This window comes from Pseudomonas sp. NPDC089422 (assembly GCF_044749405.1).
Lineage (GTDB): Bacteria > Pseudomonadota > Gammaproteobacteria > Pseudomonadales > Pseudomonadaceae > Aquipseudomonas.
Genome location: NZ_JBIVHW010000016.1, coordinates 55,985 through 144,984, shown reverse-complemented (window position 1 = coordinate 144,984; position 89,000 = coordinate 55,985). Strand labels below are relative to the sequence as shown.

The window sequence follows — 89,000 nt, the reverse complement described above, 5'->3', positions numbered from 1 at the left end:
ACTATTCCGAGCAAGGCCATCGACTGGGGCAGCGCATCGATACCGCCAAGTACCTTAAGTTTCTGGAAGAACGCGACGAACTGGAGTACCGCATCGCCCAGCTGCGTGAATTAGCCTTGCAAGCCAGCAACGATCACGACGCCTGGCTGGCCACCGCCGAAGCCGATCATATCGATGACCCATACAGCCTGGCGGCCGCGCTGGCCTGCTATGACCGGGACGAACTGAGTTCTGCCCGCGGCCTGGAAATGTCCCTGGCCCTGCTGATTCACCCCATGGGCCAGCCCGTGCCCGGCACCGAAGACCAGGATCTGCGTTTCAAACGCCTGGAACGTTGGCTGGACCAGCACGACAGCCCGCTGTACGAAGCGTTGGCACCCTTTAACCCATTCCGCGACAAGGCCGATGCGGTCGGCACCTTGCTCGGTGCCAGCGACAACGTCATCCAGGGTTTGGTTGGTCGCTTCCCTGCCATGGCGAATATCACCGACCTAACGGCTCAATCGGTCAGTACCGTGGTGCTCAAACGCATGCGCGGACACACGCGTTGGGATGCCAGCAACAGCTTGCGGCAGCAGGTGCAGGCCGCGGCGCGCGAGGCCAATGCCGAGAAGGCACTGGGGCTGCTGGCGGCGCGATACAACATTACCGACAAGCTGATCCTCGAGAATCCCTTTAGCCAGGAAGTAGATAAATATCTGAAAAGCGGGATGGCGCAAGTAGAGGAAATGAAGCAGTTGCGCATCACGGGCAGCAGGACGGTAACAGTGGAGATGACCAAGACATCAACGGTAAAGCCAACGCTACTCGGGTTACTCACTTCTGCCGGGGGAGCTGGTTTAAATTCGGTGATGCTGTGGTTCAATGTATTCGCATTGAAAGCGGCATGGAACAACTTACAGATTAACGATGAGCGAGAATATGTGACAGGATTTGCAGCGTCAATTTTCGGAGTGATCGGCGCTGCGTCTGCGACACTAGTGGGTACACGCGCAACACAAAAAGCACTGATATTAAAACTGATGCCTGCCGCTCCTGGAATGGCATTCGGCAACGGCTTTATGAAGTTCCTGAGCAGCAATGCATTTGCTCGTTTATCTGGATACCCGGCCATTTTTCTGGGTTTCGCCTCAGACGTACAAAAATACAGAAGACAGAAAATAAATGGGAGCGAGGATGCAGGAGCATATACTTTAAAGGGAGGCACCTCTGTTGCACTGGGCTCAATACTGGCATTAGAGGGCGCACTTGCTATTGCCGGCCCAACAATGTTTATTCCCTTTGCTGGCTGGGGAGCAGCCGCCGTTGTGCTACTTGGCACAGCCTTGATTGCAGGCGGAATGTACTTCCACCATAAAGCTCATGAAAAACTACACAGCCCGATAGAGCTTTGGGCAGCCAGAAGTGCTTTTGGAACGCGCCAAAATGATGGAGAGTCGAGGTTGGAGGCACCTTTAGATCATGAGAAAAAACTACCAAACTTCCTGAACGCAAACAAAGAAATCAATGCATGGTACGCGGCCTTCTACCTACCACGCCTGCTCTCAAAGAAAGACTCAATAAAGTTGAACTTAAATGGAATGGATAGCGGCACTTTAAAATCATGGTCCCCGCCCGATTGGAGAGCAACATATCACGGCGACATGCCCGGCCAAGTGACCCACTTTGAATTCACTGTGCTCCTACCCGGATTCGCTCTTGGTCATAGTAGCTGGCAATCAACTGCAAGCCTGATCAGCAATGACAATACTAGAACGCCTGACACCATATCACCCACTTGCCATCTCACGACAGCGGGGCTTGTCCTGAATTACACGAAAACATGCAGTGCGCACATCGAAGCAATGCTAGAAATATGCTATCTCCCCGGTATCGGCATAGACGAAAAAGCCACGTCTACAACAAAATTTCTACTGAGAGACTAGTAAGATGGCGACATTATGGCTATTCACCCCTACTGGCGACTCGAAACACCCACCTCGAACTGGAGGCCAGGTCACACAAATCGACCAGCAGGTACTAACATTAAAAAACCCCTGGGTGACTGACTCCGTATTTATGGGCAAGCTCTATTTGGCCATGACGCTAGCCCTCGGCGCCCTGCTATATCCAGACATCTTGGACGATGAATTCCGAAAAGACATGTTCACCGATGCACACTCAATCATAATTTTTTGGCTATGCCCTTTCATCTTTTCGCCTTTTTTGATCTACCGTATTTTCTATATCAAGAAGCTGTCCGCAATCTACTTCAATCGATCAACCAAGAAAATCTACTATAAACGGATAGGAAGATTATTTGTTTTCGATTGGCACAATGTCTGCGGAGGTACTTTCCAACGAACCGAATTTGGCGGTTCATCCTTCAGCACCAGCTACGCCTTGGCATTCGCTCCCCGTCGAGAAGATGGTACTCTCCACCAGCAAGACTGCCTCTGGATCGACAGCAACGAACCCACCGAGTCAGACATAAAATATGTCGCGGAAGTCTGGGAGTATCTCCGCCATTTCATGGATCACGGCCCCGACAAACTCCCTCCTCCAGGCGAACCCAACTGGTGGCACAGGCCGTTGCACGCCATATGCCTCACACCAGCAGAAGCCTGGACCCACTACGCCCCCTGGCGCACTGGCGAGCCCGGAGAGATGCAAGGCAAAAAGAACTGGCAACTACCGTTCTGGGCAGTGCTGTTTCCCTACAACCTGTCAGTGGCCATCTGCTGGTACGTCATCTGCAGCGTATTCAACGTTCGCGCAGCACCGCCACCGCCAGAGGCGTTCGAGGAAGCCCCCAGTCAATCCGGCAAGCGAAAGCGCAAATGAGCACCGGTTGCAAAACCTTGGGCTGCCTGCAGCAGCCCAATCAACCAAAGTCTTGACCCAGATCGCTAGACTTCGCCTTTATCCCCTGACAAAGTAGGGAAAATCTCACGGACGAGAGCCCACAATCATGCAAGGCGATTCCATGGCAATCGATTCCGTTCTGATCCGCATCCTCCGCGCTTTCACCTCATTCAACCAACGCCTGTTCCTGCGTCGCCTGAACAAGGAAGAGGTCAACCTCATCGACCACTATCGCACCCTGCCTGAGCGCGATCGAATCGCCGTGCGGTACATGTGCACGGCAATTCACAAAACCTCAATGAAACAGCCCGACTGAAGCCAATCGGCACTCAGTCAACGCCATCCAGCCCCATCTGCCAGAAATCAGCCTCCAGCCGCGAAGCCTGGCCAAAGATCTGTGCCAGCTCCACAAACCGCTGCTCGGTCATGCTCCGCGCCGCCAGTTCATCCAGGTGCCTGCGAGCCGCCGCTGCTACGCCCTGGTAACCCTCGCCGGCATATTCGCCAATCCACTCCCGGTACGGGTGGTCGCTCAGGTCACCAATGCGCTCCGCCAATGTGCGGCCAATCTCGGCGTAGCCAATCACGCACGGCGCCAACGCCACATGCAGTTCGAGCAGGTCACCGGCCGCGCCGCAGTCGAGCACGTAACGGGTGTACGCCACAGTCGCCTGGTGTTCGGGTGCCGCCTGGATATCGGCCTGCGACAACCCCCAACGTGCGCACAGGCGCAAGTGCAGTTCGGTCTCGTCGAGAATCGCCGCCAAGCCGGCCTGGGCGGCGCGGATATCCGCTGGCAGGCGGCTCTTGTAGGCGGCCAGGGCCCAGGCGCGGGCGAACTGGATGAGGAACAGGTAATCCTGGATCAGGTACGTGCGGAAGGCTTCTTCCGACAACGTGCCCTCGCCCATCTGCCGCACGAAGTCGTGGTCGACATAGCTGTGCCACTGCCCGGCGGTGGCGGCCTTCAGACGCGCGAAAATATCCATGCTCACGCCTCCTCGGTGTAGATGGCGTTGAAGAAGGCAAGCTCCAGTTCAACGGTACGTGCGTAGAAATCACTGGCCAATGCAGCCTCCTGGGGGCCGACACGGTCCAGTTCGGACTTCAGGAAAGCAACGAAATCGCAAAATGCCGGGTTGTCGTGCAGGGTGATCCATTCGGCATGGACGAAGTTGGCCGGCAACGGCTTGGGTGCCTTGAGGGCCCAATCCAGGTACAGGCCTTCGGCAACGTTCAGCACTGCCAGCGCGGCGGCATAGGAACGGGTGGCCGCAGCCTCGCGCATGATGGCCTTGAAACCGGCGGTAGGTGCAGTGTCTGCCGGCTCGGTGCGCTGCGCCGGGCTGACGTCCAGCGCTTCGAACGCACGCAGGAAATAGGTGTTCTCGTCGCTGGAGATCATCCCCGCGAAGCGGCCGAAGCGCAGGCGGGCCTCATAGGTGTCGGCGGTGGCAATGGCGGCACCGAGCAAGGTCAGAAAGCTGTCGAGAAAGCGGTGGTCCTGGACCAGGTAGCGGACCATGATCGGGTCGGCCACGCTGCCTGCGCACAACTCGGTGACGAAACGGTGGCCGACGGCGGCCGACCAGGTCGGTTGGTTCTGGCGTTGCAGGGTTTCATGGAAGCGTTCGGTCATGGTGCTGTCCCCCTTGGGCATGACAGCGAGACCGTTGCGGCTGGGCATGGTGTGGCCTCGCAGTGAGGCCGGCAAAAAGGCAGGTCGGCAGTCCCATCCCTTCGCCGGCATGATCCGGATCAGGTTCGAAGGGTCACCGCGCTGCAGCTGCCAGCGGTTTCTCAGCCCGTTGCCGGGCTCCCCTTGGTGGGCAACAGGTATACAGCGCCAAGCGCCGGTTGTCACCCACTCCATCACCGGAGTTGGGCCCCCACCATGCCCAGTTTCGGGGGCCTACACCCGGTCTTTGACACCCTGTTATTTAGCGCGCCTCAGGTGCCACAAGGAGTTGTTTAACAAAGTATTACCGAAACATCTGTTGGCACAGCCGTTGCTCAGGCCATTAAAACCCGGCAATACGCCATTGATGGCCCATAGCCATTTAGCCGCGAGCGAGGCACCAGGCAATGAAAACACCTGCCGTGATCCACCCCAACAGCCACGCCTTCAAACTGTCTGCCGTGACCGTGCTGATGCTCAGCCTTGGGCTGATCTCAGCCATGGCCTCCTCGCTGGATGATGTCAGCCAGCCGCCGCCGACGGACCCGTCGCATTACGATGACCAGCCGGCTGACCCCGCCCCGGCGCTGCTCAACCTGTTCAACCTGCCCGAAGCGAACGAGGGCTCCCTGGAACTCAAAGATGGGGTGTATGGCGATCGCTCGACCAACCGTGTCGACAACGTGCTGCCGCCCGCGCTGCAGACTTCTCGCAATTACCCTACCAACGGCAAGCCGAGCCCGTTGTTCGGCGCGCAGCCGTTCACCCAGCAATTGCTGCTGTTCGAGGAATTCGGCCCGGAAAAACTCGACCCCAACCTGCCGCCGCCTGCCCTGACCTTCCCGGTCCCGACACTGGGTGCAGCCCCTGCGCAAGACCCAGACGTGGTCGCCCGCAGCAGCCCCAACGGCAATGCCCTGGAGGCTTTCCTCAAGCAGCCGGGCCTGTACCCGTTCCCGACCCAGTACGCCAACACCCTTGACCGCAACCCGTGGAAGGCGCAGATCGAACTGTTCCTCAACCGCAACTCGGTCGGCTCGCCGGCGGAAGGCCGGCCGCCAGGAAAAGGCTGGTCGCACCAGCGCTGGAACGAGTTCTATCCCCAGGCGGCGTTCAAGACTGCACAGGCAGGCGCACGCATCAACCAGGGGCTGCGTGACCGCAAGCAGCTGCACAACTATGCCGTCGGCGAGTTCGCACCGGGCGGGCTGTATTACCAGACCTCGGACATCCCGACCACCCTCGGCACCACCAAGGGCATCGACCCCCGCTTCCACCCGAACTTCCCGCTGCAGAACCACAAATCGCTGTGGACCTTCGACGGTACCTTCCCGCCGAAGCTGCTGATGGTTCGCTATGGCCAGCCGGTGCTGATGCGCCACTACAACGCGCTGCCGATCGACCCGGCAGCCAACGCCGGTTTCGGCCTGCACACCATTTCCACCCACGAGCACAACGGTCACTCGCCGGCCGAGAGCGATGGCTTCGCCAACGCCTACTTCTTCCCTGGCCAGTACTATGACTACCGCTGGCCGATCCAGCTGGCTGGCTACGACACCATCAACACCCGTGCCGAGGACCCGCGCGCCGCCTTCCCTTGCTCGCCGGGGGAAACCCTGTTCGTCAACGACGCCAATCCAGGGCTGAAGACCTGCGAGAACGGCAGCATCAAGATTCGTGGCGACTGGCACGAAACCATGAGTACCCACTGGTTCCACGACCACATGATGGATTTCACGGCGCAGAACGTCTACAAGGGCAACGCCGTGATGATGAACTACTACAGCGCCATCGACCGCGGCAACGAAGCGCTGCAGGACGGCGTCAACCTGCGCTTCCCCAGCGGCTCGGCCATGCCGTGGGGCAACCGCGACTACGACGTCAACCTGGTGATCGCCGACAAGGCCTGGGATCAGAACGGCCAGCTGTGGTTCAACCCGTTCAACACCGACGGCTTCCTCGGCGACCAGGTGCTGGTCAACTGGCAGTACCAGCCCAAGCTCAAGGTCCGCGCCCGCAGCTACCGCTTCCGTATCCTCAACGGCTCAGTATCGCGCTACTTCAAGTTTGCCGTGGTACGTGAAATCGCCGGCAACAGTGGCGAATTCAAGGGCCCTTCCGGCTCCAACGTGTCGTACGCCCGGGTGCCGTTCCACATGATCGCCAACGACGGCAACATCATGGAACACGCCGTGCCGTTCGACGGCACCATGGACCTCAACGGCGACGGCAAGACCGATGACAACAACGCGATCATGCCGCTGCAAGGCATCGCCGAGCGTTACGACATCATCATCAACTTCGCCAAGAACGGGATCAAGGTCGGCGACAAGCTGTACATCGTCAACATCATGGAGCACGAAACCGGCAAGGGCCCGAAACAGCCCATCTCGCTGGCCGACGTGCTGTCCGAGAAGTACAAGGCGGTGATCAAGCAGACCAGCAACGGGCCTGAGTGGGACAAGGGCGACCCGGTGGTCGGCAAGGTCATGCAACTGGTCGTGCAACCCTACAGCGGCCAGGACGTCAGCATGGACCCGAGCGCCTATGAACCGGCCAAGCCGGGCAAGGCCGAAGGCCTGAAGATGATCCCGCTGGTGATCGATCGCAATGCCGTGGCCGACCAGGCCAAGATCAAGGCCGCTCGCCACCGCGAGTTCACCTTTGGTCGCTCCGACGGCACCGACACCACCCCGTGGACCATCAAGACCGACGGTGGCTTCGGCTACAGCATGGACCCGCGGCGCATCTCCGCCGCACCGCAACTGGCCAGCGAAGCGACCCAGGCCGGCTTCAGCGGCGACGGTACCCTGGAGGTGTGGAAGATCAAGAATGGCGGCAGCGGCTGGAGCCACCCGGTGCATGTGCACTTCGAGGAAGGCGTGATCCTCAGCCGCGACGGCAAGGCGCCACCGGAATGGGAAAAATGGGCACGCAAGGACGTCTACCGCATCGGCCCGGACTCCGACTCCTCGAGCGAAGTGGAAATGGCCATTCACTTCCGTGAGTTCGCCGGGACCTACATGGAGCACTGCCACAACACCCAGCACGAAGACAACTCGATGCTGCTGCGTTGGGACATCGAGCACCCGGGGCAATTCCAGGTGATGCCGACCCCGCTGCCGGGTTGGGATGGTGTGCAATACATGGCTTCGGTGGGCCTGCCAACCTTCCGTACCGCCAGCAACAACAACACCGACACTGCCAACAAGCCACCGGTGGCCGTGAACGACAGCGCCGCGACCACGGCCGGCAAGCCGATCGTGATCAACGTGCTGGCCAACGACACCGACCCCGAAGGCAATCTGCCGCTGACCGTCAAGGATCTCAACCAGCCTGATTCCGGCAAGGGTACGGTCAGCACCGATGGCACCACCGTTACCTACACCCCACCGGCCACGGTCGACACCCCGTTCACCGCCAGCTTTGCCTACACCGCGCGTGACGCCAAGGGTGCCGATTCGCTGACCCCGGCCACGGTCAGTGTCGCAGTGAGCCCGGCCGTGGTAGCGGACCAGGTCCAGGTCAGCAGCGCCGTGGTGCAGGTGCGCAGCAACAATCGTTACACCTGGGACATCTCCGGCACCACCTCGGTGGCCAGCGGCAACAGCATCAGCGTGACCGCAGCCACCACCAGTGGCCCGTTGAACCTGGGCACGGCGACGCTGACGGCGGCAGGTACCGGGGCGCGCTGGCGGTTGTCGGTGACCACCACCGGTAGCGGCCCGGCCACACCGGCGACGATCACCGTGAAGTCGGCACTGGGTCAGAGCGTGACGGCGCCAATCAGCATCAAGTGACACGCGTTGAAGGGGGGGGCCGCTTTGCGGCCCTTTCCGACCGATCCGGCGCTCCGGCAAGGCCGCTCTTACAGGCGGCCCTCACCGCAATTCAGAGGACGTAAATCATGGCCCTGTCATGGCGTGTTCTGCTCGCACTCACCCTGTTCGCTGCCGGTACTCACTACTGGCCGATCAAGCCCGCTGAATCGGCGCAGTCGGCACCCTCGGCCGAGGCTGCCACGCCGTGGGGCGCCAGCTACTTCCCCAACACCCCGCTGGTCACCCAGGACGGCAAGAAAGTGCGGTTCTTCGACGACCTGATCAAGGACAAGGTGGTGGCGATCAACTTCATCTTCACCGGCTGCTCCGACTCCTGCCCGGTGGAAACCGCTCGCCTGCGCCAGGTGCAGAAGATCCTCGGAGACCGGGTGGGCAAGGACATCTTCCTCTACTCCATCAGCATCGACCCGTACAACGACACCCCCGCCACGCTCAAGCGCTATGGCGAAAAGTTCGGCATCGGCCCCGGCTGGACCCTGCTCACTGGCGAACCTGAAGATATCGAACAGCTGCGCCGGCGCCTGGGCCTGTACATCGAAGGCCTGGAGAATGGCCGCTCCAAGGACCACAACCTGAGCCTGATCATCGGCAACCAGGCCACTGGCCGCTGGATGAAAGCCTCGCCCTTCGAAAGCCCCTACATCCTCGCCGATCGCCTGGGCAACAGCCTGCACAACTGGAAGCAGGCCAGCGACATGGCCAACGACTACGCCAGCGCACCGCAAATCCGTCCGCCCAGCAGCGGCGAACAGATCTTCCGCACCCGCTGCTCCTCCTGCCACACCGTGGGCAACACCGAACCCGGCCAACCCGGCATCGGCCCCGACCTGCTCGGTGTGACCCAGCAACGCGACCCCAGCTGGCTGATACGCTGGCTGAAGGAACCGGACCAGATGCTAGCCGAGAAGGAACCGCTGGCCACCCTGCTCTATGAACAGTACAACCGCCTGGCCATGCCCAACATGCGCCTGGGCGAGACCGAGATCACCGCGTTGATCACCTACCTGCAGGAAGAGACCTCGCGCATACAGGCGCCCCTGGCGGATCGGGGGAAACCTTAAAGGCAATTAGCCATTAGTCATGAGGCTGTCATCTGCCTGTCGTATTTTTCGACCATCACCCAGGGTCGGGAACAACAGCAGTGATCGGTCGCTCTCTCTCCTCCACAGGCCTCCTGCGCTTGCTGATCCTGATGCTCTGTGCAGCCACCCTGACCTTCCTCTGGGGGCTGCACGTCACCCAGAAGGCCGCCTCGCGCCAGGCTGCACTGGCGGCCAAGGCGGCCGAGCATTTGAACCTGGCCAGTATCGTTGCCGAAAACCTGCGCCAGCTGGTCGACCGCGCCCAGGCCGTGGGCCGGGTGACCCAGGACGACATCAAGCACCTGCGCCAGGGCAGCCTGAGCCTGGCCCGGCTGCTGGCCGAGGACCCGGTGTTCAAGCGCATGAGCCTGTACGACCGCCAGGGTCGGCTGCTTTCTGCCAGCCACAGCGACGAAGCCGCGCAGCTGCCGACGGACTGGCTGCAGCAATTGAAGGTGCATGTCGCCCACTACGGTTTCAAACCTTTCCTGCCACGGATCGCCCACGATACTTCGCCACCGACCCTGCCCGACTGGCGCCTGCCCTTCCTGTTGCCCTTGACCGACCTGCCGGGCCGGGAGATAGACAACATACTCGTGGTGCAGCTCGACATTGGCTACCTGGCGGTCCTGTTCCAGCACATCGACCTTGGCGACAGCGGCTTGGTGCGCCTGATCCAGGAAGATGGGCAGGAGCGTCTGCGCATCGATACCCACGGCGTGGTGGTGGCAGGCGACAGCTTCGAACCGGACATGGCAGATGCCGACGATGCATCCGGGCAGTTGAGCCAATACGCGTCCGGGGTCCCTTACCAGAGCCTGTACCGGCGAGTGCCCGAGCGTGGCTTCAGCGTGGTGGTCAGCCAGCGTTACGACGAGATTCTCGCCCCGTCCACCCTGGCCTATTCGCGGCAGTTCTGGCTGAACCTGAGCATGACCCTGATGATCCTTGTCAGCCTGGCCTGGACCTTGCGCCTGCTGCGCAAGCGCCAGGAGGCGTTCAGCGCCCTGGAGCACGCGCAGCAGGTCAACCAGCAATTGATCGGCCGCCTGGAAGACGAACACCGGCGCAGCAGCCACGCCGCTGCCACCGACCACCTCAGCGGCCTGCATAACCGCCGCCAGTTCGTCGAAGTTGCCGGACAGGCGCTGACCCGGCAACGCGGCAAGCGCCGCTTGATGGCCATCCTGTTCATCGACATGGACCGTTTCAAATCGATCAACGACTCGCTCGGGCACAAGATCGGCGACCTGTTGCTGCAGGCGGTGGCCGGGCGCATCCAGCGCCTGCTCGAACCGGGCGACGAGGCTTCGCGCTTTGGCGGTGACGAGTTCGTCGTGCTGCTGGCAGGCGAGCGCAGTGAGGCGCAGATCAACAGCTGGGTGCGCACGCTGGTACAGAAGCTCTCGGCCACCTATGCCCTCGACGGCCAGGAGGTCAACACCAGCCCCAGTGTCGGGGTCAGCATCTGCCCGCGTGATGGCCAGGACATCGACAGCCTGATCCGCTGCGCCGATGCCGCCATGTACTCGGCGAAGCAGGCCGGGCGCGCCCAGTACCGCTTCTTCGACCCCTCGCTCAACCTTACCGACATCCACGCCTTCACCCTCGAACAAGCCTTCGGCACGGCCCTGAGCGAGCGCCAGTTCGTGCTGCACTACCAGCCGCAGATCCGCCTGGATAGCCACCGTGTGCTGGGTTATGAAGCCTTGGTGCGGTGGGATCACCCTGAATTCGGGCTGCTTTACCCAGACCGTTTCATCAGCCTGGCCGAACGCAGCGGCTTTATCATCGAGCTGGGTTGGGAGGTATTGCGCCTGGCCTGCGAAGAACTGGCCCGTTGGGATGCCCAGGGCCGTGAGGCGCGCCTGGCCGTGAATGTCTCGGCCATGCAGTTGCGCCAGGCCGACTTCAGCACCCGCCTGCTGGCCAAGCTGCAGCTGTATGGCATCAACCCGCAGCGCCTGGAGCTGGAGATCACCGAGACCACCATCCTCGACCCGGAAGGCACCGCCGTCGACCACCTGCATCGCCTGCGTGCAGCCGGCCTGGGCATCAGCCTGGACGACTTCGGCCGCGGCTACGCCGGCTTCGCGCACCTGCAGTCGCTGCCGCTGAGCAAGCTGAAGATCGACCGCTCGCTGATCGCACCGCTGTCCAACAGCTACGACGACAGCCCGATCGTGTCTTCGACCATCATCCTCGCCAAGCGCCTGGGCCTGGAAGTGGTGGCCGAAGGCGTCGAGACTCGCGAGCAGGTGGTGTGCCTGAAGCTCGCCGGCTGCGATATCGCCCAGGGCTATCACTTCAGCCGGCCATTATCGCCGGTACAGTTGCATGAGTACCCGCCCTTCAACGGTATCGAGGACAAACCATGCGTGGTGTGAAGACCCTGGCCGCGCTGTTGCTGGCCTACCGGTTGAGCTGGTGATTGCCGACTCCTACGAAAGCGTGGTGGAGGCCATCTTCTCCGGCGGCGCGGATATCGCCCGGGACAGGCGGAGCAATAAGCTTTATCGTGTCACGGTCTCACATCAACCTGCCAATCATGACCGACATCGAGCGCTACGTCCGCGCCGCCACCCGCGACAATACCCGGCGCAGCTACCAGGCCGCGATCGAACACTTCGAGGCCCATTGGGGTGGGTTCCTGCCGGCCACCGCCGACAGCATCGCCCGTTACCTGGCCGACCACGCCGAACAGCACGCGGTCAGCACCCTGCGCCAGCGCCTTGCAGCACTCAGCCAGTGGCACATCAGCCAGGGCTTCCCCGACCCGACCAAGGCGCCGTTGGTCCGCCAGGTGCTGCGCGGCATTCGCACCTTGCACCCGACGCCACCCAGGCAAGCCGCCCCGCTGTTGCTGCAACACCTGCAGGCAGCCGTGGAGCGCTTCGAAGCTGAAGCCACCCAGGCCCGCGAGTGCCACGACCTGCCAGCCCTGCGCCGCGCCCGGCGTGACACCGCCTTGCTGTTGCTGGGCTTCTGGCGCGGCTTTCGCGGCGACGAACTGGCGCGCCTGCGCGTGGAGCACATCCAGGCCGAAGCCGGCGTTGGCATCACCCTGTTCCTGCCGCGCAGCAAGGGCGACCGCGAAGCACTGGGCGTGCAGCACCGCACCCCGGCACTGAAGACGCTGTGCCCGGTCAATGCCTATCTGCAATGGATCGAGGTGGCGGGCATCGCCCACGGCCCGGTATTCCGCAAGCTCGACCGCTGGGGCAACCTCAGCGACACGCCGCTCAACAGCAACAGCCTGGTCGGCCTGCTGCGGCGCATGCTGGCACGTGCCGGCGTACCCGCCGCCCTGTACACCGGCCATTCCCTACGGCGCGGCTTTGCCACCTGGGCAACGGCCAATGGCTGGGAACTGAAGGCCCTGATGAGCTACGTGGGCTGGAAGGATGCGAAGTCGGCATTGCGCTATATCGATGCCGCACAACGCTTTGGCGAGCTGGCCGTGCTACCGGCCAGTCAGGTGCAGGCGCTCATTCCTTGAAGGGATAGCGTGCGATGCCACCCACCTCCGGGCGGATCGCATAAAGGTCGCCGGCATCCGGGTAATGCCGCAGTTGCGCCGGCGCCATGCCGACCCGTGCAGTGGTGATGTACAGGACATCCAGGTTCTCACCGCCGAAGCAGCAACTGGTCGGGCGCGGTACCGGCATCACCACTTGATCGGTCAAGTGGCCATGACGGTCATAATGCAGCAGGCAGCTGCCATTGAACTGACAGACCCACAGCCCGCCTTCCCGGTCCAGCGCAATGCCGTCCGGCCGGCCCAGTTCCGCAGGCGTCTCGGCGAACAGGCTGACCTGCTCCAGGCGCCCTTGAGCAAGGTACTCGGCGCGGTAGATCTTGCGCTCGGCGGAGTCGACGATGAACAACGTCTGGCCATCGGTCGACCAGGCCAGGCCATTGGGCAATGTCAGGCCGCAGTGGATCACCTCGTCATGGAGTTCGCCATCGAAGCGGAACAGTGCCCCGGTCTGGCCGCTCGGGGCCTCGTCCATCAGACCGGTGACGAAGCGCCCCTGCGGGTCGCAGGCGCCATCGTTGAAGCGATAGGTCGAGCGCGGATGCACGGGGACCGAGTACTGACGTATACGGCCGGAGGCCAGGTCGAGCAGCGCGGCGCTGGCGTCTTCGGTGAAGATCAGGTTGCCGCGGTCGGTCAGCGCCAGTGCGCCAATGCGTGCGGCCGACTCATACAGCCGCTCCACCTCGCCATCGGGCAGCAGCCGGTTGATGCGCCCGCCGGTGATATCGACGAAGTACAACGCCCCCGTCTGCGCATCCCAGACCGGGCTCTCACCCAGGTCGGCACGGGTATTGGCGACCTTCACCGGCAGGTAGTGGCATTCCTTGATGCGGCTCCAGCGCGCGGCGACTTCGGCCAGGCTGGCAGCCTCCACCCGCGCCAGGTCCTGCGGGTAGCTGACCCCGCTGTTCTCGCACAGCCGCGTGGCGGTGAACTGACCGTTGCTGGCCCGCAGGATATAGCCGGTGTCGTGGCACAGCGCACTGGCAAGGTACAGCACACCCGGGGTCACCCACTCGGGCTTGAGCTCTTGAGGTGCCTGGCTGATGCCCCACATGCGGGTCTTGGCCACCGGCGAGATCGCATTGACCAGGATGCCGTGCTCCAGCCCTTCCATGCTCAGGGCGTTCATGATGCCGACCTGGGCCATCTTGCCCGCCGCATAGGCGACCAGCCCCGGCTGGGCGTAACGCTGATACATCGCGCGGTCAGACGTAGTCAGCACGATGCGTGGTGCCGTTGAGCGCTTCAGGTGCTTCCAGGCATGCTTGGCCAGCCACACCGGCGCGTGCACGCTGATGCCCAGGGCGCGGTCGAGAAATGCCTGCTCCTGGGTCTCGATGCCCTGGTAGTCCACCCAGCCCGCGTTGTGGATGAGGATGTCCAGTGCGCCGAAGTGTTCGATGGCCAGCTCGACCAGTTGCCGGCAGGCGTCTTCATGTTCCAGCTGGCCGATGTGCGCGACCACGTCGAAGCCTCGGGCGCGCAGGGTTTCGAACGCAGCGCTGACGGCCGTGGGGTCCTGCCCCTCACCTGACCGATCGGTACCCAGGTCACTGATGACCACCCGGGCACCACGGGCTGCTAGCGCCATGGCGTAGTCCAGACCAAGGCCCTGGGCAGCACCGGTGACGATGGCGACTTTGCCCATGAATGGGTCTGTAATTGGCATTGTAGAGCCCTTCCGATTCTCCTTTTTACGATAACAACAAAAAAATCAATGACTTAATATTAAAAGCATGCAACTTTGATATCTCTGGGATATCACCGTCTTCCCGCCACCGCCCCGACTCGTCGAAGGAACAGGCAATGATCGAAACACGCTTGCTCAGGCAGTTCATTGCCGTCGCCGAGGAGCTGCACTTTCACAAGGCCGCCCTGCGCCTGCACATGGCGCAGCCGCCCCTGAGCCAGGCGATCAGCCGCCTCGAAGAAAAGCTGGGCTTCAGCCTGTTCCTGCGCAACAAGCGGGCGGTCAGGCTCACCGCCGCCGGCGTGGCCTTCCTGGAAACCGCCTACCGCACGCTCAAGGAACTGGAGCAAGGCATCGAGTACGCGCGCAACGTTTCCCAAGGCATCAGCGGCAAACTGACCATCACCGCCATCTCCATCGCCTACTACGCGTCGCTGCTCACCACCCTGAAGCAATTTCGCGAAACCTACCCGAACGTGCGGTTGACCATCCGCGAAATGCCCTCGGCCTCCCAGGCCAAGGCACTGCTGGCCGGGGAAGCGGACGTCGGCTTCATGCGCAAGCTGCCGCTGCCGGCAGACACCCTCGAATCACGCTTGATGCTCAGCGAGCAGATCGTCATGGCCTTGCCAGCCCACCATCCCGAAGCACGGCAGCCCGTGGTCGACTTGCGCAAGTTTGCCGAAGAGGATTTCGTCTTCACCCCGCAGGCGCTGGGCAGCGGCTATCACGGCCAGCTGATCGCCTTGTGCGAGTCGGCCGGCTTCTACCCCAGGATCGTCCAGGAGGCCGCGCAGATCCACACCCAGGTCGGGCTGGTGGCCTGCGGCTTCGGTGTCGCCCTGGTACCGGAATCGATCGCATACTCGAGCCTGCGCGACCGCGTGCAGTTTCGCCCGATCCGGCCGATCAAGGGCCAGCCCACGCCGAGCATGGGTTTGTACATGAACTGGAATACCGAGAACGCCTCGCCGGCGCTGGGCAGTTTCATTGCCATGCTCGAGCAGGGCGCGCCGCGGCGCTTTGCCGATACCCTGCAGTACCCGCTGATGCAGGAGGATTGCGACGTATCAGCGCTGCTGCCTGGCGCATTGCCAGACACGGGCGATATCACCGGCACGGTCCTGCAATAGCTGCGCAGCATTCGCGCACGCCTGCTCCAGGGTCATCGGCCCGTTGGCCAAGGCAAAGGCTGCGTCGATACCGTGGGCATACAGCTGTTGGTAGCCTTCGCCCAGCGTGCCCGCCAGCACCACTACGGGCACCCCGTGACGCTTGGCCACCCGGGCGACACCCATGGGTGTCTTGCCGCGCAGGGTCTGCGCGTCGAAGCGCCCTTCACCGGTAATCACCAGGTCAGCGCCTTGCACCAGGGCGTCCAGGCCAGCCAGCTCCGCGACCACTTCCACGCCCGGGCGGAAGCAAGCGCCCATGAAGGCCTTGGCGGCAAAGCCCATGCCCCCTGCCGCACCGCACCCCGGGAAGTCGCGCACGTCCTCACCCAGCAACTGCGCACAGTGGTCGGCAAAATGGCTAAGGGCCTGGTCCAGCGCCTGCACCTGCTCAGGGTTGGCGCCCTTCTGTGGGCCGAAGATCGCCGAAGCGCCATTGGCGCCACACAGCGGGTTGTCGACATCGGCAGCCACGTCGACCTGCACCTCGGCCAGCCGTGGGTCCAGGTCGCTGGCGTCGATACGGGCCAGCCGGGCCAGGGCCAGGCCACCCTCCTCCAGTGCTTTTCCATCGGCATCCAGCAGGCGCAGGCCCAGGGCGCGCAGCATGCCGCTGCCGCCATCGTTGGTGGCACTGCCGCCAATGGCCAGAACGATACGTTGCGCCCCCGCCGCCAGGGCGGCGGCGATCAGCTCGCCGGTGCCCCAGGTACTGCTGCGGCAGGCATCGCGCTGGCCGCTGGGGACCAGCTGGATACCGCTGGCCTGGGCCATCTCGATCACCGCAGTGCGGCTGTCTGCCAGCCAGCCCCAACCGGCTTCCACGCGCTGCCCCAGCGGCCCGCGCACGGTCAGCCGGCGCAGTTCGCCATGGCTGGCAGCAACGATCGCCTGCATGGTGCCTTCGCCACCATCGGCCATCGGGCATTCGACCAGTTCGGCAGCCGGCAGCGCCTCGCCCAGGCCGCGGGCGATGGCACGGGCGACACCGGCAGCGTCGAGGCTGTCCTTGAACGAGTCGGGGGCGATGACGATCTTCATGGGGATTCTCCTGTCCTGATGACGGGCATGCTGACAGCTGTCTGGCGCGGTGGCCTCGGTCGGATGCACAAAAGGCCGGCGGCGTTGTTTGGGCAAATGCCTTTGGCAGCGCTCAATCGGCCGGCAGTAGCTGCAGCCCCAGGTACAGGCTGAGCATGCCCTCCAGCCGCAACGGGTCTACTTCGCCCAGTTCGGCGATACGCTCCAGGCGGTAGCGCAGGCTGTTGCGGTGGATCCCCAGGGCATCGGCACAGGCCTGGCTCTGGCCATCGTGCGCGCACCAGGCGCGCAGTGTGGTCAGTAACTGGCCGCTGGCATCCCGGGCGCGAATGCGTTGCAGCGGCTCGAGCAGTTCATCCAGCGCGTCTTCATTGCGATGGCGCCAGAGCAAGGCGGGCAAGCGGTAGCGGCTTAGGCTCAGCAGCTGTTCCTTCGGCAGCACCTCGCGGCCGTAGGCCAACAAGTCACGCACCCGCCGGTAACCCCGGCGCAATTGCTCCAGGCTTTGCGCCGCGCTGCCCAGTGCCAGGCGTTCGACCTCCCAGCCGTGGCGCTGCAGGCGTTCGATCAGGCGTGTTTCATCCAGCACCAGCCCCGCCGGCCGGCACCACAGCAGCGACTCACGCGCCGGGCTGACGCACCAGCTTTCCGGATAGCGGCTCATCAACCAGGTCGACAGGGTTTCGGCAGGTGGCCCAGCGCGCAACTCGAACAGGCATGGGATACGTGGCAACTGCGGCTTCAGGCCCAACTGTTGCGCCTCATCCAGCAGCCGCGGTGAATCACCACTGCCGCCGAGCAGCAACGCCAGCAGGTCATCGCAACGCTGGCGCCGCCACTGCTGCTCGACCTGCAGATGGCGTTGCGCCAGGAGCATTTCGGCAGTCATGCGCACCAGCTCGCCGTAGGTGCGCAGTTGCTGCGGTTCGCCAGTCAGGCCGAGCACGCCGATCAGGCGCCCGTCGAGCATCAACGGCAGGTTCACCCCAGGCTGCACGCCCTTGAGGCATTTGGCCGCGTCGACGTCCAGCTCGACCACCCGGCCATTGGCCAATACCAGCTGCGCACCCTCGTGGCGGGTGTTGATGCGCTCCGGCTCGCCGCTGCCGAGGATCAGCCCCTGGCTGTCCATGACATTGACGTTGCAGGGCAGAATGGCCATCGCACGATCGACGATATCCTGCGCCAGGTCATGGTCCAGTTCGAACATTCAGCGATCCTTAATCGTGTCAGCTTTTGTACAGCGGCACAGTGCCATGCACGATAGCCTGTGCAAAAGCACAAAGACAGGCGCGCCGCTGTCCCCGAGACTCGTCAGGGCGAGCGCCGGCACAGGCGACGCGGCGACAACCATAACAACAGAGACCACGATCATGGCACACAGCCCTGCCCCTGACCAAGGCACCGATATCACCCGCAACGCGCTGTACCGGCGCATCACCCTGCGGCTGATCCCGTTCATTTTCATCTGCTACCTCTTCAACTACCTGGACCGCGTCAATGTCGGCTTCGCCAAGCTGCAGATGCTTGATGCACTGAAGTTCAGCGAAACCGTGTACGGCCTCGGCGCCGGCATCTTCTTCATCGGCTACGTGCTCTGCGGCCTGCCGAGCAACCTGGCGCTCAACCGCTTCGGCCCGCGGCGCTGGATTGCGGCAATGATGATCGCCTGGGGCAGCCTTTCGACCTGCCTGCTGTTTGTCACCACCCCTAGCGAGTTCTATACCCTGCGCCTGCTGACCGGCGCGGCCGAGGCGGGTTTCTTCCCCGGCGTGGTGCTGTACCTCTCGCGCTGGTTCCCGGCTGACCGCCGTGGCCGCATCATGGCCTTGTTCATGTCGGCGATCCCGGTGTCGGGCCTGCTCGGCGGACCGTTCTCCGGCTGGATCCTCGAACACTTCGCCGCTGGCCAGCATGGCCTGGCCGGCTGGCAGTGGATGTTCCTGATCCAGGGCCTGCCGACCGTCGCCCTCGGTGTGCTGGCCATCAAGCTGCTCAGCGATGGTTACCAGAAAGCCGCCTGGCTGAGCCCGGCCGAACGCCAACTGATCGCCACCGACCTCGAGGCAGACGCCGCCAGCAAGCCGAATACCGCCGGTGACAGCGTGATGGCCGTGTTGACCAACCCGCTGATCTGGACCTTCGGCTTCGTCTACTTCTGCATCCAGAGCGGGGTGTACGCGATCAACTTCTGGCTGCCGTCGATCATCAAGAACATGGGCTTCGACAACCCGCTGCTGATCGGCTGGCTCAGCGCCATTCCGTACCTGCTGGCCGGTGTGTTCATGATCCTCTGCGGCCGCTCGGCAGACCTGCGCAACGAACGGCGCTGGCACCTTGTAGTACCGATGCTGATGGGTGCCGTGGGCCTGCTGATCGCGGTCAACTTCGCCGGCAACCCGACCATCGCCATCCTCGGCCTGTCGATCGCCACCATGGGCGCCCTCACCGGCCTGCCGATGTTCTGGCCGATGCCGACCGCGCTGCTCAGCGCCAGTGCCGCGGTGGCGGGCCTGGCGATCATCAACTCGGTGGGCCAGATGGCTGGCTTCCTCAGCCCGTACCTGGTCGGCTTCATCAAGGACCAGACCGGTTCGACCGATGCCGCGCTGTACTCGCTGGCCGCGCTGATCGTATTGGGTAGCCTGGTGGCCCTGCGGGTTACCCGGGCGGGTGCGCTGAATACTGCACGGGCCAATTAAGGCAATCGCGGCGGCTCGGGGTACCGAGCCGCCGCGATAGAGGCAGATACAGGCAAAACCCCATACCCCACCGATCGTCAGATCAACGCATCCCCTTCCCGCCCCAGGCGTCAAATGGTTCCAAAGGCCCCCTTTGGAGAAGCCCCATGACCCAGCACGCCGTGGCCCGCCTCGAACAGCTCGAGCCCAGGCGCCCCTTGCGCGTCCAGGCCGGCAACGAAGACATGATCCTCGTCCGCCAGGGCGATCAGGTCCATGCCTACCAGGGCAACTGCCCGCACGAAGGTGCGCCGCTGGAAGAAGGCGTGATCTGCGGCGGCCTGCTGGTCTGCCCCTGGCACAAGGCTGCGTTTGCCGTCGATGAAGGTGCGGTATGCGAACCCCCGGCACTGACTGGCCTGCGCAGGTACCGGGCATGGGTCAAGGATGGCGAGGTATGGGTCGATGACCAACCCTTGCCACAGAGCGAGCCACCGCGACACAGCGATGCCCGCACCTTCGTGGTGATCGGTGCCGGTGCCGCCGGCTCGGCGGCGGTGGCCACGCTGCTCGACCACGGCTTCGGCGGGCACCTGATCTGGCTCGACCAGGAACGGCAGCCCGCTTACGATCGCACCGCCTTGAGCAAGTTCGTCATCGCCGGAGAGATGGCGCCCGACGAGGTGTCCGCCTTGCTGGAGCCCGATCAGCTGCGCAAGGGCAACCTTGACCGGCGCTTCGGCAAAGTACGGGCACTGGACGTGAAAAAGCGCCAGATCACCCTTGCCGACGGCCAGCACATCGACTACGACGCCGCCCTGCTGGCCACAGGCGGCAAACCGCTGCGCCCGGCACTGCCAGGTGTCGACCTGCCCGGCATCATGACCTTGCGCTCGCGCGAGGATGCCGCACGCCTGCTCGATGCCGCCGAACCTGGGCAGCCGGTGGTGATCGTCGGTGACGGGTTCATAGGCCTGGAAGCCGCCTCGGCACTGCGAAAGTATGGCGCGCAGGTGCATGTGGTCACGCGTCACGAAGTCCCGTTGGCCAAACAGCTCGGTGAGCGCATCGGTCGCTGTATTCGCCAACTGCATGAGCGCAAGGGCGTGATCTTCCATGGCCCGACCGAAGTCGAGCGCTTCCTGGGCGAAGACAAGGTCGAAGCTGTGCAATTGGCCAATGGCGAAAAGCTGATTACAGCCCTGGTGCTGCTTGGCACTGGCGTCAAGCCCGCTACTGCCTTCGTGCAGGGCGTGCCGTTGGCAAATGATCAGTCGCTGCCGGTCGATGCCCAACTGCATGCCGCCGCTGGTCTGTGGGCTGCAGGCGACATCGCCACCTTCCCTCATGCCGGCCGGCCGGTGCGCATCGAGCACTGGCGACTGGCCCAGCAGCATGGGGTGATTGCAGCGGCCAACATGCTGGGAGAACAGCGCCGCTACAGCGATGTGCCGTTCTTCTGGACCTACCAGCACGGGCGCACCTACGAGGTGCTGGGACACGCCCGGGACTGGGACCGCATCGAGTTCGTCGGGGAACCGGAAAAAGGTGATTTCATTGCCTTGCAGTGTGTCGGGGAGCAGGTCGAAGCGGTGGTGGCCAAGGGCTATTCGGACGCCATGGCGACGCTGTCACAACGGATGAAGCGGCCCTTGAGCCTGGACGAAGCCCTCGAACTGATTGGCTGATTCCATCGCCCCTGCGGCCTTTCAAACCCCGTCGGTTCTGTGTAAAACAACCGGATCATTCCCCGCAAAGGATACTCGGCATGATCTACCGTCCCCTGGGCCAATCCGGCCTGCAAGTCTCCGCCCTTACCCTGGGCAGCATGATGTTCGGCGAGCAGACCGGCACCGAGGATGCACTGCGGATCATCGACAAGGCCTGGGACCAGGGCATCAACTTCATCGACACCGCTGACGTGTACAACGCCGGCCGCTCCGAAGAGATCGTCGGCGAAGCGGTGGCGCGCCACCGCCAGGACTGGATCGTCGCCTCCAAGGTCGGCATGGGGCCCACCGATGGCCTGCCCAACCGCAGCGGGTTGTCGCGCAAGCACATCTTCAATGGCATCGATGCCACGCTGACTCGCATGCACCTGGACTACCTGGACATCTACTACCTGCACCGCGAAGACCACAAAGTGCCGCTGGAAGAAACCGTGCGAGCCATCGGCGACCTGCTGCAGCAGGGCAAGATCCGTTATTGGGGAGTGTCCAACTACCGCGGCTGGCGCATCGCCGAGATCTGCAACCTCGCCGAGCGCCTGGGGGTGGCCAAGCCGGTGGTGAGCCAGCCGCTGTACAACATCGTCAACCGCCAGGCCGAGCCCGAGCAGATGACCGCCGCCGCGTATCACGGCCTGGGCGTGGTGCCTTTCAGCCCGCTGGCCCGTGGCGTGCTCAGCGGCAAGTATGCGCCAGGAGCCGAGCCCGAGGCCGGCAGCCGTGCTGCGCGTCAGGACAAGCGCATCATGGAGGTGGAATGGCGCCAGGAATCACTGGCCATTGCCCGGCAGCTGCAGGATTACGCGCGGGCCAGGGGCGTTGGCCTGGTCGAGTTCGCGATTGCCTGGGTGCTCAACAGCCAGCTGGTCAGCTCGGCCATCGTCGGGCCGCGCACCGAAGCGCAATGGGATACCTATGGTGGGGCGCTGGAGGTGAAAATCACGGCAGAAGACGAGGCATTCATTGATTCGCTGGTGACGCCGGGGCATGCGTCGACGCCGGGGTTCAATGATGTGGCGCATTTTGTCAGCGGGCGGTTGGCTCGGCGCTGAGTGCTTTCCTGCACTGGCCTCTTCGCGAGCAAGCCCGCGAAGAGGCCGGTACAGGCTACATCCATTGGGGAGCTCTACGCCGGGGTCCCGGTCCCCCCTTTCCCCAATCATCCCGGTATCGTGCGCGCCATTGGTTTCCCTACCTCTGGAGCAACAATGAAACTCTTGCAACCCTTGCAGATCGGCCCCCTGACCTTGCCCAACCGCGTGTTCATGGCCCCGCTCACCCGCCTGCGCAGCCTGGAACCTGGCGACGTACCGACGCCAATGATGGCCGAGTATTATCGCCAGCGCGCCAGCGCCGGGCTTATCATCACCGAAGCCACGCAGATTTCCTTCCAGGCCAAGGGTTACTCCGGTTCGCCAGGCATCCACAGCGCCGAGCAAATCGCCGCCTGGAAGGTCGTGAACGAAGGCATCCACGCCGACGGCGGTCACAGTGCCGTGCAGGTCTGGCACACCGGCCGCGTTTCGCATACCTCGCTGCAACCCGACGGCGAAGCACCGGTCGCACCATCGGCCCTGCCGGCCAACGCCCGCACCACTCTGCGTGACGAACAGGGCAACCTGATGCGGGTGGAAACCTCCACCCCTCGGGCTCTGAGCGAAGACGAGATTGCCGCCATTGTTGCCGACTTCGGCCAGGCCGCCGTCAACGCCCGTGACGCCGGTTTCGATTTCATCGAGCTGCACGCCGCCCACGGCTACCTGCTGCACCAGTTCCTCACGCCCACTGCCAACCAACGCGAAGACCGTTACGGCGGTAGCGTGGAAAACCGTGCGCGTATCGTTCTGGAAGCCGTGGACGCGGCGATCGCCAACTGGAGCGCCGAGCGCATTGGCATCCGCGTGTTCCCGCTGGGCGGCTTCAATGGCGTGGACAACGGCGAGGACCAGGAAGCCGCCGGCCTGTACCTGATCAAGGAACTGGCCAAGCGCAACCTCGCCTACCTGCACCTCTCCGAGCCAGACTGGGCCGGCGGCAAACCGCTGCGTGACGAGTTCCGCGAGCAGATCCGTGCCGCGTACCCAGGTGTGATCATCGCTGCGGGGGCCTATACCGCCGAGAAAGGCGAAGACTTGATCGGCCGTGGCCTGATCGATGCCGTGGCCTTCGGCCGCAGCTACATTGCCAACCCGGACCTGGTGGAGCGGCTGCGCCTGCAGGCGCCGTTGAACGAACACCGGGCGCAGTTCGACTATGCCAATGGGCCTGAGGGGTATACGGACTATCCGTTCCTCAAGCAGGCCTGATGCTGAAAAGGGAGCCCGAAAGCTCCCTTTTTATTGCCTGCGAAGAGGCCAGTGAGGTTTAACGCAATTCGGCCAACGCCCGCGCCGCATAGGCATGCGAGCGCAACCTGGCCAATGGATCATGGATCCGACAGTCGATCATCAACTCATCCGCCCCGGTCTGCTCGATCAACGAGCGCAGCCCTTCCCGCACCCGCTCCGGCCCACCCGCAATGGTGCATGCCATCACTTGCTCCAGTACCGCACGTTCGTGCCCCGGCAAACTCTGCACATAGCCTTCCTGCGGCCTGGGCAGCAACCCGAAGCGCCCGACATGCAGGTCCAGCATCCACTTGCGGTGCGAGCTGGCCTGGTAATCGGCTTCGGCATCGCTGTCGGCGGCGAACAGGTTCACGCCCACCATCACATAAGGCTTGGCCAATTGCGCGGAGGGCTGGAAGTTGGCCCGGTAATGGGCGATCGCCTGCAGCAGGTAACGCGGTGCGAAATGCGAGGCAAAGGCATACGGCAGCCCCAGCTTCGCGGCCAGGTCGGCACCGAACAGGCTGGAACCGAGGATCCACACCGGCACATCGTGTGCGCCCGGCACACCGCGGACCTGGCGCTTGCCGTTGTCGGCCAGGTAGTCGCGCAGTTCGGCGATGTCCTGGCTGAAATCGCGCTCCGGCGCAGCACCGCGCAAGGCGCGTACGGTGGGCCCCGAGGTGCCGGGCGCACGCCCAAGGCCCAGGTCGATACGGCCCGGATGCAACGTGTCGAGGGTGCCGAACTGCTCGGCGACCACCAGCGGCGCATGGTTGGGCAGCATGATGCCGCCGGCACCGACGCGGATGTGCTGCGTGGCATTGGCGATTTCGTTGATCACCAGCGAAGTGGCAGCCGAACCGATGCCTGGCATGTCGTGGTGCTCGGCGATCCAGTAGCGACGGTAGTCATGCTGCTCGACGTGGCGAGCCAGCTGGCGGGATTCTTCGATCGCGTCGGCGAAAGTCTTGCCTTCGCCGATCATGACCAGATCCAGTACGGACAGGGCAGTCATGGGGTCTCCAGAGGGATTATCAGTGACGCCAGTTTCTGCGCTGCGGCGCCAGGGATAAACCCGGCTTCAGGCCCCACATAGGGGCCTGGCAGTCCCCAATCAGTCTTCCCAGGGTACGCCCTGCTCCCAGGTCGCTACCAACAGGTCGATGAACCCGCGTACCCGTGGCGACAGGTGCCGCTTGCTCGGATAAACCACACGGATCGGATCTGCTGGCGGGCGATAGTCATGCAGCACCTCCACCAGCGTACCAGCACGCAGGTCATCGCCAGTGATGTAGGTCGGCAAGTGAATGAGGCCAAAACCGGCCCGGGCGCCATCGAGCATCGCCTCGGAACTGTCGATGTTCAACCGCCCGGGCTCCTCGCACAGGTGCAGCCCTTCGTCGGTATGAAAGCGCCACGGCATCGACTTCTCGCCACTGAGGAAGGCGATCTTGTCATGCCCGTAGAGGTCCGCCGGCACCTGCGGTACGCCGTGCTGGTGCAGGTAATCGGGCGAGGCGCAGGTAACGAACTGCTGCCAGGCGACCGTGCGGGTCAACAGCTGCGAGTCTTCCTTGGGCGCGCCGATGCGCACGGCGACGTCCACGCCCTCCTCGACCAGATCGACAAAACGGTCGGTAAAGCGAATATCGGCGCGCAGCTCCGGCCATTGCTTGAGATAGGCATCCAGGATCGGCAGCACATGGCGCTGGCCGAACGATAATGGCGCGGTCAGGCGCAGGGTGCCAGTTGGCTTGCCCCGGCGCAGGGCCATGGTGCTCTCGACCTCGTCCAGGTCATCGAGAATCTGCCGCCAGCGCTCGAAGGCCACCTGGCCCTCGTCAGTCAGGCTCAGCTTGCGCGTGGTGCGGTTGAGCAGGCGCACCGCCATGCGCGCTTCCAGCCGGGCGATGCTCTTGCCGACCGCCGAGCGGGTCAGGCCAAGGCTGGCTGCCGCTGCGGTGAAGCTGCCGGCCTTCACGGCACTGACGAAGGCGGCGATGTCGCCGAAGCGGTTGGGTTCCATGGGTAGATCCTGAATCGGGTAGACCGCTTTAAATGGGTATGGATCCGTCGAATACAAGCGCAAGGCTGTCGGGACTGTACAGCGTGTGTCAGCAGATCGCTGAAACCTGCACCGGCCTATTCGCGGGAAAACCCACGAATAGGCCGGCAAAGACTCAGAACAACTGCCAGGTGTACACCAGCGTCAGCCGGTTCTCGTCGATATCACTGCGGTAGTTGGACCGCGCCATGGCATTGCGAACCCTGATGCCCAGCCCCTTGAGCACACCGCTCTGTACGGCATATCCAATATCCAGATCACGCTCGCGGTCCTTGCCTTCATACCCCTGGCCCGTGTCGACATTGTTGCCGGTGATATAGCGCACCGTCGCCGTCAGCCCCGGAACGCCTATCGCCGCGAAGTTGTAGTCATAACGCACCTGGTACGAACGCTCGTCGGTATAGGCGAACTCATAGGTTGGCACTTCGTTGCCCAACGGCGAGATATTGGCAAACACCCGTGGGAAAGGGCTGTCGCCATAGATGCCCTGGTAGCCGGCGCCGAAGCTGTGGCCGCCATGCCGGGCAGTGAACATCGAGAAAAACGCCTGGTTGTCGATCTTGCCCAGGAGCGCATCGCCATCCTCGTGGGCGGTGAAATAGCCCAGGTTGGCACTCAGCACCCAGTCCCCCACCGGCTTGCTGTGCTTCAGGCCAAGGAAACCCTGGTGGTAGATATCTTCAAGCTGCCCGTACCAGAGGCTGACGCTGCTCTGGTTGGCGTTGAACGCATAGTCACCCCCCACATAGCTGAAGGCATCACTCTCGGCCTGGCGCTGTGGCACATGGCCGAGCATGGCGTTCATCTTGCCATCGCCGCCCTCGTTGCGCAGGTGCGTGCTGGTCAGGTGCCCGGCCTGCACGGTCAACCCGTCGATTTCCGCCGAGCTGAAGCTGGTGCCCTGGTAGGTCGGCGGCAGCAGGCGGATATCACTGAAGGTCAGCACCGGCAGGTTGGGCTGCAATTCGCCCACACGCAACTCGGTCTTCGACAGCCTGGCCTTGAAGGTAGGGCCGAGGCGGCTGTACTCGTCGGCCGCGCGGCCATCGCCGTGCACCGGCAACAGGCCGGTGTTGACCCGGTCCGGGCTGCTGTCGAGCTTGATGCCGAGCAGGCCCAGCGCATCGACACCAAAGCCGACCGGGCCCGGCGTGTAGCCGGACTTGAAATCGAGGATGAAACCCTGGGCCCACTCCTCGGCCTTGGACTGCCGGTTAGCCCCGACGATGTCGGAGAAATCGCGGCTGAAGTAGTAGTTGCGAGCGCTGAGGCTGGCTTTGGCATCCTCGAAGAAGCCGCCTTCGGCAGCGAGCAAGGAAGGGCTGAGCAAGGTCAGCCCGATGGCGACGCAAGGGGTGTGGTTCATTCCGAAGCTCTCTTGATCTTGTTGTTATGGAAAAAGCGCGGGGAACACGGGAATTCAGAGGGTGCGGCGCAGCACCTCCCGAGGTTGCGGGCGGCGCAGGCGCAGCAGCCCATGGGCCAGCAGGCCGAACAGCAGGCCCCAGAACGCGGCCGACAGGCCCAGGAAGGACACCCCCGAAGCGGTGACCAGGAAGGTGAACAACCCGGCATCACGTTCGCCGGGTTCGGCCAGGCTGCGCGCCAGGGCCTCGCTGATGGCGCCGTACAGGGCAAGCCCGGCGAGCGCGGCGATCAAGGCGGCGGGAAACGCGGCGAACAGCGACATCAACGTCGCCCCGGCAATCCCCAGCAGCAGGTACAGGGCACTGCCGGCGACCGCCGCGATGTAACGCCGGCGCGGGTTTTCATGGGCTTCATGCCCGGTACACAGGCTGGCGGTGACGGCCGCAAGGTTCAGGCCATGGCAACCGAACGGCGCAAGCAGCGCGCCGGCCAATGCGCTGGCACTGATCAGCGGGCTGGCCGGCGTGGCGTAGCCTGCGTTGCGCAACACCGCCATGCCCGGCATGAACTGTCCGGTCAGTGCGACCAGCACCAAGGGCAACGCCAGACTGAAGGTTGCCGCCAGGCTGAACTGTGGGGTAATCCAGTACGGCGAGGCCAGTTCCAGCACCAGGGCCTCGCTGCGAAAGGCACCACTGGCCACGGTCACCATGGCGCCGACACCCAGCACTGCAGCCACGGCGTAGCGCGGTTGCAGCCTGCGCATCAGTACGTAGGTCGCGAACATCGCCAGCACCAGCAGCGGTTGCACCGGCAGTGCTCGGAACACCTCGGTGCCGAAGCTGAACAGGATGCCGGCCTGCATGCCAGCAGCGATAGAGCCAGGCAGGTGCGCAATGATGCGATCGAAGGCCCCGCTGATGCCGATCAGCAACAGGACCAGGTTGGCGACCAGGTACGCACCCACCGCCTGCTCAAGGCCAAGTTGGGGCAAGGCGGTGACCAGCAGTGCCGAACCCGGGATCGACCAGGCGATCACCACCGGCACCTGGTAATGCAGGCTGAGCACCGCACCGAGCACGGCGCTGCCCATGGACACGGCCCAGACCCAGGACGACAGCATGCCGTGGGACAGGCCGGCGGCTTCGGCGGCATGGAAGATGATCACCAGTGGGCCGGCGTAGGAAATCAGGGTCGCGATGCAGCCAGCGACCAGGGCTGACAGGGAGCAGTCCTTGATCAGGGTTTTCATGAGGCGTCTCGCAAGGCTTCGGCCGGCCTTGGTGGCTGGCTCTTGTTATGTGTTGCCTTCTTCGCGGGCTTGCCCGCGAAGAAGCCAGCGCGGTCTATCAGGCCTCCTGCAACGCTCGCGGCCGCCCGCTGCGCTGTTCGTCCTCGGTCCCGTGCGCCTTCTGCAGCTGGAAGTCGAACTTCAACTCGGCATGGCGACCCTCTGCCCCTTCATGGAACACCACCTCGCCCACCAGCCCGTCACGGGTGGCGTAGGCAAAGTCATCCCACAGGTACTTGTCCCCGGCCAGGTTGATCTGGGTGGTCAGGTGGCGGTGCCCCGGTGCCGAAATGAAGAAGTGCACATGCGCCGGACGCTGGCCGTGACGGCCAAGCAGGTCCAGGCATTCCTGGGTCGGGCCCTGCGGGTCGCAGCCATAGCCCGAAGGCACGATGGAGCGTGCGCGATAACGGCCTTCGGCATCGGTGACGATGCGTCGGCGCAGGTTGTACGCCGACTGGCTCTGGTCGAAGAACGAGTAGGTGCCACGGGTATTGGCATGCCACAGGTCAACGATGGCCCCGGCCAGCGGCTGGCCTTGCGGGTCGAGCACCTGGCCCTCGAGCAGCATGACGGTCGCCACGCCCTCTTCGCTGCCATCGTCCATGCGCACTTCACCTTGGGCAAGCGGTGCGCCGGCCACGTACAGCGGGCCTTCGATGGTGCGCGGGGTGCCGCCGGTGAAACCGGCTTCGGCATCCTTGGCGTCCTGCAGCAGGTCGAGGAAATGCTCGATGCCCAGGCCGGCCACCAGCAGCCCGGCCTCACCGCGCCCACCCAGGCGGTTGAGGTAGTCGACGGCATGCCAGAACTCGTCCTCGGTGATTTCCAGGTCTTCGATCAGGCGTGCGGTGTCCTGCAGCACGCGCTGGATGATGCGCTTCAGGCGTGGGCTGCCCTCATCATTGCCAAAGCCGGCGGCTTCATCGAAGAACTTCTGGATATCGGCAGTGTGGGAAATCTTCACGGTCATGATGGTTACCTCATCTTGTTCTTGTGCAAAGGGTTGAATCAGCGGTCATCGCTGTGGATCGACGACGGGTGGCGGCACAGGCCGCCGATCTCGATGTCCATGTACGGGAACAGCGGCAGCTGCATCAGCGTGTCGTGCAACGCCTCGACGCTTTGCACGTCGAACACGCTGTAGTTGGCGTAGTGCCCGGCGATGCGCCACAGGTGGCGCCAAGTGCCCTGGCGCTGCAGGCGCTGGGCCAGTTCCTTCTCGTCGGCCTTCAGCTGCGCGGCCTTGGCCGGGTCCATGTCGACTGGCAGCCTCACGGTCATCTTCACGTGGAACAGCATGTTGTTTTCTCCTAGGTGTCAGCGGCGGGCAAAGCGCGCCAGGCGGGTTTCGTCGAGGGTCAGGCCCAGGCCCGGGCTGCGTGGCACGTGCAGCTGGAAGTCGTGGTACTGCGGCGGCTCGTTGACGATCTCTTCGGTCAGCAGCAGCGGCCCGAACAACTCGGTACCCCAGGTCAGCTGACGCAAGGTGAGGAAGGCATGGGCCGAGGCCAACGTCCCGATCGAGCCTTCGAGCATGGTCCCGCCGTACAGGGCGATGCCGGCCGCTTCGGCGATCTGTGCGGTGCGCAGCACGGCGCGCGGGCCGCCGTTCTTGGCGATCTTCAGGGCGAAGATGCTGGCCGCGCCGTCGGCGGCCAGGCTGAAGGCGTCCTCGACGCTCTCGATGGATTCGTCGGCCATGATCGGCGCCGGGCTGCGCTGGTTCAGGCGCACCTGGCCGCCACGGTTGATGCGCGCGATCGGTTGTTCGATCAGGTCGATGCCGTTGTCGCCGAGCACTTGGCAGGCGCGGATGGCTTGCGATTCGTCCCAGTACTGGTTGACGTCGACCCGCACGCTGGCGCGCTCGCCCAGCTCGCGCTTGATCGCCACCACGTGCTTCAAGTCCTGCTCCAGCGGGTTGGCGCCGATCTTCAGCTTGAACACACGGTGCCGGCGGATCTCCAGCATGTGCTCGGCCTCGGCGATGTCGCGGGCGGTGTCACCGCTGGCCAGGGTCCAGGCCACTTCCAGGCTGTCGCGCACGCGCCCGCCGAGCAGTTCGCTGACCGGCAGGCCAAGGCGCTTGCCCTGGGCGTCGAGCAAGGCGCTTTCAAGGCCGGACTTGGCGAAGGTGTTGCCCTTGGCCAGCTTGTCGAGCTTGAGCATGGCGGCGTTGATGTTGTCCGCTGGCAGCCCGACCAGCGCGGGCGCCAGGTGTGCGTCGATGTTGGCCTTGATGCCTTCGGGGCTCTCGTAGCCGTAGGCCAGGCCGCCAATGGTGGTGGCCTCGCCGATGCCTTCGACGCCGTCGCTGCAGCGCAGGCGCAGCACCACCAGGGTCTGCTGCTGCAGGGTGTGCATCGCCAGCTTGTGCGGGCGGATGGTCGGCAGGTCGACGATGATCGCGTCGATGCGCTCGATGGTCGGGCTTGTCATGCAAAAGCTCCAGTTCAGTCAGTGAATAATCAGGCCGTCGCCAAATGGGCCTGGCGCCGGCCGCTGGCCAGGTGCACGGCCATGGCCAGCGCGGCGATCGCACCAGGGATGGCGAAGGCGATGAAATTGAGTTGCAGCGGCAGGTTGATGCCCATCAACGCACCGCCCAGCAGCGGGCCGACGATGGCACCGTTGCGGCCAATGCCCGACGCCCAGCCAAGGCCCGTGGAGCGCACCGACAGACCGTAGAGCTGGGCAGCGCCGGCATACAGCAGGATCTGCGTGCCGATGGTGGTGGCGCCGGCGATGAAGATCAGCAGGTAGAGAACGGGCATCGGGCTGTTGACGCCAAGCAGGCTGATCGACAGCGCCGCCGCGATGAAGAAGGCCACCTTGACCTTGACCAGGTTGTAGCGGTCGCCCAACCAGCCGCCGAGAATCGCCCCGGCCATGCCGCCGAAGTTCAGGGCCAGCAGGAACGACAGGCTCGACCCCAGGCTGTAGCCGGCGTTGGCCATCAGTTTCGGCAGCCACGAGCTCAGCGCATAGACCATCAGCAGGCAGCAGAAGAACGCCAGCCACAGGGCCAAGGTGCGGATGGCCAGGCCGTTGCGGAACAGTTCCACCACCGAGCTGCCGCCCGCTTTTCTGTCGCTCGCCTGCAGCGCGTCATCCGCCTGCACATCGCAAGCCGGGTCCAGGCGCTTGAGCAGCTTGCGCGCTTCTTCGGTACGCCCCTGGCGCACCAGGAAGCCGATGGATTCCGGCAGGTAATAGAGAATCGCCGGCAACAACAGCAGCGGCACTGCAGCGGCAAAGAACATCGACTCCCAGCCAAAGCGCGGCAGCATGAAGATGCCGACACCTGCCGAGAGCATGCCGCCCAGCGAGTAACCGCTGAACATGATCGCCACCAGCGTGCTGCGCACGCGCTTGGGCGCGTATTCGTTCATCAGCGCCACGGCATTGGGCATCAGGCCGCCGCAGCCGAGGCCGGCGATGAAGCGGTAAATACCGAACTCGCTGGGGCTGCTGGCAAAGCCGTTGAGGATGGTCGCCCCGGAAAACAAGGCAAAACAGATGGCGATCCCTTTCTTGCGCCCGATGCGGTCGGCCAGGCTGCCGAACGCCAGGGCGCCGAACATCATGCCGAACAGCGCGTAGCTGCCCAGTGCACCGGCCTGCAACGGCGTCAGGCCCCACGCTTTCATGATCGCCGGCAGTACCACGCCGTAGATGAACAGGTCGTAGCCGTCGAAGATCAGCAGCAGGCCGCACAGGGCCATGACCCTCCAGTGGAACGGTGTGAAGCGAGCGTTATCGATGATCGGGTGTACATCCAGGGTTCGCATGGCATCTGTCTCTCTTGTTGTTGTTTTGGAGGAACGCTTTGCCTGGGGGATCAGCCGAGGTCACCGCCCCCCACCGGCAGCGTCACGCCGGTGATGTAGGAAGCCTCGTCGGAGGCCAGGAAGAGGATCGCGCCGACCTGCTCGTCGATGCTGCCGTAGCGGTGCATCAGGCTGCTGTCGAGGGTCTGGTCGACGATCTGCTGGTACCAGGCCTTGTCCTGCTCGCTCTGCTCGCTGTTGTTGCGCGGCACCCGGCGCGGGGGCGCTTCGGTACCGCCGGGCGCGGTGGCGTTGACGCGGATGCCGCGGCCGGCAGTTTCGAAGGCCAGGCACGCGGTGAGTGCGTTGACGCCGCCCTTGGCCGCGCCGTAGGGCACGCGGTTGACGCCACGGGTGGCGACCGACGAGACGTTGACGATGGCGCCGCTGGCGCGTTCGAGCATGTACGGCAGTGCCGCGTGGCAGCACCACAGGGTCGGGAACAGCGAGCGGCGTACTTCGGCCTCGATCTGGTCCACTTCATAGTGCTCGAAGGGCTTGGCCCAGATGGTGCCGCCGACATTGTTGACCAGGATGTCGAGGCGGCCGTAGGTTTCCACCGCCGTGGCCATGACCCGGGCGCAATCGGCATGCAGTTCGAGGTCGGCGGTGAGGGTCAGCATGCCCTCCCCGGCCAGCTCGTGGACCAGCTCGGAACGGTCCACCGCCACCACCTGCGCGCCTTCGGCCTTGAGCCGCCAGCACACGCCACGGCCAATGCCCTGGGCAGCGCCGGTGACCAACGCGACTTTGTTGTGGAATCGGTTATTCATGTCGATCTCCTTTCAATCCGAAATTGCCGGGAGGGCGCTGCCCCAGCAATCCGGCAGTCAAATAAAAGGAGGCCACCGTCACCCGCACGATGCCGGCGGCCCCAAAGGAAACTCAGGCCGCAGCCGCCGCAAACTTCTCGTAGTAGAAATTCGCCGGGTTGATGTCCTGATCGCGCAGATACTGGCTCACCGCCTCGACCATCGGCGGCGGCCCGCACAGGTACACATCGACGTCGCCGTCATTGAGGTGCTGCGGCGCAATGTGCTGGGTCACATAGCCCTTCTGCGGGTACTGGCTGTCGGGGTTGGCCACGCAGGCACTGAAGGTGAAGTTGGGAATGCGGGCGGCCAGCGCCTGCAGGCGGTCCAGCTCGACCAGGTCGAAATCGTTGGTCACCCCGTAGATCAGGTGCAGCGGGTGTTCGCTGCCCTGCTCGGCAATCTTCTCCAGCATTGCCGTGAACGGCGCCAGGCCCGTACCACCGGCCAGCAGCAACAGCGGGCGCTGGATCGGCCGCAGGTAGAAGCTGCCCAGGGGGCCGGCCAGGCTCATGCTGTCGCCAGCCTTGGCCAGGCTGGTGAGAAAGCTGCTCATCAGGCCGCCCGGCACGTTGCGGATCAGGAAGCTGACCTCACCGTCCTTCTGCAGCGAGCTGAAGGAATAGGCGCGGCTCTGGTCGCTGCCCGGCACCTTGAGGTTGACGTACTGCCCCGGCAGGAACGCCAGGCGGTTCAGTGCCTCGCCCTTGATCGACAAGGCGATGGTGCTGGCCGACAGCTGGCGCACATCGCTGATGGCGGCCTCGAAGCTGGCCTGCTCGGTCTTGCACAACTGCGACGAGGCCGGGATGCGCACCACGCAATCGCTTTCGGCGCGCATCTGGCAGGTCAGTACGTAACCCTCGGCGATTTCGTCCTCGCTCAAGGCGTCTTCAATGAAGTTGTCGCCCAGGTCGTAACGCCCGGACTCGGCCTTGCACTTGCAGGTACCGCAGGCGCCATCGCGGCAGTCCAGCGGGATGTTGATGCCCTGGCGGTAGGCGGCGTCGGCTACGGTTTCATGGCCGCTGGCCTCGATGAAGCGGGTCACCCCGTCTTCGAAATTAAGCGCGATCTGGAAGCTCATGTTGCACCTCGCGGGCGAGCCTGGCCGCGGCGCGCCAAATGGCACGCCGAGCGGCTCGCGTTACCTCGGATCAGATGTGGTAGATGTCGATGACCTGACGCACGTAGTCGTTCTTCAGCACCACCTTCTTGGCCTTGATCAGCGGCTGCTCGCCGCGCAGGTCGAGGGTGTAGAAACTGGTGCCGAAGTAGCTGTCGGTGGTCTTGTAGCGGAAGCTCAGGGTGTGCCAGTTGAAGCGCACCTGGCAGCTGCCTTCGCCCTGTTCGACGATCTCGATGTTGCTGATGTTGTGCGAGGTGCGGGTGTCCGGCACAGTCGCACTGGAGCGCTCGGTCTTGATGCGGAACACGCGGTCTTCGAGGCCGCCACGGTTGCCGTACCAGATCAGCGAGATCTCGCTCTGGGGGTCTTCGGTCAGGGTGTCGTCATCGTCCCAGGACGGCATCCAGAAGGTCGCGTCGCTGGCGTACAGCTCCAGCCACTGGTCCCACTGGGCATCGTCCAGGTAGCGCGCTTCGCGGTAGAGAAAGTCGCGCACGGTGTCATGCAGGCTCATTGCACGGCCTCCACGGGGATCAGCTGGGTTTCCTGTTGATGCTCCTGTTTCAGCGCTTGGATCATGGTGTCCTGCCAGTACTTGTGCTGCAGCACGAACAGGCCTTCGTCCTCGGTACGCACGCCCGACAGCAGCGGCTTGAGCTCGATTTCCTTCGCTGCGTCATCGGCACCTTCGACCCAGTGCTGCGCACCACGGGACATGTCGTTCCAGCCAGTGCCGCCGCCGTAGCCGGTCTGGCAGGAGCGGAACTCTTCCAGGTCATCCGGGGTGGCCATGCCACTGACGTTGAAGAAGTCTTCGTACTGGCGGATGCGCTTGGCCCGGGCATCGGCGCTCTCGCCCTTCGGCGCGATGCAGTAGATGGTGATTTCGGTCTTGTTCACCGAAATCGGCCGGGCGATACGGATTTGCGAACTGAACTGGTCCATCAAATAGACGTTGGGGTACAGGCACAGGTTGCGCGAGTTCTCGATCATCCAGTCGGCGCGGGCCTGGCCGAAATCGGCGGCCAGTTGGTCGCGGCGCTCGAAGGCCGGGCGGTCTTCGGGGTTGGCCCAGCGGGTCCACAGCAGCAGGTGGCCGTGGTCGAAGGAATAGAAACCACCGCCCTGCTTGGCCCAGGCGCCGGCACTCATGGTCTTGATCTCGTCACCCGCTTCGCGCTGCTTGCGCTGGTTCTGGGTAGCGGCGTAGTTCCAGTGCACGGAGCTGACGTGGTAGCCATCGGCGCCGTTCTCGGCGGTGAGCTTCCAGTTGCCTTCGTAGATGTACGAGCTGGCACCGCGCAGCACTTCCAGGCCTTCCGGGGACTGGTCGACGATCATGTCGATGATCTTGGCGGACTCGCCGAGGTGCTCGACCAGCGGCTTGACGTCGGCATTCAGGCTGCCGAACAGGAAACCACGGTACGACTCGAAGCGGGCGACCTTGGTCAGGTCATGGGAGCCGTCGCAGTTGAAGCTGTCGGGATAGCCGGCGTTGCTCGGGTCTTTGACCTTGAGCAGCTTGCCGCTGTTGTTGAAGGTCCAGCCGTGGAACGGGCAGGTGTAGCTGGAGCGATTGCCGCGCTTGTGCCGGCACAGCATGGCGCCGCGGTGGCTGCAGGCGTTGAGGAAGGCATTGAGTTCACCGTCCTTGTTGCGCGCGATAAAGATCGGCTGACGCCCCATGGTCAGGGTGAGGAAGTCGTTCTTTTCGGGGATCTGGCTTTCATGGGCCAGGTAGATCCAGTTGCCCTCGAAGATGTGCTTCATCTCCAGGTCGAACAGGCGCGGGTCGGTGAACATCTCGCGTTTGCAGCGATAGACGCCAGTTTCGCGATCGTCCTCGAGCATGGCATTGAGGTAGTCGAATCCCAGGGACATGGCCAGGGTCTCCATTGTTATTGTTCAGACCGGGTCAGGTTAGGGTTTGCCCTGGGGCGGCAATATCCATCGTGTGCAGAGTGCTATCCGTTTTGTGCAATTATCGGCGCGATAGCATTTATCCATTGAACAGTGCACAGCGCCTGAAGTAAGCTCGGGCTCATTCACTGGAGAGCAACATGCCGAAACACACCCGCAACCACGCCAACCACACCGGTCGCACCCTGCGCCCTGTGCTGGCCGTTGCCGGCTGCCAGGCTGCTGCCAGCTATTACTTTGGGTATTGGTTTAGCCACTAGGCGCCGATACCCACCCGGCGCCCACCTTCGAGGGGCCGCCGAACATGAGAATACTCAAACCCCCGGTCGGCTCCCCGACCGGGGGTTTTGCTTTTCAGGCCATTGCACTTTTACCGATTCGAACTGAGGACAGATTCATGAATTACGCCACTTATTACTACGCAAGCACCTATGCCTGGCGATTTAGCCAATCCCGTTCGGGCCAGCCTGCCGCCTCCGATCGGTCCATCACCGGTGGCAATGCTGCAGACAATCAATCAACGAATAGTCGAACACCTCGATAGGGCCGACCGCGCGGGCCAGAACCCGCCGTCCGCCCAGGGAACATACGCCATGCAAGCCTCGAACCTCGCTCTGCCCCTGACCCAACCGCACGCTGCCAACACTACCGTCAGCCAGCGCCTGCCCAGCCCGCACCTGCTCAAGCAGCAGATGCCGCTGTCTACCGAACTCGCCCAGCAAGTCCACAGCCACCGCCAGGCTATCCGCGCCATTCTCGAAGGCCGCGATGAGCGCCTGCTGGTGATCGTCGGCCCGTGCTCGATCCACGACCCCCGCTCGGCCCTGGAGTACGCCGACCGCCTGGCCGCCCTCAGCCGCGAAGTTGATGACAAGCTGCTGCTGGTGATGCGCGCCTATGTGGAAAAGCCCCGCACCACGGTGGGCTGGAAAGGCCTGGCCTACGACCCGCACCTCGATGGCAGCGACGACATGCATGCCGGTATCGCCCTGTCCCGTGGCTTGATGCTGAGCATGATCGAACGCGGCCTGCCGATCGCCACCGAGCTGCTGCAACCGATGGCGGCCGGCTACTTCGATGACCTGCTGGGCTGGGCGGCAATTGGCGCCCGCACCACCGAATCGCAGATTCACCGGGAAATGGTCAGCGGCCTGGAGCTGCCGGTCGGTTTCAAGAACGGCACCGACGGCGGCGTCGGCATCGCCTGTGACGCCATGCGCAGCGCGGCGGCCCCGCACCGCCACTTCGGCATGGATGCACAGGGCTACCCGGCGATCATCGAGACCCTGGGCAACCCGGACACCCACCTGGTCCTGCGTGGCGGCCACAAGGGCCCGAACTACGATGCCGCCAGCATCGCCCAGGCCCGCCAAGGGCTGGCCAAGGCCGGTTTGCAGGCGCGCATCGTGGTCGATTGCAGCCATGCCAACAGCGGCAAGGACCCAGCCCGCCAGCCCGCCGTGTTCGAGGACGTGCTGGCCCAGCGCCTGGCCGGTGACCGCTCGCTGGTCGGCGTGATGCTCGAAGGTCACCTGTTCGATGGCTGCCAGGCCCTGGGCAAGGGCACGCTGAAATACGGCGTGTCGATCACCGATGGCTGCCTGGGCTGGAGCGCGACCGAAACCTTGCTGCGCGAGGCCGCAGCCTGTCTGTGAAGTGCCTACAGCAAGCCTGGCGAGACATGACCCGATCAAGTGCGCTAGGCTTGCCGTTTTCACCCCCAAGGAGCAGTACCCATGGCACGCGCCACCGCACGTCACATCCTCGTCGCCACTGAAGACAAGTGCAACGAACTGAAAGCCCAGATCGAAGCCGGTGCCGACTTCGCTGAAATCGCCAAGGCCAACTCCACCTGCCCGTCCAGCCGCCAGGGCGGTGACCTGGGCTCGTTCGGCCCAGGCCAGATGGTCAAGGAATTCGACACCGTGGTGTTCAGCGCCCCGGTCAACACCGTACAGGGCCCAGTGAAGACCCAGTTCGGCTACCACCTGCTGGAAGTGACCAGCCGCCAGGACTAAGTCATCGAATCCGATGACTATCCCTGTGGGAGCGGGCGTGCCCGCGAAGAGGCCAGAACAGACAACGAAGTTGCCTGAGCGGACCTATTCGCGGGCAAGCCCGCTCCCACAAGTCATTCTTGGGGTCGTGCTTTTGTGCATGGGCTGGATGGCCCAAGCCGCGCCCACCCACGCTCTGACCGTCTACGGCGAAGCCCCCCGCTACAGCGAAACCTTCCGCCACTTCGACTACGCCAACCCCGACGCACCCAAGGGTGGCCTGATGCGCCGCTCGGCCATCGAGATTGGCCAGTTCGACCATATCCTGCCTTACATCGACAAAGGCATCGGCGTCAGCGAGGTCGATGGCTGGCTGTATGCGCCCCTGGCGCAACGCTCGTTCGACGAACCCTATACCGTTTACGGCCTGATTGCCCGGCGCATGGAACGTGGCCCGGACGACGCCTGGCTGCGCTTCGAGATCGACCCCAAGGCGACCTTCGCCGATGGCAAGCCGGTGCGTGCCGAAGATGTGCGCTTCAGCTTCAATAAACTCATGGCCGAAGGCAGCCTCAAGTACCGCACCCAGTTCGCCGAAGTCGCCGGGGTCACGGTCGAAGGCCCGCTGCAGGTGCGCTTCGACTTCAAGCAGCCCCACGGCCGCACCCTGGCCCTGGACCTGGCCAGCCTGCCGGTACTGCCCGAGCACGACTGGGCCAACCGCGACTTCGCCAACGGTGCCGGTTTCGACAAGCCGGTCGGCAGCGGCCCGTACCGTATCGGGCGCATCGACAACGGCCGCAGCATTACTTTCGAACGCGACCCGAACTGGTGGGCCAAGGACTTGCCGGTCAATCGCGGGCGCTACAATTTCGAGCACATCCGCATCGAGTACTTCGGCGATACCGAAGTGGCACGCCAGGTGCTCAAGGGCGGTGGCTACGACTACAACCGCGAGTTTTCCGCCACCGCCTATACCCTGGGCTACAATGGCGCGCAGCTGGACGATGGCCGCCTGCAACGGGCACACCTGGGCCCGGCCAAGCCGCAGGCGGCCCAGGGCTTCGTGTTCAACCTGGACAAGCCAACCTTCAAGGACCGCCGTGTACGCCAGGCACTGGCCATGCTCTGGGACTTCGAGTGGAGCAACCGGCAGATGATGCGCAATATGTACATCCGCCAGCAGAGCGTGTTCTCCAACACCCCACTGGCAGCCCGCGAACTGCCGGATGCAGGCGAGCTCAAGCTGCTCGAACCGTTGCGCGGCCGGGTGCCGGACGAAGTCTTCAACCAGATGTTCACGGCGCCGGTCACCGATGGCTCGGGGATCATTCGCCCGCAACAATTGCAAGCGCTGGCCTTGCTGCAGCAGGCCGGTTGGCACCCCGACGGCGATCGCCTGGTCAACGCCCAGGGTGAGCCGCTGGAATTCACCTTCCTCAACGGCCAGTCCGGCATGGAGCGCCTGCTGCTGCCATGGAAGCGCAACCTGGCACAGATCGGCATCACCCTGAACATCCGCAACGTCGACTCGGCGCAGTACGTGAACCGGTTGATGGCCCGCGACTACGACATGATCGTCACCGGCTATTCGGTCACCCTGTCGCCAGGCGCCGAGCTGTACAACTACTTTGGCTCGGCCGCCGCCAACGACCCGGGCTCGAACAACCTGATGGTGCTCAAGGACCCCGTGGTCGATGAGCTGATCGATGGCCTGGTGCGCGCCGATACCCAGGCCGACATGCTGCACCACGCCCATGCCCTGGACCGGGTGCTGCAATGGAACTACTACTGGATCCCCAACTATTACCCGCCCGGCAGCTCGACGGTGTGGTGGAACCGCTTCGGCCTGCCGAAAACCCAGCCCGCCTATGACGAAGGCCTGGACAGCTGGTGGGAGATCAGCCCGACCGCACTGACCAACGCGCAGATGGCCGAACGGCAGAAGGCCCAGCCATGACCAGCTACATCCTGCGGCGCCTGCTGCTGATCATCCCAACCTTGCTGGCGATCCTGCTGGTCAACTTCGCCATCGTCCAGGCCGCGCCCGGCGGCCCGGTCGAGCAGGCGGTGGCGCGCCTGCAGGGCCTGGGCGGCGGTGCGCCCGGCTCGCGGGCCGAGGTAGTACACGGCGAGTCTCGTGCCACCCGCGGCCTGGACCCGAAGCTGATCGAGGAGATCAAGCGCCAGTATGGTTTCGACAAGACCGCCCCGGAACGCCTGTGGCTGATGCTCGGCCAGTACGCCCGGCTGGACTTCGGCCAGAGCTTCTTCCGCGGCGCCAAGGTCACCGACCTGATCCTCGACAAGCTGCCGGTGACCCTGTCGCTAGGGTTCTGGGCCACGCTGATCACCTACCTGGTCTCCATCCCGCTGGGTATCCGCAAGGCGGTACGCCATGGCAGCCGCTTCGATGCCTGGAGCAGCGCGTTGATCGTAGTCGGCTATGCCCTGCCCTCGTTCCTGTTCGCACTGCTGCTGATCGTGCTGTTCGCGGGCGGCACTTCGCTGAACTGGTTCCCGGTACGCGGCCTGGTCTCGGATGACTTCGACCAGCTCAGCCTGCTGGGCAAGGTCGCCGATTATTTCTGGCACCTGGTGCTGCCGGTCGGCGCCCTGGTAATCGGTGGCTTTGCCACGCTCACCCTGCTGACCAAGAACGCTTTCCTTGATGAAATCTCCCGCCAGTACGTGGTCACTGCCCGCGCCAAAGGCCTGAGCGAACGCCGCGTGCTGTATGGGCATGTGTTGCGCAACGCCATGCTGCTGGTGCTGGCCGGCCTGCCCCAGGCGCTGATCACGGTATTCTTCGCCGGCTCGTTGTTGATCGAGGTGATCTTCTCCCTCGACGGCCTTGGCCGCATGAGCTACGAAGCGGCCGTGTCACGGGACTACCCGGTGGTGTTCGGCACGCTGTTCATCTTCACCCTCGCCGGCCTGCTGTTCCGCCTGATCGGTGACCTGGCCTTCACCGTGCTCGACCCGCGCATCGACTTCGACACGAGGGCGCACTGATGCTGTCGCCGGTTTCGCGTCGTCGCCTTGAGCGTTTTCGCCGCAACCGTCTGGGCTGGGTGTCACTGTGGCTGTTCGCCGGTCTGCTGGTATTGAGCCTGTGCGCCGAGCTGGTCGCCAACGACAAGCCGCTGCTGCTGAGTTACAAGGGCGATTTGTACATGCCGGCGCTCAAGCGCTACAGCGAGCAGCAGTTTGGCGGCCAGCTGCCGTTCCAGCCGGACTACCGCAGTGCCTATGTGCGCCAGCTGATCGAGGGCCAGGGCGGCTGGATGCTGTTCGCACCCATCCCGTTCAGCGCCGACACCCCCAACTACGACCTGCTGGTGCCCACCCCCAGCCCGCCAAGCGCGAGCAACTGGCTGGGCACCGACGACCAGGGTCGCGACGTGTTGGCGCGGGTGCTGTATGGCACCCGAACCTCACTGTTGTTCGCCTTTGCCCTGACAGTGATCAGCGTGCTCATCGGCGTCGGCGCCGGCGCGCTGCAAGGCTATTACGGCGGCTGGGTGGACCTGCTCGGGCAGCGCTTGCTGGAGGTGTGGTCGGGGCTGCCGGTGCTGTACCTGCTGATCATCCTCAGTGGCTTTGTCGAGCCGGATTTCTGGTGGTTGCTGGGGATCATGGCGCTGTTCTCGTGGCTGGCCCTGGTCGATGTGGTGCGCGCCGAATTCCTGCGTGGGCGCAACCTCGAATACGTCAAGGCGGCGCGTGCCCTTGGGCTGTCAGACACCCTGGTGATGCTGCGCCATGTGCTGCCCAATGCGATGAACGCGACGTTTACCTATGTACCGTTCATGCTCACCGGGGCAATCACCACGCTGACGGCGCTGGATTTCCTCGGTTTCGGCATGCCCGCCGGCAGTGCTTCGCTGGGTGAACTGGTAACCCAGGGCAAGCAGCATCTGGAAGCACCGTGGCTGGGCTTTACCGCGTTCTTTGCCCTGGCGGTGATCCTGTCGCTGCTGGTGTTCATCGGCGATGCCCTGCGTGAGGCGTTCGACCCCAGAGGATAGGTTTTCAGGTACAAGAAGATGCACGACAGCGACAGCCTCAAGGACTACCCCCAGGTGCGGCAACTGGCGATCCGCTCGCTGTTCGAGATCATCGAACAGTCCAGCGAAGGCACGGTGATCGTCGACCGTGATGCACGCATTGCCTGGATGAACGAACGCTATGCCCGACGCTTCGGCCTGGCCGACGCCGCCAGCGCGATTGGCCAGCCGTGCGAAGCGGTCATCCCGGGCAGCCTGATGCGCCAGGTGGTGAACGATGGCCGGCCGATTCTGCTGGACATGCTCGATACCCCGAACGAACCGCTGGTGGTGATGCGCCTGCCGATCCACGATGCCCAGGGCGCCCTGATCGGCGCCATCGGCTTTGCCCTGTTCGAGGAGCTGCGCAGCCTGTCGCCCTTGCTCAAGCGCTACTCGAGCATGCAGCAGGAACTGGCCAGCACCCGCTCGCAATTGCGCGCACGCCAGGCCAAGTACAGCTTCGCCCAGTTCGTCGGCAGCAGCCCGGCCAGCCTCGAAGCCAAGCGCCGCGCACGTCGCGGTGCGGGCAGCGATTCGCCGGTGCTGTTGCTGGGCGAGACCGGCACCGGCAAAGAGTTGCTGGCCCATGCCATCCATGCGGCTTCGGCGCGGGCGCACAAAGCCTTTGTCAGCATCAACAGCGCGGCGATTCCCGAAACCCTGCTGGAAGCCGAGTTCTTCGGCACCGCGCCCGGCGCCTTTACCGGTGCCGACCGCAAGGGCCGCAGCGGCAAGCTGCAACTGGCCGAGGGTGGCACGCTGTTCCTCGACGAAATTGGTGACATGCCGCTGGCGCTACAGAGCAAGCTGCTGCGCGTACTGCAAGAGAAAGAGTACGAACCGGTCGGCTCCAACCAGATGCTGCGCAGCGATGTGCGCATCATTGCCGCCACCTCCATCGACCTGCAGGCGGCCATGGCCCGCGGGGCGTTTCGTGCCGACCTGTACTACCGGCTGAATGTGCTGCCGATCGAAGTGCCGCCGCTGCGCGAGCGGGTCGAGGACTTGCCGGCGCTGTGCGAGGCGATCCTGGCCGAGCTGGGCAGCCAGTATGAGCTGGAGCAGGATGCCCAGGCATTGCTGGCGCGGCATGGGTGGCCGGGGAATATTCGTGAGCTGCGCAACGTGCTGGAGCGGGCGACGTTGCTGGCTGACCAACCGCGCCTTGGTGTCGCCGACCTGACGGCGGCGCTGGGGCCATTGAGCCCGATCGCGGGTCAGGAACAGCGGGTGAGCTATCGTGAGGCGTGTGAACAGTTCGAGCGCAGGCTGATTGCCGGGGCGTTGGCCGAGCATGCGGGGAATGTGCCCGAGGCTGCAAAGGCGCTGGGGTTGGGGCGATCGACCTTGTACAAGAAAATGGTTGCATTTGGTCTCTGATTGGAGACTTGTGTTTCTGTTTTGGGATTTCCGCGAGGGCTTCGCCCTCGATCGCGGATAAATACGCTCCTACAGGGGGGACGCGGTCTCCTGTAGGCGCGGATTTATCCGCGATGGGCCGCACAGCGACCCCTGCAATCTCAAAATGGAGACACAGCCATTAACCAAAAACAAAAAACTCTTTAATTTCATATAGTTACGCACTTGGCACGATTCCCGCTATCTCCCGGTCACCCATAACAACAAGACTCACCCAGGAGATCCATCCCGATGACCGTGCTCATCGCCCTCGCCGCTCTGGCCCTGCTGATGCTGGCCGCCTACCGCGGTTACAGCGTGATCCTCTTCGCCCCCATCGCTGCCCTCGGCGCGGTTCTGCTCACCGACCCGGCCGCCGTGGCCCCTGCGTTCACCGGGGTGTTCATGGAAAAGATGGTCGGCTTCATCAAGTTGTACTTCCCGGTGTTCTTGCTCGGCGCCGTGTTCGGCAAGCTCATCGAGCTGTCCGGCTTCTCGCGCTCGATCGTCGCCGCCGCCATCCGCCTGCTTGGCACCCGCCAGGCGATGCTGGTGATCGTGCTGGTCTGTGCCCTGCTCACCTACGGTGGCGTGTCGCTGTTCGTGGTGGTGTTCGCGGTGTATCCGTTCGCCGCCGAGATGTTCCGCCAGAGCGACATCCCCAAGCGCCTGATCCCGGCGACCATCGCCCTGGGCGCGTTCTCGTTCACCATGGATGCCCTGCCCGGCACCCCGCAGATCCAGAACATCATCCCCAGCACCTTCTTCAACACCACCGCCTGGGCCGCGCCGTGGCTGGGTCTGATCGGCACGCTGTTCGTGTTCTGCAGCGGCATGCTCTACCTGCAGCGCCAGCGCAACAAAGCCCAGCGTGCGGGTGAAGGCTACGGCAGCAACCTGCGCAACGAACCTGAAACCGCCGCCGACCTGGCCCTGCCCAACCCCTGGCTGGCACTGTCGCCGCTGGTGCTGGTGGGGGTGATGAATCTGCTGTTCACCCACTGGATCCCACAGTGGTATGGCCCCAGCCACACCCTGCAACTGCCGGGCATGAGCGCACCGGTCAACAGCGACGTGGCCAAGCTCACGGCGATCTGGGCAGTGCAGGCTGCCCTGCTGGTGGGGATCCTGATGGTGCTGGTGTGTGCCTTCGGGGTCATCCGCGAGCGCCTGGCCGAGGGCACCAAGAGTGCGGTCGGCGGCGCCCTGCTGGCGGCCATGAACACCGCATCCGAGTACGGCTTTGGTGCAGTCATCGCCTCACTGCCGGGCTTTCTGGTACTGGCCGATGCGCTGCGCGGGATTCCCAACCCACTGGTCAACGAAGCGATCACCGTGACCTTGCTGGCCGGCATCACCGGCTCCGCCTCGGGCGGCATGAGCATCGCCCTGGCGGCCATGAGCGACAGCTTCATCGCTGCGGCCCATGCCGCCAACATTCCCCTCGAAGTGCTGCACCGGGTGGCCGCGATGGCCAGCGGCGGCATGGACACCCTGCCGCACAATGGCGCGGTGATCACCTTGCTGGCAGTGACCGGGCTGACCCACCGCGAAGCCTACAAGGACATATTCGGTATTACCCTGATCAAGACCCTGGCGGTATTCGTGGTCATCGCCACCTTCTATGCCACCGGCATCGTCTAAGGAGTTTCTGCATGACTTTGAAAGGCAAGACGGCACTCGTCACCGGCTCCACCAGCGGCATCGGCCTGGGCATCGCCCAGGTGCTGGCCCGTGCTGGCGCGAACATCGTGCTCAACGGTTTTGGCGACCCGTCGCCGGCAGTGGCAGAGATCGCCAGCCATGGCGTCAAGGTGGTCCACCACCCGGCGGACCTGTCCGACGTAGCGCAGATCGAAGCGCTGTTCGCAATGGCCGAGCGCGAGTTCGGCGGCGTCGACATCCTGGTCAGCAATGCCGGCATCCAGCACGTGGCGCCGGTGGAGCAGTTCCCGCTGGAAAGCTGGGACAAGATCATCGCCCTCAACCTCTCGGCGGTGTTCCACGGCACCCGCCTGGCCCTGCCCGGCATGCGCGCACGCAACTGGGGGCGAATCATCAATATCGCTTCGGTGCACGGGCTGGTCGGCTCCACCGGCAAGGCGGCCTATGTGGCAGCCAAGCACGGCGTGGTCGGGTTGACCAAGGTGGTGGGGCTGGAAACCGCCACCAGCAACGTCACCTGCAACGCCATCTGCCCAGGTTGGGTGCTGACCCCGCTGGTGCAAAAGCAGATCGACGATCGTGCCGCCAATGGCGTCGACCCGCAGCAAGCGCAGCACGATCTGCTGGCAGAGAAGCAACCCTCACTGGCCTTCGTCACCCCCGAACACCTCGGTGAGCTGGTACTATTCCTCTGCAGCGAGGCCGGTAGCCAGGTTCGCGGTGCCGCCTGGAACGTCGATGGTGGCTGGTTGGCCCAGTGACGGGCGGCCAGGGCCTGGCACCGGTCTTGCAATCGTTTACCTGCAAGGAGGCCCTATGCGCCCAACCCCAATGACCGCGATCTTTGCCCTGACCCTGGCCGCCGCCGATCCGGCGATGGCGGCCAGCCTCAAGGACATCGCGCCCTATCCCGAGGCGGAAAAAGGCTTCACCCGGCAGGTCATCCACCTGCCAGCGCAACCCGATGAATCGGCGCACAAGCTGGAAATCCTGGCCGGCAAGACGCTGGAAGTGGACTGCAACCGCCAGCGCCTGGCCGGCAGCCTGGAAGAGCACACCCTTGAAGGCTGGGGTTACAGCTACTACCGCCTGGACCAGGTCGGTGGCCCAGCCAGCACCCTGATGGCCTGCCCGGATGGCAAGAAGACCCAGGCCTTCGTGCCGGTGGTCGGTGAAGGCTTCATGCTGCGCTACAACAGCAAGCTGCCTGTCGTGGTGTACGTGCCCAAGGGTGTCGAAGTGCGTTATCGCGTGTGGTCGGCATCGGCCGACGTGCAAACGGCTAAAGTGGAATAAGTCACCCCGAGGGCCCTTCACGGGCCCTCAACCCCAAGCAGTCTCTGGAGGTTCGGCATGAACGATGTGCTCTGGCGCCCCTCCACGGCGCAGATCGACGCCAGCCGGATGGATGCCTTCCGCCGCCGGGTGAACCTGCGCTACAACTTGCAGCTCAATGACTACGCGGCCCTGCACCGCTGGAGCATCGAGCACCGCCCGGCCTTCTGGCAAACCCTTTCCGACTATTTTCATGTGGCCTGGCATACCCCTGCCAATCAGGTCCTCAGCGAAGGCGCCCTGATGCCTGACGCCCGCTGGTTCAGCGGGGCCACCCTGAATTTCGCCGAACACCTGTTGCGCCGTCGTGACGACCGGCCTGCGGTGGTTTCCGTGCGCGAAGATGGCCAGCGCACGGTCTTCACCCATGCCCAACTGGCCGCCGAAGTCGCAGGCCTGCAGAAAGCGTTCAAGGCAGCCGGCATCGAGCCCGGTGACCGTATCGCGGCGGTCATGCCCAATACCTGGCAAACCCTGGTGGCCATGCTCGCCTGCACCAGCCTGGGCGGGGTCTGGTCGACGTCTTCGCCAGAGTTCGGCCTGCACGGCATCATCGACCGGTTTGGCCAGATCGAACCGAAACTGCTGCTGGTCTGTGCCGGTTATCAGTACGCCGGCAAATCGATCGATCAGGTCGAGAAGATCAACCAGGTCTGCGCCCAGTTGCCGGGGCTGCAGCAGTTGATTGTGGTGCCTTATACCCGTCCGCACACCCAGGCGTGTGAATTCACCGCCGCCAAGGTCAGCCTGTGGGATGACTTCTACCAGCCAGGCGGCGAACCCGTGTTTGCCTCACTGCCGTTCGACCACCCGCTGTACATCCTTTATTCCAGCGGCACCACGGGTGTACCCAAGTGCATCGTCCATCGCGCGGGTGGCCTGCTGCTGCAACACCTCAAGGAACACGGCCTGCACAACGACCTGAAGGCCGACGACGTGCTGTTCTACTACACCACCTGCGGCTGGATGATGTGGAACTGGCTGGCCAGCGGCCTGGCCGTCGGCGCCACCCTGGTGCTGTACGACGGCTCACCGTTCCACCCCGGCCCCGAGCGCCTGCTCGACCTGATCGATGCCGAACGCATCCAGGCCTTCGGCACCAGTGCCAAGTACCTGGCCGCGCTGGAGCAGCAAGGCCTGGAGCCTGCTCGCAGTCATCGGCTGGACAGCCTGCGGCTGATCCTGTCCACCGGTTCGCCCTTGTCGCCACACAGCTACGACTACGTGTACGGCAAGATCAAGGCCGACCTGTGCCTGGCGTCGATGTCCGGCGGCACCGATATCGTCTCGTGCTTCGTGCTCGGCAACCCGACCCTGCCAGTGCGCCGTGGCGAGATGGCCTGCAAGGGCCTGGGCATGGCCGTGGAGGTGTGGAACGAACAGGGTCAGCCGGTGGTTGATGAAAAAGGCGAGCTGGTCTGCACCCGCAACTTCCCGTCGATGCCCCTGGGATTCTGGAACGACAACGACGGCAGCCGTTACCATGATGCCTATTTCAGCCAGTTCCCCGGTGTCTGGGCGCAAGGCGACTACGCCGAGCAGCGCAGCAGCGGCGGCCTGCTGATCCATGGCCGCTCCGACGCGGTGCTCAACCCCGGCGGCGTGCGCATCGGCACGGCAGAGATCTACCGCCAGGTGGAAAAGGTCGAAGACGTGCTGGAAAGCGTCGCCATCGGCCAGGACTGGCACGGCGATGTGCGGGTGGTACTGTTCGTGCGCCTGCGCGATGGCCTGCAACTGGACGACGCCTTGCGTCAGCGCATTCGCCAGGTGATCCGCCAGTACACCACGCCGCGCCATGTGCCGGCGGTGATCGCCCAGGTCAGCGACATCCCGCGCACCATCAGCGGCAAGCTGGTGGAACTGGCCATCCGTAACGTGGTGCACGGGCTGCCGGTGAAAAATACCGATGCCCTGGCCAACCCGCAGGCGCTGGAGCAGTTTCGTGACCGCACGGAGCTGCGTGATCAGGCATAATGGCGCCCTTTTTGCCCCGAAGCACAGGTGTACCCATGAAAGCTCAAGCCCGCCACATCCTGGTCAAGACCGCTGACGAAGCCGAAAAGCTCAAGCAGCGCATCGCCAACGGCGAGGCCTTCGACGTGCTGGCGAAGAAGTTCTCCACCTGCCCGTCGGGCAAGCGCGGTGGTGACCTGGGCGAAGTGCGCCCAGGCCAGCTGGTGGGCGCAATCGACCAGGTGATCTTCAAGAAGCCCCTGCGGGTGGTTCACGGGCCGATCAAAAGCAAGTTCGGCTACCACCTGGTGCAGACCTTCTATCGCGATTGATGGCCACGGGCCACCTGGCATTTTTGCCAGTTGTCCCGTGTTCACGCATTACATACAACTCAGGCAGGGCCGAAGCGACGCTTAAGATGCCGCTTCAGGTAGTGGTCCCTCTAATGGACACGGAGACCTGCCTATGCGTTGCCCTCGCCTGCTGCTGCCTGCTGCATTCCCTCTTCTCATTCTGCCGCTGATCGTACATGCGCAAGCCTTGGTCGTTTCGCCTGGCGACAACCTGGGCGCCGTGGTGCAGACGCTGGCCATCGACGACTTCAGGATGACCGGTGGGACCGTGCAATCGCTCAATCAAGGGCAAGGCTACGACACGTTCTACATGTCGGCCGGGCGGATCGTCGGCGCCTTCGAGGATGGCGACCGGGCGATCTTCGCTGGCGGGCGTATTGGCCGGGTAGACCTCAAGCTGGCCGACAACTATTTCGAGATGTCCCAGGACCTGGGTGTCGATACCTTGATCGATGGCAACCTGGTCAGCGGCTTCGGCAACGACATCATCATCCTTCGCGGCGGTACCATTGGCGGCAACATCAGCACCAGCGGTGGCGAAGACAGCATCACCATCAGCGGCGGCACCTTGAAAGGCAACGTGCTGGCCAGCGCGGGCAATGATGTCCTGAACTGGTCGGGGGGGACCATCGGTGGACGGGTCGATATGGGCGTTGGCGACGATCAGGTCGTCATCAGCAACCTCAACCCGCAAAACCTGAGCATCACCATCGATGGCGGCGCCGGCAACGACCGCCTGCAATTTTTCAACAGCGCGATTGATGGCGGTGCCCGCTACCTGAGCTTCGAGGCTGTCGAACTGAACCAGAACAGCCGCCTGACGCTGAACGATACGCTTGCGCTTGGCGATGCAGATACCGGCAGCGGCACCCTGGCCATTGATACCAGCAGCACGCTGGCTTCTCGCCAGGGAACCATTGCGCCCTTCACCACGGGGCAACTTGCCCATGTGCGCAATGCTGGCACGATCGATCTGAGCACGGGCAATGATGCCCAGGGCCGCCTGACCATCAGCGGCAACTACCAGGGTGAAAATGGCCTGCTGCGCGTGAACAGCGTGCTCGCGGGCGACGATGCGGCATCCGACCGGCTGGTGGTCAGCCAGGGCAGCATCAGCGGCAGCACGCGCCTGGAGGTGAACAATCTGGGCGGCGCAGGAGCCGCCACGAACCAGAACGGCATCCAGGTCGTTGAAGCCCGCAATGGCGCCACCAGCACCGCCACGGCCTTTGTTCAGACTCAGACGCTGTCGGTCGGCGCTTATGACTACCGACTGTTCAAAGGCGGTGTGACCGCTGGCAGCGAAAACAGCTGGTACCTGCGCTCGACACTGGTCGCGCTGCCCACTCCGACCCCCGCAACACAACCGGAAAACCCGTCACAGCCAACTCAGCCAGGCGAGCCGCCCGTGATCGCCCCGGCCGCTACCCCGCCAGTCGCTGCGCCGGCGCCCGGCCAGCTTGACCTACCAGCGCCACTGCCAGGCGAAAGCCTGCCGCTGTATCGCCCGGAAGTACCGGTCTATGCCGCAGCACCGAGGGGCGCCGCCATTATTGCCCGCCAGGCACTGGGCACCTTCCATCAGCGTCAAGGTGACCAGCAGTTGCTGCAGGGCAAAGGCGCCTTGCCTGCCAGCTGGGGCCAAGCCTATGGCGGCGCGCTGCGCCAGCAATGGAGCGGCACCGTCAGCCCAAGCCTGGACGGCGACCTGTATGGTTTCAAGGTGGGTCAGGACCTGTACGCCAAGGTCAGCGATGACGGCTATCGCCAGCATCTGGGCCTGTACGTCAGCCACAGCCGGTTGGACGCCGACGTCAAAGGCTTCGCGTTGGCCATGGAAGACCGTAGCGTCGGTGACCTGAAGCTCGATGGCGATAGTGTCGGCGGCTACTGGACACTGGTCGGCCCGCAAGGCGGGTACCTCGACAGCGTGCTGCAATACACCTGGCTCGACGGCCGCGCCCGCTCCGACCGGGGCGACAAGCTGAACATCGACGGCCACGCCTGGACCGCATCGCTGGAGATCGGCTACCCGATCAGCCTGTCCGAACGCTGGACCCTGGAGCCGCAAGCCCAGCTGATTGCCCAGAAAGTCTCACTCGACAGTGCCAACGACAGCATCTCGCACGTCAGCCATGATGCCCAGGTCGAGCTGACCGGGCGGCTCGGGGTGCGCCTGGAAGGCGCCTATGGCGGCATCGGCGGGCGCCTGCTGCAACCCTATGCGCAGCTCAATCTGTGGCACGGCGACGGAGGTCGCGACACCTTGACATTCGATGGTGTGGACAAGATCAAGACCGACTACCGCTACACCTCGCTGCAGCTCGAGACCGGCCTGGTCGCCCAAGTCAGCGAGGCGCTGAGCCTGCACGGCGGCGTGCAGTACTCAAGCAACCTCGACAGCCGCCAGCAGGAGGCCAGCGGGGTGAACCTGGGTGTGCGCTGGCAGTTCTAGCGCCGCGCCGCCAGCAGGCCGAGGCCGGCGCAACCGAGCAGCGAGGCGCTGACCCGGTTGAACAGCCGGCGCGGCCCGGGCTGGCTGAACCAGCGCTGCAGGTAGGCACCCAGGCCCGAGTAGATGGCGATCGCCGCCCACTCCAACAGCAGGAACAGCACGCCCAGCCAGAGGAACTGCTCGCTCACCGGCGTGGCGCTGCCGACCGAGACGAACTGCGGCAGGAAGGCGGTGAAGATCAGGATGGCTTTCGGATTGCCCGCCGCCACCCAGAATTCCTGGCGCGCCAGGCGCCACGTGCCACGCGGGTGATCGCTGGCCACTACGGCCTCGCCGACCGGGGCGCGCCACAGCTGCCAGGCGATGTAGAACAGGTAAGCCGCACCCACCACCTTGATTGCCAGGAACAGGTATTCGCTGGTGTGCAACACCACCGCCAGGCCCATGGCGGCCAGGGCGATCATGCCGCTGAAGGCGAGAATCCGCCCGCCACCGGCCACGCAGGCGGTGCGCAGGCCGTAGCGGCTGGCGTTGTGCAGCGACAACAGGTTGTTCGGCCCCGGTGCCATGTTCAATGCGAAGCAGGCGGGGATGAATAGCAACAGGCTCGACAGGTCCATTTTGTTCTCCAGGCAATCAGTCGCTACTGTCGATGCCGGGCAGGGGCCGGGTCAAGGTACAGCCAACGGCAAAAACTGTACGGTCGCTCGCCCGGCGCTGCTAAGCTGCCCAGCTGATCGAGGACCCTGTCATGCCCACTGCCCGCTCCCAGCTCTGGCGCGACCCGGCCCTGCCCTGGGTGGAAAGCCGCCGCGCCTGCCATAGCCGCGCCTGCTACAAGGCGCACAGTCACCCGACCTTCTCCATCGGCGCAGTGGATGCCGGCAGCAGCTGCTTCAGCGGGGCTGGCGACGGGCAGGAGCGCCTGACGCCGGGCACCCTGGTATTGGTGCCGGCGCAGCGGGTACATGCCTGCAACCCCGAGCCAGGCCAAGCCTGGAGCTACCAGATGCTGCATGTGGATGCCAACTGGGTGGCGCAATTACGCCTGGAGTCAGGGCTTGAAGCGGCCAGGCCCGGTGCCCCTGCGCGGATCAGCCGGGACCCGGCGCTGTACCGAGAATTCTGCGCGTTGAACGAGCTGCTCTTCTCGGCAGCCCCCCTCAGTGAGAAGGAAGCGGCGCTGGTGGCATTCCTCGGCGATCACGACTTTTCGGCACAACCGGCAGCGCTGGCGGCCCCCGCACCGGTGCTGGGGATGCCGACCTTGCGTGGGCTGATCGAACACATCGAAGCACAAGACCTGGCGCAGCTGAGCCTCGAACGCCTGGCCGGGCAAGCGGGCCTGGGCCGCTATCAGCTGATCCGGGCGTTTCGCGCCGCTACCGGGCTGACTCCCCATGCCTATCTGGTCAACGCGCGGGTCAACCGTGGCCGGCTGCTGCTGCGTGACGGGCTGGCGTTGGCCGAGGTTGCCTACCAGCTGGGGTTTGCCGACCAAAGCCACTTCCAGCGGGTGTTCAAGGCCCATGTCGGGGTCACACCGGGGCAGTACCGGCACGCGCAATAATCTTCAATACCGGCGCCAGGGCAGCCTTCAGACTGCGGCTTTCCTCCCGAGACAGCCCACCATGGAGCAGTTCCTGATCGTCGCCCTCGCCCACTTCCTCGCCCTGCTGTCTCCCGGCCCGGACTTTTTCCTGGTGGCCCGCACTTCGGTAGCAGCAGGTTGGCGCGTTGCCAGTGGCGTCTGCCTGGGCATCGCCCTGGCCAATGGCCTGTTCATTGCCATGGCCTTCGCCGGCCTGGCCATCCTGCGCGAAGGCAGTGCACTGTTCATCACCCTGCAACTGGCCGGTGCCGGCTACCTGCTGTACATCGGCCTGCTGTTCCTGCGTCATGCCGGTAAGCACGAGCTGACAGCCGTTGCCGGGCAAGGCCCGATCAAGGGTTGGTGGCGCGGCCTGGGCATGGGCTTTGTGTCTGGGGCACTGAACCCGAAGAACGCGCTGTTCTACGCCAGCCTCGCCGGCATGGTGGCCAGCAGCAGCGCAGGCTGGAAGTGGCTGTACAGCGCCTGGATGTTCAGCATCGTGCTGCTGTGGGACCTGCTGGTGGCCGCAGCCATCGGCAATCAACGCCTGCTGCGGCGTTTCGCCCGTGCCCTGCCGTGGCTGGAACGGGCATCCGGGGTCATGCTGATGGTGCTGGCCGTGGCGCTGCTCATTCATCTGCTACCGGGCTGACCAGCCGCAGGCTGGCGAGGTCCATCAGGCTGAAATGGCCACTGGCCCAGCCGCCGGTATCCAGGTGCCAGACGTTGCCCAGCGGCTTGGCCCGCAACACTGGTGTATGCCCTACCAGCAAGGCGTGCAGCCCTGCTACACCCTCGGTGTTGCCGTCCTTCAGGCGTTGACGCGACCACTGGCAAACCTCGCGAACGCCCGCGTCGTCATCGAACAGCAGGCTATCGCGCAATGCATTCCAGTCGTTGAAAGGGCTGTCGGCATGCAACAGGCCGATCAGGCCGGCATCGGTCTGCACTTCCAGGGCAATCGGCAGTTGCAGGAACCGTTCGACAAAAACCGCCTGCCTGTCCCTGGGCATGTCGATGAACCAGCCACCACCCGCTGCACGGTACATCTCCAGGTCCAGGCGCCCGCCTTGCAGGCAGGTGATCGCCAGCGATTCGTGATTGCCCTGCACGGCATGGAACCAGGGCTGCTCCAGCCACCATAGGCATGCTTCACTGTGCGGCCCGCGGTCGACCAGGTCGCCGACGCTGAACAGCCGGTCCACCGCGGGGTCGAAACCTACTGCGTCCAGGCACTGCTCAAGCCGCCGAAAATGCCCGTGGATATCGCCCACGGCCAGGTCGCGTCCCTTGCTGTTGGCGGCTACCCGCCGAAACCGGCTCATTACAATGTTCCTCTGATGGCGCGCTACGGGCGGCGTAAAATGGAGCAACACGCAGCCCGCCCCGGAGGTGCATCATGCGTAACGCTCTTGTGTGTGCCGTGCTCATGGCGCTGTCATTCAACAGCATGGCACAAGGGACCCCGCCTGCGCAGGTCGAGGTGCGATTCGACCACCCGGAAAAGTTTCGCGACGCCAGCCTCGATGGCCCAGGCTATGAACGCGGCGCCGACCCCTATGTGATGAAGACCCTGACCGAGTACCTGCAGAAACTCGGCCAACGCTACCTGAAGCCCGACCAGCAGCTGGTCATCGACATTCGCGACATCGACCTGGCCGGCCGTTACGAGCCGTGGCACAGCCAGGCCTACGATGTGCGCTTCATGCGCGACATCACCTGGCCGACCATCGACTTGAGCTACACCCTGCACCAGCCCGGCAAGCCCGACCAGCTGGCCCAGGAGCGGGTCAGCGACAAAATGTACCTGAGCCGCCCGGGCCGGGCTTCCCACAGCAGTGACCGTCTGTACGCGGAAAAGGCCATGCTCGATGACTGGTTCCGCCAACGGTTCGGGCCGCATTCGACGTCCTGACGCGACCCTTGGCTGGTACAGGCAAGGGTGTCGGGGGTATGCTCGGCCTTTCGACCTGTACCAGGGAAGGGACGCACCATGAAACTCTGTGCCGTACAACTGGCCTCGCGCAAAGGCGACCTGGCGGGCAACCTCGCCCGCCACCTGCGCTGCATCGAGCAAGCCGCGGCACTGGGCGCCGAGCTGGTGGTGTTCCCGGAACTGTCGTTGACCGGTTACGAACCGACCTTGGCGCGCCAGGTGGCCCTGCCGGTGACCTCTGCCCGCCTCGTGCCCTTGCAGGCGCTTTGTGACCAGCTGGCAATCAGCGTGGCCGTGGGGCTGCCACTGCCGACCGCAGAAGGCATTCGCATCGGCATGCCGATTCTGCGCCCAGGCCTGCCGCCCCTGACGTACGCCAAGCAGCGCCTGCATGACGATGAACTGCCGTTCTTCACGCGTGGAGATCAACCACTGGTGTTCGAATCGGGGGCGCTGCAGATCGCCCCGGCCATCTGCTATGAATCGATGTTCATCGAACATGCCGCGCAGGCCCACGGGCTGGGTGCCGAGCTGTATCTGGTCAGCGTGGCCAAGACCGCCAAAGGTATACGCGAAGGCAACGAGCATTACCCGGAGGTGGCACGCACCCTGGGCATTCCGGTGTTGCTGGCCAACTGCGTGGGGCCGGCCGACAACTTCATCGGCGCCGGCGGCTCCGCCGCCTGGGACAGCCAGGGCAATCTGCTGGCAGCGCTGGATGACAAGGCTGAAGGCCTGGTGCTGCTGGATACCACCAGCAACCTCGCGCTCGGCGTACCGCTGTCTGCGTGACGGTCATCTGGCACAGATGGTTTACAGGTCCAGGGCCAGGCTCTGCCGCCCTTCCAATGCCAGCAGAAACTGTTTGGCTGGCAAGCCCCCGGCAAACCCGGTCAGGCTCCCGGAAGCGCCGATCACCCGGTGACACGGGGCAATGATCGAGATCGGGTTGCGCCCGTTGGCTGCACCCACCGCCCGCACGGCACTAGGATTGCCGATCTGCCGGGCGATGTCGCTGTAGCTGCGGGTCTCGCCAAAGGGAATGGTCAGCAAGGCCGCCCACACCTGGCGCTGGAACTCGGTACCGGCAAAGTCCAGTGCCAGTTCGAAGCGCTGCCGCGTACCGGCAAAGTACTCGCCCAGCTGTCGGGCCGTTTCGCGCAGCGTCGGATGGTGGTCATCGCGGTGCAACTCGCCAAGCCGCACACGGTTTTCGCGCTCCTCCTCCCACAGCACGGCGGCGAGTCGCTCGCCGCGTGCCACCAGGGTCAGGGTGCCGACCGGAGACGACATCAAAGTAAAGGCGCTGGACATCTGAGTTCCCTACGGCAAACCAGTTTCAGCGCACTTTAACGTCGCTCGCCCCCCGCCGCACCCGCTTTCTTGCGCGGGTTATTCCGCCAGCAGCGACAGCCGGATCAGCATGGGGATGACGGCCATCACGGCATCCTTCACAGCAGCTCGGCAGCAAGCAGGTACAGGCTTTGGCTACCCGCCTTGACGCTGGCGCTCAGCAAGTGGGTAGTGAAGGCGTTGACGAACAGCACCTGCTCGCCGGCCAGGTCGGACTTTTCCGCAGGGTCGGCAATGAAGTCGGCCAGTGCCGGACGAGTGAGCTGCAACGAACCCTTGGTTGCCAGCAACTGTGGGTCGAACGGCGGGATGGCGCCGGAAGCGGTACCGACGCAGACCATCAGGCCACGTTGCTTGAGCGAATCGAGCGAGCCCATGAAGATGTTCTTGCCAACGCTGTCGAACACCACGTTGACGCCGACGCCACCGGTGAGCTCACGCCCTCACCTACCGCCTCCACCACGCCGGAGGCTTCTACGCCAATGCCTTTGGGCAGCGTCACTCCAATCATCGATCTCGACGCAGGGCGTCAGTTCTGGGTCATTGGACTGTAAGCGCTTGGGGTGCGGGATGCTTCGCATCGGGCGACAGCGGGTGTTCATTTGATGACAGACGCCGGCCCTGCGGCTGCAATCTTTTCTTCATGAGCCGCCTTGATGGTTAACAAAGGCCCGACTAATACTTAAGTCTCTGCCTGGGGAGGCACGAAACATGCGACCTAGATTCGTTATCGTCCCGGCTGTGCCCATCGAAAAGCAGTCCTTCCGCATCGGCGCGCGTTATTACGCGGCGACCGTATGCGGCGGTTTCGACATCTATGACAATCAGGAAAAGGAGCGGCTCAAGCCCAGTTACCCGAGCAGGACGGATGCCGAGGTTCAATGTCGGCGACTGAACACAAGTGGCAATGGCGGTTGAATACCGATATCAACCGCCAAGTGCATCGTAAGGCGATTGATGCTGTTCCGTAACGGCGTTCTCTGACGGGAGCACTGCCATGAACAAATCAACTGGTGCGCTGATACTGATGTTGTCAGCGCTCGCTGGCTGTTCGAGTAACTCGTCCATCTACCATGACCAGCCGTTGGTAGCCAAGGTCAATAACGGCATGAGCAAAGAACAAGTGCTGCAGATAGGCGGCAAACCGGGTGCCCAGTCCGACCGCACGGTAGTGCCTGGAACGTGCTTCGACTACATGCTGACCAAGCCGGGGCAGAAGCAACAGCCTTACATGGTCAGCTTCGATCAGGCCGGGAAGGTCGACAAGACCAGCTTCATGACCTGCGCCGAATGGAGCAATGCCCAGCAGAAGTCCCGGCAGGCATTGCCCAGCATGGGCGGAATGGGAGGCTCAGGCTATTGACCCAACCGGCAGCCGGTCACTCGAGGCACTCTCTGGCGGCCAGGCGCAGCTTGTCGCTCGACAGGAAGCTGCCTTTATAGAAGGTTGCCCGGCTGCCATCGTGATACTCGACAACTTCGAGCACCTCATCCGAAGTCACAGCGCTCGGTGCGGTCAACCGATAACCATGGCTGATGGACTTTTGCGTGGTCTGGGGGGAGAGTGCCTGCCACTTTGGCAGTACGCAGGCGGCGTACACATCCGGGGATTTTGCAGTGAGCTTGCTGGCAGTGGGCTTGCCTGGGTTGGCGCACGCAACAAGACTCGCAGCGAGTGCGGCGCAACATAGGATACGAACGGTTGGCATTTGCGATTAACCTGACAGGAACGTGGGCCATTCTAGCCGGGATCGAGCCGCAGGAGTAATCCACCAAGGTCGTGCACAGGCTTGATTGCGACCGCGCAAGACTTCCGTCGAATGGGCAAGACGGCTCCATCCCCTAGAATGCACCAGGCTGATGGATCAGCACCCATCGCAAAAAGCCCGCTCTCATGTGCGGGCTTTTTGCACTTGCAGATCAACGGTTCAGGCTTTTTTACACATCAATGCAGCATCGAGCAGTCTGCCATGGTCGTACCAGGCGTCGCGCTGGTAGGCCGTAAACTGACGCTGGGCGCCTGTGCCATGCAGTTCTACCAGACCATCGGCCTGGGTGGGGTCGGTACTTTCGACGTACAGTTTCACCGAGTTGTCGCCATCGACTTCGTAGGTTTTCACGTTACCTTGAAGTTCGCCTTTGACACACCCCAGATAAGCAGGCGTGCTTCTATCGGTAGTACCGGACGTATAATCATGGCCATCCCGCACATCCCGATTCTGTGCGCACCCGGCCATCAACAGCGTGGCGAAAGTGGTTAACAGCATTGCGCCTGCGACCGATCTTGATCTCTTCACGCGACACGCTCCAGCTGCCCCATCGAGAACTTAGAAAAGAGTGGCCAAACTGAACGCCCTTTTTTGGTTTTCGTGAACCTATGGTACTGCGCAACGCACACAGCCCTATAGGCTTATTTGCTATATGGACAATGGCCCATCACGGGCAACTTTCCGTCTTTCGCGTTATTTCTTTAGCCGAGCGGAACGATTTCAATCAGCCATGTTTCTCATGCGTATAGACCAGGCGCAGCGTTCAGGAGAGACCCATGGTGTGGTGGCTGGAAGTACTCACCCAGTTCGTGATTTCCACCGGCCTCGCCGTGTTCAGCATCTTTTTGTTCTGGGCCTGCACGCTGGCGTTCAGGAGGACGTACAGCAAGCTGCTGTCGACTGCGTTGGCGGTGGCCTTGCTGGGCATCGCCGCCTTTCCCCACGGGGCAAGCTTCGCCATCAGCCAGCAGGCGCTGCTGGGGGTGGGCAACGAATTCCTGTTGCTGGTCGCGGACGCGTCGGGAGTGATCAGCGCCGTGATGATTGCATCGTTCTTCTTCAATCCTGGACGGATGCTCGATGAATCATGAAGGCAGCTGAGCGAACAGCCGCCTGTTTCACTGCTGTCAGCGTGGCCCGCCTCCGTGTCCACCGCCCATCATGCCCGGGCCGCCATGCCCTCCACCATGCCCACCACCGCCACCTGGCGGCATGAACATCCAGCAACCTGCCAGCGTGGATACCAGTGCAGCCACGACGGCGGCACGCAATACATGCTTCAACTTCATTACAACGCTCCAAAAGGCAAAACGGACAGCGCTGCAAGTGTAATTTCCAGACCGGCCGGCCTGGGCGAGCTTTTCCATTTCTTTACAGTTGCGTGGCACAGGCCTGGCCGCAAGCGGAAGGGATGAAGCCAATGCTGCCTTGCATCAGTAACGACGATAGTCCTGGTGACCACCACGATCTCCATCGTAGTAATGCCGGTGGTGATGATCACCGTCGTGCCAGTAAGGCCAGCAGCCACTGAGCAACAACAACCCTGACAACACGACAACCCATGCAGTCTTGCGTTTCATGTGCGTACCTCCGGCCAGGCGAAGCGAGGCCTTGCTTACGTTGGACTGTGCAAAACAGGGAGGTTCGGGCCGGGCGCCAACCACTGATCCTGTTTCATGAAGCCCCCTGCCCCTCGGCACAACGCCATAGCATTTGACGCCACCTTCGCCGCGTGCTCTCCTTACGCCTTGCGTCAGGTGCCCCCATCGGGGGTGAAACGGGAAATCGGTGCGTCGCAGGCCCTCACCAGGGCCGGGCAAATCCGGTGCTGCCCCCGCAACGGTAAGCGAGCGAAGCGTCCAGACCACTGTGCCACGCAGTCCGGCATGGGAAGGTGATGCTTTTCAAGGAGCCCTGCTCCTCCTCGCAAGCCCGGAGACCGGCCTGGCGTTCATGAACACCCCGCGGTGGGCGGGCGCTGTCGCATTCCCTCGGGCGCCCCGTGCCCGGGGCTGCCGCGCTTGTCCCATTGCCTACTAAAAAAGCAGAGGATCGCGTCATGCCCGTCACCAGCGCCAAACACAGCATCACCACCCCCGTTACCCTCAGCCAGCGCGTGGTCATCGCCGTCGGTGCCAGCCTGCTCGGCCTGTGCCTGGTCTACTTTGCCGGGTTCTCGCACATCGAAGCCGTGCACAACGCCGCGCACGACACCCGCCACAGCGCCGCCTTCCCTTGCCACTGAGGCTGCCATGATCATGCGTATCGCCCGCACTGCCGGGTTCAGCGGCCTGCTCGCCGCGCTGTTGCTGACCCTGCTGCAAAGCTTCTGGGTCGCACCGCTGATCCTCGAGGCGGAAACCTATGAATCGGCCGCTCCCGCAGCCGAGCACCACAGCCACGGCGAAGAGGCCAGCGCAGGCCACACCCACAGCGAGGAAGCCTGGTCGCCAGAAGATGGCTGGCAGCGCATCCTGTCGACCACCGGCGGCAATCTGGTGGTCGCCGTCGGCTTCGCCCTGATCCTTGCCGCCCTGTACAGCCTGCGTGAGCCGGGCCGCACCAGCACGGGCGCACTGTGGGGGCTGGCCGGTTTTGCCGTGTTCTGCCTGGCGCCGACCTTGGGCTTGCCGCCGGAACTGCCAGGCACTGCCGCCGCCGACCTCGGTCAGCGCCAGAGCTGGTGGATCGGCACCGCAGCCGCGACCGCAGTGGGCCTGGCCCTGCTGGTGTTCGCGCGCCATGGCTTGCTCAAGGCACTGGGCGCGGTCTTGCTGGTGGTGCCGCACGTGATCGGTGCTCCGCAACCGGAAGTTCACGAAAGCCTGGCCCCGCAAGCCCTGGAGGCTCAGTTCAAGATCGCCTCTTGGCTGACCAACGCGGCCTTCTGGGTGGCCCTGGGCCTGCTCAGCGCCTGGCTGTATCGCCGCTCCAGCCACGCCTGATGGCCATCGACCAGCCATTGCCGGCACTGTATGCCGGCTTCGGCTGCCGCCGGGGTTGCCCGGTGGAGGTTCTCGACGCCTTGCTGCATGAAGTGCTGCAGCAGCACGGCCTGAATGCCATCGCACTTCGCGGCTTTGCCAGCATTGCCGGCAAGGCCGACGAGCCAGGCTTGCAACAGCTCGCCGCACGTCACGCCCTGCCGTTGGTGGTTTTCGCTGCCGAGCAGTTGCAGGTGTACGAGCCACAGCTCAGCCACCACTCGGCAGTCGCCTACGCCCACAGCGGCTGCTGGGGCGTCGCCGAGAGCACGGCACTGGCCCTGGCCAGCCTCAGCCATGCCAGCGCCACACTCAGGGTGCCCCGCCAGGTGCGTGGCCCCGCTACCCTGGCACTGGCCTGCGCCGGATAATCGCTTCTTTCATCAATTCAAGGATCTGCCATGACGGTCTACTTCATCGGCGCCGGCCCCGGCGACCCGGAACTGATCACGGTCAAGGGACAACGCCTGATCCGTCAGTGCCCGGTCATCATCTATGCCGGCTCGCTGGTACCCGCGGCGGTGCTCGAAGGGCATCAGGCCGAGACGGTCATCAACAGTGCCGAACTGCACCTCGAGCAAATCATCGACGCCATCCGCGCCGCACATGCCAACGGTCAGGACGTGGCCCGGGTGCACAGTGGCGACCCCAGCCTGTATGGCGCCATCGGCGAACAGATCCGCCACCTGCGCGAACTGGGCATCGACTACCAGATCATTCCCGGCGTCACCGCCACTGCCGCCAGCGCGGCGCTGCTCGGCTGCGAACTGACCCTGCCGCAAGTGGCGCAGACGGTCATCCTCACCCGCTACGGCGACAGCTCACCCATGCCCGCAGGCGAACAGCTCGGTGAGCTGGCGCGGCATGGCAGCACCCTGGCCATTCACCTCGGGGTCAGGCACCTGCCACGCATTGTCGAAGAACTGTTGCCCCACTACGGCACTGACTGCCCGATCGCAGTGGTTCACCGTGCCACCTGGCCGGACCAGGACTGGGTGCGCGGCACCCTGGCCGATATCGTCGAACAGGTTGCCAGCAAGGGTTTCCGGCGCACCGCTCTGATCCTCGTCGGCCATGTGCTAGGCGATGCGCCGTTCACCGAGTCGGCGCTGTACCGCGCCGGCCACGCCCACCTGTACCGCCCCGGCGACTAGCATTGCCAAGCTGACGAGGGGCGGAGCAGACTGCGCATTCCACCAGACCGGAGGGATACCCATGCTGGAACTGCGCCCCAATTGTGAATGCTGCGATGCCGATCTGCCGGGCGATAGCCCTGACGCCCTGATCTGCTCGTTCGAATGCACCTTCTGCCGCAACTGCGCAGACCACCGCTTGCAGGGACGTTGCCCGAATTGCGGCGGCCAGTTGCTGGCCCGCCCGACGCGGGTTGGCCAGGCCTTGAGCAACAACCCCGCCTCGACCCAGCGGGTCCTGAAGCCTCACCCGACCTGCGCCTGACCCTCCGCTAACACAGGCACCGCCACTTCTGACGGTGTCTGTAACGGCGGCCGTGTAGGAAATTTCCACAATACCGGCTCGCTTGTTCAACACATCTATACTCGCCATTACCATGGGTCCGGAATGGTCGTATCGTGCCGCACAGCAGAAAAAGCTTGCAGACGTATACCTGATTGCTTCAGGAAACCGACCACATTCCGACAGGAGTTAGTGACATGACAACCGTGCTGATCGTTGATGATCATGCCATCGTTCGTTTTTCCTTGCGCATACTGCTCGAGCGTGAGCGCTTTCGCATCGTCGGCGAGGTCGACAATGGCAGCGAAGTGGCGCAGAAGGTGCGCGAATTGCGCCCGGATGTGGTGCTGCTGGACATAGGGCTCCCCGGCCTCGATGGCATGGAAGTCATCAAGCGCCTGCAACAACAGGAGCCGGCCCCCAAGATCATGGTGCTGACCGGGCAGGCCACCGACCTTTACGTGCGCCGCTGCCTGGATGCCGGCATCGGTGCATTCGTCACCAAAGGCGAAGACCTGGAAGCCGTGGTGTTCGCCCTCAAGGCCCTGATCAAGGGCTACTCCACCTTCCCCCAGATGTCAGTGAACAGCAATACCCTGGAGAGCGAGCCAGAGCGCCTCGGCAGCCTGTCCAACCGCGAAATGGAAGTGCTGCGGCGCCTGAGCCGGGGTGAAAACAACAAGAACATCGGCGCCTGCATGAACCTCAGTGCCAAGACCATCAGCACCTACCGTGGCCGCATCATGGAAAAGCTCAAGACCGAATCACTGGTGGAAATGGTTGATCTGGCCAAACGCAACCAAGTCAACTGAGCGTGCGGGTAGCATGAAACCTGTCCTGGCCGGCCTGACCCTGTTCATCGCCCTGCTCTGCTACCCGTTCTTGGCGCTTGCCGAGGGTGAACCAAGGCATTTGCTGGCACGCGCCACCAGCGCCGCGCAACCGCTGCAACTGGATGACGCCGACCGCCAGTGGTTGCAGCGGCGCGGCGTGTTGCTGCTGGGGAGTTCACGGCCGGATTACCCACCCTTCGAGATCAACGTCAGCCTGGCTGATTACGAAGGCCTGAGCGCCGATTATGCCGGGCTGATCGCCGAGCAGCTGGGCGTACAGATCGAAGTCAGGCGGTTCGCCAGCCGTCATGAAGCGATCGCCGCGTTGCGTGCTGGCACCATCGACCTGCTGGGCAGCTCAAATGGATTCGAAGCTGCCGATGCCCAGCTCAGCCTCAGCCTGCCCTATGCCGACGACCTGCCGGTGATCGTGACGCGCGAGGACGCCGCCCTGAAACAGGGCAAAGAACTGGCCGGCTTGCGCCTGGCGATGGTCGACCACTACTTGCCGAGCGAGACTGTCCGGGCCCTCTACCCCAAGTCACAACTGATCCTCTACCGCTCGACCCTGGAGGGCCTTGCGGCGGTCGAAATGGGCAAGGCCGACGCTTATCTGGGCGATGCCATCAGTACCGATTTCCAGATAGGCAAGAGTTACCAGGGCAGGGTGAAGATCGATCATTTCTGCCAGGTGGCGCCCGGCTACTTTGCCTTCGCTTACGCCAATGACAACCCGCGGCTGCGCCGCCTGGTCGATAGCGCCATGGCCAGGATCACCGAAAGCGAGCGCCTGAACATCCTGCGCCGCTGGAGCAGTGGCAATACCAGCCTGCTGCTGGAACGTCACTTGTCCGTGCTGACGGAGGAAGAAAAGCACTGGATAGCCCGACATCCGACGGTCAGCGTGCTGGTCGACACGGCCCTGGCCCCGCTGACGTTCAACGACGCCGAGCAGCATGTCAGTGGAATCACCGTCGACCTGCTCAAGCAGATCACCCTGCGTACCGGCTTGCAGTTCAGGTTCATCGAGCAAGGCAACGTGCAGCAGATGGTCGAAAAGGTCGCACGGGGCGAGGCACAGATGATCGGGGCACTGGGCTATGGCACGGAGCGCGCAGCACAGCTGCGCTATACCCGCCCCTACCTGGTCAGCCCCAGGGTGCTGGTGACGCGCGACCAGGCGCCCTCGCCACTGCACGCCAGAAACCTGAACGGGCAACGTATTGCCCTGCTGCAAGGCTCCCACCTTCGCGCCGAAGTGCTTCAGCGCTTCCCGCAGGCGAAACTGGTCAAGGTGAACAACCCCCTTGGCCTGATGGAAGCGGTGGCGAACGGTGACGCCGACGCCGCCTACAGCAGTTTTATCAATGCCTCGTACTACATCAACCAGGTGTTCAAGGGGCGCCTGCGTATCGCCGATGTCCTGGGGGACGAGCTGGCCGTCGCCGCCTTTGCCGTCGCCCCTGACCTGCCGCAGTTGCAGGCCATCCTCGACAAGGCGCTGATGAGCATTCCTCCCGAAGAGCTGGAACAGTTGATAAACCGCAGGCGCACCAGCACCTTGGTCAGCGACAGCCCCTGGCGCAACTACCGCACGCTGGCCCTGCAAGTGCTGGTGCTATCAGCCCTGCTGCTGGCGGGCGTGGTGTTCTGGAACAGCTACTTGCGCAAGCTGATCCACCAGCGCACCGAAGCTCAGCGCGCGCTACAGGCCCAACTGGCCTTCAGCCGCGGGCTGCTGGAGCAACTGCGCCAGGCCAAGGATGAAGCAGAACAGGCCAGCAAGACCAAGAGCGCGTTCCTGGCAACCATGAGCCACGAGATCCGCACCCCCATGAACGCTGTGATAGGCCTGCTGGAGCTGGCACTGGAAGACAACCGCTCTGGCCAGTGCGACACCCAGACCCTGCAGACCGCCCACGATTCCGCCATCGGCCTGCTCGGGCTGATCGGCGACATCCTTGATATCTCCCGCATCGAATCCGGGCACATGACCCTGCAACCGGTGGCCACCGACCTGGTCGAACTGCTGCGCAGCACCCTGCGCGTGTTCGAAGGTAACGCGCGGATAAAGGGCTTGCACCTGCAAGACGAGCTGCCAGCGGGGCCGCTCTGGGTCCTGGCTGACCCGTTACGGATCAAGCAGATCCTTTCCAACCTGTTGAGCAATGCCATCAAGTTCACCGATCGTGGCGACGTACAGGTCAGCCTTGCGCTCAAACCCTCGACAGCAGGCGGCACCGCGTTGGTCGAGCTGGGCGTGACCGACACGGGTATCGGCATTGCCGTCCAGGATCAGGCCCGGCTGTTCAACACCTTTACCCAGGCGTCAGGCCCACGGGCGAGCCAAGGCGCGGGCCTTGGCCTGGTCATCAGCCGGACCCTGACCGAACTCATGGGGGGCAGGCTGGACCTGCAAAGCGTGGAAGGCATCGGCACCCGTGTGCTCGTCCAGTTGCCGCTGCCACTGAGCGCGCCACCCGCGCCCGCAGAACACAATGCAGTCACCGACCAAGCCGAAAGCGGGCCACTGAAGGTGCTGGTGGTCGATGACTACCCTGCCAACCTGCTGCTGCTGGAAAAGCAGCTGCACAGCCTCGGTCACCAGGTGACGCTGGCCGAGAATGGTGAAGCGGCGCTGGCCTTGTGGCAAACCCAGGCCTTTGACCTGGTCATCACTGACTGCAGCATGCCGGTGATGGACGGCCACGAGTTGGCCCGCAGGATTCGGCAACGCGAGCAAGAACGCGGGCTGCCCGCCTGCAATATTCTGGGCGTGACCGCCAATGCCCAGGCCGAAGAGCGCCAACGCTGCCTGCAGAGCGGCATGGACGACTGCCTGTTCAAGCCCATCGGGCTGCAGACACTGAAGGCGCACCTGCCTCATGCGCGTGCCATCGCCGATGCAGCCGCACCAAGCGCCAGTGGTTTCTGCCTGAACGAGCTGCACCACCTGACCCAGAATGACCAGCAGCTGACCCGGCGCCTGCTCGAACAACTGACGCAAAGTGCCCGCGAAGACCTGGCCGCTCTGCAAGCCCTGGATGCCGCCAGCGATCGCGAGGCGCTGCGCGCACTCGCCCATCGGATCAAAGGGGGGGCGAAGATGCTGCGGGTACGCGGGGTGGTCAAGGATTGCGAAGCCATTGAACAGGCCCATGACCAGGGACTACCGACAGACTCGCTGCACCTGCAGCTGGAAGCGAGCCTGCAGGCCTTGCTGCGGGAACTGGGCGACACCCTCAGTGCAATTGCAGCGTCGAGTTGATCTGGCTGATGGCGTCGACCACGTGACGGGAACCCTGCTGGATTTCCATGATCACCGTTCCCGCCTCGTTGGCCAGGGCCACGCCACGCCCGGTGCGTGACAGGCTCGACTGCATGCTGGCCACGGCGGTCAGCGACAGGTCGTGGTTCTGGCGCACCACATCGACGATTTCCAGCGTCGCCTTGCTGGTGCGCGCTGCCAGGCTGCGCACTTCATCGGCCACCACGGCAAAGCCGCGGCCATGCTCGCCGGCCCGGGCCGCCTCGATGGCTGCGTTCAAGGCCAGCAGGTTGGTCTGGTCGGCAATGCCGCGGATGGTCAGCACGATCTGCCCGATGACATCCGACTGTTTGCTCACCGCATCGATACTGCGCGCGGCGTCATTGAGCTCCTGGGAAATCTGCTCGATGACCTCCACAGTCTGCTGCACCACTTCGGTACCCTTGCGCGCGCAGGCATCGGTCTGCACCGAACTGGCATGGGCCGCATCGGCGGCGCTCTGTTGGGTGCTGACCTGCGCGGTGATGTCGCTGGCGAACTTGACCACCTTGTACAAGCGCCCTTTGCTGTCGAAGATCGGGTTGTACGAGGCCTCCAGGTAAATCGTCTGGCCCTGCTTGTTGATCCGCTCGAAGCGGTGCGAGTGGTATTCGCCGCGATTGAGTGAAGCCCAGAACTCGCGGTAAGCGCCGGATTCGCGTTCATGGGGCAGGCAGAACAGCCCATGGTGACGCCCCACCACTTCTTCCAGGCGATAACCCATGGTCGCGAGGAAGTTCTGGTTGGCCTTGATCACCCGCCCCTGCGGCGTGAACTCGACCACGGCCATGGACCGACCAATGGCCTTGAGCAGGCTTTCGCTCTCGTGTTCGTCCTTCACCCGCTGGCTGATATCGGCCGCCACCTTGATCACGCTGGTGACCTGCTGTTGATCGTCGATCACCGGCATGTAGCTGGCTTCCAGCCAGACCTCGCGGCCTGCCTTGTCGACGCGCTCGAAGGTGCCGCTGATGGCCTTGCCCTGCCCCAGTTCATGCCACAGTTGCTGGTACTCTGCGCTCTTGGCGTAGCCTGGTTCGCAGAACAGGCGGTGGTGCTTGCCGCGCAGTTCGTCGACGTCGTAGCCCATGGCCTGGCAGAACTGGGCATTGGCGTCGAGAATGGTACCGTCGGGGGCGAACTCGATCATGGCCATACAGCGGCTGATCGCGGCAAGCTTGGCCTGGGTCTCGACCAGGGCCTTGCGGGTGCGCTGAATCTCTATCAAATCAGACTTGCGGTGGAAATCGAACATGGCGCCAGGATCCTTCATGCCCAGGGTTTTCTGAGCATAGATCGGCTTTGTTACCGTGCAAGCAACTTGATATCACTTTGTGATTAACCAGTTAGCGACGCTTTCTGAAAAACCTCATGAACTCTCGCGCACCATCAGTTCAAAGCCCAGGTCCTGCTGCTCGGTCGCTACCCGCTTGCCATCGAGCAGCGCCAGCAGTGCCTGGGCGGCTCCCCGACCAACGGCCGCCCGTGGGGTGCGAATGGAGGTCAGGCGCGGCACCATGTGCGCCGAAGCAGGCAAGTCGTTGAAGCCGACCATGGCCACCTGGCGCGGCACCTCGATGCCTTGACGCAACGCCTGCAACACCGCGCCCTGGGCAAGGTCGTCGTTACAGAAGAAGATGCCATCCACATCGGGAGCCTGCGCCAGCAGCTGGCTGAACAGTTCACTGCCCAGTGCGATGGACGACGGTTGCGGCGCCAGAATCTCCAGCTCGGTGGCCTGCATGCCGGCCTCGGCCAGGGCCTGGCGGAAGCCTTCGGCGCGCTGCATCACCCGGGGGTCGAGTTGCGCGGCAATGAACGCCAGGCGCCGCCGGCCACGCTCGATCAGGTGCGTTGCCGCGGCACGCCCGGCCTGCTGCTGGGAAAAGCCCACCGACAACGCGCCGGCCTCACCACCCAGCTCCATCATGTGTACGCAAGGCACGCCGCTGGCGACCAGCATCTGCCGCGCCGCGTCGCTGCGATCGAAGCCGGTGAGCAGCATGCCGCAAGGCTGGTAGGCCAGGTAATTGCGGATCAGGTTCTCTTCTTCGTCGAGGTCGTAGTGATAGTTGCCAATCAGCACTTCCAGCCCACGCGGGCGCATCACCTCGTGGATGGCCTCCAGGGTGTCGATGAACAGCTGGTTGGACAGCGACGGAATCAGCACCACCACCGACTGGCTGCGCGCCGACGCCAGCGCCCGGGCCGCAGGGTTGGCGACGTAGCCCAGGGACGCAGCAGCGGCCATGACCTTTTCCACCAGTTCCGGGGCAACCGTGCTGACCCCGCGCAATGCGCGCGAAGCGGTAATCGGGGAGACCCCGGAAAGCCTGGCAACTTCAGCCAGCGTGGGACGACCTGTGGTACGAGAGCCTGTGCGGGACATGGATGTTGTAATTTTACTACTTGCAGGAATGGGGAACGGCCACTAAGGTAGCGCTGTCTCAGGACGCAGGCAATGTAATCTTTGGTAGTGGCCACTGCAGCACGCTGCCAAGCGTCCATACTGCGTAAGGACAAGATCAATAACACCGGGGAGGTGGCGTTTCGTCCGCGACGAGACAGCGCTATCTCACCCCGCAGGAGGTACTGATGAATTCTCCCCTGTCCGCCATCGTGGTGATGGGCGTGGCCGGCTGCGGCAAAAGCTGCGTCGGTGATGCCATTGCCAAGCGAAGCGGCGGTCGCCTGATCGAAGGCGACGCATTCCACCCTGCCGAAAACATTCGCAAGATGAGTGCCGGCATCCCGCTGGACGACGATGACCGCGCCGGTTGGCTGGTGCGCCTGGGCCAGGAGCTGCAAGCGACGGTGAAGGCCGGCGAACGGCCGATCCTCACCTGCTCCGCGCTCAAGCGCCGCTACCGCGACACCCTGCGCGCAGCGATGCCAGAGCTGGTGTTCGTGTTCCTCGAACTCACCCCCGCAGAAGCGGAAAAGCGCGTGCTCGCCCGCCCCGGCCATTTCATGCCGGCCAGCCTGATCGACAGCCAGTTCGCTGCCCTCGAGTCACCCAGGGGCGAACCCCTGACCCTGCCGCTGGACGCCACCCTGCCGATTGCGGTGCTCGCCGAAACGGTCGACACCTGGCTAAAGCCCTGCGGTGAGCGGAACCTGGCGCGGACTGCCTGAACCGGCGGCTTTTCCGGCTCACCAAAGATAGCGCTGTCTCGACGCCTGATGGCGGCGAAAGTTCAATAAATGCTACGCCCAAAACAACGATAAGACCGAGGCATCAAAACCATGTTCGGACTGGCTACAGATACCTACCTGCTGCTCGACGCGCTGGTCACCATCGTCGGGCTGATCCTGCTGATCACCCATTTCAAGGTCCACCCCTTCGTCGCCCTGACCCTGGCCGCCGGTTTCCTCGGCCTGACCTCCGGCATGCCGGTGGCCAAGGTGATGAAATCGTTCCAGGACGGTTTCGGTGGCGTGCTCGGCTTCGTCGGCATCGTCCTCGCCCTGGGCACTATGCTCGGCAAGCTGATGGCCGACTCCGGCGGCGCCGACCAGATCGCGCAAACCCTGATCCGCGCCTTCGGCAAGAAGAACGTGCATTGGGCGATGATGTTCGCCGCCTTCCTGGTCGGCATTCCGCTGTTCTTCGAGATCGGCTTCGTGCTGCTGATTCCGCTGGTGTTCATCGTCGCCCGGCGCTCGGGTGTGTCGTTGGTCAAGATCGGCATCCCGCTGCTGGCCGGCCTTTCGGTGGTGCATGGCCTGGTCCCGCCCCACCCGGGCCCGCTGCTGGCGATCGGCATCTTCCACGCCGACATCGGCAAGACCATCTTCTATGGCCTGCTGGTGGCGCTGCCCACGGCGATCATCGCCGGCCCGCTGTTCGGTAACTTCATTTCCCGCTACATCCCCGGCAACCCGTCACAGGAACTGATGGACCAGATCGCCAAGGAATCGGACCAGAGCAACCTGCCAAGCTTCACCATCACCCTGGTCACCGTGCTGCTGCCCGTGGCGCTGATGCTGCTAAAGACGTTCGCCGACGTGGTACTGCCGGCCGAGCACATCATCCGCCAGTGGATGGACCTGATCGGCCACCCGATCACCGCCTTGCTCGCCGCCCTGCTGCTGGCCTTCTACACCTTCGGTTCGGCCCGCGGCTTCAGCCGCCAGCAGATCATGAAGATGCTCGACCAGAGCCTGGCGCCGACAGCGGCCATCGTGCTGATCGTCGGAGCCGGTGGCGGCTTCAAGCAGATGCTGGTGGATACCGGCGTAGGCAACGTGATCGGGCAGATGGCCGTGCAGGCGGAAATTTCACCGATCATGCTGGCCTGGCTGGTGGCGGCGGTGATCCGCATCGCCACCGGTTCGGCGACCGTGGCGACCATTACTGGCGCCGGTATCGTCGCCCCGGTGATCGACCTGGTGCCTGGGGTCAACCGCGAACTGCTGGTGCTGGCCACCGGCGCCGGCTCGCTGATCCTCTCCCACGTCAATGACGCCGGCTTCTGGCTGGTGAAGCAGTACTTCAACATGACCGTGGCTGAAACCTTCAAGACCTGGAGCATGATGGAGACGATCCTGTCGATCGTCGGCATCATCTTCATCATGGCGCTTTCGACGGTGGTATGACCGCTGATCGGGGTGATGGCACCTGAGCATCACGGGTAGGGCCCAACACAGGTAAGAGCCCTACCCCCCGCAAAGCCCACCAGCCAAGCTGAACGACAACTGAGACCTACCCGCTCCCCCAGGATGTTCGTTCAGCTGTTCAAGCGGCCTTGGGGTCTACCACTGGCGCTTGTCGGGCCGGGTCAGCCCTAGCTTCTCGATACGGTAACGCAGCATGTCCCGGGACAGGCCCAGCATCCGCGCCGACTTGGTGACATTCCAGTCGGTACGGTCCAGGGTCTTGCACACCAAGTCGCGCTCCATGTCTGGCAGGCTGGTACCCGGCTCCGGCTCATGCCGCGGCAGTTCGTACACGGTCGCCGTGGGCTGAGGCACCAGCGGTTCGTCGATCAAGGTCATGCACAGGTTCAGCTGATGTGCCTGCACCACCTCATTGGGCGCCAACAGGACGGTCTGCTCCAGCATGTTACGCAGTTCGCGAACATTGCCCGGCCAGCTGTAACTCAACATCAAGGCTTCGGCCTCGGCGCTGAAACGCAGGTTCGGCTTGCCGTAGCGGCGCCCGTGGTGCGCCAGGAAATGCCGGGCCAGCAACAGCACATCCTGGCCCCGAGCATACAGCCGCGGCACTTTCAGGGCGATGATGCGCAGGCGGAAGAACAGGTCACGGCGGAACTTGCCCTGCTGCACCATCTGCTCGAGGTTGCAGTTGGTGGCGCTGATTACCCGCAGGTCGACCTTGCGTTCCTTGACCGCACCGATGCGGCGGATGCTGCGGTCTTCCAGCAACTTGAGCAGTTTGGCCTGCAACACCAGGTCCATCTCGCCAATCTCGTCGAGGAACAGCGTGCCGCCATCGGCCGCTTCCACCAGGCCCACGCGGCGTTCCTTGGCGTCGGTGAACGCCCCCTTCTCATGACCGAACAGCTCGGCCTCCAGCAGATTGGCCGGGATCGAGGCACAGTTGAACTCGATGAACGGCCCCTTGCTGCGCGAGCCGTCGAAATGCAGTGCGCGGGCAACCAGTTCCTTGCCGGTACCGGTCTCGCCCTCGACCAATACCGGCGGCAGGTCGTCCATGGCCATGCGCCGCTCGGCGTCGAGCACCTGATGCAAGGTGTGCTTGAGGGTGAGCATCGCCGGCGATTCGCCGATCAGCGCCTGCAACCCGGACTTCTGCGCCTCGCGCTCCTGGTAGAACGACAAGGTGCGCTCCATGCGCTCGGCAGCCAGGGCCTTTTCCAGGGTCAGCTTGAGTTCGGCCAGCACCACCGGCTTGGTCAGGTAATGGAACGCACCCTCCTTCATGGCCTGCACGGCGTCTTCGACATTGCCGTAACCGGTCATCATGATCACCTTGAGGTCCGGTGCCTGCGACACCAGGGTACGCAGCAGGTCATGCCCGCTCATGCCCGGCAGCGAGTTGTCGGTCAGTACCGCATCGGGCTGGGCCCGCTTGATCTGTTCCAGCGCCAGCTCCGCACTGTGGCAGAGCGTCACCTCGAAGCCCTTGAGGCTCAGGTAGGTGCGAATGTTGTCGCCGAGGATTTCGTCATCCTCAACTACCAGGATGCTGTGCTCCATGGTCCCCTCCCGCTGCGATATTGAAAGTGAGGCTGACGCGGGTTCCTTCCTCTTCACGGCTGCTCAGGCTGACCGAGCCGCCAAACCGTTCCATGATCCGCTTGACCAGGGCCAGGCCCACGCCGAGGCCGCCCTGCTTGGTGGTGAAGAATGGCTTGAACACCATTCTTTCCTGCTGTTGGCTCATGCCCTTGCCGGTGTCGCTGAGCAGCAGCTGCGCGCGCTGGCCATCCAGCACGCTGACCTGCGCATGCAGGACGCCGCCCTTGGGCATGGCTTCCACGGCATTGGAAAACAGGCTGTTGAGAATCTGCGTCAATTGCAGGGGCTGGCTGGCCACCCACTGCACCTGCGGCCCTTCGAAGCTGAAACGCACGCCGTTGCGCTCGATCTGCTGGGCAAAGGCCTGGTGGGTATCTTCTATGGCCGCCACCAGGTCCACCGCCTCGGCGGTATCGCTGGCCGGTCGCAGCGATACCAGCAGCTCACGCACCCAGCGCGACATGCGGTCGACCTGGCTGATGATGTCATTGATGTTCTTCTGCGCCAGCGGGCTGGCGATTTCCTCGGCCAGCTCGGCGCTGGAGCGGATATTGGCCAACGGGTTGCGCAAGCTATGGGCCACGGCGGAAGACATCTCGCCCAGTGCCACATAGGTTTCGCTGGCCACCAGCCGGTCCTGTTGCTGCTGCAGCATGTACGCTGCGCGGCGCACGATCCAGAACAGGCCGAAGTAGATCAGCGCGCCGCCCACCAGGGTCGAGGCCCAGATCAGCACGTAACCACGCTGGATACGCCGCACCAGGTCCTGCGGCTCCTTGTAGATCTCGACCATGGCCATGACCTGTTCGCCCTGACTGTCGAACAGGGGGATGTAGTTTTCGATGAACAGGTATTTCGGCTCGCGTAGGAATTTCTGCTCTTCATGGCCTTTTACAACCCTGTGGTAGCTGGCCGACACCGCCTTGCGCGAGCTGAAGGCGCGGTTCAGGCCACCGTCGTTTTCAATGCGCTCGCCAGTCAGTTCAGGGTTGGTGGACCAGACGATGGTGCGGTCACGGGCATAGACAATGGCCAGCAAGGTATCAGGCAAGTGCTCGACGTGGTCGAGAAACTCGGCCCGGGTCGACTCGGCCAGGGCCGGGCTGACCTGCAGGTGCTGTTGATCCAGGCGCGGGTTGAGCAGTTCGCCCATGGTGGTGCCGGGTGGCAGCTGCGAATGACGCACTTCGGCCAGGGCCAGCGACTGGATGAACTGGGCGGTAAGCATGGCATCACGCTGGACGCTGTCACGGACCACGAAGCGGGTCGACACGTAGCCCAGGCCACCGGCCACCGCGGTGATGATCAGCAGGCTGATCACCGAGAACCAGCGCAGCAGGTTGAACTCCCGAAGCGGCACGGCCAGGCCGCTGCTGGGCAGCGCGGCGGGCTTCACGGGAACATCTTCATCCAGCATCTGCATCGCGTCGTTCCCGTACAGGGAGTCCGTTCAGAAGGTGGTCACCGCATTGCTACCGATAGTAGCAAATTGATACCACCCCACCCGGGCAGCTGCCGCCGCCTTTGTCGCGCGTTACCTGCTGCGAATACCTGCAAGAACTCCGCCATGCCTATCAACCAATCGTCATATCAATATGAATCAATCAGTTACAGGTTATTCATGGCGTCTGCCCGGGGATGATTCCCCATAGTTGGGTACTGTTTACCCAAAAAAGACCAAATCTATATAAATCATTACCTTACATCGTAATAATGATGTTTCTTATTACGAACGCACCAACCGAAAGGTGAGCGAGACCCGCGTGCCATGGCCCACGCTGCTGCTCAACCGGACTGAACCGCCAAAGCGCTCCATGATGCGCTTGACCAGCACCAGCCCCACACCCAACCCGCCTTGCTTGGTACTGAAAAATGGCCTGAAGGCCAGGCGCTGCTGCTTTTCGTTCATGCCCTTGCCGGTATCGGCAATGCGCAAGGTGAGGCTGCGCCGGTCGCGCTTGACGACCTCGATACGCAAGCGCCCGCCCTGCTCCATCGCCTCCAGGGCATTGGCGATCAGGCTGTTGAAAATCTGCCCGAGCAGCGCCGGGTGGCCGAGTACCTGCACCGGCGGTAACGGTCGCAGGTCCAGGGTTACCCCACTGCGGGCCAGCGGCACGGCGAAACTCTGCAGGCTTTCCTGCAGGGCCTGGGGCAAGTCGACCGGCACCGCTTCGTCATTCAGCGGCCTCAACGACTGCAGCAGCTGGCGAATCCACTGCGACATGCGGTCGACCTGGCTAATGATGTCATTGATGTTGCGCTGCGCCGGGCCTTCATCGAAAGCCTGGGCCAGTTCGGCGCTGGAGCGGATGCTGGCCAACGGGTTGCGCAGGCTGTGGGCCACCGCCGAGGACACCTCGCCAAGGGCCACGTAGGTCTCGCTGTTGATCAGCCGTTTCTGCTGCACCGCCATCACCCGCGCGGCGCGGCGCATGATGCCGTACAGGCCGATATAGACCAGCGCAGCACCGACGGTGATGGCCAGCCAGATCAGGATCAGCCCATGTTCGATGCGCACGATCAGGTCGTGGGGCTCCTTGTAGATTTCCACCATTGCCGTGACGCTATCGCCATCGGCATCGAACAAGGGGATGTAGTTTTCGATGAACAGCTGTTCCGGCGGGGTCACGAACTTCTGTTCAGTGCGTGCCTGCTCGAAATTGTGATAGCTGGCCGAGACGCGCATCTTGTATTCGAAGGCGCGGTCCAGGTCGTCATCGCCTTCGATCAGCTTGCCCACCAGCGCCGGGTTGCTCGACCAGATCACCGTACGGTCCGGGGCATAGATGTTGGCCAGCAGCATGTCCGGCAGGTGGGCGACATGGTCGAGGAATTCACCGCGGGCCTTGCGCCGCGCTTCCGGGTCGACATCGGGCATGGCGGTAAGATCGGTGCGTGGGTCGAGCAGTTCGCCCATGGTGCGCACATTGGGAATCGACACATGGCGCACTTCGGCGTCGGCAATCGAGGTGATGAACTGCGCGGTGAGCAAGGCGTCACGCTCGATGCTCTCATCGATGATGAAGCGGCTGGAAATCAGCCCCAGGCCCGCAGCCACCGAGAGGATGATCGCCAGGCTCACCCAGGCGTACCAGCGCAGCAGGTTGAACGGCCTGCGCGGGGCGGCGTCGGTGCCCGTAGGCGCCTCAAGTACATCGGAACGGGGGGCGACGTCCATGACGGACTCCACTGCTGGGCACCTTTTGAAAGGTTATAGCCCAGAGTTGGGTAACCATGGCATTGATTGGGGACGAGTTGCACCACTTTCGCGACGCAAGGCCCGCTCAGAGGGGTGAGTCATCGGCCAGCCCCTGCAGCTTGCGGTATTCACGCAACACGTTTGGCACATAGCGGCGGGTCTCGGCGAACGGCGGTACCGCACCGCGCCGCCGCACGGCATCGGGGCCTGCGTTGTAGGCCGCCACGGCCAGGGTGATGTCATTGTCGAACAGGGTCAGCATGCGTTTGAGGTAGCGCGCCCCGCCCTGCACGTTGTCTTCGGGGTCAAGGATGTTTTCCACACCCATCTCCTTGGCCGTGTCCGGCATCAGCTGCATCAGCCCCACTGCCCCGGCCGCCGAGCGGGCCTTCGGGTTGTAGCCTGATTCGGCCTTGATCAGCGCATGCAGCAGCGCCAGCGGCACATCGTAATCGCGGGCCGCCGCCGCCACCAGTTCGGCATAGGGCCGCCCGGTGATCAACTGGGCATCGGCCGGGCCAGCCTGGGCAAGCGGTTCGCTGATCACCCGTTCGTAATGGCGTCCTGGCCGGTGGACGTTGCTCAGTACATAGCCACCCTTGGCATCGATGGAAATGTACATGTCGGCCTGGGCGCTTGCCGCCACCAGCCAGGTCACTACCAGGATCACCACACGCATGTCGGTCGCCTCCCCGCCGTGCCCCCCCGATATGGGGGAAATGCCCCGGAAAACCCGGGTTTTTCTGCTTCGACGCAAGCACCGTGCCGCTTGCCATGGCGCATGGCGCAAGGCCCCGAGGCAGACGTGCACGTCTGTTGCATGTGGCTTGAAAACGCGTGTCCCCATGCAGCGGAGGGCTTCACCATGCAGCGCAGATCCAATCCCCAACGTGGCTTCACCCTGCTTGAACTCCTGGTGGTCCTGGTGGTGCTCGGTTTGTTGGCCGGTATCGTCGCGCCCAAGTACTTCAGCCAGCTCGGTCGCTCGGAAGCCAAGGTGGCGAAGGCGCAGATCGAAGGCCTGGGCAAGGCCCTGGACCTGTACCGCCTGGAGGTGGGCCATTACCCCACCAGCGAACAGGGCCTACAGGCGCTGGTCAGCGCCCCCAGTGGCGAGTCGCACTGGTCGGGGCCCTACCTGCAGAAGGCCGTGCCGCAAGACCCATGGGGCCGCGCTTACATCTACCGTCAGCCTGGCGAAAACGGGGGTGAGTACGATCTGCTGTCGATGGGCAAGGACGGCCAGCCCGGCGGCGATGGCGAGAACGCTGAAATCACCAGTTGGCAATGAGGAGAACGAACATGCGCTATAGCCTCAAGGCCCTCGGCAGACAGGGCATCGTGCAGTTGCAGATCGACGCCGAGGATGCCGAACACGCGCGTCGCCAGGCCGAGAACCAGGGGCTGCGAGTGGTCAGCGTGCGCGGCCAGGGCAAAGCCCTGGGCGGCCTGGCCTGGCGTCGCGCGGCGACCTTCGACCTGGTGCTGTTCAGCCAGGAACTGACCACCCTGCTGCACGCCGGCCTGCCGCTGATCGATGCGCTGGAAAGCCTGGCGGAAAAGTCCCCCGTCGGCGCCTCGCGCAAAGTCTTGACCGAACTGGTGCGCCAGCTCTATGAAGGCCACTCGCTGTCCCAGTCGTTGGCGCAGCAGCCGCGGGTATTCCCGCCGCTGTACGTGGCGCTGGTGCAGTCCAGCGAGCGCACCGGCGCGCTGGGCGATGCCCTGGCCCGCTACATCGGCTATCGCCAGCGCCTGGACCTGGTCCGGCAGAAACTGGTGGGCGCTTCGGTCTACCCGTTGCTGCTGTTGCTGGTTGGCGGCGGCGTGGTGCTGTTCCTGCTCGGCTATGTGGTGCCGCGTTTCAGCCTGGTGTTCGAGGGCATGGGCAGCGAACTGCCCTGGATGTCCCGGGTGCTGATGGACATCGGCCTGTTCCTGCATGCCCAGCAACTGCCGCTGGCACTGGCCGTTGCGGGCGGCATCGGGACGCTGGTGGTACTGCGCCGCAACCCGCTGGTCCGGCGCTGTGCATCACGGCAATTGCGACGATTGCCGGCCCTGCATCAGCGCCTGGTGATGTATGAACTGGCGCGCTTCTACCGCTCCCTGGGTATCCTGCTGCAGGGCGGCATCCCGATTCTCACCGCCATGGGCATGGCCCACGGGTTGCTCGGCAGCGCTTCGGCGCAAGGCCTTGAACAGGCCAGCCGGCGCGTCGGTGAAGGGCTGCCGTTGTCGGACGCACTGGAAGCCGGGCAGTTGGTCACGCCTGTGTCGCTGCGGCTGCTGCGGGCGGGAGAGCAATCGGGAAACCTGGGGGAAATGCTCGAGCGCTGCGCGGATTTCCATGATCAGGAAATCGGCCGCTGGGTGGAATGGTTCGTGAAACTGTTCGAGCCGCTGCTGATGACCTTCATCGGGCTGCTGATCGGGGTGATCGTGATCCTGATGTACATGCCGATCTTCGACCTGGCTTCGAGTATTCACTGACCTCAGTAGTCGAAACGATCCACCGCACGCCGCCGTTCGTTGTCATCGCGCCGGTCATAACTGGCGGTGGTCTGGATGTTGGCATGGTGTGCGAGCTTCTGCGCGATCGACAGGTCATGCTCTTCGATCACCCGGGTGATGAACGCCCGGCGAAAGTCGTGGGGCATGATCTTCACCCCCACCTGGGCACCGCGCTGGCGGGCGATGTAATAGATCGCATGCTTGGTGATGCGTGCACGGGTGATGTGGTTGCCACGGCGAATGCGGTTGAACAGGAACGGGTCGTCCGACGCCCCTTCGGGCAACGCCTCCCGGCGCAGGTCCAGCCAGGCCTGCAGCTTCTCGAACGCCCAGGCCGGGGCATACTTGATCAACTGCCGGTTGCCCTTGCCCGTGACCTGCAGGCTGCGCGCCTCGAAGTCGACCTGGCTGAGGTCGATGTCCACCGACTCCGACTTGCGCATGCCGGTGCCGTAGAGCAAGGCGATGATCGCCGCATCGCGCACGCCCTGTGGCCGCGGATCGGCCTCGCACAAGTCCATCAGTTCGCGGATCAGGCTGCGCCGCAGGTTGCGCCCGGGCGGCAGGCGGCTGCCGGACGCTGGCTTCACCTCGCGGATGCGCAACAGCTGCTCATGGTCGATCAGGCCCTGGCGCCACGCCTCGTTCATCACCCCGCGGACCGCGTTGACATACAGCGAGGAACTGTTCGGCGCATAACCATCGGCACGCAATGCTGCCACCAGCGCAATCACATGGCCAGGCTCGAGCCGGTGCCACGGCACATCGACAAGGTTGCAGTCGACGAAGCCGAGCCGGTCGGCGGCATCCTGGAGGATGTAACGCATGGTCTGCTGGCTGGAGGGTGCCAGCCGGGCGAGGTACTGCAGCAGTGGATTTTGCGAGAGGTCGGACAAAACGTGAATCCTGAAGCGAAACGAAGCGACGGCGCGCAATGGTACCGTAAACCGCGCCGATTGATCGAACGCAAGGCGGTCGGGGCGATCTGTGGTCTAGAGTTCAGACCAAGCAGACTGCAGCGAGCCCCTATGGTTTTCCATCGCCTGACCCGTACTCACCCACGCCTTAGCATCGCCGCACTGGTCGGCCTCCTTGGCGCCTGGCTGATCCCTGCCGACGATACCGTGCAGCGCATCCTCGCGGGCTGGAACCTGGGCGTCTGGCTTTATCTGCTGCTGGTTCTGTGGCTGACCTGGCGAGCCGGCCCCGACAAGGTGCGCAAGATCGCCCGGGTCGAGGACGAAAATGCCGGCCTGGTGTTGCTAACTGTGTGCATCGCCGCCATCGCCAGCCTGGCCGCCGTGACCCTGCAACTGGTTTCCAGCCGCGGCCTGCAAGGCAGCGCGCTGGCCTTGCACTACCTTTACACCGGGCTGACCGTGGCCGGATCCTGGCTGCTGATCGGCTGCATCTTCAGCCTGCACTACGCCCGCCTGTTCTACACCGGCGAGCGCAACGCACCGGCACTGCGCTTCCCCGACGGTGAGTGCAACCCGGATTACTGGGACTTCCACTACTTCTCGTTCACCATCAGCGTTGCCGTGCAGACCTCCGATATCGGCGTCGGCGGGCGCGGCATGCGCCGGGTGGTGCTGGCGCACTCATTGGTAGGCTTTGTGTTCAATACGGCGATTCTGGGTTTCACCATCAATATTGCGGCAGGCCTGCTCGGCTAGTACGCGCCCGGCGCAGGCGGCAATGCGCTGGCAGGCGTATTCCAGGCGCTTGGCATCGAGCACCAGCCCCATACGTACATGGCCCGCCGCACTGGGGCCGAACGCATCCCCTGGTAAAAGTGAAACCCCCTCCTCCAACAGCAGGCGCTGGGCGAAGGCCTGGGCGCTGAGCCCGGTGGCCCGGATATCGAGCATGACGAACATACCGCCTGCCGGTCGATGAGCGAGCACTCCTGGGCAGTCCGCCAGGGCTGCACAGACCCGGTCGCGCCGCTGGCGATAGGCCTCGCGCATCGCGTGAACGGCCGGCAGGTCCTGCTCCAGCGCCACGCAGACAGCGGCCATGACAAACTCCGGCAAGCCGAACAGCATCGCCATGGCCAGGGTGGCGAGGTGCGCAATCAACGGTTGCGGGCCCACCACCCAGCCCACCCGCCATCCGCTCATGGCGTGGGACTTGGACACGCTGTCAATCAGCACGCAGCGCTCGGCCATGCCCGGCAAGCCGAGCGGGTCTGCCGGTTCGCCATCGAACAGCAAGCCGCTGTACACCTGGTCACACACCAGCCACAGGTCATGTTCACGGCACAGCTGCGCCAGCAGCGCCATGTCCTGCGGCGAAATGGCGGCGCCGGTGGGATTGTGCGGGGTGTTCAGCAGCAGGCCACGGGTACGCGGGGTGATCGCCCGGGCCACCGCCAGCGGGTCAAGGCGAAAGCCCTGTTCCGGGCTGACCGCTACCTGCACGGGCTGTGCCCCGCAGGCAGCGAGCACGCCTTGATAGGTGACATACATGGGTTCGGCGACGATCACTTCGTCACCGTGTTCGAACAGGCATTGGCAAACCGCGTACAGCGCGCACTGGGCACCGGCGAGGACCATCACCTGGTCGGCCGAGACCTGCGCGCCCGTGCGCCGGGCAATCGCCTGGCGCAGCGCCAGGCTGCCGTGCACATCGCTGTAATGGGTTTCGCCGCGCTGCAGGCTGGCGATCGCCGCGTCGACCACCGGTGTAGGCGTATCGAAGTCCGGATCGCCCACCGATAGCAGGAAGATCTCGCGTCCCTCGCGACGCAAAGCCTGGGCCTGGTAGTGGATGTCCCATGCCGCGACGGCTTCGCCGGCGATGCGTTGGGTGAGCGTGGAATAACGCATGACTGTCTCCCTGTCTGCCCAGCTCGCACCGCTCGTCCGAAAACGCTGTGCGCCGAATGTGGATAAAAGTAGCAGAAGACATCGGCAACCATGCGGGCATCGTGCGGGGAAAACGTTTGCGTGGCCATTTGCTGCCAAACGGCTGGCATGACAGGGGTGTGAACGCTGTCATGCATTCATACATTTGTCTTGTCCTGGACCGAACATGGGCTGTGGCAGGTGCTATGGTTAGGTTCCCGACGGCCGAGCGAGCGGCGGCCGATCACCGCGTCCAGGCAAGGACAAGGAGGCTGGCTTGAACAAGATGACGTTCCCCAACGCCTGCCAGGTGATGCGCTGGCATTTCCATCCGCTGGGCTTCGAAGCCAGCATGGATGCACCGCGCAGCATGGTTGCACGGCTGTTCGACCGGGCCACGGGCGAGACCCTGCTGGCCATTGCCGGCATCCCCTGCACGGCAATCATGGCCGCAGCCGATGTCGAACGCATCATCGAGGCCGTGGAGGCCGAGATGGAAGCCTTTGCCGCACCCTTCACCCTGCTGGATGCGGGCTAGACCGCCGCTTCGCTTTCTTCGCGCAACGCCTGCAATCTGCCCATGAACTGCTCGGCCGGCACCGGCTGACCGAGCAGATAGCCTTGCAGCGAATCACAGCCCAGACGGGTCAGGAAGTCCTGCTGGCGGTTGGTTTCCACCCCTTCGGCAACGATGCGCAGGCCCAGCGCCTGGCCCAGGGCGACGATTGCCGAGACAATCGCCGCGTCGTCGCTGTCCTGCTCCAGGTCGCGCACGAAACCACGGTCGATCTTCAGCTCGTTGGCCGGCAGGCGCTTGAGGTACATCAGGCTCGAATAGCCAGTGCCGAAGTCATCGATCGACAAGTCGACACCCATGTCGGACAGCCGCTGCAGCACGGTCAGGCTGGCATCGGCGTCGTGCATGGCCGTGGTTTCGGTGATTTCCAGGGTCAGCCGGTTGGCCGGCAGGCCGTTTTCCTTCAGGGCGCGGGCGACACTGTCGACCAGGCCGACATGGCAGAACTGGATGGCCGACAGGTTGACCGCCATGCGCCAATCGCCATGCCCCTGCTCGAGCCACTGGCGCATCTGCCGGCAGGCTTCAACCAGCACCCATTCACCGATCGGGATGATCAGGCCGGTCTTCTCCGCCAGGCCAATGAAACGGTCCGGGAGCATCAGGCCGTGCTGTGGGTGTTCCCAGCGCAGCAAGGCTTCGGCACCGATCGGCGTGCAAGCCTGGGCGTCGAACTTGGGCTGGTAGTGCAGGCGGAACTGACCCTGTTCGAGGGCCGCCCGCAGGTCCTGCAGCAGCTGCAACTGTTGCCGGGCGTTGCTGTTCATCGACACGTCGAAGAAGCTGTAACCGTTCTTGCCGGCGCTCTTGGCGTGGTACATGGCAGCGTCGGCGTTGCGCAGCAGTTCGAGCTGATCCTGGCCGTTGCCGGGGTACAGCACGATGCCCAGGCTGGCTGTGAGTTGCAGGTCGTGCTCGGCGACGCGGAAGGCGCGCGACACCAGGTTGACCTGCTTGACCGCCACATCCATGGCGTCTTCCGGTTCCTGCAGCTCCACCAGCAGCACGAACTCGTCACCGCCGATCCGCGCCAAGGTGTCCTGGCTGTGCAGATGGCCACGCAGGCGGGCCGCCACGGCCTTGAGCAACAGGTCGCCGACATGGTGGCCAAAGGCGTCGTTGACTGGTTTGAAACCATCCAGGTCGATGAACATCAGCGCAAAGCAGCCACCCTGCTCCGCCACCTTGCCAATCGCCTGATCGATACGGTCAGACAGCAGTGTGCGGTTGGGCAGCCCGGTCAAGGTGTCGTGCAGCGCCAGCTGGGTCAGCTCCTGGTTGGCCAGGGTCAACGAGTGGGCCAGTGCTGCCGTGCGCGCTTCAAGGCGCGCATCCAGCACCGAAGTGAGCAACGCCACGGCCAGCACCGCCAAGGTGGTGATCAACACCAGATAGACCAGGCCATCGCCCTGCAGGCCGCTCATCAGCGCGCCGCAGTAGCTGCCCTCGGGGAAATTCGCCGCGGCCATGCCGGTGTAATGCATGCCAACGATGGCAACGCCCATCACCATGGCCGCCAGGCCGCGGACCTGGCGCACGTAGGGGGTGTGCTGGCGCAGGCGGAAGGCAATCCAAAGCGCGGCCGCCGAAGCACCTACCGCTATGGCCAGCGAGGCGCCGAACAAGGTCGGGTCATAGTCGATGCCGGGCAGCATGCGCAGCGCCGCCATGCCGGTGTAGTGCATGCAGGCGATGCCGGAACCCATGATCAGGGCGCCGAAAGCCAGCTGCGTCCGGGGCAGGCTTGGCTGGCTCACCAGCCACAGGGCGAAGCCGGAAGACAGTACGGCGATCACCAGCGACAACGCGGTCAGGCCGATGTCATAGCCCAGAGCGATGGGCAGGCTGAAGGCGAGCATGCCGATGAAGTGCATCGACCAGACGCCGATGCCCATGGCCAGCGCGCCCCCTCCCATCCACAGGTGCACGGCTCGGCCCTTGGCCGTGGCGATACGGCCAGTGAGGTCAAGGGCGGTGTAAGAAGCAAGGATGGCTACGCAGAGTGAGATCAGCACCAGCGCGGAGGAGTAACTACCGGTCAGCATTGGAAAATCCAGCTCGGGACAGGGGGCCCGAAAAAACTGACGATTGTACTCAAGCTTTGGCGAAACGCACGGGGTTTGTGCGAATGGGAATGGCTCCGACGAATGGCAAGGGATTTCGAAATACTCGAATTAGAGCGCTTTCATCACGAAATGAAGGCACATTGCCATTTGTCGGCTGGCCCGCATCTTGTAGGAGCGGCCTTGTGTCGCGAAAGGGCCGCAAGGCGGCCCCAGCAATTTGTGCACCGTTGCTGATATCCAGGGGCCGCTTTGCGGCCCTTTCGCGACACAAGGCCGCTCCTACAATGAACGTGCCTTAGTCCTGTTGGGCAAACGCCTGTTCGGCATCCCAGCCACCGCCCAGCGCGGCAATCAGCTGCACGCTGGCTACCAGCCGCCCTTCCAGCAGGGTCAGTGCACTGCGTTCGTTACTCAGCGCGGTGGTCTGCACGTTGACCACATCGAGGTAACCGATCAGGCCAGCCCGGTACTGGTTCTCGGTCAGGCGCAACGATTCGCGTGCCGCATCCAGCGCTTCCTGCCGCACCACGGCTTCGTCGGCATACACCTTCAACTGCACCAGGAAGTTCTCCACCTCCTTGAAGCCGTCGAGCACGGTCTGGCGGTACTGCGCCACAGTCTGGTCATACACCGCCCGGGTGCGGTCGACCTCGGCGCTGCGCTTGCCGGCGTCGAACAAGGTCAGCGCCAGTTGCGGCCCCACCGACCAGTAACGGTTGGGCAGCTCGATCCAGTTGCTGAAGCTGCTGCTGGAATAACCGCCGCTCATGCTCAGGCTCAAGTCCGGGAAGTAGGCGGCACGGGCCACGCCGATGTTGGCATTGGCAGCCATCACGTTGCGTTCGGCCGAGGCGATGTCGGGGCGGCGTTCGAGCAGTTGCGACGGCAGCGTCACCGGGATCTGCGGCAGCGCCGGAATGGTCTTGCTATCGGCCAGGGAGAACTCTGCCGGGGCCTTGCCGAGCAAGACGGCGATGGCGTTCTCGAACTGCGCACGTTGCCAGATCAGGTCGATCAGGTCGGCCTGGGTGGACTTCAGCTGGGTACGCGCCTGGGCCACCGCATCCGGGCCGGCGACGCCGGCGCGGTACTGGTTTTCGTTCATCTGCAGCGAACGCGCATAGGTCGCGACGGTCGCCTCCAGCAAGCGCTTCTGCTCGTCGATCACCCGTAGCTGCAGGTAGTTCTGTACCAGCTCGGACTGCTGACTGAGGCGGATCGCGGCCAGGTCGGCGAAGCTGGCTTCGGCGTTGGCCTCGTTGGCGTTCAGGGTCTCGCGCAGCTTGCCCCACAGGTCGACTTCCCAGCTGACGCCGAGTTGCGCGTTGTAGGTGTTGCGGATACCGCTGCTGTTGTTGGACAGGCTCGAACTGGAGCTGCCGGTGCCTTGCGCCGAGCGGTTCTTGCTGGCGCTCAGGTCCAGGCTGGGGAACAGCGACGCCCGGCTGCTGCGGACCAGGGCCTGGGCCTGGCGGTACTGGGCTTCCGATTGCGCGACGGTCTGGTTGCTGCGGTTGAGTTCCTCGACCAGCGCATTCAGCCCGGCGTCGCCGTAGATCTCCCACCAGGCGCCACGGGCGATGGCATCGGACGGGTTGGCCTGGGTCCAGCCTTCGGCCTGCTTGTACTGTGCCGGCGTGCTCAGTTCCGGGCGGTGGTAGTCCGGGCTCAGGGTACAGGCGCTGAGCATGGCCACGCACAACCCGGCGCCGGCCAGGCGTGAGCCCCGCCCACGGGTCAGCAGCTGCAAGGCACGGTGAAGTCGGGTCTGGGCGAAGTTCATAGCGGTGTGTCCAGGGCGGCGTCGGTGCGGATACCGCGCCAATGGTTGAATCGGTGGCGCAGGCGGTCCAGGTACAGGTACACCACCGGCGTCGTGTAAAGGGTCAGCAGTTGGCTGACGACCAGGCCGCCGATGATGGTCAGGCCCAACGGCTGACGCATCTCCGCACCTTCGGCGCGGCTGATCAGCAGCGGCAAGGCACCAAGGATGGCCGCCAGGGTGGTCATCAGGATCGGCCGCAGGCGCAGCAGGCAGGCGCGGCGGATCGACTCTTCCGGGCTCAGGCCCTGGTGGCGCTCTAGCTGCAGCGCCAGGTCGATCATCAGGATGGCGTTCTTCTTCACCACACCGATCAGCAGGAACAGGCCCAGCAACGAGATCAGGCTGAACTCGCCGCCCGTGGCGTACAGCGCGAGCAAGGCACCGACGCCGGCCGAGGGCAAGGTCGAGAGGATGGTCAGCGGGTGGATGTAGCTTTCATAGAGGATGCCCAGCACCAGGTACACCAGCACCAGGGCGCCCAGGATCATGAACGGCTGCCCTTCCTGGGTCTTGGCGAAGGCACTGGCCGTACCGCCGAGCTTGGCGATCAATTCCTCGGGCAAGCCCAGCTTGGCCACTTCCCGCTCCACCGCGGCCATGGCCTGGTCGGGGCTGTAGCCTTCGGCAACGTCGAAGGCGATGTCTTCGGAGGCGAACTGGCCTTCATGGCTGACCCGATCATTGGCCAGGCTGTTCTCGTAGTGGGCAATGGTCGACAGCGGTACCCGCGCACCGTCACTGGTGATCACCTGTACCTGCTCCAGGGTGGTCGGGTCCCACGCGTATTTCGGGTTGATTTCCAGTACCACCTGATACTGGTTGAGGCTGTCGTAGATGGTCGAGATCTGCCGCTGGCTGTAGGCGTTGTTCAGCACCGCGGTGACCATGTCCATGTCGATGCCCAGGCGCTTGGCCTGGTCACGGTCGACCACCAGGGTCACCTGCTGGGTACCGGAGCCGTCACGGGCATCGATGGCGGTCAGTTCGGGCAACGCGCGCAGGGCCGCGACCACCTTGGGGAACCACTGGCGCAGGGCTGCCAGGTCGCCGCTCTGCAAGGTATACAGGTACTGCGAGGAGGTCTGGTCGCGGCCACCGCCGCCCAGCTGCAGGTCCTGGTCGGCCATCAGGAACAGCCGCCCACCCGGTACCTTGGGCATTTCCTTGCGCAGGCGCTCGATCACCTTCTGCGCATCGAGCTTGCGCTCGTTGATCGGCTTCAGCCGCACCAGCACCATGGCGTTGTTGGTGCCGCTGTTGCCACCGATGAAGCCGGCCACGCTTTCCACCGCCGGGTCGGCGAGCAAGGCTCGGCGGTAGATCTCCATCTTCGGCTGCATCACGCTGAACGACAGGCCGTCGTCGCCGCGGATGAAGCCCATCAGCTGGCCAGTGTCCTGTTGCGGCATCAGGGTCTTGGGCACCACCACGTACAGGGCGATGTTCAGGCCGATGGTCGCCAGCAGGCTGATCAGGGTCAGGCGCTTGTGGCGCAGGGCCCAGCCAAGGCTGCGGTCGTAGACATCGACCATGCGCTGGTGAGCCGTGTCGCTCCAGCGTTGCAGGCGTGTCGGTTCGGCGCGGTGGGGCTTGAGCCAACGGGCACAGAGCATTGGCGTGAGGGTCAGCGACACCACCAGCGAGACGATGATCGCCGCCGCCAGGGTGATCGAGAACTCCTGGAACAGGTTACGCACGATGCCGCCCATGAACAGGATCGAGACGAAAACCGCCACCAGCGAGACGTTCATCGACAGCAAGGTGAAGCCGACTTCCCTGGCGCCGAGGAATGCCGCACGCATGGGCGGCTGGCCGTCCTCGATGTGCCGGGAAATGTTCTCCAGCACCACGATGGCATCGTCCACCACCAGGCCGGTAGCCAGGATCAGCGCCATCAGCGACAGGTTGTTCAGCGAAAAACCACACAGGTACATCACCGCGAAAGTGCCCACCAGCGACACTGGCACCGCCAGGCTGGGGATCAGCGACGCGCGCAGGCTGCCAAGGAACAGGTAGACCACCAGGATCACCAGCACCACGGCGATCAGCAGGGTGTGCTCGGCCTCCTTGAGGGTGGCCTTGATCACTGGCGAACGGTCCATGGCCACGTTCAGTTGCACGTTGGCCGGCAGCAACGACTGCAACGCCGGCAGCTGTGCCTTGATCTGGTCGACGGTCTCGATGATGTTGGCGCCGGTCTGGCGGTTGACCACCAGCAGCACCGCGGCCTGGTCGTTGAAGAAGCCACTGTTGTAGCGGTTCTCCACGCCATCGGTGACGGTGGCCACGTCAGACAGGCGCAGGATGGTGCCGTTCGACTGGCGGATCACGATCGGTTCGTAGTCCTTGGCCGTTTCCAGTTGGTCGTTGGCGCGCACCTGCCAGTTGCGCTCGGCATCCTCGACAAAGCCCATGGGCCGGCGCTGGTTGGCGTTGGACACGGCCGTGCGCACTTCGTCCAGCGACAGGCTGTACTGGTTGAGCAGCTGCGGTTCCACGGCAATGCGTACCGCTGGCAGCGAGCTGCCGCCGATCTGCACTTCCCCTACCCCGCTGACCTGGGCCAGGCTCTGCGACAGGATGGTGTCGGCCAGGTCGTACAACTGGCCCTTCTGCAACACGCTGGAGGTCAGCGAGAGCACCATGATCGGCGCCTGCGACGGGTTGATCTTCTTGTAGGTGGGCATGCTGCGCATGCCGCTGGGCAGCAGGTTGCGCGTGGCGTTGATCGCCGCCTGCACCTCACGGGCAGCACCGTCGATGTCACGGCCCATCTCGAAGCCGATGATCACCCGGGTCGAGCCCTGGTTGGAACTGCTGGTCAGGGTGGTGACGCCAGCAATGCTGCCGAGCTTGCGCTCCAGCGGCGTGGCCACGGTGGCGGCCATGACCTCGGGGCTGGCCCCGGACAGGTTGGCTTGCACCACGATCACCGGGAAGTCCATCTGCGGCAACGGCGACACCGGCAGCAGGCCGAAACTGACACCGCCGAGCAGCATGATCGCCAGGCTCAGCAGCATGGTCGCCACTGGCCGGCGGATGAAGGGTCCGGACAGGTTCATGCCTCGGCCTGCTGCGCGTCAGCGGCCGGGCGCCAGCGGCGGGCCAATCGGTCGAAGTACAGGTAGATGACCGGCGTGGTGAACAGCGTCAGCACCTGGCTGACCAGCAGGCCGCCGACCATCACCAGGCCCAGCGGCTGGCGCAGCTCGGCACCGGAACCGGTGGCC

General features: G+C 63.9%; 79 protein-coding genes, 4 pseudogenes and 2 riboswitches (1 of these 85 cut by a window edge). Of the genes and pseudogenes, 44 read left to right on the top strand and 39 right to left on the bottom strand.

The window, feature by feature from the left end; translation table 11 throughout:
- The 3 genes from ACIPZ8_RS25415 to ACIPZ8_RS25405 form a co-directional block, all read left to right on the top strand.
- Positions 1-1,925 (top strand): T6SS effector BTH_I2691 family protein (locus ACIPZ8_RS25415; RefSeq protein ID WP_400729185.1); only part of this gene is annotated, 1,925 nt, incomplete at its 5' end.
- Between the two features lie 4 nt (positions 1,926-1,929).
- On the top strand, positions 1,930-2,823 hold the full coding sequence (locus ACIPZ8_RS25410; RefSeq protein WP_400729183.1) for a DUF6708 domain-containing protein: 894 nt from the start codon (positions 1,930-1,932) through the stop codon (positions 2,821-2,823).
- A 142-nt stretch (positions 2,824-2,965) separates the two neighbouring features.
- Complete coding sequence (locus ACIPZ8_RS25405; protein WP_116583648.1) at positions 2,966-3,160, top strand: hypothetical protein; 195 nt, start codon at positions 2,966-2,968, stop codon at positions 3,158-3,160.
- Positions 3,161-3,173: 13 nt separating this feature from the next.
- On the opposite strand, the gene tenA is transcribed toward ACIPZ8_RS25405, so the two are convergent.
- Complete coding sequence (gene tenA, locus ACIPZ8_RS25400; RefSeq protein WP_400729179.1) at positions 3,174-3,839, bottom strand: thiaminase II; 666 nt, start codon at positions 3,837-3,839, stop codon at positions 3,174-3,176.
- Positions 3,836-4,483, bottom strand: coding sequence for a TenA family protein (locus tag ACIPZ8_RS25395; RefSeq protein WP_400729177.1), 648 nt, complete (start codon positions 4,481-4,483; stop codon positions 3,836-3,838). Before ACIPZ8_RS25395 ends, tenA begins: the two co-directional genes overlap by 4 nt.
- 79 nt (positions 4,484-4,562) lie before the next feature.
- Positions 4,563-4,677, bottom strand: a riboswitch (TPP riboswitch).
- A 252-nt stretch (positions 4,678-4,929) separates the two neighbouring features.
- Between ACIPZ8_RS25395 and ACIPZ8_RS25390 the strand changes: the two genes are divergently transcribed.
- From ACIPZ8_RS25390 to ACIPZ8_RS25375, 4 genes are all read left to right on the top strand, one after another.
- Positions 4,930-8,322 (top strand): Ig-like domain-containing protein, encoded by a 3,393-nt coding sequence (locus ACIPZ8_RS25390; RefSeq protein ID WP_400729174.1) that lies wholly within the window; start codon positions 4,930-4,932, stop codon positions 8,320-8,322.
- A 107-nt stretch (positions 8,323-8,429) separates the two neighbouring features.
- Entirely contained in the window at positions 8,430-9,425 is a 996-nt protein-coding gene (locus tag ACIPZ8_RS25385; protein ID WP_400729171.1) for an SCO family protein, read from the top strand.
- Between the two features lie 80 nt (positions 9,426-9,505).
- Positions 9,506-11,833 carry a putative bifunctional diguanylate cyclase/phosphodiesterase gene (locus ACIPZ8_RS25380; RefSeq protein WP_400729168.1) on the top strand — a complete coding sequence of 776 codons (2,328 nt, stop codon included), beginning with the start codon at positions 9,506-9,508 and terminating at the stop codon, positions 11,831-11,833.
- A gap of 131 nt (positions 11,834-11,964) precedes the next feature.
- A complete protein-coding gene (locus ACIPZ8_RS25375; RefSeq protein ID WP_400729165.1) occupies positions 11,965-12,945 on the top strand; it encodes a tyrosine-type recombinase/integrase in 981 nt (326 codons plus the stop codon).
- On the opposite strand, the gene ACIPZ8_RS25370 is transcribed toward ACIPZ8_RS25375, so the two are convergent.
- Together ACIPZ8_RS25370 and ACIPZ8_RS25365 are read right to left on the bottom strand one after the other, a co-directional pair.
- The gene (locus ACIPZ8_RS25370; RefSeq protein ID WP_400729191.1) at positions 12,935-14,044 is read right to left on the bottom strand and encodes an SMP-30/gluconolactonase/LRE family protein; all 1,110 of its coding nucleotides are present in this window, start codon (positions 14,042-14,044) and stop codon (positions 12,935-12,937) included. The two genes, ACIPZ8_RS25375 and ACIPZ8_RS25370, sit on opposite strands and share 11 nt — an antisense overlap.
- A 3-nt stretch (positions 14,045-14,047) precedes the next feature.
- Positions 14,048-14,638: pseudogene (locus tag ACIPZ8_RS25365) on the bottom strand (SDR family NAD(P)-dependent oxidoreductase); the annotation flags it as partial.
- Between the two features lie 158 nt (positions 14,639-14,796).
- Here ACIPZ8_RS25365 and ACIPZ8_RS25360 point away from each other — a divergent pair.
- The gene (locus tag ACIPZ8_RS25360) at positions 14,797-15,813 is read left to right on the top strand and encodes a LysR substrate-binding domain-containing protein (RefSeq protein ID WP_400729162.1); all 1,017 of its coding nucleotides are present in this window, start codon (positions 14,797-14,799) and stop codon (positions 15,811-15,813) included.
- Here ACIPZ8_RS25360 and ACIPZ8_RS25355 read toward each other — a convergent pair.
- The gene (locus tag ACIPZ8_RS25355) at positions 15,751-16,893 is read right to left on the bottom strand and encodes a glycerate kinase (protein WP_400729159.1); all 1,143 of its coding nucleotides are present in this window, start codon (positions 16,891-16,893) and stop codon (positions 15,751-15,753) included. The genes ACIPZ8_RS25360 and ACIPZ8_RS25355 overlap by 63 nt on opposite strands.
- Before the next feature lie 112 nt (positions 16,894-17,005).
- A complete protein-coding gene (locus ACIPZ8_RS25350; RefSeq protein WP_400729156.1) occupies positions 17,006-18,103 on the bottom strand; it encodes a sugar diacid recognition domain-containing protein in 1,098 nt (365 codons plus the stop codon).
- Between the two features lie 163 nt (positions 18,104-18,266).
- Here ACIPZ8_RS25350 and ACIPZ8_RS25345 point away from each other — a divergent pair, with 163 nt between their 5' ends.
- The 4 genes from ACIPZ8_RS25345 (at position 18,267) to ACIPZ8_RS25330 (ending at position 23,607) form a co-directional block, all read left to right on the top strand.
- Positions 18,267-19,595 (top strand): MFS transporter, encoded by a 1,329-nt coding sequence (locus ACIPZ8_RS25345; RefSeq protein WP_400729153.1) that lies wholly within the window; start codon positions 18,267-18,269, stop codon positions 19,593-19,595.
- 146 nt (positions 19,596-19,741) lie between these two features.
- Positions 19,742-21,262: an FAD-dependent oxidoreductase gene (locus ACIPZ8_RS25340; RefSeq protein ID WP_400729150.1), complete on the top strand. Its 1,521-nt coding sequence runs from the start codon at positions 19,742-19,744 to the stop codon at positions 21,260-21,262.
- Positions 21,263-21,342: 80 nt separating this feature from the next.
- Positions 21,343-22,353, top strand: coding sequence for an aldo/keto reductase (locus tag ACIPZ8_RS25335; protein ID WP_400729148.1), 1,011 nt, complete (start codon positions 21,343-21,345; stop codon positions 22,351-22,353).
- 156 nt (positions 22,354-22,509) lie between these two features.
- Complete coding sequence (locus ACIPZ8_RS25330; protein WP_400729145.1) at positions 22,510-23,607, top strand: alkene reductase; 1,098 nt, start codon at positions 22,510-22,512, stop codon at positions 23,605-23,607.
- A gap of 58 nt (positions 23,608-23,665) precedes the next feature.
- Here the strand turns inward: ACIPZ8_RS25330 and ACIPZ8_RS25325 are convergent, their stop codons facing one another.
- The 12 genes from ACIPZ8_RS25325 to benA form a co-directional block, all read right to left on the bottom strand.
- Complete coding sequence (locus tag ACIPZ8_RS25325; protein WP_400729143.1) at positions 23,666-24,646, bottom strand: LLM class flavin-dependent oxidoreductase; 981 nt, start codon at positions 24,644-24,646, stop codon at positions 23,666-23,668.
- A 99-nt stretch (positions 24,647-24,745) separates the two neighbouring features.
- Entirely contained in the window at positions 24,746-25,657 is a 912-nt protein-coding gene (locus ACIPZ8_RS25320) for a LysR substrate-binding domain-containing protein (protein WP_400729140.1), read from the bottom strand.
- 154 nt (positions 25,658-25,811) lie between these two features.
- Positions 25,812-27,062: an OprD family porin gene (locus ACIPZ8_RS25315; RefSeq protein WP_400729137.1), complete on the bottom strand. Its 1,251-nt coding sequence runs from the start codon at positions 27,060-27,062 to the stop codon at positions 25,812-25,814.
- 54 nt (positions 27,063-27,116) lie between these two features.
- The gene (locus ACIPZ8_RS25310) at positions 27,117-28,316 is read right to left on the bottom strand and encodes a benzoate/H(+) symporter BenE family transporter (RefSeq protein ID WP_400729134.1); all 1,200 of its coding nucleotides are present in this window, start codon (positions 28,314-28,316) and stop codon (positions 27,117-27,119) included.
- A 97-nt stretch (positions 28,317-28,413) separates the two neighbouring features.
- Positions 28,414-29,328: a catechol 1,2-dioxygenase gene (gene catA, locus ACIPZ8_RS25305; protein WP_400729131.1), complete on the bottom strand. Its 915-nt coding sequence runs from the start codon at positions 29,326-29,328 to the stop codon at positions 28,414-28,416.
- A 38-nt stretch (positions 29,329-29,366) separates the two neighbouring features.
- Positions 29,367-29,657 (bottom strand): muconolactone Delta-isomerase, encoded by a 291-nt coding sequence (gene catC / locus ACIPZ8_RS25300; RefSeq protein ID WP_400729128.1) that lies wholly within the window; start codon positions 29,655-29,657, stop codon positions 29,367-29,369.
- 18 nt (positions 29,658-29,675) lie between these two features.
- Positions 29,676-30,797, bottom strand: a complete 1,122-nt coding sequence (locus ACIPZ8_RS25295) for a muconate cycloisomerase family protein (RefSeq protein WP_400729125.1) — start codon at positions 30,795-30,797, stop codon at positions 29,676-29,678.
- Between the two features lie 29 nt (positions 30,798-30,826).
- Positions 30,827-32,149, bottom strand: a complete 1,323-nt coding sequence (locus tag ACIPZ8_RS25290) for an MFS transporter (protein ID WP_400729123.1) — start codon at positions 32,147-32,149, stop codon at positions 30,827-30,829.
- Positions 32,150-32,199: 50 nt separating this feature from the next.
- Positions 32,200-32,961: a 1,6-dihydroxycyclohexa-2,4-diene-1-carboxylate dehydrogenase gene (locus ACIPZ8_RS25285; RefSeq protein WP_400729121.1), complete on the bottom strand. Its 762-nt coding sequence runs from the start codon at positions 32,959-32,961 to the stop codon at positions 32,200-32,202.
- Between the two features lie 112 nt (positions 32,962-33,073).
- Positions 33,074-34,087 (bottom strand): benzoate 1,2-dioxygenase electron transfer component BenC, encoded by a 1,014-nt coding sequence (benC, locus tag ACIPZ8_RS25280; RefSeq protein WP_400729118.1) that lies wholly within the window; start codon positions 34,085-34,087, stop codon positions 33,074-33,076.
- A 70-nt stretch (positions 34,088-34,157) separates the two neighbouring features.
- Positions 34,158-34,643 carry a benzoate 1,2-dioxygenase small subunit gene (gene benB / locus ACIPZ8_RS25275; RefSeq protein WP_261940019.1) on the bottom strand — a complete coding sequence of 162 codons (486 nt, stop codon included), beginning with the start codon at positions 34,641-34,643 and terminating at the stop codon, positions 34,158-34,160.
- Positions 34,640-36,010, bottom strand: a complete 1,371-nt coding sequence (gene benA, locus ACIPZ8_RS25270; RefSeq protein WP_400729115.1) for a benzoate 1,2-dioxygenase large subunit — start codon at positions 36,008-36,010, stop codon at positions 34,640-34,642. The genes benB and benA overlap by 4 nt, the downstream gene beginning before the upstream one ends.
- A 632-nt stretch (positions 36,011-36,642) precedes the next feature.
- On the opposite strand from benA, the gene ACIPZ8_RS25265 reads away from it, so the two are divergent.
- From ACIPZ8_RS25265 to ACIPZ8_RS25210, 12 genes are all read left to right on the top strand, one after another.
- A complete protein-coding gene (locus ACIPZ8_RS25265; RefSeq protein WP_400729112.1) occupies positions 36,643-37,704 on the top strand; it encodes a 3-deoxy-7-phosphoheptulonate synthase in 1,062 nt (353 codons plus the stop codon).
- An 81-nt stretch (positions 37,705-37,785) separates the two neighbouring features.
- On the top strand, positions 37,786-38,067 hold the full coding sequence (locus tag ACIPZ8_RS25260) for a peptidylprolyl isomerase (protein WP_054884552.1): 282 nt from the start codon (positions 37,786-37,788) through the stop codon (positions 38,065-38,067).
- Positions 38,068-38,080: 13 nt separating this feature from the next.
- On the top strand, positions 38,081-40,006 hold the full coding sequence (locus ACIPZ8_RS25255; RefSeq protein ID WP_400729108.1) for an extracellular solute-binding protein: 1,926 nt from the start codon (positions 38,081-38,083) through the stop codon (positions 40,004-40,006).
- Positions 40,003-41,061 (top strand): microcin C ABC transporter permease YejB, encoded by a 1,059-nt coding sequence (locus ACIPZ8_RS25250; protein WP_400729105.1) that lies wholly within the window; start codon positions 40,003-40,005, stop codon positions 41,059-41,061. The genes ACIPZ8_RS25255 and ACIPZ8_RS25250 overlap by 4 nt, the downstream gene beginning before the upstream one ends.
- Positions 41,061-42,077 (top strand): ABC transporter permease, encoded by a 1,017-nt coding sequence (locus ACIPZ8_RS25245; protein WP_400729103.1) that lies wholly within the window; start codon positions 41,061-41,063, stop codon positions 42,075-42,077. Before ACIPZ8_RS25250 ends, ACIPZ8_RS25245 begins: the two co-directional genes overlap by 1 nt.
- Before the next feature lie 18 nt (positions 42,078-42,095).
- Entirely contained in the window at positions 42,096-43,478 is a 1,383-nt protein-coding gene (locus tag ACIPZ8_RS25240; RefSeq protein WP_400729100.1) for a sigma-54 interaction domain-containing protein, read from the top strand.
- A gap of 270 nt (positions 43,479-43,748) precedes the next feature.
- Positions 43,749-45,140 (top strand): GntP family permease, encoded by a 1,392-nt coding sequence (locus ACIPZ8_RS25235; protein ID WP_400729097.1) that lies wholly within the window; start codon positions 43,749-43,751, stop codon positions 45,138-45,140.
- 11 nt (positions 45,141-45,151) lie between these two features.
- Positions 45,152-45,922 (top strand): 3-hydroxybutyrate dehydrogenase, encoded by a 771-nt coding sequence (gene hbdH, locus ACIPZ8_RS25230; RefSeq protein ID WP_400729095.1) that lies wholly within the window; start codon positions 45,152-45,154, stop codon positions 45,920-45,922.
- 55 nt (positions 45,923-45,977) lie between these two features.
- Positions 45,978-46,457: a serine protease inhibitor ecotin gene (gene eco / locus ACIPZ8_RS25225; protein ID WP_400729093.1), complete on the top strand. Its 480-nt coding sequence runs from the start codon at positions 45,978-45,980 to the stop codon at positions 46,455-46,457.
- Positions 46,458-46,514: 57 nt separating this feature from the next.
- On the top strand, positions 46,515-48,473 hold the full coding sequence (locus ACIPZ8_RS25220) for an acetoacetate--CoA ligase (protein WP_400729090.1): 1,959 nt from the start codon (positions 46,515-46,517) through the stop codon (positions 48,471-48,473).
- A 35-nt stretch (positions 48,474-48,508) separates the two neighbouring features.
- On the top strand, positions 48,509-48,784 hold the full coding sequence (locus ACIPZ8_RS25215) for a peptidylprolyl isomerase (protein ID WP_008095636.1): 276 nt from the start codon (positions 48,509-48,511) through the stop codon (positions 48,782-48,784).
- A gap of 133 nt (positions 48,785-48,917) precedes the next feature.
- Positions 48,918-51,260, top strand: a complete 2,343-nt coding sequence (locus tag ACIPZ8_RS25210; protein WP_400729087.1) for an autotransporter outer membrane beta-barrel domain-containing protein — start codon at positions 48,918-48,920, stop codon at positions 51,258-51,260.
- On the opposite strand, the gene ACIPZ8_RS25205 is transcribed toward ACIPZ8_RS25210, so the two are convergent.
- The gene (locus ACIPZ8_RS25205) at positions 51,257-51,880 is read right to left on the bottom strand and encodes a LysE family translocator (protein ID WP_400729084.1); all 624 of its coding nucleotides are present in this window, start codon (positions 51,878-51,880) and stop codon (positions 51,257-51,259) included. The two genes, ACIPZ8_RS25210 and ACIPZ8_RS25205, sit on opposite strands and share 4 nt — an antisense overlap.
- Positions 51,881-52,011: 131 nt before the next feature.
- Between ACIPZ8_RS25205 and ACIPZ8_RS25200 the strand changes: the two genes are divergently transcribed.
- Both ACIPZ8_RS25200 and ACIPZ8_RS25195 read left to right on the top strand, forming a co-directional pair.
- A complete protein-coding gene (locus ACIPZ8_RS25200; protein WP_400729081.1) occupies positions 52,012-52,830 on the top strand; it encodes an AraC family transcriptional regulator in 819 nt (272 codons plus the stop codon).
- A 61-nt stretch (positions 52,831-52,891) separates the two neighbouring features.
- A complete protein-coding gene (locus tag ACIPZ8_RS25195) occupies positions 52,892-53,506 on the top strand; it encodes a LysE family translocator (protein WP_400729078.1) in 615 nt (204 codons plus the stop codon).
- Here ACIPZ8_RS25195 and ACIPZ8_RS25190 read toward each other — a convergent pair.
- Positions 53,484-54,179 (bottom strand): metallophosphoesterase, encoded by a 696-nt coding sequence (locus ACIPZ8_RS25190; protein WP_400729075.1) that lies wholly within the window; start codon positions 54,177-54,179, stop codon positions 53,484-53,486. The genes ACIPZ8_RS25195 and ACIPZ8_RS25190 overlap by 23 nt on opposite strands.
- Before the next feature lie 74 nt (positions 54,180-54,253).
- Here ACIPZ8_RS25190 and ACIPZ8_RS25185 point away from each other — a divergent pair, with 74 nt between their 5' ends.
- Positions 54,254-54,769 carry a DUF3016 domain-containing protein gene (locus tag ACIPZ8_RS25185; protein WP_400729073.1) on the top strand — a complete coding sequence of 172 codons (516 nt, stop codon included), beginning with the start codon at positions 54,254-54,256 and terminating at the stop codon, positions 54,767-54,769.
- Positions 54,770-54,847: 78 nt separating this feature from the next.
- Entirely contained in the window at positions 54,848-55,582 is a 735-nt protein-coding gene (locus tag ACIPZ8_RS25180; protein WP_400729070.1) for a carbon-nitrogen hydrolase family protein, read from the top strand.
- 21 nt (positions 55,583-55,603) lie between these two features.
- On the opposite strand, the gene ACIPZ8_RS25175 is transcribed toward ACIPZ8_RS25180, so the two are convergent.
- Both ACIPZ8_RS25175 and ACIPZ8_RS25170 read right to left on the bottom strand, forming a co-directional pair.
- A complete protein-coding gene (locus ACIPZ8_RS25175) occupies positions 55,604-56,104 on the bottom strand; it encodes a methylated-DNA--[protein]-cysteine S-methyltransferase (protein WP_400729067.1) in 501 nt (166 codons plus the stop codon).
- Between the two features lie 236 nt (positions 56,105-56,340).
- Positions 56,341-56,583, bottom strand: a pseudogene (locus ACIPZ8_RS25170) (zinc-binding dehydrogenase); the annotation flags it as partial.
- Between the two features lie 271 nt (positions 56,584-56,854).
- Between ACIPZ8_RS25170 and ACIPZ8_RS25165 the strand changes: the two are divergent.
- Together ACIPZ8_RS25165 and osmE are read left to right on the top strand one after the other, a co-directional pair.
- Positions 56,855-57,061 carry a hypothetical protein gene (locus tag ACIPZ8_RS25165; protein WP_400729064.1) on the top strand — a complete coding sequence of 69 codons (207 nt, stop codon included), beginning with the start codon at positions 56,855-56,857 and terminating at the stop codon, positions 57,059-57,061.
- 79 nt (positions 57,062-57,140) lie between these two features.
- Positions 57,141-57,506 carry an osmotically-inducible lipoprotein OsmE gene (osmE, locus tag ACIPZ8_RS25160; protein WP_400729061.1) on the top strand — a complete coding sequence of 122 codons (366 nt, stop codon included), beginning with the start codon at positions 57,141-57,143 and terminating at the stop codon, positions 57,504-57,506.
- 16 nt (positions 57,507-57,522) lie between these two features.
- On the opposite strand, the gene ACIPZ8_RS25155 is transcribed toward osmE, so the two are convergent.
- Together ACIPZ8_RS25155 and ACIPZ8_RS25150 are read right to left on the bottom strand one after the other, a co-directional pair.
- Complete coding sequence (locus ACIPZ8_RS25155; RefSeq protein ID WP_400729058.1) at positions 57,523-57,852, bottom strand: hypothetical protein; 330 nt, start codon at positions 57,850-57,852, stop codon at positions 57,523-57,525.
- A 219-nt stretch (positions 57,853-58,071) separates the two neighbouring features.
- Complete coding sequence (locus ACIPZ8_RS25150; RefSeq protein WP_400729055.1) at positions 58,072-58,440, bottom strand: hypothetical protein; 369 nt, start codon at positions 58,438-58,440, stop codon at positions 58,072-58,074.
- A 248-nt stretch (positions 58,441-58,688) separates the two neighbouring features.
- Between ACIPZ8_RS25150 and ACIPZ8_RS25145 the strand changes: the two genes are divergently transcribed.
- Positions 58,689-59,003 (top strand): hypothetical protein, encoded by a 315-nt coding sequence (locus tag ACIPZ8_RS25145; RefSeq protein ID WP_400729052.1) that lies wholly within the window; start codon positions 58,689-58,691, stop codon positions 59,001-59,003.
- A 36-nt stretch (positions 59,004-59,039) separates the two neighbouring features.
- On the opposite strand, the gene ACIPZ8_RS25140 is transcribed toward ACIPZ8_RS25145, so the two are convergent.
- Positions 59,040-59,201, bottom strand: a complete 162-nt coding sequence (locus tag ACIPZ8_RS25140) for a hypothetical protein (RefSeq protein WP_178120111.1) — start codon at positions 59,199-59,201, stop codon at positions 59,040-59,042.
- A gap of 144 nt (positions 59,202-59,345) precedes the next feature.
- Positions 59,346-59,492, bottom strand: a complete 147-nt coding sequence (locus ACIPZ8_RS25135) for a hypothetical protein (protein WP_400729049.1) — start codon at positions 59,490-59,492, stop codon at positions 59,346-59,348.
- Positions 59,493-59,650: 158 nt separating this feature from the next.
- Positions 59,651-59,875, top strand: a riboswitch (cobalamin riboswitch).
- Between the two features lie 96 nt (positions 59,876-59,971).
- On the opposite strand from ACIPZ8_RS25135, the gene ACIPZ8_RS25130 reads away from it, so the two are divergent.
- The 7 genes from ACIPZ8_RS25130 to ACIPZ8_RS25100 all read left to right on the top strand — a co-directional run bounded on the left by ACIPZ8_RS25130 (position 59,972) and on the right by ACIPZ8_RS25100 (position 66,473).
- The gene (locus tag ACIPZ8_RS25130) at positions 59,972-60,157 is read left to right on the top strand and encodes a CbtB domain-containing protein (protein ID WP_400729046.1); all 186 of its coding nucleotides are present in this window, start codon (positions 59,972-59,974) and stop codon (positions 60,155-60,157) included.
- A gap of 7 nt (positions 60,158-60,164) precedes the next feature.
- On the top strand, positions 60,165-60,857 hold the full coding sequence (locus ACIPZ8_RS25125) for a CbtA family protein (protein WP_400729043.1): 693 nt from the start codon (positions 60,165-60,167) through the stop codon (positions 60,855-60,857).
- 17 nt (positions 60,858-60,874) lie between these two features.
- On the top strand, positions 60,875-61,267 hold the full coding sequence (locus ACIPZ8_RS25120) for a cobalamin biosynthesis protein (RefSeq protein WP_400729188.1): 393 nt from the start codon (positions 60,875-60,877) through the stop codon (positions 61,265-61,267).
- A gap of 30 nt (positions 61,268-61,297) precedes the next feature.
- Positions 61,298-62,050 carry a precorrin-4 C(11)-methyltransferase gene (cobM, locus tag ACIPZ8_RS25115; RefSeq protein ID WP_400729040.1) on the top strand — a complete coding sequence of 251 codons (753 nt, stop codon included), beginning with the start codon at positions 61,298-61,300 and terminating at the stop codon, positions 62,048-62,050.
- Between the two features lie 61 nt (positions 62,051-62,111).
- A complete protein-coding gene (locus tag ACIPZ8_RS25110; protein WP_400729037.1) occupies positions 62,112-62,354 on the top strand; it encodes a DUF1272 domain-containing protein in 243 nt (80 codons plus the stop codon).
- A 215-nt stretch (positions 62,355-62,569) separates the two neighbouring features.
- Positions 62,570-63,184, top strand: coding sequence for a response regulator (locus ACIPZ8_RS25105; protein WP_400729034.1), 615 nt, complete (start codon positions 62,570-62,572; stop codon positions 63,182-63,184).
- Between the two features lie 13 nt (positions 63,185-63,197).
- The gene (locus tag ACIPZ8_RS25100) at positions 63,198-66,473 is read left to right on the top strand and encodes a transporter substrate-binding domain-containing protein (protein ID WP_400729031.1); all 3,276 of its coding nucleotides are present in this window, start codon (positions 63,198-63,200) and stop codon (positions 66,471-66,473) included.
- Here the strand turns inward: ACIPZ8_RS25100 and ACIPZ8_RS25095 are convergent.
- From ACIPZ8_RS25095 to ACIPZ8_RS25085, 3 genes and pseudogenes are all read right to left on the bottom strand, one after another.
- Positions 66,448-66,879, bottom strand: a pseudogene (locus ACIPZ8_RS25095) (methyl-accepting chemotaxis protein); the annotation flags it as partial. The gene ACIPZ8_RS25100 and the pseudogene ACIPZ8_RS25095 overlap by 26 nt on opposite strands.
- 105 nt (positions 66,880-66,984) lie before the next feature.
- A pseudogene (locus ACIPZ8_RS25090) lies at positions 66,985-67,662 on the bottom strand (PAS domain-containing protein); the annotation flags it as partial.
- Positions 67,663-67,881: 219 nt separating this feature from the next.
- Complete coding sequence (locus ACIPZ8_RS25085; RefSeq protein ID WP_400729028.1) at positions 67,882-68,901, bottom strand: LacI family DNA-binding transcriptional regulator; 1,020 nt, start codon at positions 68,899-68,901, stop codon at positions 67,882-67,884.
- 206 nt (positions 68,902-69,107) lie between these two features.
- Between ACIPZ8_RS25085 and ACIPZ8_RS25080 the strand changes: the two genes are divergently transcribed.
- Both ACIPZ8_RS25080 and ACIPZ8_RS25075 read left to right on the top strand, forming a co-directional pair.
- Positions 69,108-69,647, top strand: a complete 540-nt coding sequence (locus tag ACIPZ8_RS25080; protein WP_400729025.1) for a gluconokinase — start codon at positions 69,108-69,110, stop codon at positions 69,645-69,647.
- Between the two features lie 111 nt (positions 69,648-69,758).
- The gene (locus ACIPZ8_RS25075; RefSeq protein ID WP_103447493.1) at positions 69,759-71,111 is read left to right on the top strand and encodes a GntP family permease; all 1,353 of its coding nucleotides are present in this window, start codon (positions 69,759-69,761) and stop codon (positions 71,109-71,111) included.
- Between the two features lie 156 nt (positions 71,112-71,267).
- Here ACIPZ8_RS25075 and ACIPZ8_RS25070 read toward each other — a convergent pair whose 3' ends face one another.
- The 4 genes from ACIPZ8_RS25070 to ACIPZ8_RS25055 all read right to left on the bottom strand — a co-directional run bounded on the left by ACIPZ8_RS25070 (position 71,268) and on the right by ACIPZ8_RS25055 (position 76,618).
- Positions 71,268-72,695 carry a sigma-54-dependent transcriptional regulator gene (locus ACIPZ8_RS25070; RefSeq protein ID WP_400729021.1) on the bottom strand — a complete coding sequence of 476 codons (1,428 nt, stop codon included), beginning with the start codon at positions 72,693-72,695 and terminating at the stop codon, positions 71,268-71,270.
- Positions 72,670-74,160 carry a sensor histidine kinase gene (locus tag ACIPZ8_RS25065; protein ID WP_400729018.1) on the bottom strand — a complete coding sequence of 497 codons (1,491 nt, stop codon included), beginning with the start codon at positions 74,158-74,160 and terminating at the stop codon, positions 72,670-72,672. Before ACIPZ8_RS25065 ends, ACIPZ8_RS25070 begins: the two co-directional genes overlap by 26 nt.
- Positions 74,161-74,463: 303 nt before the next feature.
- A complete protein-coding gene (locus tag ACIPZ8_RS25060) occupies positions 74,464-75,918 on the bottom strand; it encodes a sensor histidine kinase (protein WP_400729015.1) in 1,455 nt (484 codons plus the stop codon).
- 106 nt (positions 75,919-76,024) lie between these two features.
- Positions 76,025-76,618 carry a lytic transglycosylase domain-containing protein gene (locus ACIPZ8_RS25055; protein WP_400729012.1) on the bottom strand — a complete coding sequence of 198 codons (594 nt, stop codon included), beginning with the start codon at positions 76,616-76,618 and terminating at the stop codon, positions 76,025-76,027.
- Positions 76,619-76,804: 186 nt separating this feature from the next.
- Here ACIPZ8_RS25055 and gspG point away from each other — a divergent pair, with 186 nt between their 5' ends.
- Positions 76,805-77,230 carry a type II secretion system major pseudopilin GspG gene (gene gspG / locus ACIPZ8_RS25050; RefSeq protein ID WP_400729009.1) on the top strand — a complete coding sequence of 142 codons (426 nt, stop codon included), beginning with the start codon at positions 76,805-76,807 and terminating at the stop codon, positions 77,228-77,230.
- A gap of 11 nt (positions 77,231-77,241) precedes the next feature.
- Positions 77,242-78,432: a type II secretion system F family protein gene (locus tag ACIPZ8_RS25045; RefSeq protein WP_400729006.1), complete on the top strand. Its 1,191-nt coding sequence runs from the start codon at positions 77,242-77,244 to the stop codon at positions 78,430-78,432.
- A gap of 2 nt (positions 78,433-78,434) precedes the next feature.
- On the opposite strand, the gene xerC is transcribed toward ACIPZ8_RS25045, so the two are convergent.
- A complete protein-coding gene (xerC, locus tag ACIPZ8_RS25040) occupies positions 78,435-79,349 on the bottom strand; it encodes a tyrosine recombinase XerC (protein WP_400729003.1) in 915 nt (304 codons plus the stop codon).
- A 132-nt stretch (positions 79,350-79,481) separates the two neighbouring features.
- Between xerC and ACIPZ8_RS25035 the strand changes: the two genes are divergently transcribed.
- Positions 79,482-80,129, top strand: coding sequence for a DUF1345 domain-containing protein (locus ACIPZ8_RS25035; RefSeq protein ID WP_400729000.1), 648 nt, complete (start codon positions 79,482-79,484; stop codon positions 80,127-80,129).
- Here ACIPZ8_RS25035 and ACIPZ8_RS25030 read toward each other — a convergent pair.
- Positions 80,055-81,284 carry a pyridoxal phosphate-dependent aminotransferase gene (locus ACIPZ8_RS25030; protein WP_400728997.1) on the bottom strand — a complete coding sequence of 410 codons (1,230 nt, stop codon included), beginning with the start codon at positions 81,282-81,284 and terminating at the stop codon, positions 80,055-80,057. The two genes, ACIPZ8_RS25035 and ACIPZ8_RS25030, sit on opposite strands and share 75 nt — an antisense overlap.
- A 295-nt stretch (positions 81,285-81,579) precedes the next feature.
- On the opposite strand from ACIPZ8_RS25030, the gene ACIPZ8_RS25025 reads away from it, so the two are divergent.
- Positions 81,580-81,840, top strand: a complete 261-nt coding sequence (locus tag ACIPZ8_RS25025; protein ID WP_400728994.1) for a DUF1652 domain-containing protein — start codon at positions 81,580-81,582, stop codon at positions 81,838-81,840.
- On the opposite strand, the gene ACIPZ8_RS25020 is transcribed toward ACIPZ8_RS25025, so the two are convergent.
- From ACIPZ8_RS25020 to ACIPZ8_RS25005, 4 genes are all read right to left on the bottom strand, one after another.
- Positions 81,837-83,924, bottom strand: a complete 2,088-nt coding sequence (locus ACIPZ8_RS25020) for a putative bifunctional diguanylate cyclase/phosphodiesterase (RefSeq protein ID WP_400728991.1) — start codon at positions 83,922-83,924, stop codon at positions 81,837-81,839. The two genes, ACIPZ8_RS25025 and ACIPZ8_RS25020, sit on opposite strands and share 4 nt — an antisense overlap.
- A 316-nt stretch (positions 83,925-84,240) precedes the next feature.
- Positions 84,241-85,728, bottom strand: coding sequence for an efflux transporter outer membrane subunit (locus tag ACIPZ8_RS25015; protein WP_400728988.1), 1,488 nt, complete (start codon positions 85,726-85,728; stop codon positions 84,241-84,243).
- On the bottom strand, positions 85,725-88,832 hold the full coding sequence (locus tag ACIPZ8_RS25010; RefSeq protein WP_400728985.1) for an efflux RND transporter permease subunit: 3,108 nt from the start codon (positions 88,830-88,832) through the stop codon (positions 85,725-85,727). Before ACIPZ8_RS25010 ends, ACIPZ8_RS25015 begins: the two co-directional genes overlap by 4 nt.
- Positions 88,829-89,000, bottom strand: the 3' portion of a protein-coding gene (locus ACIPZ8_RS25005; RefSeq protein ID WP_400728982.1) for an MdtB/MuxB family multidrug efflux RND transporter permease subunit. The gene runs 2,927 nt beyond the window's last position; 172 of the gene's 3,099 nt are visible here — the last part of the coding sequence; its start codon lies off the right edge, out of view — the gene reads right to left on this strand; its stop codon occupies positions 88,829-88,831. The genes ACIPZ8_RS25010 and ACIPZ8_RS25005 overlap by 4 nt, the downstream gene beginning before the upstream one ends.

Coding starts and splice junctions, on each gene's coding strand:
- ACIPZ8_RS25250 (WP_400729105.1), top strand. CDS start 40,003: ATGACCAGCTACATCCTGCGGCGCCTGCTGCTGATCATCCCAACCTTG.
- ACIPZ8_RS25135 (WP_400729049.1), bottom strand. CDS start 59,492: ATGAAACGCAAGACTGCATGGGTTGTCGTGTTGTCAGGGTTGTTGTTG.
- ACIPZ8_RS25055 (WP_400729012.1), bottom strand. CDS start 76,618: ATGCGTGTGGTGATCCTGGTAGTGACCTGGCTGGTGGCGGCAAGCGCC.
- ACIPZ8_RS25265 (WP_400729112.1), top strand. CDS start 36,643: ATGCAAGCCTCGAACCTCGCTCTGCCCCTGACCCAACCGCACGCTGCC.
- ACIPZ8_RS25320 (WP_400729140.1), bottom strand. CDS start 25,657: ATGGAACCCAACCGCTTCGGCGACATCGCCGCCTTCGTCAGTGCCGTG.
- ACIPZ8_RS25290 (WP_400729123.1), bottom strand. CDS start 32,149: ATGCGAACCCTGGATGTACACCCGATCATCGATAACGCTCGCTTCACA.
- ACIPZ8_RS25145 (WP_400729052.1), top strand. CDS start 58,689: ATGGTGTGGTGGCTGGAAGTACTCACCCAGTTCGTGATTTCCACCGGC.
- ACIPZ8_RS25410 (WP_400729183.1), top strand. CDS start 1,930: ATGGCGACATTATGGCTATTCACCCCTACTGGCGACTCGAAACACCCA.
- ACIPZ8_RS25210 (WP_400729087.1), top strand. CDS start 48,918: ATGCGTTGCCCTCGCCTGCTGCTGCCTGCTGCATTCCCTCTTCTCATT.
- benA (WP_400729115.1), bottom strand. CDS start 36,010: ATGTCCCTGGGATTCGACTACCTCAATGCCATGCTCGAGGACGATCGC.
- hbdH (WP_400729095.1), top strand. CDS start 45,152: ATGACTTTGAAAGGCAAGACGGCACTCGTCACCGGCTCCACCAGCGGC.
- ACIPZ8_RS25100 (WP_400729031.1), top strand. CDS start 63,198: ATGAAACCTGTCCTGGCCGGCCTGACCCTGTTCATCGCCCTGCTCTGC.
- benB (WP_261940019.1), bottom strand. CDS start 34,643: ATGAGCCTGCATGACACCGTGCGCGACTTTCTCTACCGCGAAGCGCGC.
- ACIPZ8_RS25245 (WP_400729103.1), top strand. CDS start 41,061: ATGCTGTCGCCGGTTTCGCGTCGTCGCCTTGAGCGTTTTCGCCGCAAC.
- ACIPZ8_RS25360 (WP_400729162.1), top strand. CDS start 14,797: ATGATCGAAACACGCTTGCTCAGGCAGTTCATTGCCGTCGCCGAGGAG.
- ACIPZ8_RS25070 (WP_400729021.1), bottom strand. CDS start 72,695: ATGGAGCACAGCATCCTGGTAGTTGAGGATGACGAAATCCTCGGCGAC.
- eco (WP_400729093.1), top strand. CDS start 45,978: ATGCGCCCAACCCCAATGACCGCGATCTTTGCCCTGACCCTGGCCGCC.
- ACIPZ8_RS25140 (WP_178120111.1), bottom strand. CDS start 59,201: ATGAAGTTGAAGCATGTATTGCGTGCCGCCGTCGTGGCTGCACTGGTA.
- catC (WP_400729128.1), bottom strand. CDS start 29,657: ATGCTGTTCCACGTGAAGATGACCGTGAGGCTGCCAGTCGACATGGAC.
- ACIPZ8_RS25130 (WP_400729046.1), top strand. CDS start 59,972: ATGCCCGTCACCAGCGCCAAACACAGCATCACCACCCCCGTTACCCTC.
- benC (WP_400729118.1), bottom strand. CDS start 34,087: ATGAGCTTCCAGATCGCGCTTAATTTCGAAGACGGGGTGACCCGCTTC.
- ACIPZ8_RS25310 (WP_400729134.1), bottom strand. CDS start 28,316: ATGAAAACCCTGATCAAGGACTGCTCCCTGTCAGCCCTGGTCGCTGGC.
- ACIPZ8_RS25370 (WP_400729191.1), bottom strand. CDS start 14,044: ATGTGGGGCATCAGCCAGGCACCTCAAGAGCTCAAGCCCGAGTGGGTG.
- ACIPZ8_RS25385 (WP_400729171.1), top strand. CDS start 8,430: ATGGCCCTGTCATGGCGTGTTCTGCTCGCACTCACCCTGTTCGCTGCC.
- osmE (WP_400729061.1), top strand. CDS start 57,141: ATGAACAAATCAACTGGTGCGCTGATACTGATGTTGTCAGCGCTCGCT.
- ACIPZ8_RS25200 (WP_400729081.1), top strand. CDS start 52,012: ATGCCCACTGCCCGCTCCCAGCTCTGGCGCGACCCGGCCCTGCCCTGG.
- ACIPZ8_RS25105 (WP_400729034.1), top strand. CDS start 62,570: ATGACAACCGTGCTGATCGTTGATGATCATGCCATCGTTCGTTTTTCC.
- ACIPZ8_RS25190 (WP_400729075.1), bottom strand. CDS start 54,179: ATGAGCCGGTTTCGGCGGGTAGCCGCCAACAGCAAGGGACGCGACCTG.
- catA (WP_400729131.1), bottom strand. CDS start 29,328: ATGACCGTGAAGATTTCCCACACTGCCGATATCCAGAAGTTCTTCGAT.
- ACIPZ8_RS25175 (WP_400729067.1), bottom strand. CDS start 56,104: ATGTCCAGCGCCTTTACTTTGATGTCGTCTCCGGTCGGCACCCTGACC.
- ACIPZ8_RS25340 (WP_400729150.1), top strand. CDS start 19,742: ATGACCCAGCACGCCGTGGCCCGCCTCGAACAGCTCGAGCCCAGGCGC.
- ACIPZ8_RS25075 (WP_103447493.1), top strand. CDS start 69,759: ATGTTCGGACTGGCTACAGATACCTACCTGCTGCTCGACGCGCTGGTC.
- ACIPZ8_RS25395 (WP_400729177.1), bottom strand. CDS start 4,483: ATGACCGAACGCTTCCATGAAACCCTGCAACGCCAGAACCAACCGACC.
- ACIPZ8_RS25045 (WP_400729006.1), top strand. CDS start 77,242: ATGCGCTATAGCCTCAAGGCCCTCGGCAGACAGGGCATCGTGCAGTTG.
- ACIPZ8_RS25345 (WP_400729153.1), top strand. CDS start 18,267: ATGGCACACAGCCCTGCCCCTGACCAAGGCACCGATATCACCCGCAAC.
- ACIPZ8_RS25240 (WP_400729100.1), top strand. CDS start 42,096: ATGCACGACAGCGACAGCCTCAAGGACTACCCCCAGGTGCGGCAACTG.
- ACIPZ8_RS25390 (WP_400729174.1), top strand. CDS start 4,930: ATGAAAACACCTGCCGTGATCCACCCCAACAGCCACGCCTTCAAACTG.
- ACIPZ8_RS25355 (WP_400729159.1), bottom strand. CDS start 16,893: ATGAAGATCGTCATCGCCCCCGACTCGTTCAAGGACAGCCTCGACGCT.
- ACIPZ8_RS25350 (WP_400729156.1), bottom strand. CDS start 18,103: ATGTTCGAACTGGACCATGACCTGGCGCAGGATATCGTCGATCGTGCG.
- ACIPZ8_RS25285 (WP_400729121.1), bottom strand. CDS start 32,961: ATGAATAACCGATTCCACAACAAAGTCGCGTTGGTCACCGGCGCTGCC.
- ACIPZ8_RS25065 (WP_400729018.1), bottom strand. CDS start 74,160: ATGCAGATGCTGGATGAAGATGTTCCCGTGAAGCCCGCCGCGCTGCCC.
- ACIPZ8_RS25185 (WP_400729073.1), top strand. CDS start 54,254: ATGCGTAACGCTCTTGTGTGTGCCGTGCTCATGGCGCTGTCATTCAAC.
- ACIPZ8_RS25335 (WP_400729148.1), top strand. CDS start 21,343: ATGATCTACCGTCCCCTGGGCCAATCCGGCCTGCAAGTCTCCGCCCTT.
- cobM (WP_400729040.1), top strand. CDS start 61,298: ATGACGGTCTACTTCATCGGCGCCGGCCCCGGCGACCCGGAACTGATC.
- ACIPZ8_RS25125 (WP_400729043.1), top strand. CDS start 60,165: ATGATCATGCGTATCGCCCGCACTGCCGGGTTCAGCGGCCTGCTCGCC.
- ACIPZ8_RS25295 (WP_400729125.1), bottom strand. CDS start 30,797: ATGACAAGCCCGACCATCGAGCGCATCGACGCGATCATCGTCGACCTG.
- ACIPZ8_RS25255 (WP_400729108.1), top strand. CDS start 38,081: ATGACTATCCCTGTGGGAGCGGGCGTGCCCGCGAAGAGGCCAGAACAG.
- ACIPZ8_RS25030 (WP_400728997.1), bottom strand. CDS start 81,284: ATGCGTTATTCCACGCTCACCCAACGCATCGCCGGCGAAGCCGTCGCG.
- ACIPZ8_RS25330 (WP_400729145.1), top strand. CDS start 22,510: ATGAAACTCTTGCAACCCTTGCAGATCGGCCCCCTGACCTTGCCCAAC.
- ACIPZ8_RS25060 (WP_400729015.1), bottom strand. CDS start 75,918: ATGGACGTCGCCCCCCGTTCCGATGTACTTGAGGCGCCTACGGGCACC.
- ACIPZ8_RS25325 (WP_400729143.1), bottom strand. CDS start 24,646: ATGACTGCCCTGTCCGTACTGGATCTGGTCATGATCGGCGAAGGCAAG.
- ACIPZ8_RS25215 (WP_008095636.1), top strand. CDS start 48,509: ATGAAAGCTCAAGCCCGCCACATCCTGGTCAAGACCGCTGACGAAGCC.
- ACIPZ8_RS25315 (WP_400729137.1), bottom strand. CDS start 27,062: ATGAACCACACCCCTTGCGTCGCCATCGGGCTGACCTTGCTCAGCCCT.
- gspG (WP_400729009.1), top strand. CDS start 76,805: ATGCAGCGCAGATCCAATCCCCAACGTGGCTTCACCCTGCTTGAACTC.
- ACIPZ8_RS25235 (WP_400729097.1), top strand. CDS start 43,749: ATGACCGTGCTCATCGCCCTCGCCGCTCTGGCCCTGCTGATGCTGGCC.
- ACIPZ8_RS25110 (WP_400729037.1), top strand. CDS start 62,112: ATGCTGGAACTGCGCCCCAATTGTGAATGCTGCGATGCCGATCTGCCG.
- ACIPZ8_RS25220 (WP_400729090.1), top strand. CDS start 46,515: ATGAACGATGTGCTCTGGCGCCCCTCCACGGCGCAGATCGACGCCAGC.
- ACIPZ8_RS25205 (WP_400729084.1), bottom strand. CDS start 51,880: ATGGACCTGTCGAGCCTGTTGCTATTCATCCCCGCCTGCTTCGCATTG.
- ACIPZ8_RS25015 (WP_400728988.1), bottom strand. CDS start 85,728: ATGAACTTCGCCCAGACCCGACTTCACCGTGCCTTGCAGCTGCTGACC.
- ACIPZ8_RS25260 (WP_054884552.1), top strand. CDS start 37,786: ATGGCACGCGCCACCGCACGTCACATCCTCGTCGCCACTGAAGACAAG.
- ACIPZ8_RS25155 (WP_400729058.1), bottom strand. CDS start 57,852: ATGCCAACCGTTCGTATCCTATGTTGCGCCGCACTCGCTGCGAGTCTT.
- ACIPZ8_RS25085 (WP_400729028.1), bottom strand. CDS start 68,901: ATGTCCCGCACAGGCTCTCGTACCACAGGTCGTCCCACGCTGGCTGAA.
- ACIPZ8_RS25010 (WP_400728985.1), bottom strand. CDS start 88,832: ATGAACCTGTCCGGACCCTTCATCCGCCGGCCAGTGGCGACCATGCTG.
- ACIPZ8_RS25180 (WP_400729070.1), top strand. CDS start 54,848: ATGAAACTCTGTGCCGTACAACTGGCCTCGCGCAAAGGCGACCTGGCG.
- ACIPZ8_RS25020 (WP_400728991.1), bottom strand. CDS start 83,924: ATGCTGACCGGTAGTTACTCCTCCGCGCTGGTGCTGATCTCACTCTGC.
- ACIPZ8_RS25195 (WP_400729078.1), top strand. CDS start 52,892: ATGGAGCAGTTCCTGATCGTCGCCCTCGCCCACTTCCTCGCCCTGCTG.
- ACIPZ8_RS25165 (WP_400729064.1), top strand. CDS start 56,855: ATGCGACCTAGATTCGTTATCGTCCCGGCTGTGCCCATCGAAAAGCAG.
- ACIPZ8_RS25035 (WP_400729000.1), top strand. CDS start 79,482: ATGGTTTTCCATCGCCTGACCCGTACTCACCCACGCCTTAGCATCGCC.
- ACIPZ8_RS25080 (WP_400729025.1), top strand. CDS start 69,108: ATGAATTCTCCCCTGTCCGCCATCGTGGTGATGGGCGTGGCCGGCTGC.
- ACIPZ8_RS25405 (WP_116583648.1), top strand. CDS start 2,966: ATGGCAATCGATTCCGTTCTGATCCGCATCCTCCGCGCTTTCACCTCA.